This is a genomic window from Neorhizobium sp. 05N33, assembly GCF_056397445.1.
Map to the genome: position 1 here is coordinate 50,887 of NZ_JBFTNK010000009.1, position 106,742 is coordinate 157,628.

The window sequence follows — 106,742 nt, forward strand, 5'->3', positions numbered from 1 at the left end:
CGCCGCCGACATCAAGGGCGACCTTTCCGGAATCGCCATGAAGGGCGAGGCCAAGGATTTTCTCCTGAAGCGCGCCGAGCAGATCGGTTTCCAGGATTACGAGTTCGAACAGTTCCCGGTGATCTTCTGGGATCTGTTCGGTGAAAAGGGCCATCGGGTGCGCACCACCATCGCCGAGATGGGGCCGCTCCTGCTGTCGCGGCTGATGGATGCGTCCGAGCCGCAGGAAGGCGTCATCAACATCGCCTTCAAGATCGCCGACAAGGCGAACCTGCCGCTGCTCGACCTCAAGGATTTCGCGTCGCTGCTGAACTACATGGCAGACAATGCGGGAGAGCTGTCTTCCCAGTTCGGGCTGATCTCGAAAACCTCGGTCGCATCGATCCAGCGCGGGCTGCTGGTGCTGGAACAGCAGGGTGCCGAGCACTTCTTCGGCGAACCGGCGCTGAAGATTTCAGACATCATGCGCACCAACCCGAACACCGGCTACGGGCAGATTTCGGTGCTTGCCGCCGACAAGCTGATGATGAACCCGAGGCTTTACGCGACCTTCCTTCTGTGGCTGCTCTCCGAACTGTTCGAGGAACTGCCGGAAGTGGGCGATCCGGAACAGCCGAAGCTGGTATTTTTCTTCGACGAGGCGCATCTGCTCTTCAACGACGCGCCAAAGGTGCTGACCGAACGCGTCGAACAGGTCGTGCGCCTGATCCGCTCCAAGGGCGTCGGCGTCTATTTCGTCACCCAGAACCCGCTCGACGTGCCGGAAACCGTGCTCGCCCAGCTCGGCAACCGGGTGCAGCACGCGCTGCGCGCCTATACGCCGCGCGAACAGAAGGCGGTAAAGACGGCGGCCGACACGTTCCGCCCCAATCCGGCTTTCGACTGCGCGACCGCGATCACCAATCTCGGCACCGGCGAGGCGCTGGTCTCGACGCTAGAAGGCAAGGGTGCGCCTTCGATCGTGGAACGCACGCTGGTGCGTCCGCCATCCGGCCGCATCGGCCCGCTTTCCGACCAGGAACGGCAGGCGGTGATGGACAAGAGCCCGGTGCTCGGCCTCTATGACGAGGACCTCGACCGCGAATCAGCCTTCGAAATCCTCGCCGCCCGCGCCAAACAGGCCGCCGATACCGCCGCCGCCAGGAAGGCGCAGGACGAGCTGCAGGCCGCCCCGCCGGCCGGTTCGGGCGAGACGACCGGCTGGACCCTGCCGGGCTTCGGCGGCAAGGACGACGACAACGACCAGAACCGCGCCCAGCCGCGCCGCTCCGGCTATCAGCGCGAAACGATCATCGAAGCAGCGATGAAGAGCGTGACCCGGACGGTTGCGACGCAAGTTGGCCGGGCGATCGTGCGCGGGATCTTGGGGAGCTTGAAGCGGTAGGGGAGCGAGATACGCCTGATGTCGCAAGGGTAGATTGGTCCAGAATATCATCATGGACGTTGCTCTTCCGGGTCTACCCCCCTCTGCCCTGCCGGGCATCTCCCCCACAAGGAGGGAGATCGGATGGGGTTGGCCTCTCGACCCTATCACTACCGTGGTGGTCAAATGGAAACACCGTATGGGTTGGATGGATGTGGTGAGCATGACTCTAGCCGATCTCCCTCCTTGTGGGGGAGATGCCCGGCAGGGCAGAGGGGGGTGCGCCGCCCCCGAAAGTTATCGAGCTTGACGCCCCAAATTCTCACCGCTTACGCACGAACTCCGTCCGCAGCACCAGGCCCTTGATCGCCTCATGCCGGCAGTCGATTTCTTCGGGGTTGTCGGTCAGCTTGATCGACTTGATGACCGTGCCCTGCTTCAGGGTCTGGCCGGCGCCCTTGACCTTGAGGTCCTTGATCAGGGTGACGGAATCGCCGTCCTTGAGGAGGGTGCCGGAGGCGTCGCGAACCTCGGCGGCACCGGCACCTGCGGCCGCAGCCAGTTCGGAGGCCGGGCGCCATTCGCCGGTCGCTTCGTCATAGACGTATTCGTCATCATCGCCAGCCATCGGCGTCGCTCCTTAAAATCAACAATTCGCCAGTCGGCGATGGCCGCTTATAACAGCCGAACCGTCCCGGGCAAGCTCCGCGGCAATATGCCGGCCGAGCGTCGTCCGGTTGCATTCGCCCATATGCGATGATATTTGGCCATTGTGCCATTCAAGAGAAAGGAGGGTCACGTGCACAATTTCTATTTCCGGTACTACCGGACGCGTGGTCCCGTCGACGCCCTGCAAATGCGTTTGCAGGGCTGACCAGAGGCCGTTTCTCTTAAAATACACCTTCCTGGTCTGCCCTTCGTGGCCCGCAGCGCCGAGCGCCCGCTCGTGCATAGCTGCGATTTCCGAACACGTTGCAAGCGGTGCATGACGTCGATGATGGCCGAGCGCCCGCGATGTCCTGCGCCTGCAAGCCAAGACCAGAGAACGACAATGAGCCTCATCAACCTCCGCAATCTCGGAATCACCCTGTCCAGCCCGCTGTTTTCCGGGCTCAACCTCACCGTCAATGCCGGCGACCGGATCGGTATCGTCGCGGCCAACGGGCGCGGCAAGTCCACGCTCTTGAAATGCATCGCCGGCACGCTCGATGCGAGCGAGGGCGAGATCACCAGAAGCCGGGGGCTGACGATCGGCATGGTGGAGCAGAACGTGCGCCCCTCCCTGATGCAGGCGAGTTTTCGCGAGGCCGTGCTCCAGGCGCTGCCGGCGGATCAGATCGACAGCGAAAGCTGGCGTGCCGACGTCGCGCTCGAAGGGATGGAGGTGCCGGAGGGATTGCGCGGACGGCCGCTTGCCGCGCTGAGCGGCGGCTGGCAAAGGCTGGCGCTGATCGCGCGGGCCTGGGTGACGGAACCGGACGCGCTGCTGCTCGACGAGCCGACCAACCATCTCGATCTTGCCAAGATCGCGCTTCTCGAAGACTGGCTGAACGCGCTCCCCCGCGACATGCCGGTGATCCTGTCGAGCCACGACCGCGCCTTCCTCGACACTGTGACCAACCGCACGCTTTTCCTGCGACCGGAGAACTCTCAAGCCTTCTCCCTGTCCTATTCCAGAGCACGGGCAGCACTCGACGAGGCGGATGCGGCGGATGCCAAGCGCTACGAACGCGACATCAAGACGGCCGATCAGCTTCGCCGGCAGGCGGCGAAGCTGAAGAATATCGGCATCAATTCGGGCAGCGACCTGCTGGTGGTCAAGACCAAGCAGCTGAAAGAACGGGCCGAGAAGCTGGAGGACGCGGCAAGGCCGGCGCATCTTGAGCGCTCGGCCGGCGCCATCCGGCTTGCCAATCGGGGTACCCATGCCAAGGTGCTGGTGACGCTGGAGGATGCGGCGGTGACGACGCCGGACGGCACGCTTCTGTTCAGGACCGGCAAGCAGTTCATCTGCCAGGGCGACCGTATCGTGCTGCTGGGCCGCAACGGCACCGGCAAGACGCGGCTGGTGACGATGCTGCGTCGGGCGATCGCCGAGCCTTCGTCAACGATCGGCGGCATCAAGGCGACGCCGACGCTGATCCTCGGCTACGGCGACCAGTCGCTCGCCGATCTCGACGACCGGCAGACGCCGCACGAAACGATCATCCACCGGTTCGACATCGGCGACCAGAAGGCCCGCTCGCTGCTCGCCGGCATCGGCATCACCGTGGAGATGCAGGCGCGGCCGGTGGCAGAGCTTTCGGGCGGGCAGAAGGCGCGGCTCGGCCTTTTGGCGCTGAGGCTGCGCGAGCCGAATTTCTACCTGCTCGACGAACCGACCAACCATCTCGACATCGATGGGCAGGAGGCGCTGGAAAGCGAGCTGATGGCGCATCAGGCAAGCTGCCTGCTGGTCTCCCACGACCGCAGCTTCGTGCGGGTGGTTGGCACCCGTTTCTGGCAGGTGGAAGGCCGGCAGCTGATCGAGGTGGAGGGGCCGGAGAGCTTCTTTACGGCGAGCCGTGGCTGACTCGATAGAAATTGCTCCTCACCCTTTTCCCCGCTCGCGGTAGGGCGATAGCATGTGAGGGGACGACGGTGCGTGGAGCCCCTCCCCCTTGTGGGGAGGGGTTGGGGAGGGGCCTTCAACCAGTATAAAAACCCCTCCCGCCTGCCGGCCACCCTCCCCACAAGGGGGAGGGTTAGGGACGCCGCACCGTCTCACGTCCCATATGCGATCGTCCGGCCGTCAAAACGGGGAAGCGGTGGTGGCAGCCGGATAAGGACATACCTTCCCTCCCCTCCATAAGGAGAAAACCTCAGGCTTGCCCGTTCCGCTCCTCGAAGGCTTTTCGCGCCGCCTCGATATCGGCGTGGCGCGCCGCTGCCCATTCCCAGACGCTGCAGAAGGCGGCGCTGAGGCTTCGGCCGAGTTCCGTGAGGTTGTATTCGACTTTCGGCGGGATGACCGGATAGACCTTGCGCGACACGAAACCGTCGCGTTCCATCTGCCGCAGCGTCTGGGTCAGCATCTTTTGGCTGATGCCGCCGGTCAGCTTACCGATCTGGGTGAAGCGCAGCGTGCCGTGTTCTTCCAAGACTTCGAGGATCAGCATGGTCCACTTGTCGGCCACCTGGCCGATGATGCCGCGCACCAGTTCTTCCAATACCGGATCGATCTCGTCGGGGATTTCACGACCTGAGGGAGACCGCATCGACGGGCGAATTCCTTGATCCACAGTCACTCTCCTTTTGGTGCGTATAAATCTTTTGGGTGCCTTCTTCCGAGAAGAGATTGATAGCCGTATTTTCCGGCCACGCAACACGGAAAGGCGACGACCATGAAAATGAACGGCAATACGATCCTCATCACCGGCGGCAATTCGGGCATCGGCCGGGCTCTCGCCGAGGCGTTCCATGCGCTCGGCAACCAGGTGATCATCACCGGGCGGCGCCGGGAAACGCTCGACGCGGTGACCGCTGCCAATCCCGGCATGAAAGGCATGGTGCTCGATCTTTCCGATGCCGAAGCAATCAAGACGTTTTCGACCGACCTTGCGGCGGCCTATCCGTCGCTGAACGCCGTCATCAACAATGCCGGCATCATGGTGCCGGAGCATATCGGCGCCGGCTCGGATTATCTCGCGACCGCCGAGCAGACGATCACCGCCAACCTGCTCGGCCCGATCCGGCTGATCGCGGCGCTGCTGCCGCAGTTGAGCACCCAGAACGATGCCGCAATCCTGACCGTCTCCTCGGGCCTTGCCTTCGTGCCGATGGCGCTGACGCCCACCTATTCCGCCACCAAGGCCGCCATCCATTCCTATTCGATGGCGATCCGCGAGCAGCTCAAGGAGGCGGGGCCGCAGGTGATCGAGATCGTGCCGCCCTATGTGCAGACATCGCTGATGAGCGAGCGCCAGGCGAGCGACCCGAACGCCATGCCGCTTGCCGATTTCATCTCCGAGGCCATGGATATCCTGACACGGCAGCCGGACGTCAAGGAAGTCGTCGTCGAACGCTGCAAGCCGCTGCGTCATGCCGTCGAGAACGGCAATTTCGACGCGATGTTCAACGGCATCAATTCGATGAGCCACTGATACCGACGCGGCGACGTAATCCGTCTGGTGAGACGCGCGATCAGGCGGGCACGTATGTCAGCCTGATCACGTCCTCGCCAACGCGATCGGTGGAAACAAGGCGGAGCGGCGGCCGCGGGCCGGTGAAGAATGGCTTGCCGCGGCCGAGCACGACGGGGTGGAGGTAGAGCCGGTACTCATCGATAAGGCCAAGGTTCGTCAGGCTTCCTGCCAGGTCCGGTCCGGACACTGAAATCTCCCCGACGAGCCTAGCCTTCAGGCCACGGACCATCGCCTCGACATCATCATCAACAAGCGTGGCGTTGGGGCCGACCGACTTCAACGAGCGCGATACGACCCATTTCGGCAGGCGCCGCCAGGCTGCGGCGAACTCTCGGTGCTCCGCGCTCCACTCGGGACGGTCTTCGTCCCAATACCGCATCGTCTCGTACATGCGGCGACCATAAACGCTGCCCGCCAGATCGCGCACATGGTCTATCCAGTGACGAAAGAGCTTAGGCCCGGTCGCCATTTCCTGATGGTCGACATAACCGTCGAGCGACTGGTTCATTCCAAAAACGAGTTTCGCCATGCTGCAAAACCTCCACCCAGGGTGTTCGGAATAGTTTGAGGCGCATCCGCTCGGGTACCAGGCCCCAGATTCTATCCGTCAGCTGCCATTCAGGACGTCGTAGCGGATAAAGACGGTGCCGTTGGTGAAGGGCACCTCTTCGGTGCGCGCGAGTTTCACCTTGTTCCGGGTCTGGAACATCGGCGTACCGTCGCCGACCGCGACGGGGACGTAATAGATGCCGATTTCGTCGACCAGGCCGGCATCCAGATAGTCGGCGGCAAGCGTCGGGCCGGAGACGAAAATATTCCGCCCGGTTTGCGCCTTCAGATCGCGCATCGCATCGACATCGAGGGAAGTCACCAGTTTCGTGCGCGGCGTCTTCGGCTCGCTCAAGGTCTTCGAGACGACGACCTTGTCGGTCTGCCGCCAGATTTCCGCATATTCCGCCTCGAACGGCGTGTCGCCCCGATAGGTCTGCCAGAACGCCATGGTCTCGTACATGCGCCGGCCGTAGACGACGAGGCCGCAGCGGCGGCCCTCCCCGTTGGCGTGACCATGCACCTCGGCATCGATATGCCCCCAGTCGAAATCGCCCCGGGCGTCGTTGATATAGCCGTCGAGCGAGATCATCATCTCGAACACCAGTTTTGCCATCGGCCGCTCCTTAACCGTTCCTCATCAGGCCGCCTCGATCAGCAGCGCGGTCAGTTCGTCCGGCATGTCGATCGGGATATCGTGGCCGCAGGCAAGCTCATGCACGGTCCAGCCGGGGGCACCGCGATATTTCTCCGACATCCGGCCGAACGGCCCGTCCCAGCCGGTCGCGACGATGAAGGTCTTTTTGGGGACGCGCTGATAGGCGCCGGTGACTTTCAGCTTCTGCCGCAGCGTGCCGGAGGGCTGGGGCGTCGCCTTGGGTGCGGCCCACAGCTCGTCTTCTTCGCGCATATGGCCGCCCGGGCCTTTCGGCACCGGGGTCATTGGCGCGGAATAGTCTCCCTCCGGATCGTAGTCGGTGAAGCTCATGCCGTCCTCGGGGATGAAGGCTTCGACATAGACGATCGAGCGGATGCGCTCGGGCATACGTTCGACGACGCCGGTGGCGACGATGCCGCCATAGGAATGGCCGACGAGCACGATATCCGTCAGGTCCTTGTAGACCGCCTCGTTGACGATGTCGTCGATATGGGTGTCGAGGTTGACGGAGGGGCTCGCTAGGTGCTTGCGCTCGCAAAGCCCGGTCAGCGTCGGCGCATAGGCGCGGTGGCCCCTGGCATGCAGGCGGGCCAGCACCCGCTCCCAGGACCAGCCGCCGGTCCAGGCGCCGTGGGCGATCAGGAATGTCTGTTTGGAATCGGACATAGCTTTCCCCTTGAACCAGTTGCGATCTGCAATTGGCTTCAACTTACCAAACCAGTTCCATTTTGCAATCAGTTTTCGAAGCACAAAAAGGGAAGGCCCTCACCCTTTGGCGACATGCCGGCGTTTCAACGCCTCCACATGCACTTCAGAATGAGGGCCAACACCTGCCAAAACAGACTATGCCGCTTACTTCTTCGCGGAAGTCAGCGCGAAGAAAGCGCCCTGCGGATCGAGCGCCTGGACGATCCAGGAGCCGCCGGGAACTTCCATCGGGCCATGGACGACCTTGCCGCCGCCTGCCGTCAACCGGGCGATGGCGGCGTCGATCGAGTCAACAATGAAATAGTAGCACCAGCAGGCCACCGGCACTTCCGCCGGCTTGGTCATCATGCCGCCGATCTGCCGGCCGTTATGGGAGAAGATGTGGTAGGTGCCCATCGGGCCCATGTCGAAGTCATGGTCGAGCGTCCAGCCGAACATCTTGCCGTAGAAGTCCATGGCTTCCTTGCCGTTGCCGGCGTAAAGTTCCCGCCAGCCGACATTGCCGACGGCATCGGGCGCCAGTGCCTGCGGCGGGTTCTCCGGCGGGATCGGCGTCATGATGCAGACGACCGCACCATGCGGATCGGCGACGACCGCAAAACGGCCGATGCCCGGAATATCCTCCGGCTCGCGCTGGACGCGGCCGCCATTGGCGACATAGTCCTTGGCCATCTGATCGACGTCGTCGACCGAGACGTAACCGGTCCAGTTCGGCGGGATCTTGCCTTCGAGTTCCGGCGGAAAGTTCATCATGCCGCCGACGCCCGGCCGATTGTCGCCCTCGCCCATTTCGAACAGGAAATAGGCGGGCATGTCGGGCATCGACATTTCCTTGACCTTCCAACCGACCACCGACGAATAGAATTTTCCGCCGGCATCGGTATCGGGCGTCATCAGCTCGACCCAGATGAATTTGCCATGGGTCTCGGATCGAGACCCGGTAACGGTCTGCAACATGGTCGTCTCCTCTACGAATGACTGCGTCGACCGACGCGTTGAATTGGACACACGCAAGGCTCAGCGCTTGCGGGCGTAGTTCGCCTCCATGAACTGCTTCCAGGAGCCGTCCGGCTGTTTTGCGCTGGAATTGAAGACGCGATGATCGTCGTCGGTGAAGATGATCTGCTCGCGGTAGTCGCCGGTCTTGCCGGGATTGGCGAAATCCGGGCCGGTCGTATAGAGATTGAGCGTCGATCCGTCGTCCGACACTTCCCCCTCATAGACCCAGAGATGGTTCATCATCGTGCCGAGCCAGGTGCCGACATATTTGCCCTTGGCCGGATCGTAGCCGAGAGTGAGAATGGTGGTGGCGGGGCCACCGCCGCCCGGCATCTCGCCGCTGCCTTCAGCGACGAACCAGATGCCGTTCAGCGACCGGCAGACCTCGACCCATTTTTCGTCGTGGCCCATGCTGGTGGACGTCACCTCCCAGAGGCCGACCATCCTTTCCAGAAAGCCGTGTTCGACCTGCGGCTTGGGCATTTCCATCGTGCTCATCTTTTCCTCCTCCTCTTTTCGAAGCGCCAGAATGAACCCGTTCAATGGCAGCAGGATGAAGCCGTCTCCTGTGGCTTCTGTTCGTATTCGTCGTGGCGCTTGACGAAATTCATCGTCGAATCCTCGTTGCGGCCAAGTGGTGCCCGGTCGAGGATCATCAACGTGCCGATCAGCTCTTCGCCGCCGCGGGCATAGCTGGAATAGGTATGAAAGATCTCGCCCGCCTCGTTTCTGTAGAAGGCGGAAAGACCCGGCAGCTCGTCATGCGCCTCTGACGGCGGGACCTCGCGGAAATTATAATACACCTTCTCCTTGGCGAGGTCTTCCTTGGTAAAGGAGACGTGATAATCGAAGTTGAAATCGCTGCCGAAGGACGAGACCCAGGGGAACTTCCAGCCCATGCGCTTCTTGTAGGCCTCGATCTTGTCGAGCGGCGCGCGGGCGACCGCGACATAGGTGACGTCGTGGTTGTTGAGATGCGGCAGAGCGCCATCGATATGGTCCGAGAGAAATGAACAGCCGAGGCAGCCGGCATCCCAGTCCGGGCCGAGCATGAAATGGTAGACGAGCAGCTGGCTGCGGTCGTCGAACAGTTCGGCGAGCGACTTTTTGCCCTTCGGAGTGTCGAACACGTAGTCCTTGTCGACCTTTACCCAGGGCATCGCCTGACGCTCGGCGCGCACCTTGTCGCGCAGATGGGTCTCTTCTTTTTCCAGAGCCAGCAGCTTGCGCCGGGCTTCGAGCCACTCCTCGCGGCTGACGACAGGGTTTTTCGGGGACATGGTGACATCCATGACAGGCTCCTCCTATGCTTGACAGAATAAGTTGATATCAACATACTCTTCAGATGCTGTCAAACATTCAGACCATCGAAGTGATTCCCTTTTCGACGACGCTGCTGGTACGCGACACGTGCCTGTGCCTGCATGTGCAGCGGGCGGCGCGGGCGCTTGCCCGACGTTTCGACAATGCGATGAAGCCGATCGGGCTTACCAACGGGCAATTCTCGCTGATGATGTCGCTGAACCGGCCGCAGCCGGCGCCGATGAGCCAGGTCGCCACCCTGCTCGCGATGGACCGCACAACGCTGACGGCGGCGCTGAAAGTGCTGGAACGACGCGGCCTGGTGGAAACCACCGTCGATCCGAAGGACCGGCGCGGCCGGCTGCTGCGCCTCACAGATGACGGCATGACCATGCTGTCGGCCGCCCTGCCGATCTGGAAGCGGGTGCATGCGGAGATCGACGCCGAGCTTGGCGAGGGCGGACCGGCAGAACTGCGGGCGACGCTGGGCGGGATCAAATAGAAAAAGCCGGCGCGAGCGGCCGGCTTTCCATTTCGGAAATCTTCAGAACGATCAGGCGACCGAGACCGGCACTTCGGTCGAAGTGCGCATCGCGTGGCTATAGGGGCAGACGATATGGGCCTTGGCGACGAGGTCTTCGGCCTGGGCCTTGTCCATGCCAGGAATGTCCACCAGGAGAGATACTTCGATGCCGAAACCCTTGCCGTCGTCGCGCGGGCCGATGCCGACGGTCGCCGTCACCTTGGCGTCATCCGGGATCTTGACCTTTTCCTTGCCGGCAACATTCTTCAGCGCGCCGAGGAAACAGGCGGAATAACCGGTGGCGAAGAGCTGTTCCGGATTGGTGCCGCGGGCGCCGTCGCCGCCAAGTTCCTTCGGAACGGTCAGCGTGACGTCGAGAACGCCGTCTTCGGAGGCGCCATGGCCGGCGCGGCCGCCGGTGGCAGAAGCCTTGGTGGTGTAGAGAATAGGCATGGGTCTAACTCCCTTAGTCTTTGACGATGGTTCAAGATTAAAAAATTGTCCGCAATTCAATTGCGCACAATCTAATTACGCGCATTGCAATTTGCCGTCAAGCCTGCGAAAATACGATTCTGAAAAAAGATAGAGCGCAGACACGTGAAGACAGGACCGGCCATGCAGAAAAAGGCGGCCAACGCGGATAATTTCGAGATCGAGCTCGATGCGCAGCTGTGTTTTGCGATCTACGGCGCGGCGCATGCCTTCACGCGCACCTATAAGCCGCTGCTGGAACCGCTCGGCCTCACCTATCCGCAATACCTGGTGATGATCGCGCTCTGGGAAGAGGACGACCAGCCGGTGAAGGCGATCGGCGACCGGCTCGGCCTCGATTCCGGCACACTCTCCCCTCTCCTCAAGCGGCTCGAACAATCTGGCCTCGTCGCCCGCAAACGCGACCGCGACGACGAGCGGCAGGTGAAGATTTTGCTGACGAAAAAGGGCAGAGAACTGAAAGGCCAGGCGGCCGGGGTCACCGCAGCAATCGGCAAGGCCACCGGCTGCAGCTTCGAGGAAGCTGTGGCGCTGCGCGACGAACTGGTTGCGCTCAAGGAAAGGCTGACGAAAGCGGGAAGCGAAAAAGAGATGCTGTCATCTGTTTGATAGGTTCCATCGCCGGTCGAGACCGGTCAAACGCGAGGCGGCAGAACCTGCGCTGCTCACGTCTTGTGGGCTTCCGGTTCGTCCGTATGGCGGCCTGAATAACGTTCGTCCAGTTCCCGGATCACGCCTTCGCCATCGGCGGGGTCCACTCTGCGCAGGATGACGTCGATCTTCGCCTCCAGCCGATCGGAACCTTCCTTCGATTGCGGCGAGCCCAGAAACAGGAAGAAGGCAAGCCCGCCGACCTGCCAGAGCAGCTGCAGGAATTCCGACTGCCAGTTTTCGAACGTATCCCGCAGCATTTCCACCAGATAGGGAGAAAATTCCACCGGCTGTCCGTGCTCGGCCTGTTCCTGGACAAAGGCGAACCAGCCGAACAGCCAATGCCCGACAAGACTGAAAACAAAAAATGCCAGGGTGATCCAAGCGTAGCTATAGGCTCGCCATAATGAATTCTGCTGCACGGCATCCTCCAGAACATTCCACGCAAGGTAACGGGAAAGTTCCAGCCTAGTTCCCGTAGAGATCAGGCCTGGCCGAGGTGATCCGCGACGATCCTGTCGATCCAGCGGCGATGCTCATCCTTGACCAGCGGGTTTGTGCCGGGTTCGCCGGCAACCGTGATCAGCGCTTTCCACAGGCACCAGCCGCGCGCCCTTTCCCAGGTCTCGGCGTCGAGCCTCACCCGATTGCGGAAAGCATGGGCTGCGGGTTCGTCGAACAGGGTCCAGGCGATGACGAGGTCGCAGGCCGGATCGCCGATGCCGGAATTGCCGAAATCGATCACGGCGGCAAGCCGTCCGTCGCGGACGAGCAAGTTGCCCTCGCTGACATCGCCGTGCATCCAGACGGGGCTGTTCTTCCAGGTGGAGGCGAGCGCCCGTTCCCAGATTTCGGTGATCAGCGGCACATCGATCTGGTCGGCGAGGACTTTGATCGAACGGCGTGTCTCGTTGTCATAGACTTCCAATGCGCCGCCGCGGAAAAAGTTATGCGGGCCGGCAGGCGGGCCGTCGGATGCGTCGATCTTCCAGAGGGCCCGCAGGAAATCGGCCAGATCCTCAGCAAAAACGACCAGATTGGCGATCGTCCGGAGGCTGGATCGGTCACCCGCGATCCAGGCATAGACCGACCAGGGCCAGGGATAACCTTCGCCCGGCTTTCCGAGCCCGAGGGGGACTGGAATGGGAAGCGGCAATCGGGGGCCAAGCGCCGGCAGGAAGCGGTGCTCCTTCTCCACCTGCGCGACATAACGTTCGGCCCCAGGCAGGCGCACCAGCATGTTGTCGCCAAGATGGAAGGTGCGATTGCACCATCCGCCGATCGCGACCGGGTGCACGGACAAATCCGCCCAATCGGGAAACTGGGCGGCTATCAGGTTTTTCACGAGAGCGGTGTCGATTTCGACCATGCACAAATCCCTTTCGGCGCAAATCTAGGTTGCGCCGGGGATGATTAGCAAGCGTCTGTGACAGAGATTACTGCCACACCACGATACGCGCCTTTTCCGGCACGCGGTCGTAAAGGTCGATGATATCCTGGTTCATCAGCCGCACGCAGCCCGACGAGACGGCCTTGCCGATCGAATTCCATTCCGGCGAGCCGTGCAGGCGGTAGAGCGTATCCTGGCCGTTCTTGAAGATGTAGAGCGCGCGGGCACCGAGCGGGTTCAGAAGGCCGGGCGGCATGCCGCCGTTCTTGGCCGAATATTTGGTGAGTTCCGGCTGGCGGGCGACCATTTCGTCCGGCGGCGTCCATTTCGGCCATCTCTGCCGCCACTGGATGACGCCCTCGCCCTGCCAGGCGAACCCTTCGCGGCCGATGCCGACGCCGTAACGCATCGCGGTGCCGCCCGGCTCGATGAGGTAGAGGAAACGCGAGGCGGTATCGACGACGACGGTGCCTGGACGCTCACCGGTCGGATCGACGACCTGCTGGCGGTAATAGCGTGGGTTGATCTGCCGATAGGGTATCGCCGGAATGACGAAACCGCCGTCGACCATGGAGCCGTACATCACATCCAGTTCCGACGAGGGACCTTCAATGGGCTCCGGTCGGAAGGCAACCGTGGTCGCCAGCGGACGCGGCACCGATGAGGCGCAGCCGGCAAGCGTGGATGCCGCGCCCGCACCGAGGAGAGACAAAAAACTCCGGCGGGAAAACGAAGGGTTCAGGATCATCTGAGGCAGGACCGTCCGATAGGAAACGCAGGGAACAGCAAAATCGCTCTTTAACGGCAGGGCGGCAGAAAAGTTCCGACTCGCTCCTTCCGCAGGGAAGATAGGTCTGCGGTCGTTAATCAACTATTCACGAGACCTACACGGCGGTTCAAACCCATGAGATGAATCAAACGAAAAAGAGCGGCACCGCCGCCCTTTCCGTCTATTGCCAAGCCTGTTGCGGCGCTCAGAGGACCACGATCGGGGTGCCGGAGGGCACGCGGTCGAAGAGGTCGATGACATCCTGGTTGAACATGCGCACGCAGCCGGACGAGGTCTGTTTGCCGACGGACTGCCAGTCCGGCGTGCCGTGCACCCGGTAAAGCGTGTCCTGGCCATCCTTGAAGATGTAGAGCGCGCGGGCGCCGAGCGGATTGTTGAGCCCGGGATTGGCACCGCCTTCGGCGGCCGAAAATTTGCGCAGATCCGGCTGGCGGGCGACCATCTCGTCCGGCGGCGTCCAGCGCGGCCATTCCGCCTTGCGCTGGATGACGCCGCGGCCCTGCCAGGCAAAACCGGCCTTGCCGAGGCCGACGCCGTAACGGATCGCCTTGCCGCCCGGCTGCACGAGATAGAGGAAGCGCTCCCTGGTATCGACGACGATGGTGCCCGGCGCCTCGCTGGTTCGGTAGTCGACGTCCTGGCGCAGATAACGGGCATCGATGCGCGAATAAGGGATGGCCGGAAGCGTGTGGCCGTCATCGCGGATCACGCCATACATGGCCCGGTGGACCGGGTTGGAAATCGGTAACCCATAGGTCTGATGGAAAGTCGACGGATAGAGCTGGCGCTTGTGCGGGATCGCACCTGGCATCGGAGGTGGCTGGTTCGACGGCGGATCGGCATAGGGTGCGACGTTGAAGACCGGCGACGTCTCCTGAACGAAGACGTCTGGGTTCATGCGGCTGGTATCGGTGACCAAGGGAATCTGGCAGCCGCTGACCGCAGCGGTCGCAGCGAGCGTGACGGAAAGCCCAAGGGTTCGGCGGAGAGATCGAAAGGAGAATGGCATGGGAACCCGCTTCCAGCAGATGACGTCTGGGCCGACCATCGCAGATGCGGCTGGCGCGAGGCTGGTCAAATATCGTCCGAGCGAACCTCGAGCTCCGGCCAAAGGCGGACGGTCTCGCGTCGCAATTCGCAGATCGCCCTGAGCGCCCTATCCGGTCTCATCAATAGGGAATGGGCGGCCGCATTGCGCTCTTCGGCATCCTGCAGTCGATCTACGACCCAAGCCAGTTTGCGTCCTATATCCGCGCCGTAAGCGGCCGTTGCCTTTTCGACCGCCGCCCCCGGAATCGCTCCAAAATGCTCAACCAGCACCCCGAGATCGAAAGCATCACGGTAAGCCACCGAACGATCCTGGCCGCGGTCCGCGTTGGCGAGCAGTTTTTCGGCAAACATGTCTTCAGGAAGCAAGGCCGGTATCAGAAGATCGGCATCCATTTCGCCGTTCAGAGCAATTCGTCCCTCGCGGATGATCTCGAACTTGATCAGCTGTTCCCTGAATTCGAAAACCGTCCGGAGACCGTATTGATCGATGCGAAAATCCCGCACCGCCTTTATCGATTCCGGAAAAAAAGCCTTGAGACCCCGCTCGGTCGCAGCGCTGCGGAGTTCACGATAACCGTCCGAGGACGCGCAAAGAAAATCAACATCCAGCGAACGCCGATACTCGCCAAGTTTCAACACAATCGCAGTACCGCCACCGAACCAGCATTCGTTCGCGACAAGGTATTGGTGATCCATCCGCGAGAGTGCTTCGGCAATGATCTGATGTTCGGGGAGAACGAAATCTTTCATCGGGATTTGAGCATCACGCCCCCACCGAAGGCCCGCGCCAGATCCTCGATGAGATCGGCCTCCCGCCTGGTGAGGCCGCGTTCATCCACAAAACGCCAATTGCGCTCATAGATGGAGAAGACCTCCTCGGCCGGAATCGGGCGCAACGGATCGCGGCTCCAGACGAGCTGCTTCAGCTCCGGGTAATCTGCTGGAATAATGGTGCGGTCCTGCGCAGTTTCCATGGTCGAAAGATAGTGCGAAAATCGTCAAAATGACAGGGGCACTCGACCCTACCCTATCACCTGGTTGAAGAAGCGGATGCTCTCGGCGACCGCGCCCGGCACGACGCCGTTGTGGTTGCCGGGCAAGAGCTTTGCCTCGATGGAAACGCCTGTCGATTTTGCCCTATCCATCAACAGCTGGTGGTCGGCATCGAAGGGGCGCTCCTCGGTGCCGCGCAGCAGCAGCGTCGGGCATTTGAGGCTGTGGCCGAAACAGACCGAGGAGCGCATGACGAATTCCTGCTGGTCGTTTTCGTCGAAGCGGACTTCGCGCTCGAAGCGGCCGAAATAACGCCAGGAATTGACACCTGCCGAGATCGGCGCCGAGGCGCGGAATTTTCGGGTCATCGAGGCGAGCAGCGCCAGTGTGCCGCCATTCGAATGGCCGGCGAGGAAGAAGCGGTTCTTGTCGATCCCCGGCAGGTCCTCCAGGTAGCTTGCGGCAGCCAGCGCATCCGATGTCTCGTCGTAGAAGCCCGAATAATTGCCGGCCTGGCCGTTCTCGCCGCGGAACGAGGGCAGCATGACGACGTAGCCGGCTTCCCAATAGGCCTTCATCAGCTCCCAATGGCCGTCACCCGTGGCGTTGCCGCCGTGCAGGAAAAGAACCGCGGGCTTCAGCTTCGCGGAAGGCTCATAGGGCGAGATCCAGGCGATCAGTTCGATCGAAGCGTCCGGGCCGCCGCGATACATCACCCTCCTGGCGCCTGCGGGCGTGCCGAGCGGGGCAGACTGTTCAGGAGAAGGCCCCTTCCTCAAGAGATTGGTATGGAACCGCTTGCGGGCTTCGCCATAGTCTTCCTTCTCAAGCGGAGGAACGTCCGGAATGGGGAATTCCGCGCGCGCCCCGGCCGGCAACATGGCAGCGGCCGAAACGCCGGCGGCGGCCGCCAAAAGCGTCCGGCGTGTGACGCCGTCGCGTATCGAGCGGGAATTCGGGGCAATGATGCGGTCTGATGCCATGTCTTTTGATGCCATGTCTGCGGAATCCATTTCTTCCGTTGCGCGCGAATCTGATTTCAGCACTCGTGAAAGGCGCTGTCCATTCAACGATTCGGGAACGGCACCGCCTAATTCGCCTTGGCATCCACCATTGCCGTCAGCGTCGACAGCCGGTCGGCGTCGCGCGGCAGCTTGTCCTGGCGCAGGCGGGCGATGCGTGGAAAGCGCATGGCGACGCCCGACTTGTGGCGGGTCGAGCGGTTGATGCCCTCGAAGGCGACCTCCAGCACGAAACCGAAATCCGGTTCCGCACGCACTGCCCGGACCGGCCCGAAGCGGTCGACCGTGTTGTCGCGCACGAACTTGTCGAGCACTTCGAGTTCCGCATCGGTAAAGCCGAAATAGGCCTTGCCGACCGGCACCAGCGCCTCGCCATCCGGCGTCTCGGCCCAGACGCCGAAGGTGAAGTCGGAATAATAGCTCGACCGCTTGCCGTGGCCGCGCTGGGCATAAAGCATCACCGCGTCGATATTGTAAGGATCACGCTTCCACTTGAACCATGGCCCCTTGAGGCGGCCCGCCTGATAAGGGCTGTCCTTGCGTTTGATCATCACCCCTTCGATAACCGGATCGGGCGGCGCGACGCGAATGCGGTCGAGCTCGTCCCAGGTGGTGAACGGCACGAGTTCGGAGAGATCGAAACGGTCGTGCGGCGCCCGTTCGATTACGTCGCCGAGCCGCCTGCGACGTTCGAAAAATGTCTCGGCGCGGATATCGAGGTCGCTTTCGAACAGCAGGTCATAGGCGCGCACGAAGGCCGGGTAGTCTTCGAGCATCTTGGCTGTCACCGTCTTGCGGTTCAGCCGCTGCTGCAGATCGGAGAAGGTGCGCGTCGGATTGTTGGACCGGGCGGTGCCGCCGACCAGCAGTTCGCCGTCGATGACGCCCTCGAAATTGATAGACCCGACGACGTCCGGAAAGGCGCCGGTGATGTCGTCGCCGGAGCGGGAATAGAGCTTCTTCGTGCCGCCGTAGCTCGACATCTGCACCCGAATGCCGTCCCATTTCCACTCGGCGGCGTAATCGGCGGGGTCCAGCTTTTCGAGATCGCCCGTCTCGACCGGATTGGCGAGCATGACCGAATGGAAGATCGCCGGCGTTGCGAGAACCGGCTTGTCGGCCCTGCCCTCCAGCCAGGCAAAAAGCGGTTCATAGGGCGGAGTCAGCCCGTGCCAGAGCGTCTCGATTTCGGTGACGTCCTTTGCGCTCATGTCCGACAATGCCTGCTTGGCGAGACGGGCGGAGACGCCGATGCGGAGCGCACCGGTGACGAGCTTCAGGAAGGCGAAACGGCTCGACGTATCGAGCTTGTCGAGCAGGTCGCGGACGGCGGAGCGCACTTCGGTGCGGCCGAGCGAGTTCATTCTGGTGACGACCTCGCCGAGGCGCGGCTGGTGATCGTCATCGATTTCGTCCTTGCGGGTGCCGTCCCAGACCAGCGAGATGGTCTCGGCAAGATCGCCGACGTAGTCGTAGGAATACTGGAACAGGACGGGATCCATGCGTTCCAGCACGAGATCGCGCAGCATGGCCGGCTTGACGCTTTTCAGATCGAGCCCACCGGCCAATGCCGCCAGGCCGTAACCGCGGTCGGGATCGGGCGTATCGCGAAAATAGTCGGCGAGAAGGGTGAGCTTGCCGTTGCGGGACGGGGTGAGGACGAGGCGGTCCAGGAGAGTGGCGAAGGGTTTCATGAGCCAGCCTCCCGAAGAAAGACCCCTTCTGGCCTGCCGGCCATCTCCCCCACAAGGGGGGAGAAGACTCGTGGCAATGTCTCGCCCCTATCTCGGCGGCAACGCGTGGCAGCGAAGCCCCTCCCCCTTGTGGGGAGGGGTTGGGGAGGGGTTTTGTCTTTGAAGAATGGCAATGGCCATACCACTTGCCGATCTCCCCCCTTGAGGGGGAGATGCCCGGCAGGGCAGAGGGGGGTGTCGGCGGCACGAACGGAAAAGATCATCCCCATCAATCCCCCTCATCCTCATAGCCCACCAGATGCAGCGGCCTTGCCGGGATGTTCTTCAGCTCGCACCAGCGCACCAGCGCCTCCTCGCGGCCGTGTGTCACCCAGACTTCGGATGGACCGATCTCCTCGATGGTCGACAGCAGTTCCGGCCAGTCGCAGTGATCGGAGATGACCAGCGGCAGTTCGACGCCGCCCTGCTTGGCGCGCTGGCGCACCATCATCCAGCCGGAGGCAAAGGCGATCAGCGGTTCGTTGAAGCGGCGCGCCCAGCGATCCTGAAAGGCCGAGGGCGGGCCGACGATGACGGCGCCCCTGAAAGCGTCGGGGCTGCTCTTCTCGACGGTCGCTGGCCTTATATCGCCGAGATCGATGCCCTGGCCGACGTAATAATCGCAGAGTTTGGCGAGCGCACCATGGATGAAGATCGGTTCGGAATAACCGCAATCGCGGATCAGCCGGATCACCCGCTGCGCCTTGCCGAGCGCATAGGCGCCGACGAGATGGCTGCGTTCGGGAAACTGTTTCAGCGAGGTCAGCAGCTTGTCGATCTCGTCTTTCGGATCCGGGTGGTGAAAGACCGGCAGGCCGAAGGTCGCCTCGGTGATGAAGACGTCGCAGGCGACCGGCGCGAAAGGTGCGCAGGTGGGATCGACGCCGCGCTTGTAGTCGCCCGAAACGACGATGCGCAGACCTTGCCTCTCGATGGCGATCTGGGCAGAACCGAGCACGTGACCGGCGGGGTGAAAACTCACCCGCACGCCTTCGACATCGATCTCCTCACCGAAGGCGGCCGCCTGCTCCTCGCCGCAGAAATCCTCGCCGTAACGCAGCCGCATGATGTCGAGCGTCTGGCGGGTCGCCAGAACCTTGGCATGGCCGGCGCGGGCGTGGTCGGAATGGCCGTGGGTGATCAGTGCCCGCTCGACGGGACGGACCGGATCGACATGGAAACGGCCGATGGGGCAGAACAGCCCGGCCGGGGTGGGATGAAGCAGCGCCTCTGGTTTCATGCCCTTGAAGATAGGGCAAAAACGGTCGGACGCCAGATCACTCCGAGGCGGTGGCCGGCTTCTTTTCGGCGATCACCGCCTGCGGCAGGCGGACCGGTTTCAGCATCAGGGCGGCGATGAGGCCGATCAGCGCCATGGCGCTGCCGGCCATGAACACGGGCGTGAAGGCCTCGGCGTAGAGCGTGTGGACCGCGATCCGCGACGGTTCGGGCAATGCGAGCATCATCAGCGGCGTCAGCGAGCCGATATCCTCGACGCCGGGGATGCTGGTGCCGACACCCCGGATGCCGGCGGCGACGATCGCGCCATAGACCGAGATGGCAATCGAGGCGCCGGCCATGCGCATCAGCGTCACGGCGCCGGTGGCGGCACCGACATCCTCGCGGGGGGCTGAATTCTGAACGCCGATGATCGGCGCCTGCTGGCCGAAGCCGATCGCCAGGCCCTGCATCAGCATGAAGCCGAGGATGACATAGATCGGGGTACCGACCGGAAGCTGCGAGAAGATCAACAAGGCAACGATATTCAGCGACAGGCCGATCAGCGTGAACGGCTTGTAGCGGCCGGTGATCGAGATCAGCCGGCCGGTCGACAGCGAGCCGATGACGATGCCGAGGGTCGTGGCGACAAAGCAGAAGCTTGCGGTCGTCGGCGACAGGCCGGTGGTCGTCTGCAGGAAGAGCGCGAAATAATTGGCCATGCCGATCGCCACCGCGCCGGTGCAGAAGGAGACGATCAGGAACAGGGAAAAGGTCGAGTCGCGGAACAGTTTCAGCGGCACGATCGGCTCCGGCACCTTCCCCTCGACAAAGACCCAGACCACGGCGCAGAGCGCGCCCGCTGCCACGACCACCATCGACTGCCAGGCGACCAGCGAACCGAACAGCGTGACGCTATCGGCCCAGACGACAATGCTCGCGACGGTTCCCGCCAGCAGGACGGCGCCGAGATAGTCGATCTTCGGCTTGCGGATCGGGCGGCGATAGGGAAGCAGAAGCGATATGCCGGTGACCGCGATGATACCGATCGGCAGGTTGATCAGGAAGATCGACCGCCAGCCGAACAGTTCGCTCATCGTGCCGCCGAGCAGAGGGCCGAGGCTGCCGGAGGCCATGATCACCAGGCTCGAATAACTCTGGTATTTCGCCCGTTCGCGCGGCTCGAACAGGTCGGCATTGATCGAGAAGATCGACACCATGATGCCGCCACCGCCGAACCCCTGCAGCACGCGCGAGGCGATCAGCGAATCCATCGACCAGGCAAGCCCGCAGGTGAGCGAACCGACGGTGAAGATGACGATCGCCGCCAGCATCACGTATTTGCGGCCGAACAGATCGCCGAGCTTGCCGTAGATCGGCATCGACGTGCTGCTGGCGAGGAGATAGGCCGACCCGATCCAGCCAAAACGCTCCAGTTCGCCGAACTCGCCGACAATCGTCGGCAACGCCGTCGAGACGATCTGGTTATCCAGCGTCGCCATGAACAGCGCCGTCAGCAAAAAACAGAAGATCACCAACCGCTGGCGGTGGTTGGCGACGAGCGGCACATGGGCCGGACGGGTCATATCCATGGGTCAATCCAAAGTGTCGGAAATTTATGTGCCTTCAGCATATAATTGTCAACGGCACTTTGATGCGCAGCGCAAAGAATGGTTGGAAAGCCTCATGGGCTTTGATATGTTCGGCAACATGACGAGCAAGAGCCTTTTGAACCGGAAATCCGCTGCCGCCTCACCCTCCCCTGAGGACGTGGCCCGCGTGAGCGAAATGCTCGGGCGGATGCGAATTCTGATCGGCCGGCGGATCATCGGCCGCACGGCGATCGCCAATATCGCGCCGGGCCTGGAAATTTCGCATCTCGACGTGCTGGACGTGATGCGCCGCATCGAAGGCGAGGTGACGGTCGGGGCGATCGCCGAGGCGATGCGCATCGACCCCTCGCGCGGCAGCCGGCTGGTAGCCGATCTCGTCGCCCGCGGCATCCTGCGCCGCGACGCCTCCCAGGCGGACGGCCGCCGTTCGCTGGTCGTGCGCACCGAACTGGGCGACAGCCTGCTAGCCGAGATCCGTTCCGTCAAACGCTCCCTGCTGGCACGTGTCCTGGAGGACTGGCCGGAAGACGAACTTCACACATTCTCGCTGCTGTTCGAAAAATTTGTATCGAGTTACGAAGAGGTCTTCGTGACGCCGGAAAAATCGCCGGACGACGCGCTCTCCGAGGCGTCTCCGCCAATGGCGTAGATTGCGCATAAATTGTACTCCAGTATAATTTCGGGTAGAGACTGGAGGCACGCGCATGAATGTTTCGATAGGTCCCCGCTGGGAAAAATTCATCGAGGAAGCCGTACAGGACGGCCGCTACGGCTCGGCCAGCGACGTGGTGCGCGAAGGCCTGCGACTGGTGCAGGAGCGCGAGGCGAAGCTTTCGGCACTGAGGGAAACGCTGCAGCGGTCTTTCGAAAGAGGAGGAGATGTCAGCGAGGAAGAGCTCGACGCTTCGCTGGAAGCGGCGGTCGAAGAATTGCGCAAAGAGGGCTATTGATTGGCCCGGTTGCGATATCTCGACAGTGCCCAAGACGACTTAATCCATATCTTCAAATACATCGCCCGCGAAAGCGGCAGCATCTCAACCGCAGAGCGTTTTGTGAAGACGTTGCGCCACAGATGCCGGCATCTGGCGAGTCTTCCGGGAGAGATGGGGCGTACTCGATCGGAACTTGGTCCAAACCTGCGTAGCTCCGCCTACCGCGGATATATCATCTATTTCCGCTATCAAACTGGAACGCTTGAGGTTGGCAACATTCTCGAAGGCCATCGAGATGCGGCGCGGCATTTCGGCGTGGACATCGCCCCGGAGGACGAGGATTAAATCCCCTCGCCGCCCGAGACCCGCAGGCGGTCGCGGCCGAGATCCTTGGCTTCGTACATGGCACGATCGGCGCGGGCGAGCAGTTCCTCGGGCGTTTCACCATCCTGCGGGAAGAAGGCGACGCCCATGCTGCAGGTGGCGGTGATGCTCTGGTCGTCGATGACGATCGGCTTCGAGATCGCGGTTCGCAATTCCTGAAGCCGGCGCATCAGGCCGAGTTCATCGTGACTGACATTGCTGAAGACGATCGCGAACTCGTCGCCGCCAAGGCGAACCAGAAGATCGGTGACGCGGACGCAGTTGACCATGCGCCACGACAGCGTTTTCAACACCTCGTCGCCGGCCGCGTGACCCAGCGTATCGTTGATCTGCTTGAAATTGTCGAGGTCGAGATAAGCGACCGTGACCTTGCGTTTCTCGCGGCGGGCCTCATGCAGGGCGCGGCTGAACTGCGCCCAGAACAGCGTCCGGTTCGGCAGGCCGGTCAGCGGATCGTGATGGGCCATGTGGTGGATGCGCTCTTCCGAGCGGGCGCGCTCGATGGCGATGCCGGCAATATCGGTCGCCATCGCGGTCAGCTCGAGTTCGAGCTCAGTCGGTTCGCGCGGCGCGTCGGAATAGAGCCCGAACGTGCCAAGTACTCGCCCGTCAGCGCCCATGATCGGCGTCGACCAGCAGGAGCGAAAACCGAACCTCAGCGCCAGTTCGCGATAATTGTCCCAGAGCGGATCGGTCAGCACGTCCTTGACGAAGACAGGTTCGCGCCGCCAGGCGGCGGTGCCGCAGGAGCCGACCTTCGGGCCGATCTCGATGCCATCGATCAGTTTCACATAGGCCGGCGGAAGGCTGGACGCCGAGCCGTGACGCAGCCGGTCCGTACCTTCTTCGAGAAACAGGACCGAGGCCGTGACGTCGTCCAGCTCATCCTCCACCGTTTTGACCAGCGCATCCAGAACCGCCGTCAAAGGCTGGCCGCGAGCGATCATCTCGAGAAGACGCGCATGGCCGTGCCGGCGGTCGTCCTGGCGCTTGCGCTCGGTAATGTTGCGGGAAATGCCAACCAGGCCGACGACCTGGCCGTGAACATCGCGCAGCGGCATTTTGGAAGTGGTAAGCCAGAGCACACGGCCATCGCCGAGCTTGACGCGCTCCTCGCGACCGTCGATCGCCACGCCGGTCGACATGATCTCCTGTTCGACCAGAAACAGTTCGCGTGCGGTTTCAGGATCGAGAATATCGAAATCCGTCTTGCCGATCAGGTCGTTGCCTTCATGCAGCTTGCTGCTGCGGCCGGCTGCGGCATTGGCAAAGACGAAGCGGCCGCGACGGTCCTTTACGTAAATGAAGTCCGGGAGCTGATCGAGAAGGGTACGGGTTTCCAGTTCGAGCGTGACCAGGGCAACGTCGAGGTCGATATCGCTGTCGGTGGAAACGCGCAGGAGACGACTGCAGAGCTCGTCGAGCGGATCGGGGGCAAACGTCAAGGGCATGCTATGCGACATGGGTCCCGCCATCCGAGTGCCTCCTTTTCATTTTCAACAGAAAATACGCGGGAACTCGCGCCAATTGCCCTATAGCATGACGGAGAATTCCTTATCGTTGCTTAAAATCATCGTGAAATTGCCATGATTGAAGCTTGGGCAGAAGTCTTTTTACTGAGCTGTCCAAGACTTTTAGCGTAATAACAATATAAAGGACTGGCATAGAAAATGCTTTATTGACGCCAGGAGGAGGCGCTGGATGATTTCGAGACGGGCGGCGTTGACGATGATCGCGGGTGCGGCGGCTGCCGGAACCTTGCCTCCCCGCGTTTTCTCCGCCCCACAAGGCTTTCCGTCGGTCGATCTGCGCGGCTCGATCGATGCCGGTGCGCATGGCGTCACCCCTGACGGTGGAGACAAGCAGAACCGCAAACTCGCAGAGATTATCGCCAAGGCGGCGCGCCAGAACATGCCGGTCTTCCTGCCGCCCGGAAACTACCCGGTGTCCAATCTCGACCTGCCCGAAGGTACGCGCATCACCGGCGTACCGGGCGCGTCGCGGCTCGTCTATTCCGGTGACGGGCGGATGCTCAGGGCCGACGGCGCACGCCGCATCGAGCTTTCCAACATCGTCATCGACGGAGCGAACCGCCGGCTCGACGACCAGAGCCCGGCGCTCGTCCATATGCGTGGCATCGGTGAGATCGTCATCGACAATTGCGAGATCATCGGTGCCCGCAAGACCGCCGTGCAATTCGAGCGCTGTGGCGGGCGGATCGAGCGGAGCCGAATTTCCGGAGCCGCGGAATATGGCCTCTATGCCGTCGAGAGCACCGGGCTTTCGGTCAACGGCAATACGGTTTCCGACTGCGGCAACGGCGGCATCCTGATCCATCGGTGGACCAAGGGCGCCGACGGCACGATCGTTTCCGGCAATCGTATCTCCCGGATCGGCGCCACCAATGGCGGCACCGGTCAGTATGGCAATGCGATCAACCTGTTTCGGGCCGACAACGTGATGGTCATCGGCAACCAGATCTCGCAATCGGCCTTTTCGGCGATCCGCGCCAACAGCGCCTCGAACGCCCAGATCGCCAACAACACCTGCCTCGCCTCCGGCGAGACCGCGATCTATGCGGAATTCGCCTTCGAGGGCGCGCTGGTCTCGAGCAATATCGTCGACGGCGCGGCGAACGGCATTTCGGTCGTCAATTTCAACGAGGGCGGCCGGCTGGCGACCGTCGCCAACAACATCGTCCGCAACCTGAAGCCCACTGGCCCCTATGTGCTCGACGAAGCGATCTTCGGCGTCGGCATCAGCGTCGAGGCGGATACGGCAGTGACCGGCAATGTCATCGAGAATGTACCGCTCTGGGGCATGGCGCTCGGTTTCGGGCCGTACCTGCGCAACGTGCTCGTGAGCAACAACATCGTCCGGCAGGCAAAGGTCGGCTGTGCGGTGACCGTGGTCGAAGGCGCCGGAAGCGCGCTGATTTCCGGTAACCTGTTCGAGGCGGTGAAGGACGGCGCGGTGATCGGCCACCGCTGGAAGACACCTTCCACGGCAGAGCTGGCTCGCGGAGACGGTCAGGCCCAGGGGTTCAAGCATCTGACGATCGAGAACAACCGGATTGTTTAGTCGAGATCGCTGGAAGCGTCGCCGAAATCAATATTGCGGCCGCGATGGAAGATGCGGGCGATAACGACGACATCGCCTTTAACCTGAAACGCGATGGTCGCTTTGCGCCGGTATCCGACGAGGCGCAGGCCCGGCCTCTTGTTGGAGAAAACGCCGCGTTCGGGAAAGGTTTCAAAGGAGTAACAGTAGTCGATCAACCGATCGACGTATCGCTTGGCAACTTTCTCCCCCGCGGCAGGTACCAAGTACTCCAAGAGCTCCGCGACGTCCTCTTCGGCATCATCCGAGAACAAGACCGTATACTTCATGCCTCTGGATCGACCAGTTTGTCGACGCGGGCATGCAGCCTTCTACGTGCCTCCTCAAGCGGCATGACCTTGGAGGGATCCGCTTCGATCTCATCCAGCGTCGGCACCACTTCCTCAACCAGCCACTTCTCGATTGCCGCATCGCGGGCGAGCAGGGTGCGCAGGCCGTCACGGATGACTTCGCTTTCGGTGGCGTATTCGCCGGAGGCGACCTTGGACTTGACCATCTGCGCCATTTCGAGCGGCAGGGTGATGCTGAGCGACTGGGTGGTGCGCATGATCGGCTCCTTTCCAGGAAATCGGACACGATTAAATCCTATCGAAAACTTTCATGATCGTCCAATGCGGATTGGTCTTCCGTTTTGCGCGCCCTGCCCATAGCTTGCGGCCTGCATTTCAGGAGGGACATTGAATGCTGAAAATCTATGGTGTTTACCGCTCGCGCGCCACGCGGCCGCTCTGGCTTATCGAAGAGCTGGGTATTCCTTTCGAACATATTCCGATCATCCAGGGTTATCGCCTGCCCGAGCCGATGGCACCGGGCGCACCGGTCAACACGCTGTCGCCGGAATTCCTGAGCGTCAACCCGATGGGCTCGATCCCGTCGATGGACGACGACGGTTTCGTGCTGCACGAATCGCTCGCCATCACGCTCTACCTCGCCCGCAAATACGGCGGCGAGCTCGGCCCGAAGGATATCGCCGAGGAAGGCCAGATGGTGCAGTGGTCGCTGTTCGGTGCGACCAGCATCGAGACCCCGGCGCTGAAGATCTCCGCCACGATCGCCGGTGGCCGCGCCGAGACCGAGGAAGGCAAGGCGGATATCGAAGTGGCGGCCCGCACCCTGAAGCGGCCGTTCGACGTGCTCGAAAAGCACCTGTCCAAGAACGGCCACATGGTCGGCGGCCGCTTTACCGTGGCGGACATCAATGTCGGAGAAGTCGTGCGTTATGCGCAAGGATATGCGCCGCTGTTCGACAGCCGCCCGGCGTTGAAGGCGTGGATCGAGGCTGCCCAGGCTCGCTCCGGCTTCAAGGCAATGTGGGACAAGCGCACCGCCGAACCGGCGTAACGCTTTAATCCCGGCTTTTCGTGAGCGGCGGCAGCTCCGTCTTCAGCCACTCCCGGAAAGCCCTCACCTTCGCCGGCATCCTAGCGCCGGCGCGGGTGACGAGATAATGCCCCATGCCGGTATGCGCCCGTATCGAAAACGGCTCGACCAGCCGCCCCTGTTCCAGCGCGTAGGTGGCGAGCGTATGCCAGGCGAGCATCACGCCCTGCCCCGCAATCGTTGCATCGAGGCAGAGCGAGGCATCGTTGAACACATGGCGCGTCGCCATGCCGGCGCCTGACAGACCCGCCTCGTTCAGCCATATCTCCCAGGAAAACATCGAGGGACCGTCGATGATCGCCGGCAGTTTCAGGATATCCTTCGGCTCCTTGAGCTTTTCAGCGAGTGCCGGGGAGCAGACCGGAAACACCGTCTGCTCGATCAGCAGTTCGGCATCGACGCCCGGCCAGGTCCCCGGCCCGACGCGGATGCCGAGATCGATATCGTCGACGCCAAGGTCCGCGAGCCTGGTCGTGGCGTCCATGCGCAGGCGGATTTCCGGGTGCAGGCTCGAGAACCGGTCGAGCCGGTGGACGAGGAACCGCGCTGCAAACACAGGTGCGACGGAAATGGTCAGCAGCGCATCGTCCTGCCGCCTGCCGATCGCCACCGCTTCGGAAAGCGCATGAAAACCTTCGCTCAATCGCGCCAGCATGGGCCGCACCGAATCGACCGGCATCATGCCCCTCGGAAGGCGTTGAAAGACCGGCTGGCCGAGCTGGGCCTCGGCCTTGATGACCTGCTGGCTGACGGCTCCCACCGAGACGCCGAGTTCGTCGGCAGCCGCCTGCAGCGAGCCCAGGCGCCCGACCGCCTCCAACGCCCGCAAGCCGTTGAGATGCACGAGGTTGAGATTGTTCATATAGATTTTCTATAGTCTTCCTCTCAAGAACTCAATTGAAAATGGGAGCAACAGAGCCGATATTGCCGCTGCAAATGGTAACGATTTGCGAGGTAACGGTCATGGTACCGCTGAAGATTTTCTTGAACCTGAAGGCTTGGTTGGAAACGCCCGAAACGTTGACGGACCTGCAGTCGAACGACCCCTTCCGTCATCCCGAGATCCGCGCGATGGACCTGCGGCAACTCGCCGACCTGCCCTTCCCGCGCCCGCTTCACGCTGACACGAATCGTAACAACGCGCCTCTCGCGAAATGCGCCTGATGCTCACATGATCCACGACCCCGAGGGGCGGATCATGTGGCTGACGTGAACCCGTATTTAAGCCGCGGTCGCGGCAGCCTGTTCGGCCAGGGCGCGCTGAACGGCGGGACGCTGTTTCATCCGCTCGTAGTGCGCATTGACCTTCGGAAAATCCGCACGGTCGAGCTTCATGTTGGCGAGCCAGTCGGTCATCAGGTAGAGATAGGCGTCGGCGACCGAATAGGTTTCGCCGAGCACATAGGGACCTTCGAGCAACGAGTCCTCGATCACCTGAAAACAATCGTGAAAGACTTTTGGTGCCTTGGCGGCCATGTCGTCGAAGGAGGACTGGTTGTCCGCCCAGCGATAACCGCGGCGCCAATGGGCATAGGCGACATGCACCGTCGAGGCGATATAGGCGTTGAACGCCTGCATCTTGCCGAACAGGAACGGGTCGTCGAGCGGCGCCAGCTTCGCCTCGGGTGCGGCCTGGGCGATGAAGGCGAGGATCGCGACGGACTCGGTGATGACGCCCCGGTCGGTTGCGAGTGCCGGAACGCGGCCCTTGGGATTGATCTTCAGGTAGGCTTCCGACTGCTGTTCCTTGTCGGCGAATTTCACCCATTTGATCTCGTAGGGAAGACCGGATTCGGCAAGCGCGATGTGGCTGGCCAGTGAACAGGCGTTGGGCGAAAAGAACAGCGTGTACATGAAAATCCTCCTTTGGACCGCGCCGTTCTAGCACGGTTTTTTCAGGTTAGAAGTCTCAAACCAGCGATCAACTGACGCCCGGCACATCCTCCAGCCGATGCCAAACCGGAATCCCGCGCTCGTTGGCGATCCGCACGTCGTTGTCGGCGCCCTTGGAGGCACCCGGCAGGCGCAGGACGCCTTCGCAGAGCTGCAGCAGACGTCCCGCGACCGGGTGAAAGATCTCCTCGTAGAGGTCGTCGCCCACATGCTTTCCGCCGGCCGCATGCCAGACCGGCAGCGCCACCCATTCGCCGATCATGGGCACATGGCCGGCCTTGAACAGCGCATGCGACGGCGCTTCGAGCCGCTTCAGGTTCTCGGCCATCTTCTGAGGGTCGTCTCCGGTGCCGGAGCGGTAGGGACCAGCGATCAAAATCAACATCTTCGTTTCTCCAAACTTGTCCGCAATCATCGCGGAATCGCACGAACATGCCGGAAATGCTTTACATCGTTCGCATTTTCAGGCACATTCGTTCTTATTCATGCAATTTCGTGCAGAGTCAAGAGCCATGCTGACAAGCCAACGCAAGAGCCTCATCCTCGACATGCTGCGCCGGGAGGGGCAGGTCGTCGCCAAACGGGCGGCGGAAGAATTTTCGCTTTCCGAGGACACGATCCGGCGGGACCTTCGGGAAATGGCGGCGGAAGGGCTGCTGCGGCGGGTGCATGGCGGAGCGATGCCTGTCTCGCCCGACCTGCCGGATTTGTCCGCCCGGCGGGCGGTGTCGTCAGACGTGAAGCAGCGGCTCGGCAGGGCTGCGGCTGACATGGTGAAGCCGGGCCAGACGATCTTTCTGGACGGCGGCACGTCGACGGCCGAGATCGCCCGCGCCCTGCCCCGCGACTTTGCCTTCACGGTCGTCACTCACAGCCCGACGATCGCGGCGGAACTCGAACACCATCCGACAGCCGACGTGATCCTGATCGGCGGGCGGCTCTACAAACATTCGATGGTCGCGACGGGTGCGGCGGCGATGAGCCAGATCGCGCTGATGCGGCCGGACATCTTCTTCCTCGGCGTCACCGCCGTGCATCCGGCCCGCGGACTTTCGACCGGCGATTTCGAGGAGGCGGCGATCAAGCGCCATATTGCTACGTGTTCGGCCGAAACGATCACGCTGGTCACTGGGGAGAAACTGGACGCGGTCTCGCCGCATGTGATCATGCCGGTTTCGGCATTGTCGGGGATGATCGTGCAGGAGCGGATAGACGAGGAGCGGCTGGCGCCTTATCGGGCGATGGGGGTTCGTGTGGTCGAAGTTTAGTTCGGAGCGCGAAATCGGACGTAGCCGGGCACAAGCAACGTCTTTTCACCGCCGTATGCGCAGGGGGCCACCATCCCCGCCGTTATCCTCGTCCTCACAAGCGACGCTGGGCGATCGAACTGTTCTTCCGCTGGGTCAAGCAGACCCTGAAAATCCGCCATTTCCTCGGCACCTCCGAGAACGCCGTACGCATCCAGATCGCCGTCGCCCTCATCGCCTTCCTGCTCCTGCGCATGGCCAAGGACGACCAACACCGTCCAAAGCCCGCTCGCCTTCGCACGCCTCGTGCGCGCAAACATCATGCACCGCAAAAGAACAGACCAACTCCTCAAGCCACCTCCCGACACGCCGACAGACCAAAACCAAATGGTCTTTACATGGGCCGCAATTTAAACCGGACAGCAGTGGACTTGACCCGAGGATGATGGAGCGTGGGTAAGCTCCTACGCTTTTCTATTCTCTTTCAACAACGAGTTTCCGCAGGACACCGCGACTGTCAGGAACCTGGACTTCGATAGCTTTGCTCTTATTTCCGGGTTTCGCCTTGTCACAAATCGCGATCGCAGCCCTCATGAGGCCTCTGTCAGTCACGCGTTCTCTGTCAGTGGGTATAATTGGCTTGAAAGTATCTGTGGCTTCTCTCGCCGATTCCCATGTCATCTGGAAATTACATCCCCTCATCACAAGATCCCGAAAGAAGTGTTGAATAAGCGGTCGACCGTCAGCGGTAATGCCAGTTGGAGTGCAGCTTGCAACGGCGAAAGAAAGCGCGGCAGCGCCAATAAAGCGAAATTTCATTGTCCCCATCCAATTGATCAATCCCCGCGAGCACTAGAGGCGGAATATTGGTAAAGTCAATCGGAGGTTGGTGGAAATGCGGTTCCAATCTTTGTCATCCCGGGCCTTGAGCCACTGCTGTCCGGTCCTCGGCACCTCCGAGAACGCCGTACGCATCCAGATCGCCGTCGCCCTCATCGCCTTCCTGCTCCTGCGCATGGCCAAGGACGACCAAACCACCGTCCAAAGCCCGCTCGCCTTCGCACGCCTCGTGCGCGCAAACATCATGCACCGCAAAAAGAACAGACCAATTCCTCAAGCCGCCTCCCGACACGCCAACAGACCAAAACCAAATGGTCTTTACATGGGCCGCAATTTAAACCGGACAGCAGTGGGCTTGACCCGAGGATGACGGAGTGCGGGGAAGCTGGCCACTCCAATTGCCTTCCGCCGAAAACAGTCTAGCCGATCTCACGCAAACAGCGCGTCGGTCACCCTCACGTCACCCACATGGATGCCGTTCCAGTTCTTCATCGGCTTGTTGGCCATCGCCATCAGCTTGCCGCGCACCTCGCCGCCCTTTTCGAAATAACGGGCGATGAGGGCGAAGATCATCGCTTCGGCGGCGCGGGTGGTGCCGTCCTCGCATTTCACCGCCATGGCGATGCCCTGGTCAGGCAAGGCGGCGACGAAGACGCCTTCGGCGCCGGTCTTGGCAAAGATCCTACCCGGCGCAACTTCCATCAGCCTGGTGCAGGCGCGGTTGGTGCCGGCGACGTAAAAAGGTTCGGCCATGCAGGCATCCATCAGCCGGCGCGAGGCTTTGGCACGTTCGGCCGACAGAGTGTTGCCGGTCGCCATTTTTGCAAAACCGTGGGCAAGGCCCTTCAGCGGCACCGCATAAGTCGGGATCGAGCAGCCGTCGGTGCCGCAATTCTGGTGGCCGATGATGGCGCCGGTAAGCGTCTCCATCGTGCCGCGGATTTCGGCCTGCAGCGGATGGTCGTAACCGACGTAACCCTTCACATCCATGCCGGTGTGCACGCAGGTGCAGACGAAGCCGGAATGTTTGCCGGAGCAGTTGTTGTGAAGTGCCGTCGGCGCCTCGATGGTGCGGGCCTGATGGATCAGCACCGCCTGTTCCGAGGACCAATGGGCGCCGCATTCGAGTGCGCTGTCGTCGCGGCCGGCCTTGCTCAGCATCGAGGCGGCCATCGCCACATGCGCGTCCTCGCCGGAGTGGGAGGCGCAGGCAAAGGCGAGTTCCTTGTTGCCGAAGCCATAGGCATCCGCCGCACCGCTTTCGATGAGCGGCAGCGCCTGCATAGCCTTGCTGGCGGAACGGGGGAAAACATGCGCTTCCGCCTCCCCGAACGAAAACAGCACCTTGCCGTCACCATCGACGACCGCGCCGAGCCCGCGATGGCGGCTTTCGACCAGGTTGCCTCTAGTGACTTCGACGGTAACGGGGTTTTGCATGGTCTGTCCTGAAATTGCCGGTTTCAATGTGCCTATCGTCTGGCGATATCACAGGCTCTTAAACGAGTCCGGCGGGATTTTCATGGGGGGCCGTATGAAATCGGTTAAGCGGTTGTTTCTGGTCATCTTCATCGTTTACCTGGTTCCGACTTTCGCGTCGGCAGGATTGTGGGCGATCAAGGATCGGCCGTCGGGCTGGCGCGATGCGCGCTGGTCGTCGGCGGGCATCCTGCCGAAGCCTGAGACAAGCAACGAAGCGGCAATCTACGTCTTCTCGGCGACGACGGGAGGCCTGAAGGGCGCGGTCGCGAGCCATGCCTGGATCGTCTTCAAGGAAAAGGGCGCGAAAACCTATACGCGTTACGACAAGGTGGGCTGGGGCAGTCCGATCCGCCGCAACGGCTATTCGCCTGACGCCTACTGGTATTCCAACACGCCTCAGCTCGTCACCTCGGTGACCGGCTCGAAGGCGGAACTGCTGATCCCCAAGATCGAGGGCGCGATCGCCGCCTACCCCTATGCCGAGCCGGGCGGCTACACGATCTGGCCGGGACCGAACTCCAACACCTTCGTCGCCCATGTGCTGCGGACCGTGCCGGAACTCGACGCCGTGCTGCCGCCGCATGCAGTCGGGCGCGACTATCTGCCGGACGGCGAGTTCATTCATGTGGACGAAGACTGGCGCGACGTGCATCTGACCGTGCGCGGCCTCATCGGCCTATCGGCCGGCCTGCGCAGCGGTTTCGAGGTGCATTTCCTGGGGCTGGTGGCAGGCCTCGATTTCGCCAATCCCGGCATCAAGGTGCCAGCGCTCGGACGGATCGGGATTTAAGATGGCAGCTATGCATGAAATGCAAAACGCCCGCGGATGCGGGCGTTCGACATATAGATGTCAGATGGCGATCAGAAGCCGACGGCCTGACGCGCAACCCGGCGGATATCGCCCTGGGCGATGCCGAGATCGTTGAGTTCGCGCGGTGTCATACGGCCCAGTTCGGCAACCGTCTGACGATACTTGCGCCAATTGTTGAGAGTGCGTGCGACGTTCATGATGGTTCCCCTTTCCTGGGATTTTCGAAGCTTGAGCGCCAGTCCTTGGCGCTCTCGTTTGCTTCGATGACGCTTATATAAGCTCATCAAACGTGCACTGAAAGCGCCCACTTAGCAGGCCACCTATGCGAGGGGCGCATAGGTGTTCTCATATTAGAAATAATGAAAAATGAAGAGCCGCCAGCCAGTAAAGCGGCTTTGAATGAAGGGCCATAAAATGGAAAAGGGCCGCTCGAGGCGACCCTTCCATGAGTTTGGTCCGGTTGAACGAACCCGGGGCGCTTCGTGAGCTCCCCGAAGGAAGATGAGGTTCAGGCCGAGGGTTGCCCCGTCAAGACCGCCACCTTTCCATTGCCCGTTACACAGACCGAAATCTCACTAGACATTGGATCACCTTCCTTTCACTACGTTGACGATGATTAAAAGGTAGGGGCCAAAGCCTGAGTCTGCAAGCCACGTTATATAAACGATCGCGAATTTAATTGAGTTGCGGAAGCGACCATCCGCCCCTAGAATTCGCCAGCTTTGATCGAGGCAGATTCTCCCCTTCAGCTCAACGTCACAACGATCTTGCCGATTTCCATCAGCTTGTGGGATCGGAAATCAGGCTGCGTCCGCGATATCCAGCCGCACGGAAAGCCCAACTTTCCCAGCCAATTCAACCAGTGCGTCCAGACTGAAATTTGCGATCCTGCCCCGCAGCAAGTCGTTCAGGCGCGGCTGGGTGATGCCGAGGCGAGCCGCGGCATCCTTCTGAGTTACATTCCAGTTCCGAACCTTCTGCTCGATCGCAATCAGCAGGGCCGAGCGCATAGACATATTGGCCGCTTCCGCCGGGGTATTTTCCAGCGCGTCCCAGACATTTGAAAAGCTCTGGCGTTCCATGGGTCCAATCCAATCAGATCTGCCGCAGACGCGCGGTGGCGATATCCAGATCCCGCTTTGCCGTCTGCTGTGTCTTCTTCTGAAAAGCATGCAGGACGTAGACGGCGTCCTCTATTTTGGTCACATAGATGATGCGAAAAGCGCCGGCTTCGTCGCGGATGCGGATTTCCCGCACGCCCGCTCCGATCGTCGTCATGGGCTTCCAGTCGCTCGGCTCAAGGCCGAGTTGAATTTTGTGCAACTGGACGCCCGCTTCCTTACGGGCTACCTCCGGAAAATCCCGCAGGCGATCCAACGCATCTCCGAGAAATTCCAGCCGCTTCATATCGGTCCACGATTTATATCAAAACAAGTATAGCCCTGCAAGGCGACTATGCAAGCGTCACCACGATCTTGCCGATATGGCTGCTGGTTTCCATCAGCTTGTGGGCTTCGACGACGTCCTCGAACGGCAGGACGGAGTGGATGACCGGGGCAACCGTTCCGTCCTCCAGGAGCGGCCAGACCTGAGCCAGAAGATCGTCGCGGATGGCGCGTTTTTCGTCCGCGGTGCGCGGGCGCATGGTCGAGCCGGTGACCGTCAGGCGCTTGACCATGATCGGTGACAAGTTGACCTTTTCGGCGATGTTGCCGCCGAGGAAGGCGATGATCGACAGGCAGCCGTCCTTGGCGAGAACCGAGAGGTTCTTTTCGAGATAGGCAGCGCCAATCATGTCGAGCACGACATCGACGCCCCGGCCGCCGGTTTCCGCCTTGATGACCTCGGCAAAATCCTCCGTCCTGTAGTCGATGCCTTTCACGGCGCCGAGCTTTTCGCAGGCCTCGCATTTTTCCGTGGAGCCGGCCGTCGCGTAGACCGTCGCGCCGAACGCTTTGGCGAACTGGATGGCCGTCGTGCCGATGCCGCTGGTGCCGCCGTGGATGAGCACGCTTTCGCCTTCGGTCAGGCCCGCCATCTGGAACAGATTGGCCCAAACGGTGAAGAAGGTTTCCGGCAGCGCGGCGGCCTTCACTGCATCATAACCCTTCGGCCAGGGCAGAGCCTGCCCCGCCGGCACGACGCAATATTCCGCGTAACCGCCGCCGTTTGCGAGCCCGCAGACCTTGTCACCGGGCTTGAATTCGCTGACACCCTCGCCAAGTGCCACCACTTCGCCGGCAATTTCCAGGCCGAGAATGGGGCTTGCATCCTTGGGCGGCGGATAGGCACCCTTGCGCTGCTGCACGTCCGGACGGTTGATGCCGGCCGCCTCGACCCTGACCAGGATTTCGCCCGGTCGCACCGCCGGCAGCGGACCGTTCGCGATGGTCATCACCTCCGGCTCTCCGAAGGACGGCAGATCGACGAAACGCATTTCGGTGGGAAGCGGCATGGAAGGACTCCTCTCAGAACCAGCCATCGACTTACGGCCGGCGTCGGGCACTGACTTAGGACAGTCCCCGGCTGATAGGAAGGCGGCGTTCCGCCGCCTAGGTCATTTTGTCTCGCCGAAACTCGCGAAAAACAGACCGGCTTCGTTTTCCTTGGCCTGCGCCTTGACGGTGGCGATTTCCGCGCCGATGCGGCCGACATCGTCGAGCAACAGGCCCTGGGGCAGTTCAAGCACGCCGATCGAGCAGCGCAGCAACGGAAAATCCCGCTCGGCGCCGGAGCGGTCGTGGCCGCGGATCTTGCCGGCAGCACGCTCTTCCGGGGAATAGAGTTGGACGACGTCGTCGTGGAAATCGGAGAGCAAGCGCCCGAGGATTTCATTGAGTTCCTCACGGGTCCAGTCGCAAACACCGATGAAGAAGTCGTCGCCGCCGACATGACCGAGGAAGTCGCCATCGGAGAAGAAATAACGCTTCACCAGGGCGGCAAACAGCGAGATCGCATGGTCGCCCATCTGGAAGCCGTAATGATCGTTGAACGGCTTGAAGTTGTCGAAGTCGCAATAACAGAAGAAGCGGGTCTCGTCGTCGTCGCGGCCGGTCTCCTGCATGAAATCGCGGATGGCGCGGTTGCCCGGCAGGCCGGTCAGCGGGTTCTGGTCCTGGGCGATCTTCAACTGCTTTTCGTTGATGACCTTGATCAGCGAGGCGGCCGAGACGACCCCCGCATACCGCATGTTTTCGGTGAGGATGACGCAGGCGCTGTTTTCCATATTGGCAAATAGGGTCATCAGTTCCTCGGCTTCCGCATCCAGCCCGACGATCGGGGCGCGGTCGACGAAATGCGAGATCGAGCGTTCGTAGACCTTGTTCTTCAGGAGATCGCGGCCGAAGGGCTGATAGATATATTCCTTGAGATGGTATTCGTTGATGACGCCGCGCGGCTCGCCATTGGCATTCAGCACCGGGAAAAAGGCCTGGCGCGGATTGCGGCGGAACAGGTCGAAGACGCTGTCGATGCTCTGGTTCTCATAGACGGTCGGCAGGTGTTCGATCTGCTTGCGGATGAGGATTTCGTCGAGCGACTGACTGGAGCGACGGGTACGGCCGATATCGGCGAGATAGGGGAAGGACGGCTGCAGTTCGGACACGAAGGTCGTCGGCCGGGCAATGAACCAGCCCTGGACGAGATCGACGCCGTATTCGCGGCAGACGAGAAATTCCGCTTCCGTCTCGATGCCCTCGGCAATGACGCGGATGCCGAGCACGTGGGCGATGCTGACGATGTTCTTGACGAGGTGGCGCTTGCGCGGGTTCTTGTCGATGCCGGCGACGAAATGGCGGTCGATCTTCAGATAATCGACCGGATAGTCGCAGAGCAGTTTCATTTCACCATGGCCGACGCCGAAGTCGTCGATCGCCAGCTTGAAGCCTTCCTTCCGCATCTGGGTGACCAGATCGGCGAATTCCGGCACGCTGGTATTGTCGAAACGCTCGGAGAACTCGAAGCAGACGGAGGACGGGGCGATATTCGCCTTGCGCAGGTGCTGCACGACCTTTTCGAGGAAATGTTTGCCATGGCGGATCAGCCGGACGTCGAGATTGAGGAACAGCGTCTGGGACGAGAAATCCGGCAGGCTGGCAAATTTCGCCAGCGCCCGGGTTGCCATCATCTGTTCGAGTGCCAGAAGCTGGCTGGTCTCCTGGGCCTCATCGAGCAGTTCGAGCGGTGAGGAGAAACCGATCCGTTCCTGGCCGCGCAGCAGCGATTCATAACCGAAGACGGAACCGGTGCCGACTTCGACGATCGGCTGGAAGGCATTTTCCAGAACCAATTTTGCCAGGGTGACAAGCTGATCGCTCGCATACCGGCGGAAAACGCCCGGTTCCAAGATGGCCGCAGACGACATTACTCATTACTCCACTGCGCAATGGCCTAAAACATGCCTAAAACACGAATGTCAGGTTCCCGGAAATTGGTCAAAAATACCTTTCCCGAACATGAAGCTTGGATGAAAGTTTTGTGACGATAAAAGGCATTTTTATGCGGTATTTGAAAGACTTAACCGCAACCTGAACGTGCTTCAGGCCTTGGCCGCAAGCGCCAGCGCAATCAGTGCCCAGCCCTGTATCGTGAGATCGATCGCCAGGAACAGGCCGAGGATCCAGAGGCTGTTGACCGGCCAGCCGAAGGCGATGACGAGACCCGCAAGCCCTGTTATGACGCCGCCGAAAATGAACCATCCGGAACCTCGCATCGGCCGCATCTTGAGCCCGATCCAGAGGCGAAAAATGCCCGCGACGATCAGCGCCATCGCTATGAAGAAGGTAACGATGGCGGCGGTCAGCGCCGGATTCCAGAAGGCGAGCAGACCGGCAATGGTATAGAGGATGCCGCTTGCCGCCCAGAACAGGATATGATCCCAGCCTTTCACCTGGAAAGCATGGACGAGATAGGCGATGCCACCCGTCAGCATCATCATGCCGATGTAAAAGACCGACGCGACGGTCGCCACCAAGAGGTTGGCGAGGGCGAGAAAACCGAGGATCAGCAACAGAATGCCGAGGGCCAGAAACCAACCCCACTTATCACGGACCGTCGCGACCGACGGCGTATCCAGACCAAACGTCATGGCCAACCCCTTTTGCAAGAACCTCACCCGAACATTAAGGGATAAGATGTGGAGTAGGCTTGATCCGGGTCAACGGCGCGCTTTTGCGACAGGAAGGTTCGCAATCGCTTCTTGATTGGCGAGAGGATCAAAAATAACTCATTTCACTGAGGGAATCTAAGGCACGATCGAAATGGTGACAGCCAAGAGACGAAGCGTAACGAGCACCCTCCCCGAAGGCGGCATTGCAGGTGATGACGTATCGCGGCCCATCCGCAGCAGAGCGCGCGGCTGGATCCTCGGGTCAAGCCCGAGGATGACGACAGAGAGGCCCAAGATGACGACGGAGAGGCCCCGGGATGACTACGGAGAGGCCCCGGGATGACTACGGAGAGGGAGGCGCGACAGATGCCCAAAGAGACCTCTGAGCGAATTGCAACGTTTCCTATTTCGCCGATCGATCCCATACGCTCCGTCATCCTCGTGCTTGACCCGAGGATCCACGCCCCACCAAGCGGCATGCTATGCGTGACAATCCGCGCCTTGGGCGCCCACGTCGACTTTTGAGGACAGCATGACCAAACCCAATATCCTCATCGTCATGGTCGACCAGTTGAACGGGACGCTGTTTCCCGACGGGCCAGCTTCGTTCCTGCATGCGCCGAACCTCAAGGCGCTCGCCGCGCGGGGTGCCCGGTTTGTCAACAATTACACGTCCTCGCCGCTCTGTGCGCCGGCGCGTGCCTCGTTCATGGCCGGGCAATTGCCGAGCCGGACGCGGGTCTACGACAATGCCGCCGAATATGTTTCGTCGATTCCGACCTTTGCGCATCACCTGCGCCGCGCCGGTTATTACACGGCGCTTTCGGGAAAGATGCATTTCGTCGGGCCGGACCAGCTGCACGGGTTCGAGGATCGCCTGACGACCGATATCTATCCGGCCGATTTCGGCTGGACGCCGGATTATCGCAAGCCGGGCGAGCGCATCGACTGGTGGTATCATAATCTCGGTTCGGTGACCGGCGCGGGCGTCGCCGAAATCACCAACCAGATGGAATATGACGACGAGGTCGCCTTTCTCGCCAATCAGAAGCTCTATCACCTCGCCCGCGAGCGGGACGATGCGGAGCGGCGCCCCTGGGCGCTGACGGTCTCCTTCACCCATCCGCACGACCCTTACGTGGCGCGGAAGAAGTTCTGGGATCTTTACGAGGATTGCGAGCACCTGCTGCCGGAGGTCGGGCCGATCCCGCTCGAAGACCAGGACCCGCATTCGAAGCGGATCATCTTTTCCTGCGACTACAAGAATTTCGACGTGACGGAGGACAATGTCCGCCGCTCGCGAAGAGCCTATTTCGCCAACATCTCCTATATCGACGAGAAGGTCGGTGAACTGATCGACACGCTGACGCGGACGCGGATGCTGGACGACACGCTGATCCTGTTCTGCTCCGACCATGGCGACATGCTGGGCGAGCGCGGGCTGTGGTTCAAGATGAACTTCTACGAGAGTTCGGCCCGTGTGCCGCTGATGATCGCCGGCCCCGGCGTGCCCGCTGCCCTGCATCTGGCACCGGTCTCCAATCTCGATGTGACGCCGACGCTCTGCGACCTCGCCGGCATTTCGATGGACGAGATCCAGCCCTGGACCGACGGCGAGAGCCTGAAGCCGATGATGGAGGGTGTTCCGCGCACGAGCCCGGTGCTGATGGAATATGCCGCCGAAGGCTCCTATGCGCCGCTCGTCGCCATTCGCGAGGGCAAGTGGAAATATGTCCATTGCCTACTCGACCCGGACCAGCTGTTCGACCTGGAAAGCGACCCCAAAGAGCTCAATAACCTCGCCGACGATCCCCACTTTGCCGAGGTCGTCGCCCTGTTCCGGCGCCAGCGCGAGGAGCGGTGGGACATGGGTGCCTTCGACGCTGCGGTGCGGGAAAGCCAGGCGCGGCGCTGGGTGGTTTACGAGGCGTTGCGCAACGGCGCCTATTATCCCTGGGACCACCAGCCCTTGCAGAAAGCATCGGAGCGCTACATGCGCAACCACATGAACCTCGACAATCTCGAAGAGTCCAAACGCTACCCGCGCGGAGAATGAGATGAAAGCCCAACCGATCGCCAGCCATTTCATCGACGGCGAATATGTCGAGGATACCGACGGCACCGTCATCGAAAGCCTCTATCCGGCAACCGGGGAGGTGATCGCCCGGCTGCACGCGGCGACGCCGGCGATCGTCGAGAAGGCAATTGCGGCGGCCAAGCGCGCCCAGCCGGAATGGGCGGCGATGAGCCCGACCGCCCGCGGCCGCATCCTCAAGCGCGCCGCCGAGATCATGCGGGAGCGCAACCGTGAGCTTTCCGAACTGGAGACGCTCGATACGGGCAAGCCGATCCAGGAAACCATCGTCGCCGACCCGACTTCGGGCGCCGACAGCTTCGAATTTTTCGGGGGTGTCGCAGCGGCAGGACTCAACGGAAGCTACATCCCCCTGGGGCAGGACTTTGCCTATACGAAACGGGTGCCTCTGGGCGTTTGCGTCGGCATCGGCGCCTGGAACTATCCGCAGCAGATCGCCTGCTGGAAAGGTGCGCCGGCGCTGATCTGCGGCAATGCCATGGTGTTCAAGCCCTCGGAAAACACACCGCTCGGGGCGCTAAAGATTGCCGAAATTCTCATGGAAGCCGGGTTGCCGAAGGGGCTCTACAACGTCATCCAGGGCGACCGGACGACCGGGCCGCTGCTGGTCAACCATCCGGATGTCGCCAAGGTGTCGCTGACCGGCTCGGTGCCGACCGGCCGCAAGGTGGCGGCAGCGGCGGCCGGAAGCCTCAAGCATGTGACGATGGAGCTCGGCGGCAAGTCGCCGCTGATCGTCTTCGACGACGCAGACATCGACTCGGCGGTCGGCGGGGCGATGCTCGGCAATTTCTATTCGACCGGCCAGGTCTGCTCCAACGGCACCCGCGTCTTCGTGCAAAGGAGCATCAAGGAGACATTCCTCTCCCGCCTCAAGGCACGCACCGAAAACATGGTGATCGGCGATCCGATGGACGAGGCGACCCAGATCGGCCCGATGGTCTCCTTCGACCAGCGCCAGAAGGTGATGAGCTATATCGAAAAGGGCAAGGCCGAGGGTGCCACGCTCGTCACCGGCGGCGGCATTCCCAATCACGTCACCGGCGAAGGTTACTACGTGCAGCCGACCGTGTTCGCCGACGTCACCGACGAGATGACGATCGCTCGCGAAGAGATTTTCGGGCCCGTCATGTGCGTGCTCGATTTCGACGACGAGGCCGAGGTGATCGCCCGCGCCAACGGCACCGAATTCGGCTTGTCCGGCGGAGTGTTCACGTCCGATCTCACGCGCGGCCATCGGGTGGCGGATCAGCTCGAAGCGGGGACGCTGTGGATCAACACCTACAATCTCTGCCCAGTGGAGATCCCGTTCGGCGGCTCCAAACAATCCGGCTTCGGACGGGAGAATTCGCTGGCGGCGCTGGAGCATTATTCCGAGCTGAAGACGGTCTATGTGGGCATGGGCAAGGTCGAGGCGCCGTATTGATGTTCACCACGGCTGTCGTCGCGCAAGCTCGCCCCCCTCTGGCCTGCCGGCCATCTCCCCCACGAGTGGGGAGATTGGCTGGGGGCGCAGGCTTCCCCAAACAACAGGCGCAGCGACTCGGCCCGTGGTCAATTTGGCGGGAAGGTCGGGCCAGTTGTAATCTCCCCACCCGTGGGGGAGATGGCCGGCAGGCCAGAGGGGGGCTGGCACGTCACGACCTCAAAAAGATGTCTGGAGAACACTGACATGCTTCAGGCAGATTTCGTCATCATCGGTTCCGGTTCCGCAGGCTCCGCCATGGCCTACCGCCTGTCGGAGGACGGCAAAAATTCGGTGATCGTCATCGAGGCCGGGGGCACGGATTTCGGGCCGTTCATCCAGATGCCGGGCGCTCTGGCCTGGCCGATGAGCATGAAGCGCTACAACTGGGGTTATCTTTCCGAGCCCGAACCGAACCTCAACAACCGCCGCATCACCGCACCGCGCGGGAAGGTGATCGGCGGGTCGTCGTCGATCAACGGGCTTGTCTATGTCCGGGGGCACGCCGAAGACTATAACCGCTGGGAAGAGCTTGGGGCGACCGGCTGGGCCTATGCGGACGTGCTGCCCTATTTCAAGCGCATGGAGCATAGCCATGGCGGCGAGGAAGGCTGGCGCGGCACGGACGGGCCACTGCATGTGAAGCGCGGGCCGGTGACCAATCCGCTCTTCCATGCCTTCATCCAGGCGGGCTCCCAGGCCGGTTTCGAGATGACGCAAGACTATAACGGTTCGAAACAGGAAGGTTTCGGGCTGATGGAGCAGACGATCCACAACGGTCGCCGCTGGTCTGCCGCCAACGCCTATCTGCGGCCGGCCCTGAAGCGGAAGAATGTCCAATTGATCTTTGGGCTGGCGCAGAAGGTGGTCATCGAGAACGGCCGGGCCGTTGGCGTCGAGATTTTTCGCCGCGGGATCAGCGAGGTGATCCGCGCCAACCGCGAGGTGATCGTCTCGGCCTCCTCCTTCAACTCGCCGAAACTGCTGATGCTCTCCGGTATCGGGCCGGCGGACCATCTGAAGGAAATGGGCATCGAAGTCACGGCCGACCGGCCGGGCGTCGGCGCCAACCTGCAGGACCATATGGAATTCTATTTCCAGCAGGTCTCGACCAAGCCGGTATCGCTCTATTCCTGGCTGCCCTGGTTCTGGCAGGGCGTGGTCGGCGCACAATGGCTGCTGTCGAAGGGCGGCCTCGGTGCATCCAACCAGTTCGAGGCCTGCGCCTTCCTGCGCTCCACCGCCGGGCTCAAGCAGCCTGATATCCAATATCATTTCCTGCCGGTGGCGATCTCCTATGACGGCCGCGCGGCGGCGAAAAGCCACGGATTCCAGGTGCATGTCGGCTATAATCTGTCGAAATCGCGCGGAAGCGTGACGTTGCGATCGCCCGATCCGGAGGCCGATCCGGTGATTCGTTTCAACTATATGAGCCATGCGGAAGACTGGGAGAAGTTCCGCTACTGCGTGCGGCTGACCCGAGAGATCTTTTCGCAGAAGGCATTCGACCAGTACCGCGGGCCGGAAATCCAGCCGGGCGAACAGGTCGAGACGGACGACCAGATCGACGCCTTCCTGCGCGAGCACCTGGAAAGCGCCTATCACCCTTGCGGCACCTGCCGCATGGGCCGCGCCGACGATCCGCTTGCGGTGGTCGACCCGGAATGCCGGGTGATCGGCATCGAGAGCTTAAGGGTCGCGGACTCGTCGATCTTCCCGCATGTGACCTATGGCAATCTCAACGGCCCCTCGATCATGACCGGAGAGAAGGCGGCCGATCATATCCTCGGCAAGACGCCCCTGCCCCGCAGCAATCAGGAACCCTGGGTCAATCCGCGAGCGATGGTGAGTGATCGGTGATCAGTGATAGTCGTCTTCGCGCTGATGGCGGACGGCGGCTATGGTTACAGTCTTGTCGTTGTCGATCCTGAAGAGGACGATATAGCCGGATGAGCCGAAGGGAACCAGAAGCTCCCTGAGAAACGCATTTTCGCCAGATGCTTTGCGACAGCTGAACGGGAACTCCTCAAGCAACTCCATTGATTGCGTGATCGCGTCGAGCGCGCGTGCGGCGGCCTCTTCATCGCGATCAAGCATAAATGCGTAGAGGCGTTTCAGATCTCCACGCGCTCTCTCCGTCAGCTTGATCGCGTATGTCATTCGGGGCGTTTTTCTGCTCGTTTAGCATCGAGCATGCCCTTCAGCTCGCCAAGAACCTCCTCAGCGGAATAATAGACGCCTGTTCGTTCCGCCTCAGCCAGCGAGGCAAGCCCCCTTGCGATAAACTCCGCCTGCGTCCGGCGATAGTTGATCTGAGCCCGCAACGAGTTCTCGACGAAAGCCGAAAGCGTTTCGCCTTCTTTCAAAACGCTCTCGGCAGCCGCGCGCAGTTCCGGATCAACGCGCAGGGAAGGAATGGTCGCGGTTTTCATGTCATCGCTCCATGCGTTGCAATTGCGACGCAACATGCTCCCAATATTTGGATTAATCAAGACGGCTATAAACTGCGCATCTCATCGCGCAGCGAGGATACCTCCTCGAATGACCACAGCTACCACCGTCTCTTGAACGTCAGCCCCGCGATCGAACGTCAGTTGACGGCCATCAGCGCCACGGCCCTGTCGACGATCAGGCGGTTGAGGGCGCGGTAGTCGCCGTCGAAATGGTGGCCTCCTTCGCGGGCGAGCACCTGGGCGCCTGGGATTTCCCTGACGGCAGGGCAGCCGCTGTCCTTTTCCTTCAGCCCATAGATGCACTGGATCTTGGAGGGCTCGACCTTGCGCAGGTCGTCGACAGGATCACCGTGGCCGGTGCCGCGCATACCGAGCCAGCCGCCCACGTCGATCTCGAAATCCGCGTGATGCGACAGCGCCAGAAGCGAAACAAGCGTAATCACCCGCTTGTCGGCCTCCGGCAGAAGCCGATAGGTGGCCGGCAGGACATTGGCACCGAAGGAATATCCGATCAGCAGCACATTATCGACGTTCCACCGCTTTCGGTAGGAGGTCATGATCCGCGAAAGATCGGCGGCGGTCTGTTCCGGCGTCCGCTCGCTCCAGAAATAACGCAGCGCATCGACGCCGACGACCGGGATGCCCTCTTCCTTCAGATAGGCGCCGAGCTGCTGGTCGATATCGCGCCAGCCGCCGTCGCCGGAATAGATGATCGCCATCGTGTTGTGCTTCGGCGTCGCGTGGATCGGCACGATCGGCAGATTGAGCGGCGAAGCGGAATGGGCGAGCCTCCGGGCGATGGCCGATATATTCTCCAGCAAGGCGACATCCGCGCCCTCAGCCGTTTCGCGGAACTCGATCGCGGGATGGATCTCCTTCAGTTCTTCGGCATGGATGCGACCTGCCGCATCCGCTGACGGGCTGAAGACGACACGGATCGGATTGGGGAGGTCGCCTTCGGTCAGGCCGTAGACCGTGCCACCGGGAACGGGCGTCTTGGGGGCCGGCGTGCAGAGAATGGTCGATAGCGGGATGGTGGTCTGGGGATCGATGGCGAGGGTCTCGGCGATCGTCGAATCCGGTGTCTGGGCGGCGATCGCGAGCGCCAGCGTCGCGCCGGCACCGATCCCTGCCACGACCGGCGGGTGATAGTTGGCAATGTCGGCCGAACGGTGCAGCTGATGCGACAGGGTCTCGATATCGGAGACCAGGTACAGGCAGTCGTCCCGCTCTTCTTCGAGCGCCGCATAATATCTGCGAAGATCCACGCCGACCACCAGCGCACCATGCGCGGTCAGCACCTCGGAAACCTGCTCTTCGCGATCCGTCCAGCCCTCGCCATCCGAAAGCAGCACCACGACGCCGGTCGCCTTGCCTTCGGGGAAGGAGATCCGGTCCGTCGGAAGGCTCTTGGTCTTCAGGGCCGGCTCGGAGACGATATTGAAGATGGCAGCGGCCAGCGTGATACCGGCAAAAACAATCGGCAGAAGCCTCATTTGCGAAGGATGCCCTTCAGCCCGCCACCGATCAACATGGTAATGTCGAGCATCGAAACGACCGGCATGCCGCGGCCGGAGACGACCAGATACCGCGGCTGCCATTCCGGATCGAACTTGGCCTTGAATGCCAGCACGCCCTGAAAATTGTAGAAACGCTCGCCGCTCCTGAATATCCGTTCGCCCACATGGTTCCAGAGCGGCGCCTTGTTGTGGGTCGAAAGACCGGCAAGCGGCGCCATGCCGAGATTGAGCGTGCGGAACCCCTGTGCCTTCATGTGCTCCATGATGCGCACGAAGAGCAGGTCCATCATGCCGCGATGGGTATCGGGAATATGCCGCATCAGGTCGATGAAGGCATCGCCGTCGGACGCGACCGAAAGGATATTGGCGAAGGCGACGATGCGGCCTTCGAGGCGGATGACCGCGACCGGCCCGGCCGCGACATATCGCGGCTGGAACGTGCCGAGCGAAAATCCTTTTTCGGCAGCGTTCTGGGCCTCGAGCCAGGTACTGGAAACGGCAAGCAACTCATCGAGGACAGCCGGCACGTCCTGCGGCTGCAGCATGGAGAATTGCAGGCCGTCGCGTTCGGCACGGTTGATGGACCGGCGCAGCTTCAGCCAGGCGCCGCCCTTGAGATCGAATTTGGTCAGATCGACGACCGCCTGTTCGCCGAGTTTGTAGGGCTTCAACCCGGCTTCGACGGTGACCGGCAGGAAATCCGGGGAGACCTGATAGAAAACAGCGCGGCAGCCCGCCTGGCGGGCATGTTCCATGAATTTCAGCGTCAGGCCGGACCAGGCCTTGCGACAGCCAACAGGGTCGAACAAGGCCACCCAGGAACGGCCCTGCTGGGCGTACATGATGAAAGCCTTGCCGCATTCGGAAAACAGGATCTTCTTGTCGCCGAGGCGCACCAAGCCGGCACTGGCATTCGGCTGGGTTGCGAGAATCTCGATGGCGCGTTCCATATCGTCGTTCGCCGGCGGCTTGCGGCAGCGTCGCGGGCGCCGCAGCCGGTTGGTGGCGAATGTGCCGATCAGCAGCGTCAGCGCCAGACCGGTCGGCGCATGAATATCGCTGTTCGACAGAAGCAGGCTCCAGCCGAGCCTCGCCAGGCTTTCCTCCAGGAAAAGATTGACGCCCAGCGAAACCACAAGCAGGGCCAGACCGAATGCCAGGAGAACGCCGGTATCGGGGGTAAGGCGGTCAATCAGTACCCTTCCCATCGACACGGCAGTTTGAGCAGAATGCTTTGCCGGCGAACCGGAAACCGGCTCGGAGGTGTCGTCGAGTTGGGCAAAATCTGCCATAGGTTACCCGTCACAGAAAGAACTTTACGCCAGCGTTCGTCAGGGCCTGCGCCCGTGAGGTTCATACCCGTTCATTGCAAATCAAAAATTGACGCATATCAATTTTGAAAAACTTTTCGTGATTAAGGTAAAAACGTCACGCAATAAATGCAATCCGCACGGTGTTTAGTTGAAAGATTACATCGTATTCGGTGTAACGGGTTTGAAATTATCGCCGCCAAAGCGAATAAGCGAATGCGAATATAGGTCTTCCCTCCATGACTACCCCCAATCGAAGGTCCAGGATGTTCCGCCGCTCCCGCGTCATGCGTGGCTCCTGGCGCGTCTGGAAGCCCCGGATCGTCTTCTGGATCGGCGCGATCGCGATCGGTGTCGTCAGCGTCGGCTTCGCCCGGGCCGCGGACGAAGCCCATCGGCTTTTCGATGTCCTGACCGGAACCGGGACCTACGGTTTGCTGCTGCCAATTGTTCTGACACCCGTGGGCTTTACGCTCTGCGCCTGGCTGGCGATCCGCGTGTTTCCGAACTCTCAGGGAAGCGGCATCCCGCAGGCAATCGCCGCGCGGCATCTCCATGACGATGCGGACAGGCTCGGACTGCTATCGCTGAAGCTTGGCGTCGGCAAGATCGTGCTGACCGTCGTTGGGCTGCTGTCCGGTGCTTCGATAGGGCGCGAAGGGCCGACGGTTCAGGTGGGTGCCTCGATCATGCTCGCCGCCGCCCGTTTCGGCGGAATGGCGCAGGCCCGGGGCCTTATTCTCGCCGGTTCGGCCGCCGGTATCGCCGCGGCCTTCAACACGCCGCTCGCTGGCATCGTCTTTGCGATCGAGGAGATGAGCCGCACCTATGAATCGCGCTCGAACGGCCTGGTCCTGACCGCGGTTATCGTATCGGGCCTCGCGGCGCTCGGGCTGGTCGGCAGTTATACCTATTTCGGCGAGACCTCGGTCATGGCGGCGTCACGCCTCGACTGGGCGATGGTGATCGTCTGCGGCGTCTGCGGTGGAGCGCTCGGGGCCGGCTTCAGCGCCGCTGCGATCCGTGCGTCGCGCCGCATCCGCCGCTGGGCGCACCCCGATCCGTTAAAGCGGCTTGTCGGCCTCGCCGCCGCGTGCGGGCTGGCCGTCGCCGCGATCGGTCTCGTCTCCGGCGGGCAGACTTTCGGAACCGGCTACGATCAGGCAAAATCGATGCTGGAGGGCCAGACGATCTCGCCGGTGTTTTTCATCGAGAAGCTCGCGGCGACCTTCCTATCGATGATTTCAGGCATTCCGGGCGGTATTTTCGCGCCATCGTTATCGGTCGGAGTCGGGTTGGGCGCAACACTCGGAACGCTCCTCGGGGCCAGTGTCGCCCTTTCGGCCCTGCTCGGCATGGCGGGTTACTTCGCCGGCGTTGTGCAGGCGCCGATGACGGCCTTCGTGATCATCATCGAGATGACCGGCAACCATCAGGCCGTCATCCCGATCATGGCGGCGTCGATGCTCGGCTACATCACCTCGCGCATGCTTTCGCCGGAACCACTTTATCACGGCCTGTCGCGCGCCTTCATCGCCGCCAGCATCCGCGCGAGACGCGCGGAGGAGCGCACGGCAAGCTAGACCTTAGACCTTATTTGCGGAAAACCTTCCAGCGGGTCGGGCGAAAACGCGTTTCGCTGCCGAGCTCGATCGGCGCATGCAGCGGCACTTCGACCTCGACGTGATAAGGCGCGTGGCCGTCATTGGCGATGTCGATTTCGGCGATGCGGGTGCCGGCAAGGCGGCGACAGGCGGTGACCTTGCCGAACAGCGCGTCCGGCGCGTCGACGAGCGTCACGTCCTCCGGCCGGAAGAACAGTTCCCCTGCCCCGCTGCCGGTTTCCGCAATGCCGATCGGCTGGCCCTGGAAAAGCATGGTGCCATCCCTGACCTCGACCGGGAGCTGCGAGGACTCGCCGATGAAGGAGAAGACGAAGGGCGAGCCGGGCCGATCATAAACGTCGTCGGCCGAGCCGACCTGCTCGATCTTGCCCTGGCTCATGACCACGACGCGGTCGGCGAGTTCCAGCGCCTCTTCCTGGTCATGGGTGACGAAGACGGTGGTGTGGCCGGTGCGGTCGTGGAATTCTCGCAGCCAGCGGCGGAGTTCCTTCCTGACTTTGGCGTCGAGTGCGCCAAACGGTTCGTCGAGCAGCAGGATGCGCGGCTCGATCGCCATGGCGCGGGCAAGCGCGACGCGCTGGCGCTGGCCGCCGGACAGCTGGTTCGGATACCGCTTCTCGAGCCCGCCGAGCTGGACCATGTCCAGGAGTTCGGAGACCCGGCGGCGGATTTCCGTCTTCGGCGGGCGGCTGGCAGCCGGGCGGACCTTGAGGCCGAAGCCGATATTCTCGGCGACCGTCATATGCCGGAACAACGCATAATGCTGAAAGACGAACCCGACATTGCGCTCCTGCACCGAATGGTGCGAGGCGTCCTGATCGCCGAAGAAGATCTTTCCCGATGTCGGGAAATCGAGGCCGGCGATCAGCCGCAGCAGCGTCGTCTTGCCGGAACCCGACGGACCGAGCAGCGCGATCAGCTCGCCGGAGGCGATCTTCAAGGACACGTCGTTCAGCGCCGGGAAACGTTCGAATTCCTTGCGGATATTGTTGATGGTGACTTCCATCTAGCCTCAGACCTTTCAATGCCTGCCGCCGGCAGCGCCGGCACCGAACCGAAGTTCGAGAAGGGTTTTCAATGCAAGGGTGACGAGCGCCAGCAATGCCAGCAGCGACGCCACCGCGAAGGCCGCGACGAAGTTATACTCATTATAGAGTATCTCCACATGCAGCGGCATGGTGTTGGTGAGACCGCGGATATGGCCCGAAACCACCGAGACGGCGCCGAACTCACCCATGGCGCGGGCGTTGCAGAGGAGCACGCCGTAAAGCAGGCCCCACTTGATGTTCGGAAGCGTCACGTACCAGAAGGTCTGCCAGCCGGACGCGCCGAGCGACAGAGCCGCCTCCTCGTCGCCGGTGCCCTGGTCTTCCATCAGCGGGATCAGTTCGCGCGCGACGAACGGAAAGGTGACGAAGACGGTGGCGAGCACGATGCCCGGCACGGCAAACAGGATGGTAATGCCGTGGCTCTTGAGGATCGGGCCGAGCAGACTGTTGGAGCCGAAGAGCAGCACGTAGACCAGGCCGGAGATGACCGGCGAGATCGAGAACGGCAGATCGATCAGGGTGATCAGGAAGGATTTGCCCTTGAACTCGAACTTGGCGATCGCCCAGGCGGCGCAGAGCCCGAAGACGAGGTTGAGCGGAACGGAAATCACAGCCACCAGAAGCGTCAGGCGGATCGCTGCGGCGGCATCGGGCTCGATCAGGGCCTCGTAATATTCCACCCAACCCTTGCGGAAGGCTTCGACGAAGACGGATACCAGCGGCAGGAGCAGAAAGAAGGCGAGGAAAACCAGCGCCAGCCCGATCAGCAGGAACTTTGCGAGCGGCCGCTCGTCGGCGGGGCTCCGGAATCGCGGCGGGTTGCCGAGCACTGCGCGGGAGACTTCAGACATTGCCGTATCTCCTGCGGTTCCAGGCCTGGATGAGGTTGATGACGAAGAGCATCACGAAGGAGATGATCAGCATGATGGTGGCGATCGCCGTCGCACCCGCATAGTTGAACTCCTCCAGCCTGATGACGATCAGCAGCGGCGCGATCTCCGAGACGTAAGGGATGTTGCCGGCAATGAAGATGACCGAACCATATTCGCCGACGCCTCTGGCGAAGGCGAGCGCAAAACCGGTCAGGATCGCCGGCGTCAGCCCCGGCAGGATCACCTTCGAAATCGTCTGGAAGCGATTGGCGCCGAGGGTGGCTGCGGCTTCCTCCACCTCGCGGTCCAGCTCTTCCATGACCGGCTGCACGGTGCGTACCACGAAGGGAAGCCCGATGAAGACCAGTGCCACGATGATGCCGAGCGGCGTGAAAGCGATGCGGAACGGCATGAACAGCGATCCCACCCAGCCGTTCGGTGCATAGAGCGCCGCAAGCGCAATACCGGCGACCGCCGTCGGCAGTGCGAACGGCAGGTCGACGATCGCATCGATCAGCCGGCGACCGGGGAAATTGTAACGGGTCAGCACCCAGGCGACGACGGTGCCGAAAACGACGTTGAGCAGCGCGGCCACGAAGGCCGTGCCGAAGGATATATAAAGTGCGTCCAGCGTGCGCCGGTCGGTCAGAACAGCGAAAAACCCGCTCCAGCCAAGCCCGGCGGTACGCCAGAGCAGGCCAGCAACGGGGATGAGAATGATCAGCGACAGGTAGGCGAGCGAAAAGCCGAGCGTCAACCCGAAACCCGGGATGATGCTCGGCCGTTTCAGTCGCCACTTTGCCGGTGAGGCAGTGGCGTTATGGATCATTTAATATTCCGACTTACTTACCGGGCTTGTAGATCTGGTCGAAAATGCCGCCGTCACCGAAATGTTCGGGCTGCGCCTTCTTCCAACCGCCGAAGATCGGATCGTCAATGGTGACGAGCTTGATGTTCGGCAGCGCCTTCAACAATTCCGGCTTTACCACATCGGGCTTCGAAGGACGATAGAAGTGCTTCGCCGCGATGTTCTGGCCCTCGTCGGAGTAGAGATACTGCAGATAGGCCTCCGCCTGCTTGCGGGTACCCTTGGAATCGACGGTGGCGTCGACGACGGCAACCGGCGGCTCTGCAAGGATCGAGATCGGCGGAACGACGATTTCAAAGGCATCCTTGCCGAATTCCTCGCCGGCGAGATAGGCCTCGTTTTCCCAGGCAAGCAGAACGTCGCCGATCTGGCGCTGCGCGAAGGTGACCGTCGAGCCGCGGGCGCCGGTGTCGAGAACCGGGGCGCGCTTGTAAAGCTCGCCGACATAGGCCTTGATCTTGGCCTGATCGCCTTTGTACTCCTCGTTGGCCCAGGCCCAGGCGGCAAGGTAGTTCCAGCGGGCACCGCCCGAGGTCTTGGGGTTCGGCGTGACGATCGCAACGTCGCCCTTCACCAGGTCGCCCCAGTTCTTGATCCCTTTCGGATTGCCCTTGCGGACGAGGAAGACGATCGTCGACGTGTAGGGCGATGCATGGTTTGGCAGACGGTCGCGCCAGCCGGCCTTGATCTTGCCGGACTTCTCGATCGCGTTGATGTCGCTTTCGAGCGCCAGCGTCACGACGTCGGCCTCAAGGCCGTCGATGACGGAACGGGCCTGCGCGCCGGAACCGCCATGCGACTGGCGAATCGTCACATCCTCGCCGCCTTGCGCCTTCCAGTATTTGGCGAAGGCGACGTTGAAATCCTTGTAGAGCTCGCGGGTCGGATCGTACGAGACGTTGAGAAGCTGGCTATCGGCAAAGGCCGGCGCCACGATGCCGGCCGTCAAGGACAGACCGAGAGCGACGGCGCCCAAACGCGCACCTAGCCGCCAGCCCAATCCCGGGGCAAATTTGAACATGAGGTCCCTCCTGTGGTTCTGCCAAAACTCTATCGGTTAGGTCGTCTTAGTCAATCGAGGCCGGGAAGAAGGCAAAACTGTTTCCCTTTGGGGGCCCGCGACGACAAAGAAACCATTAACCCTCACTACATGGACAGAATGCCAACGTCGGCAAACGGGGGGTTTGCAAAATCACAATCCGGCCATAATCGGGATTTTGGGACGTGGGAGGAGAATTTTACGGGCGATTTGCGAGATACTAGAGGTGTCGGCTGACGTCCATCTTCTGATGGAGGATGCGGATAATATCGATCGCGCTTTCGGAAAACCGATAGAAAACACAATGCGCACCGACGGAATATTTGAAATATCCTTGCCGAATATCAACCGGCCGACCGAGTTTCCGCCCTGCCGCCAATCCTTCCAGAGTTGAGATCAGTTCATCGTGGTAGCGCTCGGCCTGTTCCCAAGACCACGTTTCGACCGTGTAACCCCAAATATCCTCAAGATCCTCTTCCGCGAGCGGTGAAAGCTTATAGTCCCGGCCCTTAGCGGCCATGACGCGCTCGCATCCGTTTCAGAAATGCCTGATTATCAAAGGGTTGTGGCGGGCCAGACTCTTCACCGGCAATCAGAGCGTCCTGTAAAGCTTTGACCCGGGCCTCATGTTCTTCAAGCAGGCGCAGGCCTGCCCTGACGACATCGCTTGCCGAACCATAACGGCCGCTTTCGACCTGCGTGTCGATGAAGCTGGCGAAATGATCGCCAAGTGAGATGGATGTATTTCGAGCCATGCTGCCTCCTGCCTCGCCATTATACCAAATTTTGGTACATCGCCAAGCCGGAAGCAATTCTCAAGCCGTCAGCAATTCCCTGACCGGCGGCTTGGCGTCGCCGGCGCCTTCGACGGCATCGGCGATCGTGGTGTTGAACAGCACGTCGCGGGTCGCATCGGCGACGCGGGCGAAGACGTGGCGGATTTCGCAGAGGTGTTCGCCGTCGCAATCCTCGCATTTGCGGTAGGCGGTCTGCGACAGGCAGGGCAGCGGCGCGATCGGGCCGTCGACCAGGCGCAGAACTTCGCCGAAGGTGATGGCGTCCGCGGGTTTCAGGAGAAGATATCCGCCCTGCTTGCCGCGGCGGGAAACGACGATGCCGGAGCGTTTCAGGTCGAGCAGGATCTGTTCCAGGAATTTCTTCGGAATGCTCTGCTGGAGGGCAATCTCGGAAATCAGCATCGGCTCCTCGGGATCGGCCTGGGCCAGGGCGGCCAGGGCCCGAAGGGCATATTTCGCTTTCTGGGATATCATCACGCAACCATCGACAATAGCGCCGCCGCAAGGAAATAGTCCTTACGGCGCCGCTCAGTTCAGCTTCGTTCGGGGCATCCACGGGGGCGCCGGAAGGGCGCTCAGGGGCTGCATATCCGCCAGGGGAAACAAAGCCCCGGAGACATGTTCCCGCAATAGCTCAAATCACGAGAAAATACAAACCAATGCAGGGGTTTCCGGGATAAATTCGGTCACTTTTGGTTAAGGCGGCAGGTTTTCTGTGTGAGCGTCGCTTTGGAGAGATATTTGCTCCGCATCACCATGGGAAGAAACGGGTTTTCCTGTCTTTACGCGCGTGGAATCTGGATAATCCAGCAATTGCTCACGGAAGAAGACCCATGACACTGCACGACGCCGCCGGCCAGGATCGCTTAGGATTGGCCGCCACCCTCGACGCAAAGCTTGAAATCCTCGACCTTGCCGGCCGCCTGGCGCTCGCCGCCGAACTCGGCCGCGCCGTGTTCACCACCTCCCTCGGCATCGAAGATCAGGTGATCACAGCGGCGATCGGCACACACCGCCTGCCGGTCGAGGTCTCGACGCTCGAAACCGGGCGGCTGTTCAAGGAAACCGTCGACCTGATCGGCGAGACCGAAGAACGCTACGGCATCGAGATCCACCGTTTTCGGCCGGAACAGGACGACGTCGACGAATACGCGGCGAAATATGGTCTCAACGGCTTCTACGACAGCGTCGAAGCCCGCCACGCCTGCTGTCATGTGCGCAAGCTGAAGCCTCTGGCCAAGGCCTTAGCCGGCGCCGACGTCTGGATCACCGGCCTTCGCCGCGGCCAGTCGGGCAATCGCGCCACGACGCCGTTTGCGGAATACGATGCCGAGCGCAACCTGATCAAGGTCAACCCGCTGGCCGACTGGGACATCGAGACGATCAACGCGCATGTGGCGTCGGAGGCGATCCCGGTCAATCCACTCCACAAGCGCGGTTATCCTTCGATCGGCTGCGAACCCTGTACCCGCGCCATCAAGCCCGGCGAGCCCGAGCGCGCCGGCCGCTGGTGGTGGGAAAACGACGAGAAGCGCGAGTGCGGCCTGCATGTGCCGGAAAACGCCGCTCAACCGATCGCAGAGCCTGGCCCCCAAGCGAACTGAAGCTCTTTCTTGTTTGTTTCTAGAGACTACCCGGAGACCGAAATGCCCTTGTCAGTACAGGAAACGGAAGTGAAGAACCCGCCCGTTTCCAGACCGCCGCTCGATCCGCATCTGAAGGCCCTCGAAAACGAAGCGATCCACATCTTTCGCGAAGTGGCGGCGGAATTCGAAAAACCCGTCATGCTCTATTCGATCGGCAAGGACTCCTCCGTCCTGCTCCATCTCGCCCGCAAGGCCTTTTATCCCGGCCGCGTCCCCTTCCCGCTCTTGCACGTGGACACGACGTGGAAGTTCAAGGAGATGATCGAGTTCCGCGACCAGATCGCCGAGAAATACGATCTCGACCTTGTGGTCCACACCAATCCGCGCGGCGCCGAGGAAGGCATCACGCCGTTCAGCCACGGTTCGGCGCTCTACACCGACATCATGAAGACCGAGGCGCTCCGCCAGGCGCTGGATGCCGGCGGCTATGACGCGGCCTTCGGTGGCGCCCGACGCGACGAGGAGGCCTCCCGCGCCAAGGAACGCATCTATTCGTTCCGCACCCCGGACCACAAATGGGACCCGCGCAACCAGCGCCCGGAACTGTGGAACGTCTATAACGGCATGGTCCGGAAAGGGGAAAGCGTGCGCGCCTTCCCGCTTTCCAACTGGACCGAGGTCGACATCTGGCGTTACATCCAGGCGGAAGACATCCCGCTCGTGCCGCTCTATTACGCCGCCGAACGCCCCTATGTGGAGCGCGACGGGATGATGATCCTTGCCGAGGATCCGCGGCTTGAACTGCTGCCCGGCGAAACCGTGCAGCAGGGCATGATCCGCTTCCGCACGCTCGGCTGCTTCCCGCTGACCGGCGCCATCCGCTCGACCGCCTCCAACCTCGAAGAGGTGATCGCCGAACTCGAAATCGCCACCGTTTCCGAACGCCAGGGCCGCGCGATCGACCGCGACCAATCCGGCTCGATGGAAAAGAAGAAGCGCGAAGGATATTTCTGAGATGACCGCTCCCGCCCAAAACGCCTCGGCGACCATCCTGCCCTTCGCAGAACCCCTGAAGGCGGTGCGCGACACGCGTCCGCTGCGTCTCATCACCTGCGGCTCCGTCGACGACGGCAAGTCGACGCTGATCGGCCGGCTGCTCTGGGACACCAAGGCGGTCAAGGAAGACCAGGCCGCGACGCTTGCCCGCGACTCGGGCGGCCAGAACGACCTCGGCCTGCCGGACTTCGCCCTGCTGCTCGACGGCCTGCAGGCCGAACGCGAACAGGGTATCACGATCGACGTCGCCTATCGGTATTTCTCGACCGACCGGCGCTCGTTCATCGTCGCCGACACGCCCGGCCATGAGCAATATACCCGCAACATGGCGACCGGCGCCTCGACCGCCGATCTCGCCATCCTGCTTGCCGACGCCCGCGCCGGCCTTCTCGAACAGACCCGCCGGCACGCGACGATCGCCGCCCTGATGGGCATTCGCCAGTTCGTGCTCGCGGTCAACAAGATCGACCTCGTCCACTACGACAAGGCTGTCTTCGACAGGATCTCGCACGATTTCCGGGAATTCGCCCTGTCGCTCGGCGTGCGCCAGATCACAGCCATCCCGATGTCGGCGCTGAAGGGCGAAAACGTCGTTTATCCGGCCGATGCCTCGATGCCCTGGTATGACGGCCCGACCCTGGTCGAGACGCTGGAACTGGCGACCGTGCGCTCCACCCAGGCCGGCGGTTTCCGCCTGCCGGTGCAGCGTGTCGTCCGTCCCGGAGAAAGTTTCCGCGGATATCAGGGAACTGTCGCGGGCGGCTCGGTGAAGCCGGGCGACTCCGTCGTCATCCTGCCTTCCGGCACGGTCGCCAATGTCAGCCGCATCGTCACCTTCGACCTGGTGCGCAACGCGGCGGTCGCGGGCGACGCCATCACGCTGGTCCTCGACCGGCAGGTGGACGTGGCGCGCGGCGACGTGATCGTTTCGCTCGACGGCCAGCCGATGACCGGCCACCATTTCGACGCCCAGCTCGTCTCACTGCAGCCAGGCGGCATCGAGCCCGGCAAACGCTACTGGCTGAAGAGCGGTTCGCGCCGCCAGCGCGTCGCGGTCGAGCCGATCAGCCAGCTCGAACTTGCGACCGGCAAGTGGCAGCCGCATGCCTCGACGCTCGCCATGAATGCGATCGGCAAGGTGCGCCTCTCCTTCGAGGAGCTGGCGGTCTTCGACGCCTACGAGCAGAACCGCTCGACCGGCGCCTTCATCCTGATCGATCCGGATACGCTGAACACGGTCGCAGGCGGCATGATCACCGCCAAGCGCGCCGAAATCGGCGGCATCCACCGCACTGATGCCCCAGGCGGCCAGCGCGTCGTGCTGTCGCTGCCGGCCGATCTCGCCGAACAGTTGATGGCCAGCGAACTCTTCGCCAGCCGCCGCGACGAGACCGAGGTCAAACGGATGACCGCCAAGCAGGCGGCAGAGCTGTTCTCCAACGCCGGCGGCGATATCTGATCGTTCGGCAGGAAATAGAAAAGGGGCCGGAAGGAAGGTCCCTTTTTTCGTCGCCAGGGTCCCGTCAGGCGATCGCCCGCGTCGAACCGCGCTGGATGAGATCGAACGGCAGCTGGATTACCCGGCTCGGCAGGCATTCGTCGTTGATGGCGCGGATGATGAGATCGGTGGCGCGATAGCCCATCTGGAAACGCGGCACGCGGATGGTCGTCAGCCTCGGTTCGGCGCAGAGCGCAAAATCCAGGTCGTTATAACCGCAGATCCCGAAATCATCCGGCACGCGCAGCCCCGCCCGTTGCGCCTCGAACAGCGCGCCAAGCGCAAGATCGTCGTTCTGGCAGAATACCGCGTCGACATCGGGCGCCGTTTCCAGCAGCCGCTTGAAGAGGTCGCAGCCGAGCTGCATGCTCGTTTGCTTGTGCTCGGTCATGACGAGGCCCGGATCGTAGAGCCCCGCCTCCTGCATCGCCAGCGCATAGCCATCATGCCGCCGCTGGGCGCGAAGATCGCGGCTGCCGCCGATCAGACCGATGCGGCGATATCCGCAGGCAAGCAGATGGCGCGTCGCCGTCTCCGCCGCCTCGCGATGATTGATGCCGACCGCGATACCCGAGGGCAGCAGGTTGAGATCGACGATCTGAACCACCGGGCATGGCGCGCGCTCAAGCAGATCGCTGACCCGCTGGTCCTGCAATCCCGTCAGCAGGATGCCGGCCGGATGCTGCGACAGGAAAAGCTTGACCTGACGGTATTCCTGGTCCGCATCGTGGTTGGTATTGGCATACTGGATGCGGAAATCCGTATCGCGCACCCGTTCCTCGATGCCGCTCATGATGCCGAGATAGGCATGATTGGTCAGCGCCGGCGCCAGAACCCCGATAATGCCGTTGTGGCGGCTTGCGAGCGCCCGGGCGGCAAGATCGGGCACGTAACCCATCTGCTCCACCTGGCGGAGGATCTTCTGCCGAAGCGGCTCGGACACTTTTTCCGGTTCTCGCAGGGCGCGGGACACGGTGATCGAGCTGATTCCGAGAACATTGGCGACATCGAGCAGGGTCACCCGTTCCGATCTGGCGCGTCTAGGCGGCATGCGCTTTGCGGCCCTCTCCCCTGCCAGGCGCAGGCGACCGCAACGGCCGGAAAAGCCCAGGCGATCCCTACGAGCAAGAGGTTATTTCAACCATATGCCACGTTTCAGCCGACATGATGCCGCAACGGCATGCCTACACCTAGTGTTATTTTTCACCCGGCCTAAATGCAGCGGGGAATAAGGACTTATGGCGAATCGCCGCGCATCAGCTTCAGCCATTCATTGCTGTACAGGTGACCAAGTTCACCAAGCGTCGTTTGCTTTCCTGTTTCGACATCGACTATCGGCAAATGCCTGATCAGGTCGGCCTTCGCCGGTCCATGGATGAAGGTAAGGGTTCCTTGTTCATCGCGAGTATCGCTGGCCCGCATAGGGAAGGATTTTACCGGAGGCTGTTTGTCTCCGAGCCTCGGGATCAAGTCATTGCGCACAAAGAAGGCGTTTATTCCCGAAGCGTTGGTTCCCAGAAACGTATAACCCTTGCTGTTCGCCAACGAGATGAACGCCTTGAGCGAGGCGCCAAAATATTGACCGGAGTAGTGGCCTGCGTGACGTGTGAAATTTTCCTTATAAGGGACTGAGACCGCGTGGACATCCCCGAAGTGAGCGCAGTATTCGCAAACGACTATGCCCGGGTTTACGCTTTTTATTGCTTCCCAGACCCAATAGTCGTTGCCGTCGATATCCACGCTCAAAAGGCCGATTTCGCCGGAAAAGCCGTGTTCCTCAAATATGCGATCGATGTTGTCGCGGGTAATGAAGCTTGCATGGGCCGTCAGGTCATGACGCCAGTGAAGCTCGCTTCTTCTTACCTTTGCGATTGCGTCCGGCGAGCCATCGATAACAAGCCCGCGCCAGTTTCTGTTCATCAGCAGAAACCGCGTGTTCGATTCGGTGTAATCCTCGACGCCGAATTCGATAAAGATCTGCGGCAAGGGTGAAAGCTGCTCCACGAGCCACTCGATAATGCCGTCCTCCCCCCATTGGGAAAACACTTTGAACTCGAAATCGAAAAGCCCCTTGGGATCTTTGACGAAAGTTGACTTTAGATGAGCGAATTGCTTCCCCTGAAGCATCAGCGACGCTTCATCCCGTATGGGATGACTGGGGAAAGGAAACATATGCTTCCCTGCTTTACGGAATGCCTTTTTAATCAAGCCTTTCATATACTCCACCAAAAATACAGAATCTTTACTTGTCTCGCGCTGTTGCGATTTTTATTTTCGCAAGAGGTTCGACGCGGGTATGCCGAAGCCTGCTACCAATGGGATACCGTTTTGACTTAGTCAACCCGTCACGCGTGCATGAAATTTACGGTCAATCCGGTTGCCTATATTCACAATCACGGCGCAATGCGGTGGATAGGAGAACGTCGCCGAACACGAATGCCGAGTGCATTGATTTCGATCGGAGCTACATCTATCGACGCGCCGCGAGACCGCGGAGGCGCGTTCCAAAACGGTCTGCCTATCTATAAATGCTGTTGTTTTCGGGAGAAAAACCCTTGCGAGCGAAGAGCCGGCTGGTCGGAGTGGAGTGATTCGAACACTCGACCCCCACGTCCCGAACGTGGTGCGCTACCAGACTGCGCTACACTCCGTGACCAGCGGCGCCTCTATAGACCAGCATTTTTCATTGCACAAGCGCCGCTCATGAAAAATATGCGACAGCTTCGCGATCGTGCACGCCCTCGCTCCGGAAAGGCGGAAAACCAAGGCGTTGCAAAAAAGCGGCGCAGGAGAAATTTGATGTCGAGGGGCGTTCATCGCCTCGCGAAGCCTGACAAAAATCTGTTACGTGCAGTCTCGAAAGACTTGCCTCAAAAAGCCTCAAAAGCCTTGCCTCCCGGGCACAACAGAAGACATGAAGGATTTTTCACGATCATGAGCCGCCGCGTCCTCGCATCGACCGCCCTTTTCGCGCTCGCCCTTTCGGCCTGCACCACCGTCAGCGTTGCCAGCAATCCGATCGAGAGCCGCTGGGTGGGCCACTCGGCCGGCGAGTTCTTCGCGAAGTTCAGCCCGCCGATCAGCGACACCAGCGACGGTTCCACGACCGTCTATACCTGGCGTGGCGGCTATAATCGCATCAAGCAGCAGGGCGGCCGCAGCGCCAGCGTCAGCTGCACGGCGAAGATCACCGTCTCCTCCAGCTACGTGATCCGCGACATCACCATCATTTCCGATCGTCCGGGCGCCAACGGCCCGAGCTACTGCACGGAACTGCTGGCCGCCAGCTGAGGCGAGCGAGCCCGCGATAGCGGATCCACGTCATGAAAGCCATCGGCCGTCGCCCAACGGGGTGACGGCCGGTGGCTATTTTTGAATGCGCCGCAGCAAAAGCGGTGCTAGACCTCTCCAGCGCCTTGAACGGCGCAATCGATGCGATCCGAGACCTGGCGCAAACCGGCAATGCCGTAATGGCCATCATCGATATCGCATCAGGCGCGGAGGCCCGGCATGGCGGAAGACGTTACCTTCGATATGGAATTCACTCCTTCCTACGGTGTGCCGGTCAGCGTGGCCGAAGGCGTGCAGCGGCTGACCGTCAACAATCCCTCGCCCTTCACCTTTCACGGCACCAATAGCTATATCGTCGGCGGCTCGTCGGTGGCGGTCATCGATCCGGGCCCGGAAAACGAGGCGCATTTCGAAGCGTTGATGGCAGCGCTGAAGGGTCGCGAGGTCACCCATATCTTCATCAGCCACACGCATCGCGACCATTCTCCGCTTGCCCGTCGACTGAGCCAGGAGACCGGGGCGCCGACCGTTGCCGAAGGCCCTCACCGGGCCTCGCGGCCGCTGCATGCGGGCGAAGTCAACCCGTTCGCCGAAAGCGCCGACACCGGCTTCGTGCCCGATATCATAGTCGCGGATGGCCAGGTGATCGAAGGCGACGGCTGGGCGCTGTCGGCCGTGCATACGCCGGGCCACACAGCCAACCATTCCGCCTTCGCATTGGAAGGAACCGGCGTCTTGTTTTCCGCCGATCACGTGATGGCCTGGGCGACGACGATCGTTGCGCCGCCGGACGGTTCGATGGCCGATTTTATGGCCTCGATCGAAAAGCTGCTGCCGCGCGAGGACCGCATCTTCTTTCCGGGCCATGGCGGGCCGGTGAAGGAACCGGGCTCGTTCCTGCGGGGGCTTCGCACCCATCGGCGCATGCGCGAACGCGCCGTGCTGGAACGCATCAAGGCCGGTGACCGGCTGATCCCCGACATGGTCAAGGTGATCTATGCCAGCACCGATCCGCGCCTGCATGGAGCGGCGGCTCTTTCGGTGCTTGCGCATCTGGAAGACCTGGTCGAGAAAGGCCGCGTGCTGACCGAAGGACCGCCGTCGCTTGCGGGTACTTACTGGCCGGCTTGAAGCGTGCCGCAATCCTTCGGATTTAGCATGACCCGCTTCAAATCCTTAGTTTCTCCGCATGTCGTTATCGCAAAACCGCTGCACACTTTTGCCCGACATGCTTTAGTTCCCGGCGATCCCCAGAAGTTCGGTATCGAGCCGGTCAAGAAAATCCTCGGCGATCGCCTGGCTCATTCCCAGATCGTGCGGGCCATAGCGCGAGGCGACTCGGATATCGACCGAGGTCGTCTCGGCCTCTTCCCGCAGCCGGACGACGAGGTCGAAACGCAGGCCAAGGATCAGGGTGCGGGCCTCGCCCTGCAGCAGGACATCGCCGGAATTGACGAAAACCGGTGCGAGCGAGGGTTCCGGGCGCGGCAGCGGGATCGGCGCCACGTCCGGCACCGGCGCCTGTTCGTCCTGCGGCGCGGGGCGCTGGGAGATATCCGGCGCGATCAGCTCGACGCCTTCCTTCTTCGTGATCGCGATGCGGGCGGAAAGCACCGCCTTCTGCACACCCTGGTAGACGCGGTCGAGCGCGCCCTCGTAACGCCTGCCGGTGAGGCCGGGATAGGCGGCGAACTGGACCCGCCGATCGGCAGGCGTGATCACCGTCGCGCGCGGCAGCCATTTCTGGCTGGCCTTCGGCTCAGCGACCCATGGCGGCGGGTCGGCAATATCGGTGGAAATGTCGTAGAGCGGCGGCAGGATGAAATAATAGAAGGCGCCGGTCGCCACTACGGCGAGCGGAACCGCCGCATAGATCAGCCCTTTCGTCGCCGCAACGCCGCCGCTCGCGCCGACCTGCCAGAGCCGCATCAGGCCGATCAGCGACAGAGGCACGGAAACGGCGGCGATTGCGGCGGAAAGAAAGAGCAGCGCCAGGAAATCCGGGGTCGCCAGGGGACCGAAACGATGTGCCAGCGCGGCGATCACGAACAGCGCCAGAGCCGAGAAGGCCAGCCTGCGGGCCGTATAGGCCGAATGGGAAACGGGCCGGACAAAACGGACGGGCATGGGATCGGCAAAGGCTCCATGGCAAAAGCGCTCGCTCATGTGTAAAACAGCTTCGCCCGGAATGGAATCCCAAGGTTGCAGCCCGGCCGAATGAAAAGGAGTTCATCCCATGCGCCCTCACAGCCTTCTCCTCATCGCCCCGCTTTGCGTCCTGCTGGCCGGCTGCCAGACGATGACGCCGGAGGAACGCCGTGCGGCGGATGAGACCACCTGCGCCAGCTACGGCTTCAGGCGCGGCACGGATGCGATGGCGCGCTGCATGCTCGACATCGAACTCGACCGCCGCGCCGAAGGGCGCTCGATGCAGTCCCGCGCCGATGCGATGATGTGGCGGCCGATGGTGGTCGAACGCCGGGTAATCGTGGAGCGGCGCTAGGCGGAAAAGCGTAGAAGTTTTGCGGGCGATCGCCGAAACGCAGGCGCGATCGCCCGCCGGGAACTTCTTCCCCTGTCGAATTGTTTGGATCTCCCAATAAGTCGACGGCTTGAAGGACGTTTCCCATGGCCCATTCGCCCACCCATTCCACGACGGCAAGCCGGAAACGAAGAGCGTGTTTCTCGATCACCTCAACTCGCCGTTCGGCGTGGCACTGGTCGGCAGCGACCTCTATGTCGCCAATACCGATGCGATCATGCGCTATCACTACAATACCGGCGACACCAGGATCACCGACCCCGGCACGCGGCTGACCGAGCTTCCGGGCGGCCCGATCGACCACCACTGGACCAAGAGCCTGGTGGCAAGCCCAGATGGCTCGCTGCTTTATGTCGGCGTCGGCTCGAACAGCAACATTGCCGAGAACGGCATGCAGGCGGAGAAGGACCGGGCGGCGATCTGGGAGGTGGACCGGGCGAGCGGCCGTTCGCGGATCTTCGCGACCGGCCTTCGCAATCCGAACGGGCTGACGTTCGAGCCGGCCACCCATGCGCTCTGGGCCGTCATCAACGAACGTGACGAGCTCGGGCCGGATCTGGTGCCGGACTACATGACCTCGGTGAAGGACGGTGCCTTTTACGGCTGGCCCTACAGCTATTACGGCCAGCATGTCGACCCGCGGGTGCAGCCGCAGCGGCCGGACCTGGTCGCCAAGGCGATCCCGCCGGATTATGCGCTGAGCTCGCACGTGGCGCCGCTGGGCATGACTTTCTACACCGCCGATGCTCTGCCGGCCAAATACAAGGGCGGTGCGTTCGTCGGCGAACACGGCAGCTGGGACCGCGACAAGTTCAACGGCTACAAGGTCGTGTTCGCGCCCTTCAAGGACGGCAAACCGAACGGCAAGGCGGAAGACGTGGTCACCGGCTTCCTCAACAAGGACGAGGCGGCCCGCGGCCGGCCGGTCGGCGTCGCGGTCGACAAGGCTGGCGCGCTGCTGGTTGCCGACGACGCCGGCAATACGGTCTGGCGTGTCACCGGTGCGCAGCAGACGGCAGCGGTGAAATGACGATCACCGGCGGTATTGCAGCTCGATCTTCAGGCCTTCCGGACCATAGACGAAGATCTGGCCGATATCGGTATCGGGTATGGCGTCGTGTTCGAAGCGGTAACCGGTCGCCGTGATCCGCTCGACGGCGGCGTCATGATCGTAAAAGCCGAAAGCCACGTGGTTGAACATGCCGGGCGGAAAATCGCCGTCACGGGTGACGATGCTCAGATGAATGAAGGGATGGCCGTCGAGATAGAGCCAGCGGCCGGGGTCGGAAAAGGGCGGCCGGTAGCCTTCCTCGGCCCCGAGCACCTTGCCCAGGAACGCGATCATCGCGTCGGCATCGCGCGTATGAATGTTGACGTGGTCCAAGCGCGGCATGTTTCCTCCCTGTCGCTCCCGGCGGATAAGCTAACACGGGAAGGTCGTCGTCCTAAACCCCCATGGGCAGAAACGGAAAACGGCGGACTTCAGAAATTCTTCATGTCGTAATGGGGAATGCCGACATCGAAGAATTCTTCGCCATAGGCCTTGAAGCCGAAACGTTCGTACATGGAGATCTTGTCCCTCTGGGCCGCCAGATGAAAGCGGTTGCCGCGGGCTTGTCCGTGCGCTTCCATGGCGGCGCGGATCATGGCGCTGGCGACACCCTTGCCGCGCCACGGGCTGGTGACCGCGACCCGGCCGATCTTGGCATAATCTTCCGCATAGATGACCCGCAACGTGCCGCAGACCTCACCCGAAACGACGGCGACGAAGTGGAAGGCGGTCAGGTCGTCGGCATCGAATTCCATGTCCGCGGGCACGTTCTGTTCGACGATGAAGACTTCGCGGCGAAGGCGGAAACCTTCGTTACAGAGCGTGCTGAAGACGGGCACGGCGAGAACGGTGACTTGGTTCATGATGGTCTCCTCGGCTGCATTTCCGAACGCCTATTTGTTTTTTCGGCGACGGCCGGCATGACATAAACATCCCCAATCGGCTTTTAAAAGCCGGTTCGATCTGCCATGATCCTTCCATGAGCGAACCGCAGAAGCCAATCTCGATTGAAGATGCTATTTCGCCGGCGCCGACGGAGGCAGCCGACGACCTGCACGCGTGGCAGGTCAAAAAACTGGCAGAGCGAAAAAAGTCGGCTGATGACGGACGATTTGCTTCCGCCGAGACGGTGCGCGCGGTGATCCGCAAATTCATCCCCAATGGATGAACTCGTCTGGCTGGACGAGGCGCTGCAAGATCTCGATGAGATCGGCTCTTATATCGCACTCGACAATCCACAGGCTGCCGAAAACGTGGTTCGCCGCATCGTGGAAGCTGTTTCCATGCTGGCGTGGCACCCGAAAGTCGGCCGACTCACATCGGATGGAGATACACGGCGCCTCACCATCGCCGGCACCCCTTATATCGCGTTTTATCGTCTTCGCGAACGGGCGGAGATACTGGCCATATTTCATACGTCCCGAAAATGGCCGGACCATCTGAAATAGGTACGGGCACTCATCCCCTCCTCCTTTCGATCGCCGCCTGGGCTGCCGCAAGGCGGGCGATCGGTACGCGGAAGGGCGAGCAGGAGACGTAGTCGAGGTCGGCATTCTCGCAGAAGCGGATCGAGGTCGGATCGCCGCCGTGTTCGCCGCAGATGCCGAGCTTCAGGTCGTTGCGGGTGCGGCGGCCGCGTTCGGCGGCCATCTGGATGAGTTCGCCGACGCCGTCGAAATCAAGCGAGATGAACGGGTCGTGCTCGATGATACCCTTCCTCTGATAGGTGGGGATGAAGGCCGCCGCATCGTCGCGCGACATGCCGAAGGTCGTCTGGGTCAGGTCGTTGGTGCCGAAGGAGAAGAACTCGGCCGTCTCGGCGATGACATGAGCGCGGATGGCGGCGCGCGGCAGCTCGATCATCGTGCCGGCGAGATAGGCGATCGGAACGCCAGTTTCCTTGGCGACATCCTCGGCGACGCGGTCGATGACACCCTTCACGTAATCCAGTTCCTTGCGCAGGCTGACGAGCGGCACCATGATTTCCAGCTCGACCGGTTCGCCGGTCAGCTTTCCGGCCTCGACCGCCGCCTCGAAAATGGCGCGCGCCTGCATTTCGGCAATTTCAGGATAGGAGATCGCCAGCCGGCAGCCGCGATGGCCGAGCATCGGGTTGAATTCGTGGATGGCGTCGATGCGGCGGGCGAGGAAAGCGGGCGGCATCGCCATCGCCTTGGCGACCTCGGCGATCTCTGCTTCCGTCTTCGGCAGGAATTCGTGCAGCGGCGGATCGAGCAGGCGGATCGTCACCGGCAGGCCGTGCATGATCGAAAACAGCTCGATGAAATCCGAACGCTGCATCGGCAGGAGTTTTCCGAGCGCCGCGCGACGGCCCTTCTCGTCTTCGGCAAGGATCATCTCGCGCATCACATGGATACGGTCGCCTTCGAAGAACATGTGCTCGGTGCGGCAGAGGCCTATGCCTTCGGCCCCGAAGGAACGGGCGGCGCGGGCGTCCTGCGGCGTATCGGCGTTGGTGCGCACCGTCATGCGGCGGGTCTTGTCGGCCCAGGCCATAAGCTTGCCGAAATCGCCCGACAGCGCCGGCTGGATCATCGACACGGCGCCCTTCAGCACCTGGCCGGACGAACCGTCTATCGTCACCGTGTCGCCGCGCTTCAGCGTCATCCCGCCGCTTCCGATCAGGAGTTCGTTGCGCATGTCGACGCGCATCGAGCCGGCACCGACGACGCAGGGAATACCCATGCCGCGGGCAACGACGGCCGCATGGCTGGTCATGCCGCCGCGGGTGGTGAGGATGCCTTCGGCGGCGTGCATGCCGTGGATGTCTTCCGGGCTCGTTTCGATGCGCACCAGGATGACCTTACGGCCTTCGTGCTCCGCCTCGACCGCCTCCTCGGCGGTGAAGACGATTTCGCCGGTGGCAGCTCCCGGGGAAGCGGGCAGGCCGGAACCGACCACGTGGCGCTCGACGCGCGGATCGATGGTCGGATGGAGAAGCTGGTCGAGCGAGGGCGGCTCGATGCGGCAGACGGCCTCCTCCTCGGTGATGACGCCCTCCTCTACCATGTCGACGGCGATCTTCATCGCTGCACGGGTGGTGCGCTTGCCGGAGCGTGTCTGCAACATCCACAGCTTGCCGCGCTCGATGGTGAATTCGAGGTCCTGCATGTCGCGGTAATGGATTTCCAGCCGGTCGCAAATCGCCTTGAATGCGGCAAATGCCTCCGGCATCAGCTTTTCCATCGACGGCTTTTCGGAGCCAGAAGCAATACGCCCCTCTTCGGTGATCGATTGCGGCGTGCGGATGCCGGCGACGACATCCTCGCCTTGGGCATTGACGAGGAACTCGCCGTAGAGCTCCCGTTCGCCGGTCGAGGGGTTGCGGGTGAAGGCGACGCCGGTCGCAGACGACGAGCCGAGATTGCCGAACACCATGGTCTGGACGTTGACCGCCGTGCCCCATTCCTCCGGAATGCGGTGGAGCATGCGATAGGTCACGGCGCGCGGGTTCATCCAGCTCGAAAAGACGGCGCGGATGGCGCCCCAGAGCTGCACATGCGGATCCTGCGGGAAGCTGGTGTCCAGCTCGTCCTCGATCATCCTCTTGTAGAGGCTGACGATATGCTGCCACTCGACCGCCGAAAGATCGGTGTCGTAGTCGTGGCCGAGGCGGGCTTTTTCGTCTTCCAGGATCTCCTCGAAGATCTCGTGGTCGAGGCCCATGACCACATCCGCATACATCTGGATGAAGCGGCGGTAACTGTCCCAGGCAAAGCGCGCGTCGCCGGCATCGTGCCCGAGCGCCTGCACGGTCTCGTCGTTGAGGCCGAGGTTGAGGACGGTGTCCATCATGCCCGGCATCGAGGCGCGCGCACCGGAGCGCACCGACAGCAGCAGAGGCTTGACCTTGCCGCCGAAGACGCGGCCGGTCTGGCCTTCGATGGTGGTTATCCCTTCGAGAACCTGCGTTTTCAGGTCACCGGGAATGGTTCTGTCGTTGTTGAAATAGAAAACGCAGGCATCGGCGACGATGGTCAATCCCGGGGGAACGGGCAGGCCGAGGCTTGCCATCTCGGCGAGATTGGCACCCTTGCCGCCCAGCCGCTCGACATCCGCGGCGCGGCCCTCCGCCTCGCCGCCGCCGAAGCGATAGACCCATTTCGACATTGCTGCTCTCCACCCGTCGCAGTCTTTTACGCATAACTACAAGTTTTATGACGGTTTGGAAACGGATATGGGCAGGATTATGTTGCGCCGCAACAAAACGGTTGGATGCGGTTCCGAAATGGGCTTGGGGGCGCTTGAAAACAAAGCTTTGCGGGGCCGGATCACAGGCGGCCCCGCAAAGCTTTCCGCCCGGGACAGGAAACCCGGACGGGGGGTGGGGAACTTTCAAGTCGGACTGCGAAGCGTGTGAACGCTCAGGCGCGTTCCAATTCCGCAGTCAACAAAATAACAATAACCAGAAAACCACATCCCCCATATGGGTGATTCTACGTAGATGCAGGTAAATTTATACCGAAGACATAAAGTTGAAAAATTGATCCTCGTCAATGAATGGCAAAAATCATGTAAGGCGGAGCAGGCAATTTCCGTCAACCGGTCCCCGCTCAGCTCGCCTCGCGCAGCAGTTCCGCGGTCTGCAGATCAACGGAAACCAGCTGGGAAACGCCCTGTTCAGCCATCGTCACGCCGAAAAGACGATTCATGCGGGCCATGGTGATGGGATTGTGGGTAATGATGATGAAGCGGGTTTCGGTGGAGGCCGCCATCTCGTCCATCAGATTGCAATAGCGTTCCACATTGTGGTCGTCCAGCGGCGCATCCACCTCGTCCAGCACGCAGATGGGCGCCGGATTGGTGAGGAAGACGGCGAAGATCAGCGCCATCGCCGTCAGCGCCTGCTCGCCGCCAGACAATAACGTCATGGTCTGCGGCTTCTTGCCGGGCGGGCGGGCGAGAATTTCCAGCCCCGCCTCGAGCGGATCGTCCGATTCGATCAGTTGCAGCTCCGCCGTGCCGCCGCCGAAGAGATGGGTGAAGAGCCGCTGGAACTGCTCGTTGACCACGTCGAAGGCGGCGAGCAGCCGTTCGCGGCCCTCGCGGTTGAGGCTCTGGATCGCGCCGCGCAGCTTGCGGATGGCGTCGATCACGTCGGCGCGCTCGCGCATCAGGTTGTCGAGCTTGTCGGAAAGCTCCTTCTGCTCTTCGTCGGCGCGCAGGTTGACGGCGCCAAGCCGTTCGCGCTCCATGCGCAGGCGATCGACCTCGCGCTCGATCTCGCGGATATCGGGGAGCGCCCCGTCGGGCTTCAGGCCTGCCAGCCGCAGGACCTCGTGCGGCGGGACATTGAGCGTTTCGCGGATGCGGACCTCGCTCTCGTGGCGCTTCTCGGCCGCCGAGACCAGGCGCTCCTCGGCACGACCGCGCTTCTCCCGCGACTCGGCGAGTTCGGACAGGGCAACGACCGCGATCCGGTCTGCCTCGCGCTGATGGGTTTCCGCTTCGGCCAGCCGGTCGGCGGCGGCGCGGCGGGCCTCTTCGGCTTTCTGCAACTCCGTCAGCAGCGCACGGCGCTTGTCGTCGAATTCCTCTGGCGCGGCTTCGAGATCGGCGATCTCTTCGCGGGCCCCTTCCTCACGTTCTCTGAGGCTCTCGATATGATCGGCGGCGCTCGCCGCTCGGGCGGTCCAGGAGGCACGCTCCTGGGCTATCGCGGCAAGGCGACGCTTGCGGGCCTCGGTCTCGCGGCTCAAGCCCTCGTAACGGGCGCGCGCTTCGGCGAGCAGGCCGCGATCGATCGCGACAACCGCCTGCTGATCACGCAGCCGGTTATCGAGATCGGAAATATCGGGCGCATCCTCGAGTTCGATGCGGGCGTTTTCTTCCTGGATGCCGAGATCCTCGATCTGGGCAGTTACCTGGCTCACCGCCTCGCCTGCCACGTCGCGGCGACGCATCAGGTCGCCGGCGGCGCGTTCGGCAGCGGCCAGCGCATCGCGGGCTTCGGACAGCTGGCGGGCGGCGATGCGGGCGCGGTCGCGGGCATCCGTAAGGCGCCGTTCCGCAGCGGAGATTTCCGAGGCGGCGACAGCGAGCGCCACTTCGGTTTCGGAGAGCACGATCCGCGCCTCGTCGATCTCGGCTTCCAGTTCCGAGAGACGGTTCTTCTGGGAGAGCCGCAAGGCGGCGGCACCCGGAGCTTCGGAACCGGTAACGTGGCCGTCCCAACGATAGACGGCGCCTTCGCGGGTCACCAGCCGCTGGCCGGGCCGCAGCAGGCGCATCATCCGCTGGGCGTCCGCGGCCGCGACGACGCCGATCTGGCCAAGGCTGCGGGACAGCTCCGGCGGCGCGGTAACATGGGCGATCAGCGGCTCAACACCCTGGGGCAGGCCGGGATCACCTGACCCGTCGCCATTCACCGACCAGTAGGTTGGAGCCGCGGCATCGACCGGGCTGTCGAGATCCTCCCCGAGTGCGGCACCGAGGGCTGCCTCGAAACCGCGATCGACGCGGATCATGTCGGCAACCGCGACGAAATCCCCCGAGGTCGCACCGGCTGCGAGCATTTTCGAAATGGTACGGGCCTCGGTCTCCAGCGCATTGAGCGCCGAGCGGGCCGCCTCCACGGGACCACGCGCCAAAAGTTCGGCGGAGCGCGCGGCGGAAAGTGCGGCTTCCACGTCCTCGGCAACGATCGTTGCATCCTCGACGGCTATTTCCGCCGCTTCGACCGCCTCGCGCCTTTCGGCCGGGTCGTCGAGGCCGGAGAGACGCCCGTTGATGGCGTCGAGTTCGCCCGTGGCATCGCCAAGCTGGCGGTCGAGGCGCTGGCGGCGCTCGGCGAGATCGCGGATCAGCCGTTCGAGCTGGTTACGGCCGGCGGCGGCCTCGGCGCGCTCGGCGGTGATTGCCGAAAACAGCGCTTCGCTCGTCGCCAGCGATGCGGCGGCGGCCTCGAAGGTCTCGCGCATCTCCTCGGCTTCGGCGCCGGTATCGGCGAGCATATCGTTGAGCTCGGCCTCTTCCTCGCCAAGCTTTTCGAGGAAGGACGTGTTGTCGGCAGCAAGCCGCTCCTCGCGGCTGATATCCTCGCTGAGTTGGACGAGCCGGCGGGTCAGTTCGTCGCGGCGCTTTAGCAGGCGGTTTGCCTCGTCCTCCAGCTGGCCGCGGGCGATCTGCAGGCGCTGCAGGGCCGCACCTGCCTTCGCCTCCTCCTCGCGCAGTTCCGGCAGCTTGAGGCTGGCGATCGCCTGGTTCTTGGCGGCCTCCATCTGACCTTGAGCCTTTTCGGCGACTACGCTGGTCACCTGGTTGAGAGCGCTTTCCGCCTCGCCTTCCGCCTCCTTGGCCTGAACCCAGCGGATATGCAGCAACATCGCCTCGCGGGCACGGATATCGGCCGACAGGGTCTTGAAACGGTTGGCCTGGCGGGCCTGGCGCTTGAGGCTCTCGATCTGACTTTCGAGCTGCGAGAGCACGTCGTCCAGTCGTTCGAGATTACCTTCGGCCGCCCGCAGCCGCAGTTCCGCCTCGTGGCGGCGCGAATGCAGGCCGGAAATGCCAGCGGCTTCTTCCAGGAGCTGGCGGCGTGCCTGGGGTTTTGCCTGGATCAGTTCTCCGATGCGGCCCTGCCCGACCATGGACGGCGAGCGAGCGCCGGTCGAGGCATCGGCAAACAGCAGCTGCACGTCCTTGGCGCGGGCTTCCTTGCCGTTGATGCGGTAGACGGATCCGGACTCGCGCTCGATGCGGCGGGTTACCTGGATCTCGTCGGAATCGTTGAAGGCAGCAGGCGCCGTGCGGTCGGAATTGTCGAGATAGAGGCCGACTTCGGCCGTATTGCGGGCCGGCCGGTTGCCGGAGCCCGAGAAAATCACGTCGTCCATGCCGGACGCGCGCATGTTCTTGTAGGAGTTTTCCCCCATCACCCAGCGCAGCGCCTCGACAAGGTTCGACTTGCCGCAGCCGTTCGGGCCGACCACACCGGTCAGCCCGCGCTCGATGATGAATTCCGTCGGTTCGACGAAAGACTTGAATCCCAGAACGCGCAGCTTGTTGAACTTCATGCCGCGCCCCTCACCTTCCCCTTAAGGAAGGTGTGCTCACGATAGGCTGTCGATGAGCTTGGACATGGATTCAACAGACATATCTCCCGAATACTTCTTGCCGTTGATCAGGAAGGTCGGCGTGGAATTGACGCCAAATTCGTCCGCAGCCCTCTTCACGACAGCATTCACTTCATCGAGAAGCTTCTGGTTCGTCAAGCAGGCCTCGAAAGTCTGCTGTGAGTAACCTGCTAGTTTGACCGTCTGGAGCAGCGCATTGCGCACATTTCCGTCCGCCGGCGACGCCCAGCCGCGCTGCTGCTTGAAGAGCATCGAGACCATCGGGAAATACTGGGCCGGCGTCGAAAGCTCGGCGGCATTCTGCGGGCTGCAGCGGGCCAGCATGAAAGCGGCGGTCGCAACCGGATCGAACGGGAATTCGCGGATGATGAAGCGCACCTTGCCGCTGTCGATATACTTGGTCTTGATCGTGTCGAAGGTCTTGTTGTGGAAGTTGGCGCAATGCGGGCAGGTCATCGACATGTATTCGATGATCGTGACCTTGGCCTTTTCGTCGCCCAGCGCCATTTCCGGCAGCGGGCCCGGCTTCAGTGCAGCGGCCATGTCCACGTCGCCCTGGGATTCCGGCATTTCCTGCGCAAAGGCTTCGGAAGCGCTAAGCGGCAGCGCCAGGCAAAGGGCGGTTACAGCCACTCCGCCGAGAAGCGTGCGCCTGGTCATGGTCATTTCGTTCATCTGCATGGAACACCCGTGTGCGAGAAATCTTCAATAAAGGTGACATTCCGTATCGCGGCGCCCCAGCGCGAACAAGCTGTCGATAAGCAAATCTCTTCAAAGAATTGTGACAAATCGGAGGTCTATCAAGAGGAGCGGCAGGTTTATCTCTCAGACTTTGCGTTTCTGCTGCAGAACGGCGGTGCCAAGCCTTGCTACCGCCTTCTTCAGCGCCTCGCTTTCGATGCCTTCCATCATGGTTTCCAGCCGCCTGGCGGCCTCGCCCTTCAACGGCGGCGGCTTGCGGGGATGCTTGAAGGTCTGGGATACCGGTTTCTGGACGATGCGGATCTGGCGCACGGCCGGAAAACCGAAAAAGCCGTTGATGCGAGCGATCAATTCACCCTGGGCATGGGTGAGGAAAAGCGCGCGCGCCCCTTCGCAGGCGATCGTCAGCACACCGGCCTGATGACCGCCGCCCGAACCGGTGCCCTCGTCGCGGCGCGGCCAGGCGATCTTTTCAGGCCGGGTGCAATCGGCAAAGTCCTCGCCGGCGATCTCGTCCCAGGAGCCGAGCAGCGCAGTCGATATGCCGGCGCGGCGGGCAAGCACCGGATCGATGATGCCGTTCGCCACTTCCGATATCTGCAGCTCGCGTTTCTTGGGATAACTCATGACGCCCGCCATTGCGGCGCCGGCAGGCCTTGATGCCGGCGCACTATTCCCACAACTATACGCCATCTCTTCCCATTACGGCAAACGATGCTCCAGACGATCCACATCACCCATGCGCAGAAGCTGCTGACCTGGTACGACCGGCATCACCGCGAGCTTCCATGGCGGGTGAGCCCGGCCGCGGCAAAGGCCGGAAGGCGGGCCGATCCCTATCATATCTGGCTTTCGGAAGTGATGCTGCAGCAGACCACCGTGCAGGCGGTGAAACCCTATTTTGCCAAGTTTCTGACGCTGTGGCCTAAAGTGACCGACCTTGCCGCGGCACCGGTCGAGGACGTGATGGCGGCCTGGGCAGGGCTTGGTTATTACGCCCGCGCCCGCAACCTGAAAAAATGCGCCGAAGCGGTTGCGGCCGTGCATGGTGGTGTGTTTCCCGACACGGAGGAAGGACTGCGGGCACTTCCCGGCATCGGCGACTATACGTCAGCCGCCGTTTCGGCCATCGCCTTCAACCGCCAGTCCGCCGTGATGGACGGCAATGTCGAGCGAGTGATTTCGCGGCTCTATGCCATCGACGCGCCGCTTCCGGGCTCGAAGCCGGCGATGAAGACAAGGGTTGCTGAACTGACGCCGACTGAGCGGCCCGGCGACTTCGCGCAGGCGATGATGGATCTCGGCGCGACGATCTGCACCCCGAAACGGCCGGCATGTGCGCTCTGTCCCTTCCGCGACGACTGTCTGGCCTTTGCAGAACACGACCCGGAGCGGTTTCCGGTCAAGGCGGCAAAGAAGGAAAAGCCGGTGCGGTTCGGCGCCGTCTTCGTCGCAGTGACGCCGCAGGGCGAAGTGCTGCTCAGGCGGCGGGTCGACAGCGGGTTGCTCGGCGGCATGACCGAAGTGCCGACCACAGCCTGGACGTCGCGTATCGACGGCGGGACGACGACGGAGCACGCCCCTTTCCCCGCAGCATGGGAAGCGTCCGGCACCGTCACCCATGTCTTCACCCATTTCGAGCTGAGGCTTTCCGTCTTCCGGGCGAAGACGGCGCGGATCACCACTGCCGACGGATGGTGGGAACCGGTTACGAATCTCGAGGCCCAGGCCTTGCCGACGGTGATGAAAAAAGCCATCACCCAGGCTATTCCGCTGGCCTTCGAAAAATCCCCGAACTGATATTCCCAGGACATGTTCATGGCAGCCAAGATCGACCACATCGTCTTCGACATCGGCAAGGTGCTGATCCATTACGATCCGAACCTTCCCTATGCCCGCGTCATCCCGGACGAGGAGGAACGCAGATGGTTTTTTGAGAACGTCTGCACCCATGAATGGAACCTGGAACAGGATCGCGGCCGCAAGTGGGAAGATGCCGAGGCGCTGCTAGTCGAGCAGTATCCGGAACGCGAGGAACAGATCCGCGCCTTCCGCAAATGCTGGCACGAAATGGTGCCGCATGCCTATGACGGCTCGGTCGCGATCATGGAAGGCCTGATCGACAAGGGCCGCGACGTGACGATGCTGACCAATTTCGCCGCCGACACGTTCGCCGAGGCTAGGCAGATCTTCCCCTTTCTCAACAGACCGCGCGGCGTCACCGTGTCTGGAGAGATCGGCCTGATCAAACCGGACATGGAGATCTACGAAAAGCACGCCCGCGACTTCGGCCTGGTTCCGGAAGCCTCGATCTTCATCGACGACAGCCAGGCGAACGTTGAAGGCGCGCGCGCGGCTGGCTGGCAGGCGGTGCATTTCAAGGATGCCGAGACGCTGCGCCAAGACCTGATCGCCCACGGTATCGAGATATAAGGACTTTGGGCTGACGCCGCCGGATCTACAGGACCCGGCTTACGGCGCAGACGCGGCCGACGACCTTCAGATCGGACAAACTGTCCTTGAGGACATGCTGCGGGCGATAGCGTTCCAGATTGTCCGGCAGCAGTTCGAGGCTGCCGTTGGCAAACCGTTGCACCCGCCGCGCGATCAGTTCCGCGCCGGTATCGAACAGGTAGACGCGCCCGTCTTCCAACTTTCGGTCGCTGGTATCGACGAACATCGGGACGCCGTCGACGATCGTCGGAGACATGCTATCGCCGCTTGCGGGCACGACCCGCATGTTTTCCGGTTCGGCCGAAAGTTTGGCCCAAAAACCTCGGGGGATGGCCGCCCATGTGGTGTCGTGCGGTTCGAGCGGGGGCTGCCCGGTCGCCTCGTTTTCATAAGCCGGGATGACGATACGATCGGCGAGATCCCAGACCGGGCTCGGCTCGGAAAATCCGGCCGGCTGGTTTTCCGGCGCCGCGAAATGGACGACGCCTTCTTCCACCGACCAAACGCTGCCGAGATATTCGATCGGCACGTCGGCCAGTTCCGCCATCATGTTGAGCGTGCTGTGGCGCGGCTCGGTCTTGCCGTGCCGGTAGTTGTCGAGGGTGTTGTCGTTGAGGCCCAGCGCATCGACGACCCGCAGGCGACCGCCGGCCAGTTCGCAGAGGATCAGCATCTTCAGCGCCACGGCCTGGCGCGCGGCATCCCTGCCCTCCCAGCTTGGAGAGAACCGCGCCAACGCACGCTCGATCCGGTGGCGCAGCTCGCCATTGACAGGCATGGACATTCTAAAAAACGCTAACCTGGAAATTCGTTCAACCTGATACAACCTACGATATCAAGCGCAGGTGACGGCGGGAATACCTGAAATTTCGCAAAGTCGAGTTTGGCCGGGCGGCAGTGACCGTCAGCGCGACGCCAAAAAAGAAATGGCGCCCGGGATCAGCCTTCCCGGGCGCCAATTATCCTCGTCCGGGACTAGAGGTACGAAACCGGACGAGGCATTCGGTCGATGTGGCGGGACCGGTGGATCAATCCATTTTCGCCATATCGTTTCGGATCACGGATCGCAGTTCGTCGATGGGCTTGAGGGATTTGCCATCGTCGAAATGCCAGAAAGTCCATCCGTTGCATGCATCAAGGCCCTGCACTTTCGCGCCGAGGCGATGAATGGAACCGGCGTCGCCATTTGCCGAGAGCGTGCCGTCGGCGCGGATGATCGCGCTGTGGCGGCGCTTCGCATCGGTCAGGACCTGACCGGGCTTGACGAGACCGCTTTCGACCAGGGTGTTGAAGGCGACACGGGGTTCGGCCTTCTTGCCGGTCATGACCGTCAGTTCCGCCTTGCCGAGCGGTTCGACGGAGGCGATGCGCTCGGAAGCCGCATCGATGTAATCCTGCTCGCGCTCGATGCCGACGAAATTGCGGCCGAGGCGTTTTGCGACGGCGCCGGTCGTGCCGGTGCCGAAGAAGGGATCGAGAATGATGTCGCCGGGCTTGGTCGAGGCCATGATCACACGGGCAAGCAGCGCTTCCGGCTTCTGGGTCGGATGGACCTTCTTGCCGTCATCGCCCTTCAGGCGTTCGCCGCCGGAGCAGATCGGGAAGAGCCAGTCGGAGCGCATCTGAACGTCGTCGTTGGAGGCCTTCAGCGCATCGTAATTGAAGGTATAGCCCTTCGACTTGGCGTCGCGGCTCGCCCAGATCATCGTTTCATGGGCATTCTGGAACCGGCGGCCCTTGAAGTTCGGCATCGGGTTCACCTTGCGCCAGACGATGTCGTTCAGCAGCCAGAAGTTCAGGTCCTGCATGATCGCGCCGACGCGGAAGATGTTATGGTAGGAGCCGATGACCCAGATCGTGCCATTCGGCTTGAGGACGCGGCGGCAGGCGAGCAGCCAGGCACGGGTGAAGGCGTCATAGACTTCGAAGGAGGCAAACTGGTCCCATTCATCGTCGACAGCATCGACCAGCGACTGGTCGGGACGGTGAAGCGTGCCGCCGAGCTGGAGATTATATGGGGGATCGGCGAAGATCGCATCGACGGAATGATCCGGCAGAGCCTCCAGAGCGGCGACGCAATCGCCCTTGATGATGGAGTTTAGCCAAGTGTCCGGACGGACCTGACGCTTCAGGTCGGCCAGCGGAAGAACTGCTGCCATTTGCTACTCGCTACACTCTACTCGATACGAATTTTTACTGCCTGTTATGGTTACCCATTTTGGTTACCAAAGCCTGAAGCGGCGTGCGGTTTCGGGAAAAATTTTGAGGCGTGGAAAGATGGTGCCGGCTTGATCATTCCGACACATGCCGTATCTTTGGAGAACAATGATGGAGTGCAATCATGCCCACCACAAAGGCATCCGCAAAGCGAGGCGAGCAGCCGACAAGAAGAGTGCTTCTTGCTCGAGAGCTCAGCGATGCGGAAATGGCAGCGATCCGCGCCGCGCAGGTCAAGGCGGACGTGCCCTATAATCTCGACGACCTCGACGACGAAGGCAATCTTGTCTCCCGGAAACCCTCGGATCGGGCGCGTTGAAAATCCCTCTTTCGGCGCCAGTCGGTAGCATTGTCGCCTACGAATATCTCTGGCATTCCCAATCCGGAACAAGGGACGACGGTGAGAAAACGCGCCCTGCGATTATCGTCTTGTCCGCCGTCCGCGATGGAAGCAAAGAGATCGTCTATTGCCTCGGCATCTCGCATAGCGAACCGAAATCTCACCAACGCGCATTACCTCTGCCAACAAAGCTGCTGAGGTATCTCGGCCTCTCGGAGGAGCCGTCCTGGGCTTATACCGACCAGTTGAATGTCTTCATCTGGCCGGGTCCCGATTTACGTCCCGCTTCATGGCTGTCGAGCCGACCGCACACCGACGACAGCTGTTTGATTGGCCATTTGCCGAGCGACTGGTTCGAGTTGCTCAAGATGCATCTTGGAGAAAGCCGGCAGCTCGGCAAGCTCGCCGCCATCAAACGCAGCGAATAAACATCTAAGCCGCATGCACCTCGCGGCTGTCATTCGGCGCCTCGTCCCTCTCGAACATGCCGTAGTCTCTGACGACGTGGCCGATGCGCAGGCGGTAGTCGGCAAAGATGCCGCCGCGGCCGGCTTTCTGGGCGGCGCGATGGCTTTCGAGGTTGCGCCACGCCTTGACCGCCTCCTCGTCCCGCCAGAACGACAGGGAGAGGATTTTTCCGCGCAGGGTGAGGCTTTCGAAACGCTCGATCGAGATGAAGCCGTCGATGGTTTCCAGTTCGGACCTGAGTTCGCCGGCAAGGTCGAGATATTTGTGGCGCTCGCCCATATAGGGGATGACTTCGAAGATAACGGCGATCATGGCTTTACCAAAGCTCCATGCGGCATGGAGACGTTCTTGAGGAAGATCCGGTCCTCCTTAAGGATGAAACGCTCGCGCTTCGAGAACGCATAGTTTTCCTGCCCCAGCGGATCGGCCATCAGCCGGGCGCGATAGGTCTCGTAAGCGGCGAGGCTGTCGATATTGTAGACGCCGTAGGCCGTCGTCGCCGAACCCTCGTGGGGGCCGAAATAACCGATCAGATCGGCGCCGCAGCGCGGGATCGCCTGGCCCCAGTTGCGGGCATACTCAGTGAACTCATCTTTTTTGAACGGGTCGATTTCGTAGCGGATGAAACAGGTGATCATGACTTCGTCTCCTTGTGTTGTGGAGATGTTTTGCCATATTGCCAGACGAAGATGCTTCGGTTACGGTCGAAGTATGAAAGAAGGTCCAGACATTGCCCGCATCGGGATGCTGTTCGGCGATCCCGCCCGCGCCAACATGCTGACTGCCTTGATGGGCGGCCAGGCGCTGACGGCGACCGAGCTTGCGCAAGCCGCCGGCGTGACGGTGCAGACGGCGAGTTCGCATCTCTCCAAGCTCGAGGAAGGCGGCATTCTCGCCCAGCGCAAGCAGGGCCGGCATCGTTATTTCACGCTTGCAGATGCCGCCGCCGGCACGTTGCTCGAAAACATCATGGGGTTTGCGGCAAGCCGAGGCCACCTGCGCCACCGGCCGGGGCCGAAGGATCCGGAACTGCGCAAGGCGCGCGTCTGTTACGATCATCTTGCCGGAGATTACGGGGTGAGGATGCTCGACAGTTTCGTCGCCCGCGGCGCGATCGAGAGCGATGGCGACAACTTGACGATGACCGAGGACGGCCGCGCGGAACTCGGCACGCTCGGCATCGATGTGGCATCGCTCACATCCAATCGCCGGCCGCTCTGCAAATCCTGCCTCGACTGGAGCGAGCGGCGCTCGCATCTGGCCGGCACGCTCGGCAAGGCGCTGCTTGCCCATTTCCTCGAAAACGGATGGGCACGGCGCAGTGACGAGAGCCGCGCGGTGCTGTTCACGCCGGATGGGGAACGGAAGTTTCTTTCGCTGTTTCCGGCGGGCTGAACGTCATGACCAGCGCGCCTGCATAATCTTCTGCCGCGATGCGATCGCAAAGGCTGCTCCATTCACAGCCCGTGCAAGCGCGGCGGGTCACGCCGGCAGAGAAGGCGCGGCGCAGTTTCTCGAACAGCGCCTGATCGGGTGTGATCACCGAACCGGTCTCAAGCTCCCGCCCAAGCAGGCGGGCAATATCCGCCAGCGCCGCGGCATCGCGGCCGGCAACCGAAGCAGCGAAACAATGCGCATCTTCGTCCGAGAGAAGCGGGGCGCAGATATCATCGGGACCGGAGACGATCTCGATCGTCTCGCCGGCGGAAAGCCGGCCGGCGAGACGACGATAATTGGCGACGAAGGCCGGGCTATAGCCCTCGCCGACAAAGGTCAGCATGCAGAGAAGATGATGCGGCCGCAGCCTCACCGTCACTCTGCCGCGGCGCGATTGCGGGAGGCGACGGCGGCAAGGACGGCTGCCGCCAGGCCCGATTTCAGCGCAGCGCCGAGGATGAACGGGGCAACGCCGGCCCATAATGCCTTTTCAGCGCCGATCAGTGCCGCGAGCCAGGCCCAGCCGAGCGCAAGGCATAGAAGGTTTGCGATCAGATGCGCCGAGAAGCTGGCGAGGATGCGGCGCCCGCTCCAGCCACGTTCGGCAAGCCAGCCGGCAACGGCCGCAATCACCGGAAAGGAAAAGAGATAACCGGCGGTCGGCCCTGCGAACACGGCGATGCTACCCGCCCCACCCGCCAGAACGGGCGCACCAAGTGCTGCTTCTCCAAGCCACGCAAGCACCGTCAAGGCGCCGAGCCGCCAGCCGTAAAGCGCGCCGATCATGGTCACGGCGAAGGTCTGCATGGTGATCGGCACGGGAACCATCGGCACGGCGATCCGGGACGCGATTGCCAGCGCCAGCGTGCCCGCAAGCACGAACAGGATTTTGGCGGGCAAGGACCGCTCGACAAGCCGAAAGGGATCGAAAACAAGCGTCTGGGGGGAATTAATCAGGGACATCGGGCTCTCCTTCAAATTATAGATAATTTTGATTCCCATCTATTTTATGAGATGAATTTTTGACGGAGGCAAGGGGCATGGTGTCGAGTACACAGCGGGCGCAGAGGAAACGATGGCACATCTCGGCAAAAACAGGCCTATAAAGCCGGTTTCCGCGGAAATAAATTATCTATAATTTTTGGAAATGATCAGCCGACGATGGCGAAAGTCTCGCGCGCGGCACCAGTCTTGGCCGGTTGTGGGCCACGGCCGATCCATTGCACGTGCTTCTGCAGGATGGCGGCGGCCTCGTCGATCTTGCCCTGCCTAAGCGCGGCGAGGATGGCGCGATGGTCGTGGTCGGTGCGCTTTTCCCAGCCGGACTGCCAGGCGGAAAACAGGAACCTGGCGCTTGCGGCATGCAGGTCGTCGATCGAGGCGAGCAGGCGCTTCATGCCGCAGGGGGTGAGAATCAGCCGATGAAAGCGGCGGTTCGCCTCTTCCCAGGCATGCACGTCGGCGGCGGCATCGCCTTGCCTCGCCGCCTCCTCCGCCGCGTCGAAAATGGCGGGGGTCAGGTGACGGGCGGCGTGGCGGAGCGCCAGCACTTCCAGCACGGCGCGCATTTCCGCCACTTCGCGGACTTCGGCGAGATCAAAGGAGGCGACGCGCACGCCGCGGCGCGGCTCGCTGATCGCCAGGCCCTGCGCCTCCAGCCGGCGGAATGCCTCGCGCACCGGCACGTGGCTGGTCTCGAATTCCTCGGCGATGTGATCCTGGCGGAGACGGGCACCCGGGGCGAGTTCGCCGCGCACGATGCGATCGGCAAGCACCCGGCTGATGCGGCTGGCGATAGTGTCTTCCGGTTCCTTGCCCATCAGCGTTCCTTAGAGCGCCGTTTTCCGCTTGTCGAGAGCCGCCCGCTCCGCTTGTCCCAGCCATGCGTGACGGTTGGTTGAGGTTTTTCCTGCCATCGTATAAAAGGCCGCCTCACCCTCCATGCAAGGCCCATAAAAGGCATTCCCCCATGAGCAGCTTCGACCTCATCATCTTCGATTGCGACGGCGTGCTCGTCGATTCAGAAATCATCGCGGCGCAGGTGGAGTCCAGGCTGCTGACCGAAGCGGGATATCCGATCAGCGTCGAGGAAATGGGCGAGCGCTTCGCCGGCATGACCTGGAAGAACATTCTCCTGACAGTGGAGAAGGAAGCCGACATTCCGCTGTCGGCCTCGCTGCTCGACAAGTCCGAGACGCTGCTCGATGCGCGGCTTGCCCGCGACGTGAAGATCATCGACGGCGTGAAGTTCGCGCTGGCACGGCTGACGACGCAACGCTGCATCTGCTCCAATTCAAGTACCCACCGCCTCGACGTGATGCTCGAAAAGGTCGGTCTGAAACCTTATTTCGCGCCGCATATCTATTCGGCCAAGGATCTCGGGCCGGATCGGGTGAAGCCGAAGCCGGATATCTTCCTGCATGCAGCCGAGCAGTTCAAAGTTTCGCCGGAGAAGTGCCTGGTGATCGAGGATTCCACCCATGGCGTCCATGGCGCCAAGGCGGCCGGTATGCGCGTCGTCGGCTTTACCGGTGCATCGCACACCTATCCGAGCCATGCCGACCGGTTGACCGATGCGGGTGCCGAAACTGTGATCTCGCGAATGATGGATCTGCCTGCGGTCATCGCCGCGCTCGGCGAATGGGCCGGGGCGCTCTGAGCGCCCCGATCAGTTCTTTCCAGATTAGGTCCGGCCTCGATTATTTCTTACGGACCGGCTTCTTTGCCGGGCCGGTGTCGAAGCCGAGGCGGACGCGGGTGAAGCGCGAGGCGCCGCCTTGCGCGTTCGGGATCTGTACGTCCGCCTTGTTGAAGATGAACTGGGTGCCGCCGGCCGGCATGTCGACCGGGAAAGCCACCTTCTGCGAATAAATGACGCTGTCGCCATCCACGACTTCGACGAGGATCGGCAGGGTGACCTTGCCGGGAACGCCAACCGGGCCCTGCACGAGGCGCCCTTGCGCGACGACGTTGATGGTCAGCGTCGTCTCATTGGCGGTGCACTGGCGCGTCGCGTCGGCAAGCGACGCCTGGTAGAGCAGTTTTTCCGGCTTGTTTTCGCCGCCGCGCGCATAGGCGCGATGAATGGCGGTCTGCTCCAGCATCACGACCGGCGGGCAGAACGCCTGCACGACGGCGGTCGCGGCCTGGCCCGCGGGGGCGGCGGTAGCGGTTGGGGCCAGCCCTTCGGTCGGCGTCGAGGAATTGCAGCTTGCGAGAACTGCCACGAGCGATACCGTCAGAAGACCACGCGAAATCTTTGCAAACACCGTACTCAACCCTCTTCCATCCCAATATCCGGGCCAACACCGAAGCGAACCGGAGATTCACTTTCCGGTCTTTCACCGCCCATTTTCCTGGTCTATATCAGCGGCGCGAATAAAAATCGATTGGGGATTGAAGGTCGTGGACTACATTTCTACCCGGGGCGAAGCTGCCCCTCTCGGATTCCGCGATGCGCTGATGGCGGGACTTGCCCGCGACGGCGGCCTTTACGTGCCACGCCAATGGCCTTCGCTCTCCAAAAAAGAGATCCGCGGCCTGCGCGGCAAGACCTATCAGGAGGTCGCCTTCGAGATCCTCAAGCACTTCGTCGGCGACGAAATCCCCGCCGAAAAGCTGAAAGGCATGATCGACGAGGCTTATGCCACGTTCCGGCATCCGGCCGTCGTGCCGCTCGTGCAGACGGGGCCGAACGATTTCGTACTCGAACTCTTCCACGGCACGACGCTTGCCTTCAAGGACGTTGCGATGCAGCTGCTCGCGCGGCTGATGGATTATGTGCTTGCCGAGCGCGGCGAGCGGGCGACCATCGTCGGCGCGACGTCGGGCGATACCGGCGGGGCAGCGATCGACGCATTCGCGGGCCGTGAGCGCACCGACATCTTCATCCTCTTCCCGCATGGCAAGGTCTCGGCCGTGCAGCAGCGGCAGATGACGACCTCCAGTGCCGCCAACGTGCATGCGCTGGCGTTGAAGGGCAATTTCGACGACTGCCAGAACATCGTCAAGGAGATGTTCAACGACGTCGCCTTCCGCGACCGGGTCAGGCTTTCGGGCGTCAATTCGATCAACTGGGCGCGGATCATGGCGCAGGTGGTCTATTATTTCACCGCCGCCGTTTCGCTCGGCGGGCCGGACCGGAAAATCTCCTTCACCGTTCCGACCGGTAATTTCGGCGATATCTTCGCCGGTTATGTGGCCAAGAAGATGGGCCTGCCGATCGACCGGCTGGTGATCGCCACCAATGACAACGACATTCTTGCCCGGACGCTGAAGACTGGGCGCTACGAGATGCGCGACGTCAAGGCGACGACCTCGCCTTCGATGGACATCCAGATCTCGTCCAATTTCGAGCGGCTGCTGTTCGAGGCCTATGGCCGCGACGCCGCCTCGGTGCGCGCCGCCATGGCTGGCCTCAAACAATCCGGCAGCTTCGAGATCAAACCGGAGGCGCTGAAGGCGATCCGCCGCGAATTCCGCGCCGGACGGGCGACGGAGCGGCAGGTTGCCGCAACGATCCGCGAGACGCTTGCCGAGACCGGTTACCTGCTTGACCCGCACACGGCGACCGGCGTTTTCGTCGCAAAAAAGAACGCAAAGCCGGCGAGCCCGATGGTGACGCTTGCGACCGCCCACCCGGCCAAATTCCCGGCCTCGGTAAAATCCGCTTGCGGAATTGATCCGGCGCTTCCATCATGGCTTGCTGATCTTATGCAAAGGGAGGAGCGCTTCGATATCTTGGAGCCTGAGCTTAAGTCCGTCGAAACTTTCATCGGCGAGCATGCCCGCGCTAAGTAAGTAAGGTATCGGCGGCGCCGGAAAGACGTAAACATGAATGTAGAAATCACCCGGCTCGCCTCCGGGTTGACGGTCGTCACCGAAACCATGCCGCATCTGGAGAGCGTCGCGCTGGGTGTCTGGATCAAGTCCGGATCGCGTAACGAGACCGAGGACGAACACGGGATCGCCCATCTCCTCGAGCACATGGCCTTCAAGGGCACCGCCCGCCGCAGCGCCCGCGACATCGCCGAGGAAATCGAGAATGTCGGCGGCGAGCTCAATGCCGCGACATCCACCGAAACCACCTCCTATTACGCCCGCGTGCTCAGGGACCATGTCCCTCTCGCGGTCGATATCCTCGCCGACATCCTGACGGAATCAGCCTTCGACGAGGAAGAACTGCGTCGCGAAAAGCACGTCATCCTCCAGGAGATCGGCGCTGCCAACGACACGCCCGACGACGTCGTGTTCGACAAGTTTTCCGAAGTCGCCTATCGCGGCCAGACGATCGGCCGGCCGATCCTCGGCACGCCGGATACGGTCAAGGGGTTCACCCCGGGACAGATCCGCAACTATCTTTCGCGCAATTACACGACGGACCGGATGTTCGTGGTCGCCGCCGGCGCCGTCGATCATGCGACGTTCACCAAGCAGGTGGAAGAGCGCTTCGCCAGCCTGCCGATGACCCCGAGTTCGCCGCCCGTGCTCGAAACCGCCCGCTATATCGGCGGCGACGTGCGCGAAACACGCGACCTGATGGACGCGCAGGTTCTGCTCGGCTTCGAGGGCAAGGCCTATCACATGCGCGACTTCTACTGTTCGCAGATCCTCGCCAACATCCTTGGGGGCGGCATGTCGTCGCGCCTGTTCCAGGAAGTGCGCGAACACCGCGGCCTCTGCTACTCGGTCTATGCATTCCACTGGGGTTTTTCCGATACCGGCATCTTCGGCATCCACGCGGCGACCGGCGGCAACGAGCTGCCGACGCTGGTGCCCGTCATCATCGACGAGCTGCGAAAGTCTTCGGAAACCATTCACAGCCAAGAAATCGACCGCGCCCGCGCCCAGATCCGCGCCCAGCTTCTGATGGGCCAGGAAAGCCCTGCGGCACGCGCCGGCCAGATCGCGCGCCAGATGATGCTCTACGGACGCCCGATCCCGAACCCGGAAATGATGGAACGGCTGGAAGGGATCACGACGGAGCGGCTCACCGATCTTGCCGGGCGGCTGTTTTTCGATACAGTTCCGACATTGTCGGCGGTCGGCCCAATCGAACAGCTTGCACCGTTGAGCGACATCACCACGGCACTTGCCACGCCGGGGATCCAGACCAAGAAGGCTGCCGGTTAAACCGGCCGCCCTGCCCGGAGCAGCACTAGCATGACCAAGTCGGTGTTTCGGTTCCTGTCGCGACAGCCGGACACACCAGAGCTTTATGGCGAAAACCACCTGCTCCGGCTCCCCCGTTATTCCGACTACAAACAATGGCAGCGGCTGCGCTCGGAAAGCCGTCCCTTTTTGCAACCCTGGGAGCCGGTCTGGCGGCCGGACGAACTGACCGAAGGATCGTTCCGCCTGCGGGTCGTCAGAAGCGGCCAGGAATATGCCTCTGGCCTTGCCGTGCCGCTGCTCCTCTTCCGCCGCGACGACCAGGTGCTGCTCGGCGGCCTGACCATCGGCTATATCCGCCGCGGTGCGGCGCAGAGCTGCATGGTCGGCTACTGGATGGGCGAGAAACATTCCGGCCAAGGCCATATGTTGGCCGCATTGAAGGTGGCTATCCCGTATATCTACGGCGGACTTCAGTTGCACCGGATCGAGGCAGCCTGTATTCCGGAGAACTGGAAGAGTGTACGGCTTCTCGAAAAGGCCGGTTTCGAGCAGGAAGGTCTTTTGCGCAAGTATCTCAAAATCAATGGCGAATGGCGCGACCACCTGATGTTTTCCCGGCTGCCGGAAGACGGTGAGTTCGGGAAGATGCTGAAGCCATGAGCGCCTCGTTCTTGCGTCTTGCGCCGTTGACCCGATTTATGCCGGCGATCATCGCCCTCCTTGCTGCCGCCATGTTTTTGACGGCGGTGCCGGCTGCGCGCGCCGCGGAGCCGGTCAAGATTTCGCGAGACGACACGGCGCTCGACCTCACGAGAACCACGGATATCTACGTCAACCAGGGCGAAGCCTTCCAGGTGTCGACGGCCGCCGGCTCGGACGGCATCCGCCGCCGCATCGAGGTGCGCGCAAGCTCCCCCGGCCACCAGGGCGACTGGGCTGTTTTCGCACTTTCCAACGTCTCCGAAGAACAGCTCGAACGGGTGATCGTCGCGCCGCATTTCCGGCTCGCCAATTCGAAAATGTTCTGGCCGGACCTCGGCTCGCAGCGCATCATCTCGATCACGCCTTCGGAAGGTTTTGCGCTCGACCGGATACCGAGCCCGGACGCCGACGTCTTCCGGATCACGCTGAACCCCGGTTCGACCATCACCTTCGTTGCGGAACTGGCGACGCCCTCGCTGCCGCAGATCTATCTCTGGCAGCCGGATGCCTACAAGGACACGGTCAACTCGTTCACGCTCTATCGCGGCATCGTGCTCGGCATTGCCGGCCTTCTGGCGGTGTTCCTGACCATTCTTTTCGTCGTCAAGGGCACCTCGATGCTGCCGGCGGCGGCGGCACTTGCCTGGGCGGTGCTTGCCTATATCTGCGTCGATTTCGGCTTTCTCGACAAGCTGATCACCGTCACGTCGGGCGACCAGCGCATCTGGCGCGCGGCGGCGGAAGTGGCGCTCGCCTCCTCGCTCGTGATCTTCCTGTTCACCTATCTCAACCTCAACCGATGGCACGTGCATCTCGGCTACGCGACGCTTGCCTGGGTGGTCGGCCTGGTGCTGCTCGGGGGCGTCGCGATCTACGATCCGTCAGTCGCGGCAGGTATTGCCCGCCTTTCCTTCGCGCTGACCGGCACCGTCGGCATCCTGTTGATCATCTATCTCGGCTTCAGCCGCTACGACCGGGCGATCCTGCTGGTGCCGACCTGGGCGCTGATCCTCGTCTGGCTGTTCGGCGGTTGGCTGACGGTGACCGGCAGGCTCGACAACGACATCATCCAGCCGGCGCTCGGCGGCGGCCTGGTCCTCATCGTTCTGCTGATCGGCTTCACCGTCATGCAGCACGCCTTTGCGGGCGGCGCCTATCAGCAGGGCCTGTTCTCCGACCTCGAGCGGCAATCGCTGGCGCTGACCGGCAGCGGCGACACCGTCTGGGACTGGGACGTGGCCCGCGACCGCGTCATCACCACGCCCGACATCTCGACCCGCCTCGGGCTCGATTCCGGCGCCATGCACGGGCCGGTGCGCAACTGGGTGCCGCGGCTGCATCCCGATGACCGCGACCGTTTTCGCGCGACGCTGGACGTCCTGCTGGAACACCGCCGCGGCCGGCTGAACCACGAATTCCGCATCCGCGCCGAGGACGGGCATTTCCACTGGCTGCAGATCCGCGCCCGGCCGGTGCTCGGCTCGAACGGCGAAATCATCCGCTGCGTCGGCACGATCATCGACGTCACCGAGCAGAAGAACTCCGTCGAGCGGCTGCTGCAGGATGCGATGCACGACAACCTGACCGGCCTGCCGAACCGGCAGGTCTTCCTCGACCGGCTGCAATCGGTGCTGACGCTGGCGCCGGGCGGCGATACCGTCCGGCCGACGGTGATGGCGATCGACATCGACCGCTACAAGCAGGTCAACGACAGTCTCGGCATTGCGGCCGGCGACAACATCCTGATCGCGCTGACACGCCGCCTGCGTCGGCTTTTGAAGCCGCAGGACACGCTGGCGCGGCTTGCCGGCGACCAGTTCGGACTGATCCTGGTTTCGGAGCGCGATCCCGCCAAGGTGGCGGATTTTGCCGATGCGGTTTCCAAGGCGATCATGGTGCCGATCAACTTCGCCAACCGCGAGATCATCCTCACCGCCTCGATCGGCCTCTCCTCCTGGGTCGACCAGCAGGAAAGCGCTTCGGGCATGCTGGCCGACGCGGAACTTGCCATGTACCGGGCGAAACGCGCCGGCGGCAACCGCGTCGAGCCCTTCCGCCCCGCATTCCGTGCCGCCGGCGCCGACAAGCTGCAGATCGAGACCGATCTCCGCCGCGCCATCGAACGCAAGGAGCTGTTTCTTGCCTATCAGCCGATCATCCGCCTGAAGGACGGCGAGATTGCCGGGTTCGAAGCGCTGATGCGCTGGGATCATCCCAAGCGCGGCAGCATTCCGCCGTCGGAATTCATTCCGATTGCCGAGATGTCGGACCTGATCGGCCCGCTCGGCCTGTTCGCCATCGACCGTGCCGCCTCGGACCTGATGGTCTGGCAGCAGCAGACAGGCGACCTGCCGGTGTTCGTATCGGTCAACCTGTCGAGCGCGCAGCTGCTCAACGCAGACCTTTATAACGACGTGCGGGCGCTGCTGCAGAAGACCCAGGTCAATCCGGGACAGCTGAAGCTCGAGCTCACCGAATCGCTGATGATGGAGAACCCGGAACAGGCGCGGCTGGTGCTCGGCAAGCTCAAGGAGACCGGCCTCAGCCTGGCGCTCGACGATTTCGGCACGGGCTATTCGTCGCTTGCCTACCTCACGCAGTTCCCCTTCGACACGATCAAGCTCGACAAGGCGCTGGTCCGCAACGCAACCGAAAAGCGGGCCGTGCTGCTGCGCTCCGTGATCGCCATGGCCCGCGCGCTGGAGATGACGGTGGTGGCGGAAGGTGTCGAGACCGACGAGGATGCGGCGGAACTCGCCAAGATGGGCTGCCATTTCGGCCAGAGCTATCTGTTCGGCCCTCCTGCCCCGGCAGACGCCGTGCTGCGGCTTCTGAAAGAGCGCTTTCCGCTGACCAAGCGGGCCTGAAGCGCACTGCGCCAGGATCCGCGGCCCTCGCGGACCGGTAATAGCATCACAGGATGCATAGCCCACAGGGCATGAGAAATCCACGCAGCCATTCCGGGTCCGACGAAACCGCCTTGAGGCCTTCTGTTCCCGCTTGACTCATCCATAGCTCTCTGGCTATACGTTAATTCATAGCCAACGAGGTATGGATCCAGTGTCGGACGCTCACGATGTGCTCTTCAGAACGCTCGCCGACCCCACACGTCGGGCAATCTTCGAACGGCTGTGCCGGGAAGGCGAGAAGACGGTCGGGGTGCTCACGGCGCAGGCCGGGGTTTCGCAGCCGGTCGTCTCGAAACATCTCGGCTTGCTGAAGCGCGCCGGGCTGGTGCGCGATCGTCATGAAGGCCGCCAGACGCATTACAGCGCGCAGCTCGGCGCACTCGCCCCGCTGGTAGACTGGACAAGCGAGATGGCCGGATTCTGGCAAAACCGCTTCGACAAGCTCGAAGACCTACTCAAAAGGATGGACCAATGAACGAGACCTCGACCGAAACGCGCACCGTCGTCGTCGAACGCGATATTCCGCACCCGGCGGAAAAAGTGTGGCGCGCGCTGACGCAGCAGCACCTGATCGAGGAATGGCTGATGAAGAACGATTTCCAGCCGGCCGTCGGGCACCGCTTCAAGCTTCGCGGCGAATGGGGCGGCGTGCTGGACTGCGAGGTGCTGGCCGTGGAGCTTCATAAAAGGCTCTCCTACACCTGGGACCATGCGCATGACGATGCGGCCTACGATCTCAAAAGCGTGGTGACCCTGACGCTCACCCCGACCCGCACTGGAACCCATCTGCGCATGGAGCAGTCCGGCTTCAGGCCCGAGCAGAAGCTCGCCTATAACGGTGCCCGCCACGGATGGCAGGGGTTCTTTGGAGCGCTGGAGACGGTTTTGGCGGGGATCGATTGAGGTCTGGCGACAGGCGGGATTTTTTACAGGGCGGCAGGGCCGCTTGTTTTCAGAGGAGGTATTACCGTTGAACTGGAATTCGTTGACCCGGCAGGTCCACCGCTGGCTGTCGATCGTCTTCACGATCACCGTGGTGGCCAATTTCGTCGCCATGGGCTTCGGGGAACCGCCCTTGTGGGTGGTCTATTCTCCCCTGCTCCCGCTCTTCCTGCTATTGTTCAGCGGCCTATATCTGTTTGCGCTGCCTTATGCCCGCCGCGGTGGGCAAGATGTTCGTGGATAGGAGGGAAGCGAATGGCCGGCAAAGCGTCCAAAACGCCCGTGAATATTGCCAGGGCATCCGCCGGTGATGCCGGTGCGCCGCCGGTGCTCCTCTCGGGCGGCAATCCGCAGATCGCCAAGGGTTATGGCGACGCCCCGGTACAGGCCTATATCGCGGCTATGCCGGGCTGGAAAAGCGAAGTCGGGCGCCGCCTCGACGCGCTTGTCACCAGCACCGTCCCCAACGTCTACAAAGCGGTCAAATGGAACTCGCCGCTCTACGGCATAGAGGGCGACGGCTGGTTCCTCGGCGTCCATTGCTTTGCCAAATACATCAAGCTGGCCTTCTTCCGCGGCGCTTCGCTCAGTCCAATCCCTCCCGGCACCTCCAAGACGCCGCAGACACGCTACGTCCATATCCATGAGGGAGACGAACTCGACGAAGCGCAGCTTGCCGATTGGGTGAAGCAGGCCAGCCAGTTGCCTGGCGAACGAATGTAGCAACGGGCGAAACACAACAGCATGAAGGGAGCGACGGCAACCATGGAAACGATGAAAAGCAGTTCGACGGACAGCCAAGCCTCTCCGGCACAGCTGATCGACGCGCGGATCAGCGAGCTTGGCGATTGGCGGGGCGAGACGCTTGCTCGTGTCCGGTCTCTGATCAAGCAGGCAGAACCCGGCGTGGTCGAGGAGTGGAAGTGGCGAGGGGTTCCGGTCTGGGAGCTCGGCGGGATCATCTGCACCGGCGAGACCTACAAGAACGCAGTGAAACTGACCTTTGCCAAAGGGGCTTCGCTGGAGGATCCGTCGGGCCTCTTCAACTCCAGCCTCGACGGCAATACCCGGCGCGCCATCGATTTCCACGAGGGCGACAAGATCGATGAAGAGGCGCTGAAGGCACTTATTCGCGCCGCCGTGGCACTGAATTCCGCCCGGTCCCAAAAGAAGCCGAAGAGCGCCTGATCAGGGGTTTAACTGTTAGACCGGCCCCGATCATTCCCCACGCCGCAGCGGCGCAACCTTCTATCGGGACGGTCCGCTCAGGATCTATCGAGGGACAAAAACTAGATATAATAACGGGTAATAAATAAGATACCTCGTCGTTTGTCAGGAATGAGAGGCGAAAAGCGTTGTTTCAATACGGTGCAGCCTCCCCCAAAATATGAAAATGCATATTTCGAGTTGACGAAATCGTGATCTTGCCCCCTAATTCCCAGGGGTCTCTGAATGCGCCCCACAAACTACACCCCGCCTTTCGATCCACCGAAAGGCGGGTTTTCTTTTTTCCGGCGGTGCCCCCTATCCCCTCCGGGAATGGATCAGCCGGTGGATATATTCGAGCTTCACCATGACGGCCTGCGACAGCACGAACGGGTAGAGATCCGGCTGGCCCATCGAGCGATGGATGCTGTTGAGCGCCATGCTGAACGGCACCCAGGCGGAGACAAGCTGCTCCGCATCACACGCCGCATAAGGATTGAAAGCCACTTCAGCCGCCATTTCCGCGTGGCCGCGCGGCTCGATCACCATGCCATAGGCACGGGCGGTCTCCAGCGTGTCGACGATATGCAGATAATGGGCGAAACACTCGGCAAAATCCTCCCAAGGATGGGTGCTGGCATAGGTGCTGATGTAGAAATCCTGCCAGCCGGGCGGCGGGCCCTGCTCGTAATTTCTCTGGAGCGCCGCGCCGTAATCGACGGTCTCGTCACCGAAGATGGCGCGGAATTCGTCCAGCCTGCCACCGTCGCGCACCAGCTTGTCCCAGACATAATGACCCGTCTCGTGGCGGAAATGCCCGAGCATGGTGCGATAGGGCTCGTTCATGGAGACGCGCACCTGCTCGCGGGTCGCATCGTCGGCCTCGGCGGCGCGAATGGCGATCAGCCCGTCTTCGTGACCGGTCATGGCCGGCACGACGGTGCCGTCCGGCTGCACCGCGTCAATCAGGAAGTCGAAGACGAGGCCGCCCTGGGGATCCTCGTCGCGATTGGTGTGCGGCAGGTTCCAGCGCAGAAGCGAATAGAAGAGATGCCGCTGCGCTTGGCTGATACGCCGCCACTGGCTGAGGCCGACCTCGGTCGAGGCATCCGGAACCAGGCGGTTATGCCGGCATGCGGGGCAGAACGGATGCGGATCGTCGGCGCTGACCGTCCAGTTGCAGATGTCCATCGCCGCATTGGCGCAGTGTCGAACCTTGTAGTCCGGCCGGGCGACAAGATGCCACGTTTCCTGGCCCTCATCCTGCACGAGCGCATGCATGGCCAGATGCTCGGGGACGAAAGCCAGCCGATGGCCGCAGTTGACGCAGGAGCGGTTGTCGAAATGGATGGTCTGGCCGCAATGATCGCAGTCGTAGAGGCGCATGGAAAGTCCGTCGGTTTCAAAGGGGCGGAAACAGAAAACCTGCTCCGGCCGGAGCCGGAACAGGTTCGCATTCTAAGCTTGTAGCGTAACCGTTACATGCGGTCGACAACGCCCTTTGCGGCATCCTTGACCTTGCCCTTGGCCTGCTGCGCATGGCCCTTGGCTTCCTGGCCGGCACCCTTCGCCTTGAGCTTCGGATTGTCGGTCATGTCGCCGGCCGCCTGCTTGGCCTTGCCTGTCATTTCATTGGCCTTACCGGCCATCTTGTCACTGGTGCTGCCCATCATGCTTCTCCTTCACGAGGACGTCCATCGTCCTGCCGGGAAAACAACTCCGGGCCGGAGGCTTCGTTCCGCAAATCTTTTCAAATTGAACGATCAGGCGTGGCCGGCTTCGCTGGAAAGCATTTCCGGGCTGACACCGAGCAGCGCCAGGGCGCGTTCGTATTTGCCTTCCAGCGCCCGATCGAAGATCAGTTCGTCGCTGGCGGGGCAATTCAGCCAGCCGTTATTGGCAATCTCGAGCTCCAGCTGACCGGCGCCCCAGCCGGCATAACCTAGCAGCATCGTGGCGCGCGCCGGCCCCCGCCCGTCGCAGATGGCGCGGATGATATCGAGCGTGGCGGTGAGCGAGATGTCGTCACTGACGGGAATGGAGGATTCGCTGACAAAGTCGTCGGAATGCAGCACGAAGCCACGGCCGCTCTCGACCGGACCGCCCGAAAGGATCGGGAAATCGCGCGTCTGCACCGGCAGCATGATCGCGTCGGCCTGATCCATGATCTTCAAGTGGAGGAGAACGTCCGTGAACGAAATCTGCTGGGCCCGATTGATGATGAAACCCATCGCGCCGGCCGGTGAATGGGCACATACATAAACCACGGCGCGGGTGAAATTGCTGTCCTGCATGCTTGGCATGGCAATCAGGAACTGTCCGTCCAGGAAGCCCCGTTCGCTCTTGTCCTCGAGGGTCGAGAAAGACATGATGCCTCCAGCCTGCCTTCCGGCCCGGCCAACGGACAGGAAAGCGTCGATTGCAATTCCATCAAGATGGGGCAGTCCGACCGATCAATCAACCGAAAATGATCGGCTCGTGACTGGTTCAAACAGGGCCAATCGGTTAAACGCTTGGTCCATGGAGAGAATTTCGCTGAGCAGCATGCCTTCCCGCGCGCCGACCTTGGTCGCCGCCTGCATCACTGCGGGCGCTGTCCTCGGCTTTGCCTCGATGAGCCGCGCCGAGACCACGCCGTGGGCGAGCAACGAGGGCGGCCGCATGCGGATCGTGGCGATGCCGCCGGAGCCCGACGGCACGGTGCGCGGCGCGCTGCAGATCGAACCGAAAGCTGGCTGGATCACCTATTGGAAGGAGCCGGGCGATGCCGGCATTCCGCCGCAGATGGTATTTTCCAAGGCAAGCGGCGTGACGTTGAGCAGCATGAGTTATCCCGTGCCGAAGCGGATCGACAACGGCAAACTGCGCGACATAGGCTACGACCATGCGGTCGCCCTGCCCTTCGAGCTGAAGATGGAAGATCCCGGCAAGCCCCTGAGCCTCGGCGCCTCCGCCTTCGTCGGGCTTTGCCGCAATATCTGTATTCCCTTTCAGGCGGAATTCTCGCTGCAGCTCGGGGCCGTCAAAGGCACGCCGGTCGAAGAGGCGATGATCCTGAATGCCGCGACTTCAAAGCTCCCGGAAGCGCCATCGGACGATTTCGCCGTCACCCAGTATGCGATGACGCAAGGGCGCGACAACCTGAGCCTGAAGCTGAAGCTGCCGCCCGGCAGCGTGGTGCCGCCGCAGGTGATTGTCACCGGTCCGCAGGGCCATGTGCTCTTCGACGGCGTCAACGGCCGACGCGACGGCGACGCCTACGCGCTCGACATGCCGGTCGGCAAGCTGCCGAAGAATTACGACATCAAGGGCAAGCGCTGGGGCATTCTCGTGATCGCCGGCAACCGGGCCATGGAAACCTCGCTCGCCTTCGAGTGACGTCACTTCCTGTTGATCGGACCTGCTGCCAGTGGCCTGTTGCGGGCGGCCCTCTCCCTTGTCTTGCGTCAAGTCCGCTCTATAGTGCCCGCGAATGGCGGGCCTGAAACAGGCGCTCGCCCAACCGAGGAGAGCCCCATGACGATTGCCATCGGCGACAAACTTCCCACAGCCAAGTTCAAGGAAAAGACCGCGGACGGCCCGGTGGAGATCACCACCGAACAGCTTTTCGACGGCAAGAAGGTCGTGCTTTTCGCCGTGCCCGGCGCCTTCACGCCCACCTGTACACTGAACCACCTGCCGGGATATCTGGAAAACCGCGATACGATCCTTTCCAAGGGCGTGGACGACATCGCCGTTCTCTCGGTCAACGACTGGCACGTGATGGGCGCCTGGGCGACCCAGACGGGCGGCCTCGGCAAGATCCACTTCCTGGCTGACTGGGACGGCGCATTCACCAAGGCGCTCGGCCTCGACGCCGACCTTTCCGCCGGCGGCCTCGGCGTGCGCTCCAAGCGTTATTCGATGCTGGTCGAAAACGGCGTCGTGAAGTCGCTCAACGTCGAGGAAAGCCCCGGCCAGGCCACCGTCTCCGGCGCCGCGGCGATGCTGGAACAGCTCTGAGCACAGATTTGTATTTCGTTTGAGGAGGGCGCCTGCAGGCGTCCTTTTTGTTTTCGAGAGTGCGAGGATGGGCCATGTCCGCGGGACGCACTTCCTCCTCCGCCATCTTTCTGCCATATTTGTTATAACATAACTGTAATGTTATTACATAAATGGCAGCTGCAATGGCACGATTTTCTCCCTCCTTCAGCCTTATCGGTAGTTCTAGTCTCGGCCGCCTCGTTTATGTCGCGCTGCTCCTCGGCCTGCTCTGGCTGGCGATCGAGTGGGCGGTGATGCTGCCGTGAGCGCCCTCCTTACGCTCGATAATCTCACGGTCACCTACGACCGTCATCCCGCCGTTCATCACGTATCGGGTTTCTTCCGGGTCGGCAGCCTGACTGCGATTGCCGGGCCGAACGGCGCCGGCAAATCGACGCTGATGAAGGCGATCATGGGCGAGTTGAGGCCGGCGGAAGGGCGACTGCGGCATCAGCTTGCGCGCAGCGATTTCGGCTATCTGCCGCAAGCGGCGGATATCAACCGGCGTTTCCCGATCTCCGTCCTCGATACGGTGTTGCTCGGCGCGTGGCGGCATACGGGAGCCTTCAGGGCGAACGGAGCGAAGGAATACACCCAAGCGGCGGAGGCACTCGCGGCCGTCGGCCTTAGTGGTTTTGACCGGCGGCCGATCGGCTCGCTTTCGGCCGGGCAGTTCCAGCGGGTGTTGTTTGCGCGCCTCCTGCTTCAGGATGCCAAAGTCATCCTGCTCGACGAACCTTTTACGGCGATCGACGCGCGCACCACCCAGGACCTGCTCGAGATCGTCGCGCACTGGCATGGCGAAGGCCGCACGGTGATCGCCGTGCTGCATGACCTCGAACAGGTGCGGACCCATTTTCCCGAGACCCTGCTGCTCGCCCGCGAGTGCATCGCCTGGGGGCCGACGGCGGAGGTGATGTCCGCCGGCAATCTTCTGAAGGCGCGGATGATGGCCGAGCGTTGGGACGACGGCGCCGGGATCTGTGAGCCGCCGGTCGGCGGCGCTTCGACCAACGGGGTTGTCGCATGAGCACCTACGATCTACTGATCGCGCCGTTTGCCGATTACGGCTTCATGCGCCGGGCGCTGGTCGCCTGCCTCTGCCTGGCGCTCGGCTCCGGACCGATCGGCGTTTTCCTGATGCTTCGGCGCATGAGCCTGATGGGCGATGCGATGAGCCATGCGGTGCTGCCGGGCGCGGCGATCGGCTACTTGGTCGCCGGTTCGCTGTCGCTGACCGCGATGGGGATCGGCGGACTTGTGGCGGGGCTTTCCGTGGCGCTGCTTTCCGGCGTGGTCAGCCGCGCCACGGTGCTGCAGGAAGACGCCAGCTTTGCGAGCTTTTACCTGACTTCGTTGGCTCTGGGCGTCTTGATCGTCTCGCTGCGCGGCTCCAACGTCGATCTCCTGCACGTACTGTTCGGCACCATTCTCGCCATCGACGGCCCCGCGCTCGTCCTCATCGGCTCGATCACATCGGTGACGCTGGTCATCCTGGCGATCGTCTACCGGCCGCTGGTGGCGGAATGTTTCGATCCGGGCTTCCTGCGCACCGTCGGCGGCCGCGGGCCGGTCTATCACGCGCTGTTCCTGCTGCTCGTCGTGCTCAACATGGTCGCGAGCTTCCAGGCGCTCGGCACGCTGATGGCGGTCGGGCTGATGATGCTGCCGGCAGCGATCGCGCAGCTTTGGGCCCGCAGCCTGACCGCGATGATGGCGCTTGCCGCCGCCGCGGCCGCTGTCTCCGGTTATGTCGGGCTGATCGCCTCCTACCATCTCGAACTCGCCTCCGGCCCGACGATCATCATGACGGCAGCGGTGATCTACGGCTTTTCCATCCTCTTCGCACCGTCCGGCCTTGCCCGGCGGCTCTTTCCCCGCCCGCATCTCGCAGGCTGACTTCAAGGAGACTTCGATGATATCCCGCAGACTGCTTCTCTCCGCCGCCGTTCCCGCCCTCATGGCCTTTTCCGCGGTGCCTGCCTTCGCGGACACGCTGAAAGTCGTCGCCTCCTTCACGGTGCTCGGCGATGTCGTCTCCCAGGTGGGGGGCAAACACGTGAAGGTGACGAACCTCGTCGGCCCGAACGGCGATCCCCATGAATTCGAGCCGTCGCCGGCGGATGCCAAGAACCTCAAGGCGGCGCAGGTGGCCTTTGTCAGCGGCGAAGGCCTGGAAGGCTGGATGGATCGGCTGATCACCGCATCGGGCTACAAGGGCAAGCCCATCGTCGTCTCGCAAGGCGTCAATACGCGCACCATGGACGAGGACGGCAAGACGGTGACCGATCCGCATGTCTGGAACAGCCCGGTCAACGTGAAGGTCTGGGTCGCCAATATCGAAAAGGCGCTGTCGGAGGCAGATGCGGCCGATGCCGGCGCCTTCAAGGCGAATGCCGAAGCCTATCTCCAGAAACTCGACGCGATGAACGCCTATGCGCATTCCAAGTTCGACGCGGTACCCGCCGACCGCCGCAAGGTGCTGACCAGCCACGACGCCTTCGGTTATTTCGGCCGCGAATACAATGTCAGCTTCCGGGCGCCGCTCGGCCTCTCGACCGAAACGGAAGCCTCTGCCGCCGACGTCGCCAAACTGATCGAGCAGATCAAGGCCGAGGGGGTGAAAACCTATTTCCTCGAAAATTCCAACGATCCGCGGCTGGTGAAGCAGATCGCCAAGGCGACGGCTGCCCAGCCGGGCGGCGAGCTTTATGTCGAATCGCTCTCGGATGCCAAGGGACCGGCGCCGACCTATGAAAAGATGTTTCGCTACAATGTCGACCAGATCGCCGCGGCGATGGCGAAATCGAGCTGACGCGCCTGGCTGAGCGGGCCGTTTGTCCAGCGGCATGTCCCCATCTCAACCCTCATCCCTGTGCTCGTCACAGGGATCCAGCAGCGCCGCGTCTGCGGCGCGGTTGATTCTCTCCAGCCCAAGGACTTGGGCTGACTGGATTCCTGTGACGAGCACAGGAATGAGGGAGTACGGGACGGCGGCACCGTTCAACATCCAACGTTAGCAGGCAGAACGCCGCGAGCTATCTGTCTCACACAGCCATATCGAAAACCAGAAGTCCCGACAGACCGCCGTCGGCGGAACCGATGATCCGGTCGCCGACAGCTATGTGGTCCGGATGGACGAGATAGGCGTCGCGGGCCTCCGGGTTCTCGAAGGTCACGATGAAACCGTCGAGAAAGCCGCCGTTCAGGCCTTCCGGGGAGACGTTCTGGCCGAATTTGACATCGACGATGCCGGGCGTGACGTTCCTGAGCGCTGCAACAGCATCATAGACCGACTGTTTTTCGGCCTGCTGGATGGCCGCCTTGAAGCGGATGAATACGCAATGCAGGATCATGAACCGGCCTCCCCGAGTTGTCTGCGGCAGAATAGTGGCTGATGCTTCGAGCGCAACAGCGGCTCAGACGATTTCCAGAAGAAGGGCACGATGGTCGGAAACTTCCGGCTCGGCGACCACATCAAAACTCTCGACCTTCACATCCGGGGTCACCAGCAGATAGTCCGCATATCGCCCATCCTTCGGATACCAGGATGTGCGGGTGTCGGTGAAGCCGCGGGTGGTGACGAGATCGGTGAGGCCGAGTTTTCCGAGAATGGCGAAGGTCTCGCTGCCGGGCAGCAGATTGAAATCGCCGCAGACGACAAGCGGTTCACCCGGCTGCCAGACCTTTTCGATCAGCGCGACGAGAGCATGCGCCTGGGCCAATCGTGCCGGTGTATCGCCCTTGCCTGAAAGATCCCGCAGCCCGTGCATCTGCACGATCGTCACCGCCGAGCCAGCATCGTAGCGGTGGATGCGGACGGCATGGGCGTTGCGGGGACGTGGATGCTCGCCCCAGCCGCCGGCAGAAAACTCTCCATGCACGAAACCAAGCTGCTGGCCGATGATCGGGAAAGAGCCGCGCACAAACGTGGCGAGGCCGAATTCGGAGCCGACCTCCCGCTCACCCTCGAATAGCGTGCCGCGGGCGACCGGAGCGTACATCGCCTCATGGCCGGGCAGAACCGCCTTCACATCCGCATAGAGGTTGGCCCGCTGCGGCAGTTCGAAAGCGCCGTCGCGGTAGGCCAGCCAGTCGGCGGCCGCATCCGGCGTGCGGGTGACTTCCTGCAGGCAGAGCACATCCGGGTCAGCCGCCTTGAGATACTGCATCAGCGGCGCATGGACTCGGCCGCCCCAGGCGTTGAGGGAGATCAGGCGCAAGGTCATCGCTCAGCGCTCCGCGGAGACCATGAGGATCATCGGACGGTCCATCTCCTCGGCAAGTGCGGGATTGGCGGCAATCTGATCCGGCGAGGGATGCCATTCGATGACACGGCGGATGGCAAAACCGCCATCGATCAGCGTATTCAGCGTCGTGCCGATGGTGCGGTGATATTTGACGACGCCCTTGGCGAGCCAATCGGTCGTGCGCCGACCCTCGACCGAATAGCCATCCACCGGCCAGAACTTTTTGCCCGCCTCATCCGTCCGCCAGCCGGGATTTTGGGAAGCCATATAGATCGGGTGCTCGATGGTGAAAACAAATTTTCCGCCCGGCACGAGGGCGGAATGAACCTCGGCCACCAGCCGACCGAAATCTTCCAGGTAATGGAAGGCGAGCGAGCTGTAGGCGAGATCGAAGGCTGCCGCGGCCAATTCGACCCGCTCCAGATCGGCAATCTCATAAACAATGGCCGGGTGTGCGTTTTCCGTCCGAGCCTTGGCGATCATGTTTTCCGAAAGATCAAGGCCGAGCACGGAGGCAGCGCCCTCCTCCGCCGCAAATCGCGAGAACCAGCCGAAACCGCAGCCGAGATCGACGACGCGCAGGCCGGTCATCTCAGGCAGCAACGTCCTGATCATCGGCCATTCGGCGGCGCCGGCCAGCCCATGGACCGAGCGGCCGAGCTGGCTGTAGCCTTCGAAGAATTCCGGCGTGTCATAGACGTTCTGGGCCATCGATCCTCTCCGAGGCTTGGCAGGTTATCTCTTCTTGAACGGTGCCATGCCGAGACGGGCAAGCTCATCGGCGCGCTCGTTTTCCGGATGGCCGGCATGACCCTTCACCCAGTGCAGCGTCACCTTGTGCTTGTTGCGCGCTTCCTCCAGCTGCTGCCAGAGTTCGGCATTCTTCACCGGTTTCTTGTCGGCGGTCTTCCAGCCGTTCTTCTTCCAGCCGAAGATCCATTTGGAAATGCCGTCCATCACATATTTGCTGTCGGTGTGAAGGTTGACTTCGCACGGGGTTTTCAGCGCGTTCAGTGCGGTGATCGCCGCCATCAGCTCCATGCGGTTGTTGGTCGTCTCCGCCTCGCCGCCGAACATTTCCTTTTCCGTGTCGCCATAACGCAGGATGGCGCCCCAGCCGCCCGGGCCGGGATTGCCGGAACAGGCGCCGTCGGTGAAAATCTCTACCTGCTTCATGATGCGGACAGTCTTTCTTCAGTCAGCCCGTATTCGGTGGCCGATGCAATTTGGCGGTGGAAGCGCAGCTTGCGCAGATATTCGAGCGGGTCCTTCTTGACGACCAGCGCGCCGGCCGGCGTCGTCAGCCAGTCGTAGAGCCGCGTCAGGAAGAACCGCAGCGCCGAACCGCGGGCGAGGATCGGCAGGGCCTCGATCTCGGCTTTATCAAGCGGACGGACGCTCTGGTAGCCTTCGAGCAGCGCCTGGCCCTTGGTGAGATTGTAGGCGCCGTCCTTTTCGAAACACCAGGCATTCAGGCAGATCGAGACGTCATAGGCGAGCAGGTCGTTGCAGGCGAAATAGAAGTCGATCAGGCCGGACAGTTCGTCGCCGAGGAAGAAGACATTGTCCTGGAAGAGATCCGCATGGATGACGCCGGCGGCCAAATTCTTCGGCCAGTTCCGGTCCAGGTGATTAAGTTCCGAGGAGATTTCATCCTGCAGGCCGGTTTCGACCTCGTCGGCGCGCGCTGCGGACTTTTCCCAAAGCGTCTTCCAGCCCTCGACGGAAAGCGAGTTCGGGCGTATCAGCTCGAAATCCTGGCCGGAGAGGTGCATCCGGGCAAGCGCCTTTCCGACCTCGCGGCAATGTTTCGCCTCCGGCTTCCTCAGCCACATGCCTTCGAGGAAGGAGATCAGCGCGGCGGGCCGGCCGGACAGGGTGCCGTAGAGATTTCCGTCGTTGCGCGGCAGGGGCAGCGGGCAGGACAGGCCGCCGGCCGCCAGATGCTGCATCAGGCCGAGGAAAAACGGCAGATCACGCTCGTCCGTCCGCTTTTCGTAAAGCGTCAGGATCAGCGGATCACGGGTGGTGTGCAGCAGGAAATTCGAATTCTCGACGCCCTCCGCAATCCCCTTGTAAGAGGTCAGTTCGCCGACATCGTATTCAGTCAGGAACTGCTTCAGGTCGTCTTCGGTGATATCGGTATAAACGGCCAAGGTGGTCTCACGGTGCGTGGGAAAACAGAGTATTCAGTTCAAGGGCACACCCCCCTCTGTCACTTCGTGACATCTCCCCCTCAAGGGGGGAGATCATTGGGAGGATGCCGCCCCGGCTCCTTGCCGATCTCCCCCCTTGAGGGGGAGATGCCCGGCAGGGCAGAGGGGGGTGCTCCAGGCCACACTCGCTCACGCTCGCGCTCCATTCACCCAGGCCATATCGTCGACCGTCAAAGGCACGTTGCGCAGCTCGCGGTTGACGAGGAAGTTTTCGGTTTCCTCCGCGGTGATCGCCAGTTCGATCTCGGCGTCGAAACGGTCCTTGAAGGCGGCAATGATCTCGTCGACGATGACTTCGGGGGCCGACGCACCGGCGGAGAGGCCAAGCGTGCCGATGCGGCCGATCTCGTCCCAGTTCAGTTCCGAGGCGCGCTGCACCAGGAGGGAGCGCTTGGCCCCTGCCCGGAGCGCCACTTCGACCAGCCGCTTGGAGTTCGACGAGTTCGGTGCGCCGACGACGATGAAGAGGTCGCAGCCGGGAGCTGCTTCCTTCACCGCTTCCTGGCGGTTGGTGGTGGCGTAGCAGATGCTGTCGGCGGAAGGCGCGGTGAGGTTCGGGAAACGCTCCTGCAGCTTGGCGATGACGCCTGCGGTGTCGTCGACCGAGAGCGTCGTCTGGGTGACATAGCCGAGATTGTCGGGATCCTCGGGAATGTAGGCTTCCGCATCGGCGATCGTATCGATCAGCGACACCGTGCCCGGCGGCAGCTGGCCCATCGTGCCGATCACTTCCGGATGACCGGCATGACCGATCAGCACTACGTGGCGACCGAGGCGCTGGTGGCGCATCGCCTGCTTGTGGACTTTCGATACTAGTGGGCAGGTGGCATCGAGATAAAAGAGATTGCGGGCCTCAGCATCCTCGGGCACCGATTTGGGCACGCCGTGGGCGGAAAACACCACCGGCTGCTCGCGATGTTCGGCCGGGATCTCGTCCAGCTCCTCGACGAAAATCGCGCCCTTGGCTTCCAGCCCCTCGACCACATAACGGTTGTGGACGATCTCGTGGCGAACATAGACCGGGGCGCCATACTCCTTCAGCGCCAGCACGACGATCTGGATCGCCCGGTCGACGCCGGCGCAGAAACCGCGCGGGCCGCAGAGGCGGATCTTGAGCGGGCTTTTTTCTAGAATGGATGATGCCATCAAATCAGGACGCCAGGACTGTCAACACGAGAGCGAGAATGGCCGGACCGCCCTGGATGAGCAGGATGCGCGGCTTGACCGACCACGCGCCATATATAGCGGCAATGATGACGCACACAAGAAAGAAGAGCTTCAGTTGGAAGGCGAAGACGGGATCGGCCTGTAGCAGCGACCAGAAAAGGCCGGCCGCCAGGAAGCCGTTGTAGAGCCCCTGATTGGCGGCGAGAACCTTCGTCGCCGCGGCCTGTTCCGGCGACATGCGGAACACTTTCCGGCCGGTCGGGCCGGTCCAGAGGAACATTTCGAGGACGAGAAACCCGACATGCAGAAGCGCGGTCAGCGCTACAAAGATATTCGCCAGAAGTGTCATGACGTCGCCCCGATTCCCTCGACCCTCTGCCAAGGCTATCGCAATTGCGGATCTCAGGCCATGCGGGCTCAGACGCGCTTGCGGCGAAAAACCATGCCGATAACGACCGCGACCAGGGCGGCTGCCAGACCGTACCAGGTGATGGCATATTGCAGGTGGCTGTTCGGCAAGTCGAACTGAGTGACGCCGCCCTTCGGCCAGCCGCCCGGATTGGCGACCGACGCATCGGCATCCACGAAGAACTGCACGACCTTGGAAGCGTCGATGCCGGTGGTCGAGGCCATCGCATCGAGATCCTTCCAGTAGAAGATGTTCTTGGCCAGATCATTGTCCGGCACGATCGAGGACGGCTTTTCGCCGAGCCGCACGCGGGCGTAACCGGTGACGGTCTGCTGGCCGGCAACCTCTCCGGCGGCGCGGGTCTTCGGGTCCTTCATCTCGTAGGGCACGAAACCGCGGTTGACGAACAGGACGCGGCCATCGGCAAGCGTCATCGGCGTATAGACGTAGAACCCGGTCTGGCCGTTGAAGGTCGCGAAGAAATGCCGTTCCTTGGGGTGATCGAACGTGCCGGTGACCGAGACGCGGCGATATTCGATGTCGCCGCCGGATTTCCCGATTGCTTCGATATCGGAGAGCTGGACGGGGGCAGCCGCCCGCCGCTCGGCGATATCGGCGAGCAGCCCTTCCTTCCAATGCAGCCGCTCCACCTGCCAGGTGCCGAGCGACAAGAGGATGACCAGCGCCACCAGCACCGCGACCACAGTCGCAATCATCCGGCCACGGCCACGGGCCGGCGTTTCAGGCCTGGTCTTCGTCTGAATGTTCATGGATCAAACCAGTTCGATGCGAAGCGTTCTTCCGACAGCCGCGGCGGCGCGGCGGAGCGTGAGCAACGTGACGGACGGATAATGCGGATCGAGCAGCCGATCGAGTTGCTGGCGGCTGGAATGCATACGTTCCGCCATGGCCTTCTTCGTCAGCCCCTTCTCAGCCATCGCCGTCCGAACCTGATCGGCGATCACCTGTTTCAGGGCAACCGCCTCGGTTTCCTCCAAGAGACCGTCGGCGTCGAGGAAGTCATCGAAGCTTTCGGTTCTGTCGACATAGCCTTTCGCGTCGTTCATGCGTCTATCTCTCTTTTTCGTTTCAAGGCCAGATCGATGTCCTGCGCCGGCGTCTTTTGCGTTTTCTTTTCGAACCCGTGCAGCAGGATCATTTCTTCCTCCTGAATGAAGAAGATCACTCTTGCGATGCGGCCCGAGGACAAGCTGCTTCGAACTTCCCACAGAGCATGACCGAGCGACCGGCAATAGGGCATTCCGAGCGGCCATCCGAATTCGACACGCTGGATATCGATGCCGATCTGCCGTCGGTCTTCGCGGGAAAGCTCCATCAGCCAATCGCGGACGGGCTTACGGCCGCTTCCGGTCGCATAAAACCGCCCGACAATCTTCTTCAGCACCCCAACCATCCAACATCAATGTAACAAATTTGGGACATTCCGCAAAAGAAAAAGGGCGGCTTGTCGCCGCCCTCCCCGAAATTCATATCGACCCGATCAATGGGCCAGCGGGGCGCCCCAGCCACCCCAGACGTAGATGGCGAAGAACAGGAAGAGCCAGACCACGTCGACGAAGTGCCAGTACCAGGCGGCGGCTTCGAAGCCGAAATGCTTGGTGGGCGTAAAGCCTCCGGCAACCGCGCGCAGCAGGCAGACCAGCAGGAAGATCGTGCCGATCAGCACGTGGAACCCGTGGAAGCCAGTCGCCATGAAGAAAGTCGCACCGTAGATCGAGTTCGAGAACGCGAACGGAGCGTGCATGTACTCGTAAGCCTGGACGCTGGAGAACAGGATGCCGAGCGCAACGGTGAGCGCCAGGCCGGTGACCAGGCCCTTGCGGTCACCGTGCAGCAGCGCATGGTGAGCCCAGGTGACGCAGGTGCCCGACAAAAGCAGGATGACGGTGTTGTAGATCGGCAGGTGCCAGGGATCGAGGACCTCGACGCCCTTCGGCGGCCACTGACCGCCGAGGAACTCGACGCGGGTCGCCTGGATCGCCTCGTTGGCATAGAGGCTGGCATCGAAGAAGGCCCAGAACCAGGCGACGAAGAACATCACTTCGGAAGCGATGAACATGATCATGCCGTAGCGCAGGTGCAGCGAGACGACGCGGGTATGGGCGCCGGCGTCGCCTTCCTTGATCGTGTCCGACCACCAGCCGATCATCGTGTAGAGGATGATCGCAAGACCGATGAAGAAGAGCCACGGCGTGGCAAGGTTCAGGCCGAAGATATGGAACTGGCCGCCATGCAGATAACGCATGTAACCGACGCCACCAAAGGTGATGATGAAGGCGCCGATCGAAGCCAGGATCGGCCACGGGCTCGGATCGATGATGTGGTAGTCGTGATTTTTCTGATGCGCGTCGGCCATGTCAGAATCCCCGGATGAATGCCTGCTTCGCCGGAAAACCGGCGAACCCTCTTAAAGTTTCCCCACGCCTGTGTTCTGGGTACCCGTCTTCTGGGCGCCCGCCTTCTGGCCTTCCGGCAGAGCGGCGACCGGTTTGCTCGGCTCGCTCGGATAGAAGGTGTAGGA

121 protein-coding genes, 1 tRNA gene and 3 pseudogenes (2 of these 125 only partly in view) are annotated in these 106,742 nt (G+C 62.0%); 49 read left to right on the forward strand and 76 right to left on the reverse strand.

Going from position 1 to position 106,742, the window contains the following annotated elements:
- On the forward strand, positions 1–1,384 hold the 3' portion of the coding sequence (locus tag AC1DLT_RS21110) for a helicase HerA-like C-terminal domain-containing protein (protein WP_477488066.1). Its footprint begins 188 nt before the window's first position; 1,384 of the gene's 1,572 nt are visible here — the last part of the coding sequence; its start codon lies off the left edge, out of view; it ends in the stop codon at positions 1,382–1,384.
- A gap of 301 nt (positions 1,385–1,685) precedes the next feature.
- Here AC1DLT_RS21110 and AC1DLT_RS21115 read toward each other — a convergent pair whose 3' ends face one another.
- The gene (locus tag AC1DLT_RS21115; RefSeq protein WP_247034273.1) at positions 1,686–1,991 is read right to left on the reverse strand and encodes an alkylphosphonate utilization protein; all 306 of its coding nucleotides are present in this window, start codon (positions 1,989–1,991) and stop codon (positions 1,686–1,688) included.
- 423 nt (positions 1,992–2,414) lie between these two features.
- Here AC1DLT_RS21115 and AC1DLT_RS21120 point away from each other — a divergent pair, with 423 nt between their 5' ends.
- Complete coding sequence (locus tag AC1DLT_RS21120; protein ID WP_477488067.1) at positions 2,415–3,935, forward strand: ABC-F family ATP-binding cassette domain-containing protein; 1,521 nt, start codon at positions 2,415–2,417, stop codon at positions 3,933–3,935.
- Between the two features lie 289 nt (positions 3,936–4,224).
- Here AC1DLT_RS21120 and AC1DLT_RS21125 read toward each other — a convergent pair whose 3' ends face one another.
- Positions 4,225–4,620: a winged helix-turn-helix transcriptional regulator gene (locus AC1DLT_RS21125; RefSeq protein ID WP_477488068.1), complete on the reverse strand. Its 396-nt coding sequence runs from the start codon at positions 4,618–4,620 to the stop codon at positions 4,225–4,227.
- Positions 4,621–4,746: 126 nt separating this feature from the next.
- Here AC1DLT_RS21125 and AC1DLT_RS21130 point away from each other — a divergent pair, with 126 nt between their 5' ends.
- Positions 4,747–5,505, forward strand: coding sequence for an SDR family oxidoreductase (locus tag AC1DLT_RS21130; RefSeq protein WP_477488069.1), 759 nt, complete (start codon positions 4,747–4,749; stop codon positions 5,503–5,505).
- A gap of 40 nt (positions 5,506–5,545) precedes the next feature.
- Here the strand turns inward: AC1DLT_RS21130 and AC1DLT_RS21135 are convergent, their stop codons facing one another.
- The 6 genes from AC1DLT_RS21135 to AC1DLT_RS21160 form a co-directional block, all read right to left on the reverse strand.
- Positions 5,546–6,076, reverse strand: coding sequence for a dihydrofolate reductase family protein (locus AC1DLT_RS21135; protein WP_477488070.1), 531 nt, complete (start codon positions 6,074–6,076; stop codon positions 5,546–5,548).
- Positions 6,077–6,154: 78 nt separating this feature from the next.
- Positions 6,155–6,712 carry a dihydrofolate reductase family protein gene (locus tag AC1DLT_RS21140; RefSeq protein ID WP_477488071.1) on the reverse strand — a complete coding sequence of 186 codons (558 nt, stop codon included), beginning with the start codon at positions 6,710–6,712 and terminating at the stop codon, positions 6,155–6,157.
- 24 nt (positions 6,713–6,736) lie between these two features.
- The gene (locus tag AC1DLT_RS21145; RefSeq protein WP_477488072.1) at positions 6,737–7,420 is read right to left on the reverse strand and encodes an alpha/beta fold hydrolase; all 684 of its coding nucleotides are present in this window, start codon (positions 7,418–7,420) and stop codon (positions 6,737–6,739) included.
- Between the two features lie 186 nt (positions 7,421–7,606).
- Positions 7,607–8,419 (reverse strand): VOC family protein, encoded by an 813-nt coding sequence (locus AC1DLT_RS21150; RefSeq protein WP_477488073.1) that lies wholly within the window; start codon positions 8,417–8,419, stop codon positions 7,607–7,609.
- 60 nt (positions 8,420–8,479) lie between these two features.
- Positions 8,480–8,959 (reverse strand): DUF1579 domain-containing protein, encoded by a 480-nt coding sequence (locus tag AC1DLT_RS21155; RefSeq protein WP_038548889.1) that lies wholly within the window; start codon positions 8,957–8,959, stop codon positions 8,480–8,482.
- Positions 8,960–9,000: 41 nt separating this feature from the next.
- Positions 9,001–9,753, reverse strand: a complete 753-nt coding sequence (locus tag AC1DLT_RS21160) for a DUF899 domain-containing protein (protein ID WP_038540913.1) — start codon at positions 9,751–9,753, stop codon at positions 9,001–9,003.
- 53 nt (positions 9,754–9,806) lie between these two features.
- Between AC1DLT_RS21160 and AC1DLT_RS21165 the strand changes: the two genes are divergently transcribed.
- Positions 9,807–10,265, forward strand: a complete 459-nt coding sequence (locus tag AC1DLT_RS21165; RefSeq protein WP_038540910.1) for a MarR family winged helix-turn-helix transcriptional regulator — start codon at positions 9,807–9,809, stop codon at positions 10,263–10,265.
- Between the two features lie 51 nt (positions 10,266–10,316).
- On the opposite strand, the gene AC1DLT_RS21170 is transcribed toward AC1DLT_RS21165, so the two are convergent.
- Positions 10,317–10,739 carry an organic hydroperoxide resistance protein gene (locus AC1DLT_RS21170; protein ID WP_038540908.1) on the reverse strand — a complete coding sequence of 141 codons (423 nt, stop codon included), beginning with the start codon at positions 10,737–10,739 and terminating at the stop codon, positions 10,317–10,319.
- Between the two features lie 162 nt (positions 10,740–10,901).
- Between AC1DLT_RS21170 and AC1DLT_RS21175 the strand changes: the two genes are divergently transcribed.
- Positions 10,902–11,387, forward strand: a complete 486-nt coding sequence (locus AC1DLT_RS21175) for a MarR family winged helix-turn-helix transcriptional regulator (RefSeq protein ID WP_477488074.1) — start codon at positions 10,902–10,904, stop codon at positions 11,385–11,387.
- Positions 11,388–11,443: 56 nt separating this feature from the next.
- Here AC1DLT_RS21175 and AC1DLT_RS21180 read toward each other — a convergent pair whose 3' ends face one another.
- From AC1DLT_RS21180 to AC1DLT_RS21225, 10 genes are all read right to left on the reverse strand, one after another.
- A complete protein-coding gene (locus AC1DLT_RS21180) occupies positions 11,444–11,851 on the reverse strand; it encodes a DUF6766 family protein (RefSeq protein WP_038540904.1) in 408 nt (135 codons plus the stop codon).
- Between the two features lie 62 nt (positions 11,852–11,913).
- Positions 11,914–12,798 (reverse strand): aminoglycoside phosphotransferase family protein, encoded by an 885-nt coding sequence (locus AC1DLT_RS21185; RefSeq protein ID WP_477488075.1) that lies wholly within the window; start codon positions 12,796–12,798, stop codon positions 11,914–11,916.
- A 67-nt stretch (positions 12,799–12,865) separates the two neighbouring features.
- Positions 12,866–13,567, reverse strand: coding sequence for a L,D-transpeptidase (locus AC1DLT_RS21190; RefSeq protein ID WP_247137697.1), 702 nt, complete (start codon positions 13,565–13,567; stop codon positions 12,866–12,868).
- 226 nt (positions 13,568–13,793) lie between these two features.
- On the reverse strand, positions 13,794–14,618 hold the full coding sequence (locus AC1DLT_RS21195; protein ID WP_038540892.1) for a L,D-transpeptidase: 825 nt from the start codon (positions 14,616–14,618) through the stop codon (positions 13,794–13,796).
- 65 nt (positions 14,619–14,683) lie between these two features.
- Positions 14,684–15,409: a nucleotidyl transferase AbiEii/AbiGii toxin family protein gene (locus tag AC1DLT_RS21200; RefSeq protein WP_477488076.1), complete on the reverse strand. Its 726-nt coding sequence runs from the start codon at positions 15,407–15,409 to the stop codon at positions 14,684–14,686.
- Positions 15,406–15,633, reverse strand: a complete 228-nt coding sequence (locus tag AC1DLT_RS21205) for a hypothetical protein (protein WP_247034250.1) — start codon at positions 15,631–15,633, stop codon at positions 15,406–15,408. Before AC1DLT_RS21205 ends, AC1DLT_RS21200 begins: the two co-directional genes overlap by 4 nt.
- 48 nt (positions 15,634–15,681) lie before the next feature.
- Positions 15,682–16,635, reverse strand: a complete 954-nt coding sequence (locus AC1DLT_RS21210) for an alpha/beta hydrolase family protein (RefSeq protein ID WP_477488166.1) — start codon at positions 16,633–16,635, stop codon at positions 15,682–15,684.
- A 107-nt stretch (positions 16,636–16,742) separates the two neighbouring features.
- Positions 16,743–18,368, reverse strand: coding sequence for a cisplatin damage response ATP-dependent DNA ligase (locus AC1DLT_RS21215; protein WP_477488077.1), 1,626 nt, complete (start codon positions 18,366–18,368; stop codon positions 16,743–16,745).
- A gap of 268 nt (positions 18,369–18,636) precedes the next feature.
- Positions 18,637–19,647, reverse strand: coding sequence for a ligase-associated DNA damage response exonuclease (locus AC1DLT_RS21220; RefSeq protein ID WP_477488078.1), 1,011 nt, complete (start codon positions 19,645–19,647; stop codon positions 18,637–18,639).
- 37 nt (positions 19,648–19,684) lie between these two features.
- Complete coding sequence (locus tag AC1DLT_RS21225) at positions 19,685–21,217, reverse strand: MDR family MFS transporter (RefSeq protein ID WP_477488079.1); 1,533 nt, start codon at positions 21,215–21,217, stop codon at positions 19,685–19,687.
- 118 nt (positions 21,218–21,335) lie between these two features.
- Between AC1DLT_RS21225 and AC1DLT_RS21230 the strand changes: the two genes are divergently transcribed.
- Genes AC1DLT_RS21230 through AC1DLT_RS21240 form a run of 3 tightly spaced genes read left to right on the forward strand, consistent with a single transcriptional unit; the run spans position 21,336 to position 22,515 of the window.
- Positions 21,336–21,887 (forward strand): MarR family winged helix-turn-helix transcriptional regulator, encoded by a 552-nt coding sequence (locus AC1DLT_RS21230; protein ID WP_477488167.1) that lies wholly within the window; start codon positions 21,336–21,338, stop codon positions 21,885–21,887.
- A 55-nt stretch (positions 21,888–21,942) separates the two neighbouring features.
- Positions 21,943–22,188, forward strand: coding sequence for a type II toxin-antitoxin system ParD family antitoxin (locus tag AC1DLT_RS21235; protein ID WP_477488080.1), 246 nt, complete (start codon positions 21,943–21,945; stop codon positions 22,186–22,188).
- Positions 22,189–22,515, forward strand: a complete 327-nt coding sequence (locus AC1DLT_RS21240; RefSeq protein ID WP_477488081.1) for a type II toxin-antitoxin system RelE/ParE family toxin — start codon at positions 22,189–22,191, stop codon at positions 22,513–22,515. It abuts the gene before it with no gap.
- Here AC1DLT_RS21240 and AC1DLT_RS21245 read toward each other — a convergent pair.
- Complete coding sequence (locus AC1DLT_RS21245; protein WP_477488082.1) at positions 22,512–24,029, reverse strand: sensor domain-containing protein; 1,518 nt, start codon at positions 24,027–24,029, stop codon at positions 22,512–22,514. The genes AC1DLT_RS21240 and AC1DLT_RS21245 overlap by 4 nt on opposite strands.
- A gap of 226 nt (positions 24,030–24,255) precedes the next feature.
- Between AC1DLT_RS21245 and AC1DLT_RS21250 the strand changes: the two genes are divergently transcribed.
- The gene (locus tag AC1DLT_RS21250) at positions 24,256–25,635 is read left to right on the forward strand and encodes a TIGR03808 family TAT-translocated repetitive protein (protein ID WP_477488083.1); all 1,380 of its coding nucleotides are present in this window, start codon (positions 24,256–24,258) and stop codon (positions 25,633–25,635) included.
- Here AC1DLT_RS21250 and AC1DLT_RS21255 read toward each other — a convergent pair.
- Both AC1DLT_RS21255 and AC1DLT_RS21260 read right to left on the reverse strand, forming a co-directional pair.
- Positions 25,632–25,943, reverse strand: coding sequence for a type II toxin-antitoxin system RelE/ParE family toxin (locus AC1DLT_RS21255; RefSeq protein ID WP_038540868.1), 312 nt, complete (start codon positions 25,941–25,943; stop codon positions 25,632–25,634). The genes AC1DLT_RS21250 and AC1DLT_RS21255 overlap by 4 nt on opposite strands.
- Positions 25,940–26,221 (reverse strand): ribbon-helix-helix domain-containing protein, encoded by a 282-nt coding sequence (locus tag AC1DLT_RS21260; RefSeq protein ID WP_038540865.1) that lies wholly within the window; start codon positions 26,219–26,221, stop codon positions 25,940–25,942. The genes AC1DLT_RS21255 and AC1DLT_RS21260 overlap by 4 nt, the downstream gene beginning before the upstream one ends.
- Before the next feature lie 134 nt (positions 26,222–26,355).
- On the opposite strand from AC1DLT_RS21260, the gene AC1DLT_RS21265 reads away from it, so the two are divergent.
- Complete coding sequence (locus AC1DLT_RS21265; RefSeq protein ID WP_038540860.1) at positions 26,356–27,015, forward strand: glutathione S-transferase family protein; 660 nt, start codon at positions 26,356–26,358, stop codon at positions 27,013–27,015.
- Between the two features lie 4 nt (positions 27,016–27,019).
- Here the strand turns inward: AC1DLT_RS21265 and AC1DLT_RS21270 are convergent, their stop codons facing one another.
- On the reverse strand, positions 27,020–27,916 hold the full coding sequence (locus AC1DLT_RS21270; RefSeq protein ID WP_477488084.1) for a LysR substrate-binding domain-containing protein: 897 nt from the start codon (positions 27,914–27,916) through the stop codon (positions 27,020–27,022).
- Between the two features lie 101 nt (positions 27,917–28,017).
- Here AC1DLT_RS21270 and AC1DLT_RS21275 point away from each other — a divergent pair, with 101 nt between their 5' ends.
- Complete coding sequence (locus tag AC1DLT_RS21275) at positions 28,018–28,218, forward strand: hypothetical protein (protein ID WP_157885081.1); 201 nt, start codon at positions 28,018–28,020, stop codon at positions 28,216–28,218.
- 57 nt (positions 28,219–28,275) lie between these two features.
- Here the strand turns inward: AC1DLT_RS21275 and AC1DLT_RS21280 are convergent, their stop codons facing one another.
- Positions 28,276–28,908, reverse strand: coding sequence for a glutathione S-transferase family protein (locus AC1DLT_RS21280; RefSeq protein WP_038540851.1), 633 nt, complete (start codon positions 28,906–28,908; stop codon positions 28,276–28,278).
- A 67-nt stretch (positions 28,909–28,975) separates the two neighbouring features.
- Positions 28,976–29,332 carry a hypothetical protein gene (locus AC1DLT_RS21285; RefSeq protein ID WP_038548877.1) on the reverse strand — a complete coding sequence of 119 codons (357 nt, stop codon included), beginning with the start codon at positions 29,330–29,332 and terminating at the stop codon, positions 28,976–28,978.
- Positions 29,333–29,459: 127 nt separating this feature from the next.
- Here AC1DLT_RS21285 and AC1DLT_RS21290 point away from each other — a divergent pair, with 127 nt between their 5' ends.
- The 3 genes and pseudogenes from AC1DLT_RS21290 to AC1DLT_RS21300 form a co-directional block, all read left to right on the forward strand.
- Entirely contained in the window at positions 29,460–30,215 is a 756-nt protein-coding gene (locus AC1DLT_RS21290; protein ID WP_038540848.1) for a DeoR/GlpR family DNA-binding transcription regulator, read from the forward strand.
- Between the two features lie 95 nt (positions 30,216–30,310).
- Positions 30,311–30,608, forward strand: a pseudogene (locus AC1DLT_RS21295) (transposase); the annotation flags it as partial.
- 532 nt (positions 30,609–31,140) lie between these two features.
- A pseudogene (locus AC1DLT_RS21300) lies at positions 31,141–31,372 on the forward strand (IS4 family transposase); the annotation flags it as partial.
- Positions 31,373–31,463: 91 nt separating this feature from the next.
- Here AC1DLT_RS21300 and AC1DLT_RS21305 read toward each other — a convergent pair.
- Positions 31,464–32,471, reverse strand: coding sequence for an asparaginase (locus AC1DLT_RS21305; RefSeq protein WP_477488085.1), 1,008 nt, complete (start codon positions 32,469–32,471; stop codon positions 31,464–31,466).
- 94 nt (positions 32,472–32,565) lie between these two features.
- Between AC1DLT_RS21305 and AC1DLT_RS21310 the strand changes: the two genes are divergently transcribed.
- Positions 32,566–33,303 carry a DUF3750 domain-containing protein gene (locus AC1DLT_RS21310; RefSeq protein WP_477488086.1) on the forward strand — a complete coding sequence of 246 codons (738 nt, stop codon included), beginning with the start codon at positions 32,566–32,568 and terminating at the stop codon, positions 33,301–33,303.
- Between the two features lie 71 nt (positions 33,304–33,374).
- Here AC1DLT_RS21310 and AC1DLT_RS21315 read toward each other — a convergent pair whose 3' ends face one another.
- The 6 genes from AC1DLT_RS21315 to AC1DLT_RS21340 all read right to left on the reverse strand — a co-directional run bounded on the left by AC1DLT_RS21315 (position 33,375) and on the right by AC1DLT_RS21340 (position 38,410).
- Positions 33,375–33,521, reverse strand: coding sequence for a DUF1127 domain-containing protein (locus AC1DLT_RS21315; protein WP_007751079.1), 147 nt, complete (start codon positions 33,519–33,521; stop codon positions 33,375–33,377).
- Positions 33,522–34,124: 603 nt separating this feature from the next.
- Positions 34,125–34,406 carry a helix-turn-helix domain-containing protein gene (locus AC1DLT_RS21320; RefSeq protein ID WP_038584608.1) on the reverse strand — a complete coding sequence of 94 codons (282 nt, stop codon included), beginning with the start codon at positions 34,404–34,406 and terminating at the stop codon, positions 34,125–34,127.
- Positions 34,407–34,419: 13 nt separating this feature from the next.
- Positions 34,420–34,731, reverse strand: coding sequence for a type II toxin-antitoxin system RelE/ParE family toxin (locus AC1DLT_RS21325; RefSeq protein ID WP_477488087.1), 312 nt, complete (start codon positions 34,729–34,731; stop codon positions 34,420–34,422).
- Positions 34,732–34,777: 46 nt separating this feature from the next.
- On the reverse strand, positions 34,778–35,779 hold the full coding sequence (locus AC1DLT_RS21330; protein ID WP_477488088.1) for an NAD(P)H-quinone oxidoreductase: 1,002 nt from the start codon (positions 35,777–35,779) through the stop codon (positions 34,778–34,780).
- A gap of 102 nt (positions 35,780–35,881) precedes the next feature.
- A complete protein-coding gene (locus AC1DLT_RS21335; RefSeq protein WP_477488089.1) occupies positions 35,882–37,687 on the reverse strand; it encodes a bifunctional diguanylate cyclase/phosphodiesterase in 1,806 nt (601 codons plus the stop codon).
- 174 nt (positions 37,688–37,861) lie between these two features.
- Positions 37,862–38,410 (reverse strand): HdeD family acid-resistance protein, encoded by a 549-nt coding sequence (locus tag AC1DLT_RS21340; protein ID WP_247034219.1) that lies wholly within the window; start codon positions 38,408–38,410, stop codon positions 37,862–37,864.
- A 553-nt stretch (positions 38,411–38,963) separates the two neighbouring features.
- Between AC1DLT_RS21340 and betC the strand changes: the two genes are divergently transcribed.
- From betC to betA, 3 genes are all read left to right on the forward strand, one after another.
- Positions 38,964–40,487 (forward strand): choline-sulfatase, encoded by a 1,524-nt coding sequence (betC, locus tag AC1DLT_RS21345; RefSeq protein WP_477488090.1) that lies wholly within the window; start codon positions 38,964–38,966, stop codon positions 40,485–40,487.
- A gap of 1 nt (position 40,488) precedes the next feature.
- Positions 40,489–41,952: a betaine-aldehyde dehydrogenase gene (gene betB / locus AC1DLT_RS21350; protein ID WP_477488091.1), complete on the forward strand. Its 1,464-nt coding sequence runs from the start codon at positions 40,489–40,491 to the stop codon at positions 41,950–41,952.
- A 246-nt stretch (positions 41,953–42,198) separates the two neighbouring features.
- The gene (gene betA, locus AC1DLT_RS21355) at positions 42,199–43,851 is read left to right on the forward strand and encodes a choline dehydrogenase (RefSeq protein WP_477488092.1); all 1,653 of its coding nucleotides are present in this window, start codon (positions 42,199–42,201) and stop codon (positions 43,849–43,851) included.
- On the opposite strand, the gene AC1DLT_RS21360 is transcribed toward betA, so the two are convergent.
- From AC1DLT_RS21360 to AC1DLT_RS21375, 4 genes are all read right to left on the reverse strand, one after another.
- Positions 43,852–44,151 carry a type II toxin-antitoxin system RelE/ParE family toxin gene (locus AC1DLT_RS21360; RefSeq protein WP_477488093.1) on the reverse strand — a complete coding sequence of 100 codons (300 nt, stop codon included), beginning with the start codon at positions 44,149–44,151 and terminating at the stop codon, positions 43,852–43,854.
- A complete protein-coding gene (locus AC1DLT_RS21365; protein ID WP_038584582.1) occupies positions 44,148–44,423 on the reverse strand; it encodes a YlcI/YnfO family protein in 276 nt (91 codons plus the stop codon). The genes AC1DLT_RS21360 and AC1DLT_RS21365 overlap by 4 nt, the downstream gene beginning before the upstream one ends.
- Positions 44,424–44,581: 158 nt before the next feature.
- Entirely contained in the window at positions 44,582–45,940 is a 1,359-nt protein-coding gene (locus AC1DLT_RS21370; RefSeq protein ID WP_247137341.1) for an AcvB/VirJ family lysyl-phosphatidylglycerol hydrolase, read from the reverse strand.
- The gene (locus tag AC1DLT_RS21375; protein WP_477488094.1) at positions 45,937–47,256 is read right to left on the reverse strand and encodes a phosphatidylglycerol lysyltransferase domain-containing protein; all 1,320 of its coding nucleotides are present in this window, start codon (positions 47,254–47,256) and stop codon (positions 45,937–45,939) included. The genes AC1DLT_RS21370 and AC1DLT_RS21375 overlap by 4 nt, the downstream gene beginning before the upstream one ends.
- Positions 47,257–47,540: 284 nt before the next feature.
- Here AC1DLT_RS21375 and AC1DLT_RS21380 point away from each other — a divergent pair, with 284 nt between their 5' ends.
- Entirely contained in the window at positions 47,541–48,857 is a 1,317-nt protein-coding gene (locus AC1DLT_RS21380) for a chloride channel protein (RefSeq protein ID WP_477488095.1), read from the forward strand.
- A gap of 10 nt (positions 48,858–48,867) precedes the next feature.
- Here AC1DLT_RS21380 and AC1DLT_RS21385 read toward each other — a convergent pair whose 3' ends face one another.
- The 7 genes from AC1DLT_RS21385 to AC1DLT_RS21415 form a co-directional block, all read right to left on the reverse strand.
- Complete coding sequence (locus AC1DLT_RS21385) at positions 48,868–49,905, reverse strand: sulfate/molybdate ABC transporter ATP-binding protein (protein WP_247034211.1); 1,038 nt, start codon at positions 49,903–49,905, stop codon at positions 48,868–48,870.
- A gap of 15 nt (positions 49,906–49,920) precedes the next feature.
- Positions 49,921–50,799: a sulfate ABC transporter permease subunit CysW gene (gene cysW, locus AC1DLT_RS21390; protein WP_247034210.1), complete on the reverse strand. Its 879-nt coding sequence runs from the start codon at positions 50,797–50,799 to the stop codon at positions 49,921–49,923.
- Positions 50,792–51,649: a sulfate ABC transporter permease subunit CysT gene (gene cysT, locus AC1DLT_RS21395; protein ID WP_477488096.1), complete on the reverse strand. Its 858-nt coding sequence runs from the start codon at positions 51,647–51,649 to the stop codon at positions 50,792–50,794. The genes cysW and cysT overlap by 8 nt, the downstream gene beginning before the upstream one ends.
- A gap of 13 nt (positions 51,650–51,662) precedes the next feature.
- On the reverse strand, positions 51,663–52,709 hold the full coding sequence (locus AC1DLT_RS21400; protein ID WP_038540787.1) for a sulfate ABC transporter substrate-binding protein: 1,047 nt from the start codon (positions 52,707–52,709) through the stop codon (positions 51,663–51,665).
- A gap of 238 nt (positions 52,710–52,947) precedes the next feature.
- Entirely contained in the window at positions 52,948–53,247 is a 300-nt protein-coding gene (locus AC1DLT_RS21405) for a type II toxin-antitoxin system RelE/ParE family toxin (protein ID WP_038540785.1), read from the reverse strand.
- Positions 53,237–53,482 (reverse strand): type II toxin-antitoxin system ParD family antitoxin, encoded by a 246-nt coding sequence (locus AC1DLT_RS21410; RefSeq protein ID WP_038540781.1) that lies wholly within the window; start codon positions 53,480–53,482, stop codon positions 53,237–53,239. The genes AC1DLT_RS21405 and AC1DLT_RS21410 overlap by 11 nt, the downstream gene beginning before the upstream one ends.
- 60 nt (positions 53,483–53,542) lie before the next feature.
- A complete protein-coding gene (locus AC1DLT_RS21415; RefSeq protein ID WP_046664487.1) occupies positions 53,543–53,998 on the reverse strand; it encodes an RrF2 family transcriptional regulator in 456 nt (151 codons plus the stop codon).
- A gap of 359 nt (positions 53,999–54,357) precedes the next feature.
- Between AC1DLT_RS21415 and AC1DLT_RS21420 the strand changes: the two genes are divergently transcribed.
- The 3 genes from AC1DLT_RS21420 to cysN are packed head-to-tail and all read left to right on the forward strand — an operon-like array spanning position 54,358 to position 57,625.
- The gene (locus AC1DLT_RS21420) at positions 54,358–55,128 is read left to right on the forward strand and encodes a phosphoadenylyl-sulfate reductase (protein WP_477488097.1); all 771 of its coding nucleotides are present in this window, start codon (positions 54,358–54,360) and stop codon (positions 55,126–55,128) included.
- Positions 55,129–55,170: 42 nt separating this feature from the next.
- Positions 55,171–56,124, forward strand: a complete 954-nt coding sequence (gene cysD / locus AC1DLT_RS21425) for a sulfate adenylyltransferase subunit CysD (protein WP_038540771.1) — start codon at positions 55,171–55,173, stop codon at positions 56,122–56,124.
- 1 nt (position 56,125) lies between these two features.
- Positions 56,126–57,625: a sulfate adenylyltransferase subunit CysN gene (gene cysN / locus AC1DLT_RS21430; protein ID WP_477488098.1), complete on the forward strand. Its 1,500-nt coding sequence runs from the start codon at positions 56,126–56,128 to the stop codon at positions 57,623–57,625.
- Positions 57,626–57,689: 64 nt separating this feature from the next.
- Here cysN and AC1DLT_RS21435 read toward each other — a convergent pair whose 3' ends face one another.
- From AC1DLT_RS21435 to AC1DLT_RS21445, 3 genes are all read right to left on the reverse strand, one after another.
- A complete protein-coding gene (locus AC1DLT_RS21435; RefSeq protein ID WP_477488099.1) occupies positions 57,690–58,715 on the reverse strand; it encodes a LacI family DNA-binding transcriptional regulator in 1,026 nt (341 codons plus the stop codon).
- Positions 58,716–58,900: 185 nt separating this feature from the next.
- Positions 58,901–59,881 carry a hypothetical protein gene (locus AC1DLT_RS21440; RefSeq protein ID WP_477488100.1) on the reverse strand — a complete coding sequence of 327 codons (981 nt, stop codon included), beginning with the start codon at positions 59,879–59,881 and terminating at the stop codon, positions 58,901–58,903.
- A 357-nt stretch (positions 59,882–60,238) separates the two neighbouring features.
- A tRNA-Pro gene (locus AC1DLT_RS21445) sits at positions 60,239–60,315 on the reverse strand.
- A gap of 283 nt (positions 60,316–60,598) precedes the next feature.
- On the opposite strand from AC1DLT_RS21445, the gene AC1DLT_RS21450 reads away from it, so the two are divergent.
- Both AC1DLT_RS21450 and AC1DLT_RS21455 read left to right on the forward strand, forming a co-directional pair.
- A complete protein-coding gene (locus AC1DLT_RS21450) occupies positions 60,599–60,955 on the forward strand; it encodes a hypothetical protein (RefSeq protein ID WP_247034203.1) in 357 nt (118 codons plus the stop codon).
- A gap of 219 nt (positions 60,956–61,174) precedes the next feature.
- A complete protein-coding gene (locus AC1DLT_RS21455) occupies positions 61,175–62,086 on the forward strand; it encodes an MBL fold metallo-hydrolase (protein WP_247034201.1) in 912 nt (303 codons plus the stop codon).
- Positions 62,087–62,188: 102 nt separating this feature from the next.
- Here AC1DLT_RS21455 and AC1DLT_RS21460 read toward each other — a convergent pair whose 3' ends face one another.
- A complete protein-coding gene (locus tag AC1DLT_RS21460) occupies positions 62,189–63,082 on the reverse strand; it encodes a DUF1499 domain-containing protein (protein ID WP_477488168.1) in 894 nt (297 codons plus the stop codon).
- Between the two features lie 109 nt (positions 63,083–63,191).
- Between AC1DLT_RS21460 and AC1DLT_RS21465 the strand changes: the two genes are divergently transcribed.
- Together AC1DLT_RS21465 and AC1DLT_RS21470 are read left to right on the forward strand one after the other, a co-directional pair.
- A complete protein-coding gene (locus AC1DLT_RS21465) occupies positions 63,192–63,458 on the forward strand; it encodes a hypothetical protein (protein WP_477488101.1) in 267 nt (88 codons plus the stop codon).
- Positions 63,459–63,609: 151 nt separating this feature from the next.
- Positions 63,610–64,527, forward strand: a pseudogene (locus tag AC1DLT_RS21470) (PQQ-dependent sugar dehydrogenase); the annotation flags it as partial.
- Positions 64,528–64,530: 3 nt separating this feature from the next.
- On the opposite strand, the gene AC1DLT_RS21475 reads toward AC1DLT_RS21470, so the two are convergent.
- Together AC1DLT_RS21475 and AC1DLT_RS21480 are read right to left on the reverse strand one after the other, a co-directional pair.
- Positions 64,531–64,890, reverse strand: coding sequence for a VOC family protein (locus AC1DLT_RS21475; protein ID WP_247138652.1), 360 nt, complete (start codon positions 64,888–64,890; stop codon positions 64,531–64,533).
- 89 nt (positions 64,891–64,979) lie between these two features.
- Positions 64,980–65,411, reverse strand: coding sequence for a GNAT family N-acetyltransferase (locus AC1DLT_RS21480; protein WP_258719001.1), 432 nt, complete (start codon positions 65,409–65,411; stop codon positions 64,980–64,982).
- Positions 65,412–65,527: 116 nt separating this feature from the next.
- Between AC1DLT_RS21480 and AC1DLT_RS21485 the strand changes: the two genes are divergently transcribed.
- Together AC1DLT_RS21485 and AC1DLT_RS21490 are read left to right on the forward strand one after the other, a co-directional pair.
- On the forward strand, positions 65,528–65,716 hold the full coding sequence (locus tag AC1DLT_RS21485) for a hypothetical protein (RefSeq protein ID WP_038584365.1): 189 nt from the start codon (positions 65,528–65,530) through the stop codon (positions 65,714–65,716).
- The gene (locus AC1DLT_RS21490) at positions 65,709–65,996 is read left to right on the forward strand and encodes a type II toxin-antitoxin system RelE/ParE family toxin (RefSeq protein ID WP_247138653.1); all 288 of its coding nucleotides are present in this window, start codon (positions 65,709–65,711) and stop codon (positions 65,994–65,996) included. Before AC1DLT_RS21485 ends, AC1DLT_RS21490 begins: the two co-directional genes overlap by 8 nt.
- Positions 65,997–66,006: 10 nt before the next feature.
- Here AC1DLT_RS21490 and ppdK read toward each other — a convergent pair whose 3' ends face one another.
- From ppdK to AC1DLT_RS21510, 4 genes are all read right to left on the reverse strand, one after another.
- Positions 66,007–68,679, reverse strand: a complete 2,673-nt coding sequence (gene ppdK, locus AC1DLT_RS21495; RefSeq protein WP_477488102.1) for a pyruvate, phosphate dikinase — start codon at positions 68,677–68,679, stop codon at positions 66,007–66,009.
- A 443-nt stretch (positions 68,680–69,122) separates the two neighbouring features.
- Positions 69,123–72,584, reverse strand: a complete 3,462-nt coding sequence (locus AC1DLT_RS21500; RefSeq protein ID WP_477488103.1) for a chromosome segregation SMC family protein — start codon at positions 72,582–72,584, stop codon at positions 69,123–69,125.
- 36 nt (positions 72,585–72,620) lie between these two features.
- The gene (locus AC1DLT_RS21505) at positions 72,621–73,325 is read right to left on the reverse strand and encodes a DsbA family protein (protein ID WP_477488104.1); all 705 of its coding nucleotides are present in this window, start codon (positions 73,323–73,325) and stop codon (positions 72,621–72,623) included.
- Positions 73,326–73,469: 144 nt separating this feature from the next.
- A complete protein-coding gene (locus AC1DLT_RS21510; protein ID WP_477488105.1) occupies positions 73,470–73,973 on the reverse strand; it encodes a DUF721 domain-containing protein in 504 nt (167 codons plus the stop codon).
- 87 nt (positions 73,974–74,060) lie between these two features.
- Between AC1DLT_RS21510 and mutY the strand changes: the two genes are divergently transcribed.
- Entirely contained in the window at positions 74,061–75,146 is a 1,086-nt protein-coding gene (mutY, locus tag AC1DLT_RS21515; RefSeq protein WP_477488106.1) for an A/G-specific adenine glycosylase, read from the forward strand.
- Positions 75,147–75,164: 18 nt separating this feature from the next.
- Complete coding sequence (locus tag AC1DLT_RS21520) at positions 75,165–75,779, forward strand: HAD family hydrolase (protein ID WP_477484249.1); 615 nt, start codon at positions 75,165–75,167, stop codon at positions 75,777–75,779.
- A 25-nt stretch (positions 75,780–75,804) separates the two neighbouring features.
- Here AC1DLT_RS21520 and AC1DLT_RS21525 read toward each other — a convergent pair whose 3' ends face one another.
- Both AC1DLT_RS21525 and AC1DLT_RS21530 read right to left on the reverse strand, forming a co-directional pair.
- Positions 75,805–76,584, reverse strand: coding sequence for a S24 family peptidase (locus tag AC1DLT_RS21525; RefSeq protein WP_477484250.1), 780 nt, complete (start codon positions 76,582–76,584; stop codon positions 75,805–75,807).
- A 244-nt stretch (positions 76,585–76,828) separates the two neighbouring features.
- The gene (locus AC1DLT_RS21530) at positions 76,829–77,959 is read right to left on the reverse strand and encodes a DNA methyltransferase (RefSeq protein ID WP_477484251.1); all 1,131 of its coding nucleotides are present in this window, start codon (positions 77,957–77,959) and stop codon (positions 76,829–76,831) included.
- Positions 77,960–78,141: 182 nt separating this feature from the next.
- Here AC1DLT_RS21530 and AC1DLT_RS21535 point away from each other — a divergent pair, with 182 nt between their 5' ends.
- Together AC1DLT_RS21535 and AC1DLT_RS21540 are read left to right on the forward strand one after the other, a co-directional pair.
- The gene (locus AC1DLT_RS21535) at positions 78,142–78,336 is read left to right on the forward strand and encodes a hypothetical protein (protein ID WP_105401947.1); all 195 of its coding nucleotides are present in this window, start codon (positions 78,142–78,144) and stop codon (positions 78,334–78,336) included.
- Positions 78,333–78,785, forward strand: a complete 453-nt coding sequence (locus AC1DLT_RS21540; protein WP_477484252.1) for a hypothetical protein — start codon at positions 78,333–78,335, stop codon at positions 78,783–78,785. Before AC1DLT_RS21535 ends, AC1DLT_RS21540 begins: the two co-directional genes overlap by 4 nt.
- Positions 78,786–78,789: 4 nt before the next feature.
- Here AC1DLT_RS21540 and AC1DLT_RS21545 read toward each other — a convergent pair whose 3' ends face one another.
- Positions 78,790–79,137, reverse strand: a complete 348-nt coding sequence (locus AC1DLT_RS21545) for an antibiotic biosynthesis monooxygenase family protein (protein WP_477484253.1) — start codon at positions 79,135–79,137, stop codon at positions 78,790–78,792.
- Positions 79,134–79,463 carry an NIPSNAP family protein gene (locus AC1DLT_RS21550; protein WP_210010954.1) on the reverse strand — a complete coding sequence of 110 codons (330 nt, stop codon included), beginning with the start codon at positions 79,461–79,463 and terminating at the stop codon, positions 79,134–79,136. The genes AC1DLT_RS21545 and AC1DLT_RS21550 overlap by 4 nt, the downstream gene beginning before the upstream one ends.
- 73 nt (positions 79,464–79,536) lie before the next feature.
- Between AC1DLT_RS21550 and AC1DLT_RS21555 the strand changes: the two genes are divergently transcribed.
- Positions 79,537–80,220: an ArsR/SmtB family transcription factor gene (locus AC1DLT_RS21555; protein WP_477484254.1), complete on the forward strand. Its 684-nt coding sequence runs from the start codon at positions 79,537–79,539 to the stop codon at positions 80,218–80,220.
- Here the strand turns inward: AC1DLT_RS21555 and AC1DLT_RS21560 are convergent.
- The 3 genes from AC1DLT_RS21560 to AC1DLT_RS21570 all read right to left on the reverse strand — a co-directional run bounded on the left by AC1DLT_RS21560 (position 80,171) and on the right by AC1DLT_RS21570 (position 82,082).
- Positions 80,171–80,641, reverse strand: a complete 471-nt coding sequence (locus AC1DLT_RS21560; RefSeq protein WP_477488107.1) for a DUF1284 domain-containing protein — start codon at positions 80,639–80,641, stop codon at positions 80,171–80,173. The genes AC1DLT_RS21555 and AC1DLT_RS21560 overlap by 50 nt on opposite strands.
- Positions 80,638–81,225 carry a biotin transporter BioY gene (locus AC1DLT_RS21565; RefSeq protein WP_477488108.1) on the reverse strand — a complete coding sequence of 196 codons (588 nt, stop codon included), beginning with the start codon at positions 81,223–81,225 and terminating at the stop codon, positions 80,638–80,640. The genes AC1DLT_RS21560 and AC1DLT_RS21565 overlap by 4 nt, the downstream gene beginning before the upstream one ends.
- A 188-nt stretch (positions 81,226–81,413) precedes the next feature.
- The gene (locus AC1DLT_RS21570) at positions 81,414–82,082 is read right to left on the reverse strand and encodes a GntR family transcriptional regulator (protein WP_477488109.1); all 669 of its coding nucleotides are present in this window, start codon (positions 82,080–82,082) and stop codon (positions 81,414–81,416) included.
- Between the two features lie 149 nt (positions 82,083–82,231).
- Between AC1DLT_RS21570 and AC1DLT_RS21575 the strand changes: the two genes are divergently transcribed.
- Positions 82,232–82,921, forward strand: coding sequence for an HAD family hydrolase (locus AC1DLT_RS21575; RefSeq protein ID WP_038540704.1), 690 nt, complete (start codon positions 82,232–82,234; stop codon positions 82,919–82,921).
- A gap of 40 nt (positions 82,922–82,961) precedes the next feature.
- On the opposite strand, the gene AC1DLT_RS21580 is transcribed toward AC1DLT_RS21575, so the two are convergent.
- A complete protein-coding gene (locus tag AC1DLT_RS21580) occupies positions 82,962–83,531 on the reverse strand; it encodes a PilZ domain-containing protein (protein WP_477488110.1) in 570 nt (189 codons plus the stop codon).
- 127 nt (positions 83,532–83,658) lie between these two features.
- Between AC1DLT_RS21580 and thrC the strand changes: the two genes are divergently transcribed.
- The 9 genes from thrC to AC1DLT_RS21625 all read left to right on the forward strand — a co-directional run bounded on the left by thrC (position 83,659) and on the right by AC1DLT_RS21625 (position 92,117).
- Entirely contained in the window at positions 83,659–85,062 is a 1,404-nt protein-coding gene (thrC, locus tag AC1DLT_RS21585; RefSeq protein ID WP_477488111.1) for a threonine synthase, read from the forward strand.
- Positions 85,063–85,095: 33 nt separating this feature from the next.
- Positions 85,096–86,394, forward strand: a complete 1,299-nt coding sequence (locus AC1DLT_RS21590) for a M16 family metallopeptidase (RefSeq protein WP_038540701.1) — start codon at positions 85,096–85,098, stop codon at positions 86,392–86,394.
- 30 nt (positions 86,395–86,424) lie between these two features.
- Complete coding sequence (locus tag AC1DLT_RS21595; protein ID WP_038540698.1) at positions 86,425–87,036, forward strand: GNAT family N-acetyltransferase; 612 nt, start codon at positions 86,425–86,427, stop codon at positions 87,034–87,036.
- Complete coding sequence (locus AC1DLT_RS21600; RefSeq protein ID WP_477488112.1) at positions 87,033–89,945, forward strand: EAL domain-containing protein; 2,913 nt, start codon at positions 87,033–87,035, stop codon at positions 89,943–89,945. Before AC1DLT_RS21595 ends, AC1DLT_RS21600 begins: the two co-directional genes overlap by 4 nt.
- A 193-nt stretch (positions 89,946–90,138) precedes the next feature.
- Positions 90,139–90,462, forward strand: a complete 324-nt coding sequence (locus AC1DLT_RS21605; protein WP_038584330.1) for an ArsR/SmtB family transcription factor — start codon at positions 90,139–90,141, stop codon at positions 90,460–90,462.
- Positions 90,459–90,890 (forward strand): SRPBCC family protein, encoded by a 432-nt coding sequence (locus AC1DLT_RS21610; protein ID WP_477488113.1) that lies wholly within the window; start codon positions 90,459–90,461, stop codon positions 90,888–90,890. The genes AC1DLT_RS21605 and AC1DLT_RS21610 overlap by 4 nt, the downstream gene beginning before the upstream one ends.
- A gap of 67 nt (positions 90,891–90,957) precedes the next feature.
- Positions 90,958–91,173, forward strand: a complete 216-nt coding sequence (locus AC1DLT_RS21615; protein WP_477488114.1) for a hypothetical protein — start codon at positions 90,958–90,960, stop codon at positions 91,171–91,173.
- 11 nt (positions 91,174–91,184) lie between these two features.
- Positions 91,185–91,652, forward strand: coding sequence for a DUF1801 domain-containing protein (locus tag AC1DLT_RS21620; RefSeq protein WP_477488115.1), 468 nt, complete (start codon positions 91,185–91,187; stop codon positions 91,650–91,652).
- Between the two features lie 21 nt (positions 91,653–91,673).
- Entirely contained in the window at positions 91,674–92,117 is a 444-nt protein-coding gene (locus AC1DLT_RS21625; RefSeq protein WP_477488116.1) for a DUF1801 domain-containing protein, read from the forward strand.
- A gap of 336 nt (positions 92,118–92,453) precedes the next feature.
- Here the strand turns inward: AC1DLT_RS21625 and AC1DLT_RS21630 are convergent, their stop codons facing one another.
- The 3 genes from AC1DLT_RS21630 to AC1DLT_RS21640 all read right to left on the reverse strand — a co-directional run bounded on the left by AC1DLT_RS21630 (position 92,454) and on the right by AC1DLT_RS21640 (position 94,504).
- Positions 92,454–93,521 (reverse strand): zinc-binding metallopeptidase family protein, encoded by a 1,068-nt coding sequence (locus AC1DLT_RS21630; RefSeq protein WP_477488117.1) that lies wholly within the window; start codon positions 93,519–93,521, stop codon positions 92,454–92,456.
- 92 nt (positions 93,522–93,613) lie between these two features.
- The gene (locus tag AC1DLT_RS21635; RefSeq protein ID WP_210011691.1) at positions 93,614–93,805 is read right to left on the reverse strand and encodes a CsbD family protein; all 192 of its coding nucleotides are present in this window, start codon (positions 93,803–93,805) and stop codon (positions 93,614–93,616) included.
- A gap of 93 nt (positions 93,806–93,898) precedes the next feature.
- Entirely contained in the window at positions 93,899–94,504 is a 606-nt protein-coding gene (locus AC1DLT_RS21640; protein ID WP_477488118.1) for a YqgE/AlgH family protein, read from the reverse strand.
- A 151-nt stretch (positions 94,505–94,655) separates the two neighbouring features.
- Between AC1DLT_RS21640 and AC1DLT_RS21645 the strand changes: the two genes are divergently transcribed.
- From AC1DLT_RS21645 to AC1DLT_RS21670, 6 genes are all read left to right on the forward strand, one after another.
- Positions 94,656–95,513 (forward strand): protein-disulfide reductase DsbD domain-containing protein, encoded by an 858-nt coding sequence (locus AC1DLT_RS21645; RefSeq protein WP_477488119.1) that lies wholly within the window; start codon positions 94,656–94,658, stop codon positions 95,511–95,513.
- A 138-nt stretch (positions 95,514–95,651) separates the two neighbouring features.
- Positions 95,652–96,137, forward strand: a complete 486-nt coding sequence (locus AC1DLT_RS21650; RefSeq protein WP_038540670.1) for a peroxiredoxin — start codon at positions 95,652–95,654, stop codon at positions 96,135–96,137.
- A gap of 164 nt (positions 96,138–96,301) precedes the next feature.
- The gene (locus tag AC1DLT_RS21655; protein WP_258718945.1) at positions 96,302–96,424 is read left to right on the forward strand and encodes a hypothetical protein; all 123 of its coding nucleotides are present in this window, start codon (positions 96,302–96,304) and stop codon (positions 96,422–96,424) included.
- A complete protein-coding gene (locus AC1DLT_RS21660; protein WP_477488120.1) occupies positions 96,421–97,188 on the forward strand; it encodes a metal ABC transporter ATP-binding protein in 768 nt (255 codons plus the stop codon). The genes AC1DLT_RS21655 and AC1DLT_RS21660 overlap by 4 nt, the downstream gene beginning before the upstream one ends.
- Complete coding sequence (locus AC1DLT_RS21665; protein WP_247137930.1) at positions 97,185–98,057, forward strand: metal ABC transporter permease; 873 nt, start codon at positions 97,185–97,187, stop codon at positions 98,055–98,057. The genes AC1DLT_RS21660 and AC1DLT_RS21665 overlap by 4 nt, the downstream gene beginning before the upstream one ends.
- Positions 98,058–98,073: 16 nt before the next feature.
- Positions 98,074–98,973 carry a metal ABC transporter solute-binding protein, Zn/Mn family gene (locus tag AC1DLT_RS21670; RefSeq protein WP_247137929.1) on the forward strand — a complete coding sequence of 300 codons (900 nt, stop codon included), beginning with the start codon at positions 98,074–98,076 and terminating at the stop codon, positions 98,971–98,973.
- Between the two features lie 232 nt (positions 98,974–99,205).
- Here AC1DLT_RS21670 and AC1DLT_RS21675 read toward each other — a convergent pair whose 3' ends face one another.
- The 12 genes from AC1DLT_RS21675 to AC1DLT_RS21730 all read right to left on the reverse strand — a co-directional run.
- Entirely contained in the window at positions 99,206–99,514 is a 309-nt protein-coding gene (locus tag AC1DLT_RS21675; protein ID WP_247137928.1) for a Dabb family protein, read from the reverse strand.
- 63 nt (positions 99,515–99,577) lie between these two features.
- Positions 99,578–100,387, reverse strand: a complete 810-nt coding sequence (locus AC1DLT_RS21680) for an endonuclease/exonuclease/phosphatase family protein (RefSeq protein WP_477488121.1) — start codon at positions 100,385–100,387, stop codon at positions 99,578–99,580.
- Between the two features lie 3 nt (positions 100,388–100,390).
- On the reverse strand, positions 100,391–101,119 hold the full coding sequence (locus tag AC1DLT_RS21685) for a class I SAM-dependent methyltransferase (RefSeq protein ID WP_477488122.1): 729 nt from the start codon (positions 101,117–101,119) through the stop codon (positions 100,391–100,393).
- A 24-nt stretch (positions 101,120–101,143) separates the two neighbouring features.
- Positions 101,144–101,584 (reverse strand): ribonuclease HI, encoded by a 441-nt coding sequence (rnhA, locus tag AC1DLT_RS21690; RefSeq protein ID WP_477488123.1) that lies wholly within the window; start codon positions 101,582–101,584, stop codon positions 101,144–101,146.
- Positions 101,581–102,564, reverse strand: a complete 984-nt coding sequence (locus AC1DLT_RS21695) for a homoserine kinase (protein ID WP_477488124.1) — start codon at positions 102,562–102,564, stop codon at positions 101,581–101,583. The genes rnhA and AC1DLT_RS21695 overlap by 4 nt, the downstream gene beginning before the upstream one ends.
- 189 nt (positions 102,565–102,753) lie before the next feature.
- Positions 102,754–103,770 carry a 4-hydroxy-3-methylbut-2-enyl diphosphate reductase gene (ispH, locus tag AC1DLT_RS21700; RefSeq protein ID WP_247039622.1) on the reverse strand — a complete coding sequence of 339 codons (1,017 nt, stop codon included), beginning with the start codon at positions 103,768–103,770 and terminating at the stop codon, positions 102,754–102,756.
- Between the two features lie 4 nt (positions 103,771–103,774).
- Entirely contained in the window at positions 103,775–104,140 is a 366-nt protein-coding gene (locus AC1DLT_RS21705) for a DUF1304 domain-containing protein (protein WP_247039620.1), read from the reverse strand.
- Positions 104,141–104,208: 68 nt separating this feature from the next.
- On the reverse strand, positions 104,209–104,916 hold the full coding sequence (locus AC1DLT_RS21710; RefSeq protein WP_477488169.1) for an SURF1 family protein: 708 nt from the start codon (positions 104,914–104,916) through the stop codon (positions 104,209–104,211).
- A 57-nt stretch (positions 104,917–104,973) separates the two neighbouring features.
- Complete coding sequence (locus AC1DLT_RS21715) at positions 104,974–105,267, reverse strand: helix-turn-helix domain-containing protein (RefSeq protein ID WP_247039618.1); 294 nt, start codon at positions 105,265–105,267, stop codon at positions 104,974–104,976.
- A complete protein-coding gene (locus AC1DLT_RS21720; RefSeq protein WP_477488125.1) occupies positions 105,264–105,614 on the reverse strand; it encodes a type II toxin-antitoxin system RelE/ParE family toxin in 351 nt (116 codons plus the stop codon). Before AC1DLT_RS21720 ends, AC1DLT_RS21715 begins: the two co-directional genes overlap by 4 nt.
- Before the next feature lie 87 nt (positions 105,615–105,701).
- Positions 105,702–106,577, reverse strand: a complete 876-nt coding sequence (locus AC1DLT_RS21725; RefSeq protein ID WP_038540634.1) for a cytochrome c oxidase subunit 3 — start codon at positions 106,575–106,577, stop codon at positions 105,702–105,704.
- 51 nt (positions 106,578–106,628) lie between these two features.
- On the reverse strand, positions 106,629–106,742 hold the end of the coding sequence (locus tag AC1DLT_RS21730) for a cytochrome c oxidase assembly protein (protein ID WP_038548842.1). 522 nt of this gene lie beyond the right edge of the window; only the last 114 of its 636 coding nucleotides appear in the window; the start codon falls outside the window, past its right edge — the gene reads right to left on this strand; it ends in the stop codon at positions 106,629–106,631.

What these genes read in the sequence shown, in the direction of transcription:
- AC1DLT_RS21115 (WP_247034273.1), bottom strand. Translation starts at nt 1,991, where the DNA reads ATGGCTGGCGATGATGACGAATACGTCTATGACGAAGCGACCGGCGAA.
- AC1DLT_RS21120 (WP_477488067.1), top strand. Translation starts at nt 2,415, where the DNA reads ATGAGCCTCATCAACCTCCGCAATCTCGGAATCACCCTGTCCAGCCCG.
- AC1DLT_RS21125 (WP_477488068.1), bottom strand. Translation starts at nt 4,620, where the DNA reads ATGCGGTCTCCCTCAGGTCGTGAAATCCCCGACGAGATCGATCCGGTA.
- AC1DLT_RS21130 (WP_477488069.1), top strand. Translation starts at nt 4,747, where the DNA reads ATGAAAATGAACGGCAATACGATCCTCATCACCGGCGGCAATTCGGGC.
- AC1DLT_RS21135 (WP_477488070.1), bottom strand. Translation starts at nt 6,076, where the DNA reads ATGGCGAAACTCGTTTTTGGAATGAACCAGTCGCTCGACGGTTATGTC.
- AC1DLT_RS21140 (WP_477488071.1), bottom strand. Translation starts at nt 6,712, where the DNA reads ATGGCAAAACTGGTGTTCGAGATGATGATCTCGCTCGACGGCTATATC.
- AC1DLT_RS21145 (WP_477488072.1), bottom strand. Translation starts at nt 7,420, where the DNA reads ATGTCCGATTCCAAACAGACATTCCTGATCGCCCACGGCGCCTGGACC.
- AC1DLT_RS21150 (WP_477488073.1), bottom strand. Translation starts at nt 8,419, where the DNA reads ATGTTGCAGACCGTTACCGGGTCTCGATCCGAGACCCATGGCAAATTC.
- AC1DLT_RS21155 (WP_038548889.1), bottom strand. Translation starts at nt 8,959, where the DNA reads ATGAGCACGATGGAAATGCCCAAGCCGCAGGTCGAACACGGCTTTCTG.
- AC1DLT_RS21160 (WP_038540913.1), bottom strand. Translation starts at nt 9,753, where the DNA reads ATGGATGTCACCATGTCCCCGAAAAACCCTGTCGTCAGCCGCGAGGAG.
- AC1DLT_RS21165 (WP_038540910.1), top strand. Translation starts at nt 9,807, where the DNA reads ATGCTGTCAAACATTCAGACCATCGAAGTGATTCCCTTTTCGACGACG.
- AC1DLT_RS21170 (WP_038540908.1), bottom strand. Translation starts at nt 10,739, where the DNA reads ATGCCTATTCTCTACACCACCAAGGCTTCTGCCACCGGCGGCCGCGCC.
- AC1DLT_RS21175 (WP_477488074.1), top strand. Translation starts at nt 10,902, where the DNA reads ATGCAGAAAAAGGCGGCCAACGCGGATAATTTCGAGATCGAGCTCGAT.
- AC1DLT_RS21185 (WP_477488075.1), bottom strand. Translation starts at nt 12,798, where the DNA reads ATGGTCGAAATCGACACCGCTCTCGTGAAAAACCTGATAGCCGCCCAG.
- AC1DLT_RS21190 (WP_247137697.1), bottom strand. Translation starts at nt 13,567, where the DNA reads ATGATCCTGAACCCTTCGTTTTCCCGCCGGAGTTTTTTGTCTCTCCTC.
- AC1DLT_RS21195 (WP_038540892.1), bottom strand. Translation starts at nt 14,618, where the DNA reads ATGCCATTCTCCTTTCGATCTCTCCGCCGAACCCTTGGGCTTTCCGTC.
- AC1DLT_RS21200 (WP_477488076.1), bottom strand. Translation starts at nt 15,409, where the DNA reads ATGAAAGATTTCGTTCTCCCCGAACATCAGATCATTGCCGAAGCACTC.
- AC1DLT_RS21205 (WP_247034250.1), bottom strand. Translation starts at nt 15,633, where the DNA reads ATGGAAACTGCGCAGGACCGCACCATTATTCCAGCAGATTACCCGGAG.
- AC1DLT_RS21210 (WP_477488166.1), bottom strand. Translation starts at nt 16,635, where the DNA reads ATGGCATCAGACCGCATCATTGCCCCGAATTCCCGCTCGATACGCGAC.
- AC1DLT_RS21215 (WP_477488077.1), bottom strand. Translation starts at nt 18,368, where the DNA reads ATGAAACCCTTCGCCACTCTCCTGGACCGCCTCGTCCTCACCCCGTCC.
- AC1DLT_RS21220 (WP_477488078.1), bottom strand. Translation starts at nt 19,647, where the DNA reads ATGAAACCAGAGGCGCTGCTTCATCCCACCCCGGCCGGGCTGTTCTGC.
- AC1DLT_RS21225 (WP_477488079.1), bottom strand. Translation starts at nt 21,217, where the DNA reads ATGGATATGACCCGTCCGGCCCATGTGCCGCTCGTCGCCAACCACCGC.
- AC1DLT_RS21230 (WP_477488167.1), top strand. Translation starts at nt 21,336, where the DNA reads ATGACGAGCAAGAGCCTTTTGAACCGGAAATCCGCTGCCGCCTCACCC.
- AC1DLT_RS21235 (WP_477488080.1), top strand. Translation starts at nt 21,943, where the DNA reads ATGAATGTTTCGATAGGTCCCCGCTGGGAAAAATTCATCGAGGAAGCC.
- AC1DLT_RS21245 (WP_477488082.1), bottom strand. Translation starts at nt 24,029, where the DNA reads ATGGCGGGACCCATGTCGCATAGCATGCCCTTGACGTTTGCCCCCGAT.
- AC1DLT_RS21250 (WP_477488083.1), top strand. Translation starts at nt 24,256, where the DNA reads ATGATTTCGAGACGGGCGGCGTTGACGATGATCGCGGGTGCGGCGGCT.
- AC1DLT_RS21255 (WP_038540868.1), bottom strand. Translation starts at nt 25,943, where the DNA reads ATGAAGTATACGGTCTTGTTCTCGGATGATGCCGAAGAGGACGTCGCG.
- AC1DLT_RS21260 (WP_038540865.1), bottom strand. Translation starts at nt 26,221, where the DNA reads ATGCGCACCACCCAGTCGCTCAGCATCACCCTGCCGCTCGAAATGGCG.
- AC1DLT_RS21265 (WP_038540860.1), top strand. Translation starts at nt 26,356, where the DNA reads ATGCTGAAAATCTATGGTGTTTACCGCTCGCGCGCCACGCGGCCGCTC.
- AC1DLT_RS21270 (WP_477488084.1), bottom strand. Translation starts at nt 27,916, where the DNA reads ATGAACAATCTCAACCTCGTGCATCTCAACGGCTTGCGGGCGTTGGAG.
- AC1DLT_RS21275 (WP_157885081.1), top strand. Translation starts at nt 28,018, where the DNA reads ATGGTACCGCTGAAGATTTTCTTGAACCTGAAGGCTTGGTTGGAAACG.
- AC1DLT_RS21280 (WP_038540851.1), bottom strand. Translation starts at nt 28,908, where the DNA reads ATGTACACGCTGTTCTTTTCGCCCAACGCCTGTTCACTGGCCAGCCAC.
- AC1DLT_RS21285 (WP_038548877.1), bottom strand. Translation starts at nt 29,332, where the DNA reads ATGTTGATTTTGATCGCTGGTCCCTACCGCTCCGGCACCGGAGACGAC.
- AC1DLT_RS21290 (WP_038540848.1), top strand. Translation starts at nt 29,460, where the DNA reads ATGCTGACAAGCCAACGCAAGAGCCTCATCCTCGACATGCTGCGCCGG.
- AC1DLT_RS21305 (WP_477488085.1), bottom strand. Translation starts at nt 32,471, where the DNA reads ATGCAAAACCCCGTTACCGTCGAAGTCACTAGAGGCAACCTGGTCGAA.
- AC1DLT_RS21310 (WP_477488086.1), top strand. Translation starts at nt 32,566, where the DNA reads ATGAAATCGGTTAAGCGGTTGTTTCTGGTCATCTTCATCGTTTACCTG.
- AC1DLT_RS21315 (WP_007751079.1), bottom strand. Translation starts at nt 33,521, where the DNA reads ATGAACGTCGCACGCACTCTCAACAATTGGCGCAAGTATCGTCAGACG.
- AC1DLT_RS21320 (WP_038584608.1), bottom strand. Translation starts at nt 34,406, where the DNA reads ATGGAACGCCAGAGCTTTTCAAATGTCTGGGACGCGCTGGAAAATACC.
- AC1DLT_RS21325 (WP_477488087.1), bottom strand. Translation starts at nt 34,731, where the DNA reads ATGAAGCGGCTGGAATTTCTCGGAGATGCGTTGGATCGCCTGCGGGAT.
- AC1DLT_RS21330 (WP_477488088.1), bottom strand. Translation starts at nt 35,779, where the DNA reads ATGCCGCTTCCCACCGAAATGCGTTTCGTCGATCTGCCGTCCTTCGGA.
- AC1DLT_RS21335 (WP_477488089.1), bottom strand. Translation starts at nt 37,687, where the DNA reads ATGTCGTCTGCGGCCATCTTGGAACCGGGCGTTTTCCGCCGGTATGCG.
- AC1DLT_RS21340 (WP_247034219.1), bottom strand. Translation starts at nt 38,410, where the DNA reads ATGACGTTTGGTCTGGATACGCCGTCGGTCGCGACGGTCCGTGATAAG.
- betC (WP_477488090.1), top strand. Translation starts at nt 38,964, where the DNA reads ATGACCAAACCCAATATCCTCATCGTCATGGTCGACCAGTTGAACGGG.
- betB (WP_477488091.1), top strand. Translation starts at nt 40,489, where the DNA reads ATGAAAGCCCAACCGATCGCCAGCCATTTCATCGACGGCGAATATGTC.
- betA (WP_477488092.1), top strand. Translation starts at nt 42,199, where the DNA reads ATGCTTCAGGCAGATTTCGTCATCATCGGTTCCGGTTCCGCAGGCTCC.
- AC1DLT_RS21360 (WP_477488093.1), bottom strand. Translation starts at nt 44,151, where the DNA reads ATGACATACGCGATCAAGCTGACGGAGAGAGCGCGTGGAGATCTGAAA.
- AC1DLT_RS21365 (WP_038584582.1), bottom strand. Translation starts at nt 44,423, where the DNA reads ATGAAAACCGCGACCATTCCTTCCCTGCGCGTTGATCCGGAACTGCGC.
- AC1DLT_RS21370 (WP_247137341.1), bottom strand. Translation starts at nt 45,940, where the DNA reads ATGAGGCTTCTGCCGATTGTTTTTGCCGGTATCACGCTGGCCGCTGCC.
- AC1DLT_RS21375 (WP_477488094.1), bottom strand. Translation starts at nt 47,256, where the DNA reads ATGGCAGATTTTGCCCAACTCGACGACACCTCCGAGCCGGTTTCCGGT.
- AC1DLT_RS21380 (WP_477488095.1), top strand. Translation starts at nt 47,541, where the DNA reads ATGTTCCGCCGCTCCCGCGTCATGCGTGGCTCCTGGCGCGTCTGGAAG.
- AC1DLT_RS21385 (WP_247034211.1), bottom strand. Translation starts at nt 49,905, where the DNA reads ATGGAAGTCACCATCAACAATATCCGCAAGGAATTCGAACGTTTCCCG.
- cysW (WP_247034210.1), bottom strand. Translation starts at nt 50,799, where the DNA reads ATGTCTGAAGTCTCCCGCGCAGTGCTCGGCAACCCGCCGCGATTCCGG.
- cysT (WP_477488096.1), bottom strand. Translation starts at nt 51,649, where the DNA reads ATGATCCATAACGCCACTGCCTCACCGGCAAAGTGGCGACTGAAACGG.
- AC1DLT_RS21400 (WP_038540787.1), bottom strand. Translation starts at nt 52,709, where the DNA reads ATGTTCAAATTTGCCCCGGGATTGGGCTGGCGGCTAGGTGCGCGTTTG.
- AC1DLT_RS21405 (WP_038540785.1), bottom strand. Translation starts at nt 53,247, where the DNA reads ATGGCCGCTAAGGGCCGGGACTATAAGCTTTCACCGCTCGCGGAAGAG.
- AC1DLT_RS21410 (WP_038540781.1), bottom strand. Translation starts at nt 53,482, where the DNA reads ATGGCTCGAAATACATCCATCTCACTTGGCGATCATTTCGCCAGCTTC.
- AC1DLT_RS21415 (WP_046664487.1), bottom strand. Translation starts at nt 53,998, where the DNA reads ATGATATCCCAGAAAGCGAAATATGCCCTTCGGGCCCTGGCCGCCCTG.
- AC1DLT_RS21420 (WP_477488097.1), top strand. Translation starts at nt 54,358, where the DNA reads ATGACACTGCACGACGCCGCCGGCCAGGATCGCTTAGGATTGGCCGCC.
- cysD (WP_038540771.1), top strand. Translation starts at nt 55,171, where the DNA reads ATGCCCTTGTCAGTACAGGAAACGGAAGTGAAGAACCCGCCCGTTTCC.
- cysN (WP_477488098.1), top strand. Translation starts at nt 56,126, where the DNA reads ATGACCGCTCCCGCCCAAAACGCCTCGGCGACCATCCTGCCCTTCGCA.
- AC1DLT_RS21435 (WP_477488099.1), bottom strand. Translation starts at nt 58,715, where the DNA reads ATGCCGCCTAGACGCGCCAGATCGGAACGGGTGACCCTGCTCGATGTC.
- AC1DLT_RS21440 (WP_477488100.1), bottom strand. Translation starts at nt 59,881, where the DNA reads ATGAAAGGCTTGATTAAAAAGGCATTCCGTAAAGCAGGGAAGCATATG.
- AC1DLT_RS21450 (WP_247034203.1), top strand. Translation starts at nt 60,599, where the DNA reads ATGAGCCGCCGCGTCCTCGCATCGACCGCCCTTTTCGCGCTCGCCCTT.
- AC1DLT_RS21455 (WP_247034201.1), top strand. Translation starts at nt 61,175, where the DNA reads ATGGCGGAAGACGTTACCTTCGATATGGAATTCACTCCTTCCTACGGT.
- AC1DLT_RS21460 (WP_477488168.1), bottom strand. Translation starts at nt 63,082, where the DNA reads ATGCCCGTCCGTTTTGTCCGGCCCGTTTCCCATTCGGCCTATACGGCC.
- AC1DLT_RS21465 (WP_477488101.1), top strand. Translation starts at nt 63,192, where the DNA reads ATGCGCCCTCACAGCCTTCTCCTCATCGCCCCGCTTTGCGTCCTGCTG.
- AC1DLT_RS21475 (WP_247138652.1), bottom strand. Translation starts at nt 64,890, where the DNA reads ATGCCGCGCTTGGACCACGTCAACATTCATACGCGCGATGCCGACGCG.
- AC1DLT_RS21480 (WP_258719001.1), bottom strand. Translation starts at nt 65,411, where the DNA reads ATGAACCAAGTCACCGTTCTCGCCGTGCCCGTCTTCAGCACGCTCTGT.
- AC1DLT_RS21485 (WP_038584365.1), top strand. Translation starts at nt 65,528, where the DNA reads ATGAGCGAACCGCAGAAGCCAATCTCGATTGAAGATGCTATTTCGCCG.
- AC1DLT_RS21490 (WP_247138653.1), top strand. Translation starts at nt 65,709, where the DNA reads ATGGATGAACTCGTCTGGCTGGACGAGGCGCTGCAAGATCTCGATGAG.
- ppdK (WP_477488102.1), bottom strand. Translation starts at nt 68,679, where the DNA reads ATGTCGAAATGGGTCTATCGCTTCGGCGGCGGCGAGGCGGAGGGCCGC.
- AC1DLT_RS21500 (WP_477488103.1), bottom strand. Translation starts at nt 72,584, where the DNA reads ATGAAGTTCAACAAGCTGCGCGTTCTGGGATTCAAGTCTTTCGTCGAA.
- AC1DLT_RS21505 (WP_477488104.1), bottom strand. Translation starts at nt 73,325, where the DNA reads ATGCAGATGAACGAAATGACCATGACCAGGCGCACGCTTCTCGGCGGA.
- AC1DLT_RS21510 (WP_477488105.1), bottom strand. Translation starts at nt 73,973, where the DNA reads ATGAGTTATCCCAAGAAACGCGAGCTGCAGATATCGGAAGTGGCGAAC.
- mutY (WP_477488106.1), top strand. Translation starts at nt 74,061, where the DNA reads ATGCTCCAGACGATCCACATCACCCATGCGCAGAAGCTGCTGACCTGG.
- AC1DLT_RS21520 (WP_477484249.1), top strand. Translation starts at nt 75,165, where the DNA reads ATGGCAGCCAAGATCGACCACATCGTCTTCGACATCGGCAAGGTGCTG.
- AC1DLT_RS21525 (WP_477484250.1), bottom strand. Translation starts at nt 76,584, where the DNA reads ATGTCCATGCCTGTCAATGGCGAGCTGCGCCACCGGATCGAGCGTGCG.
- AC1DLT_RS21530 (WP_477484251.1), bottom strand. Translation starts at nt 77,959, where the DNA reads ATGGCAGCAGTTCTTCCGCTGGCCGACCTGAAGCGTCAGGTCCGTCCG.
- AC1DLT_RS21535 (WP_105401947.1), top strand. Translation starts at nt 78,142, where the DNA reads ATGCCCACCACAAAGGCATCCGCAAAGCGAGGCGAGCAGCCGACAAGA.
- AC1DLT_RS21545 (WP_477484253.1), bottom strand. Translation starts at nt 79,137, where the DNA reads ATGATCGCCGTTATCTTCGAAGTCATCCCCTATATGGGCGAGCGCCAC.
- AC1DLT_RS21550 (WP_210010954.1), bottom strand. Translation starts at nt 79,463, where the DNA reads ATGATCACCTGTTTCATCCGCTACGAAATCGACCCGTTCAAAAAAGAT.
- AC1DLT_RS21555 (WP_477484254.1), top strand. Translation starts at nt 79,537, where the DNA reads ATGAAAGAAGGTCCAGACATTGCCCGCATCGGGATGCTGTTCGGCGAT.
- AC1DLT_RS21565 (WP_477488108.1), bottom strand. Translation starts at nt 81,225, where the DNA reads ATGTCCCTGATTAATTCCCCCCAGACGCTTGTTTTCGATCCCTTTCGG.
- AC1DLT_RS21570 (WP_477488109.1), bottom strand. Translation starts at nt 82,082, where the DNA reads ATGGGCAAGGAACCGGAAGACACTATCGCCAGCCGCATCAGCCGGGTG.
- AC1DLT_RS21575 (WP_038540704.1), top strand. Translation starts at nt 82,232, where the DNA reads ATGAGCAGCTTCGACCTCATCATCTTCGATTGCGACGGCGTGCTCGTC.
- AC1DLT_RS21590 (WP_038540701.1), top strand. Translation starts at nt 85,096, where the DNA reads ATGAATGTAGAAATCACCCGGCTCGCCTCCGGGTTGACGGTCGTCACC.
- AC1DLT_RS21595 (WP_038540698.1), top strand. Translation starts at nt 86,425, where the DNA reads ATGACCAAGTCGGTGTTTCGGTTCCTGTCGCGACAGCCGGACACACCA.
- AC1DLT_RS21600 (WP_477488112.1), top strand. Translation starts at nt 87,033, where the DNA reads ATGAGCGCCTCGTTCTTGCGTCTTGCGCCGTTGACCCGATTTATGCCG.
- AC1DLT_RS21610 (WP_477488113.1), top strand. Translation starts at nt 90,459, where the DNA reads ATGAACGAGACCTCGACCGAAACGCGCACCGTCGTCGTCGAACGCGAT.
- AC1DLT_RS21620 (WP_477488115.1), top strand. Translation starts at nt 91,185, where the DNA reads ATGGCCGGCAAAGCGTCCAAAACGCCCGTGAATATTGCCAGGGCATCC.
- AC1DLT_RS21625 (WP_477488116.1), top strand. Translation starts at nt 91,674, where the DNA reads ATGAAGGGAGCGACGGCAACCATGGAAACGATGAAAAGCAGTTCGACG.
- AC1DLT_RS21630 (WP_477488117.1), bottom strand. Translation starts at nt 93,521, where the DNA reads ATGCGCCTCTACGACTGCGATCATTGCGGCCAGACCATCCATTTCGAC.
- AC1DLT_RS21635 (WP_210011691.1), bottom strand. Translation starts at nt 93,805, where the DNA reads ATGGGCAGCACCAGTGACAAGATGGCCGGTAAGGCCAATGAAATGACA.
- AC1DLT_RS21640 (WP_477488118.1), bottom strand. Translation starts at nt 94,504, where the DNA reads ATGTCTTTCTCGACCCTCGAGGACAAGAGCGAACGGGGCTTCCTGGAC.
- AC1DLT_RS21645 (WP_477488119.1), top strand. Translation starts at nt 94,656, where the DNA reads ATGGAGAGAATTTCGCTGAGCAGCATGCCTTCCCGCGCGCCGACCTTG.
- AC1DLT_RS21650 (WP_038540670.1), top strand. Translation starts at nt 95,652, where the DNA reads ATGACGATTGCCATCGGCGACAAACTTCCCACAGCCAAGTTCAAGGAA.
- AC1DLT_RS21655 (WP_258718945.1), top strand. Translation starts at nt 96,302, where the DNA reads ATGGCACGATTTTCTCCCTCCTTCAGCCTTATCGGTAGTTCTAGTCTC.
- AC1DLT_RS21665 (WP_247137930.1), top strand. Translation starts at nt 97,185, where the DNA reads ATGAGCACCTACGATCTACTGATCGCGCCGTTTGCCGATTACGGCTTC.
- AC1DLT_RS21670 (WP_247137929.1), top strand. Translation starts at nt 98,074, where the DNA reads ATGATATCCCGCAGACTGCTTCTCTCCGCCGCCGTTCCCGCCCTCATG.
- AC1DLT_RS21675 (WP_247137928.1), bottom strand. Translation starts at nt 99,514, where the DNA reads ATGATCCTGCATTGCGTATTCATCCGCTTCAAGGCGGCCATCCAGCAG.
- AC1DLT_RS21680 (WP_477488121.1), bottom strand. Translation starts at nt 100,387, where the DNA reads ATGACCTTGCGCCTGATCTCCCTCAACGCCTGGGGCGGCCGAGTCCAT.
- AC1DLT_RS21685 (WP_477488122.1), bottom strand. Translation starts at nt 101,119, where the DNA reads ATGGCCCAGAACGTCTATGACACGCCGGAATTCTTCGAAGGCTACAGC.
- rnhA (WP_477488123.1), bottom strand. Translation starts at nt 101,584, where the DNA reads ATGAAGCAGGTAGAGATTTTCACCGACGGCGCCTGTTCCGGCAATCCC.
- ispH (WP_247039622.1), bottom strand. Translation starts at nt 103,770, where the DNA reads ATGGCATCATCCATTCTAGAAAAAAGCCCGCTCAAGATCCGCCTCTGC.
- AC1DLT_RS21705 (WP_247039620.1), bottom strand. Translation starts at nt 104,140, where the DNA reads ATGACACTTCTGGCGAATATCTTTGTAGCGCTGACCGCGCTTCTGCAT.
- AC1DLT_RS21710 (WP_477488169.1), bottom strand. Translation starts at nt 104,916, where the DNA reads ATGATTGCGACTGTGGTCGCGGTGCTGGTGGCGCTGGTCATCCTCTTG.
- AC1DLT_RS21715 (WP_247039618.1), bottom strand. Translation starts at nt 105,267, where the DNA reads ATGAACGACGCGAAAGGCTATGTCGACAGAACCGAAAGCTTCGATGAC.
- AC1DLT_RS21720 (WP_477488125.1), bottom strand. Translation starts at nt 105,614, where the DNA reads ATGGTTGGGGTGCTGAAGAAGATTGTCGGGCGGTTTTATGCGACCGGA.
- AC1DLT_RS21725 (WP_038540634.1), bottom strand. Translation starts at nt 106,577, where the DNA reads ATGGCCGACGCGCATCAGAAAAATCACGACTACCACATCATCGATCCG.